This is a genomic window from Kosakonia sp. S42, assembly GCF_016624785.1.
Taxonomy (GTDB): Bacteria; Pseudomonadota; Gammaproteobacteria; order Enterobacterales; family Enterobacteriaceae; genus Kosakonia; species Kosakonia cowanii.
The window spans coordinates 1-114064 of sequence record NZ_JACVTW010000005.1 but is presented as its reverse complement, the minus strand read 5'-3'; the positions used below and the strand labels follow the sequence as shown (position 1 = coordinate 114064).

The following is a 114064-nucleotide window of genomic DNA, read 5'->3' as shown; positions in this document are numbered from 1 at the left end:
CAACGCCATTCCGGAAGTGGTGACCAGCGGTCTGAATATCGCCGGTGGCATGATCGTGGTGGTCGGTTATGCGATGGTCATCAATATGATGCGCGCAGGCTATCTGATGCCGTTCTTCTACCTCGGCTTCGTGACCGCGGCATTTACTAACTTCAACCTTGTTTCGCTGGGTGTGATCGGTGCCGTTATGGCCATTCTCTACATTCAGCTTAGCCCGAAATATAACCGCACTGCAGGCGGCGCTGCACCAGCGGCTGGTGCCAACGATCTTGATAACGAACTGGATTAACAGGTGAACGACATGGTTGATATGACGAAAACTCCGACTGAGAAAAAGCTCACCCAGAGTGATATTCGCAGCGTGTTCCTGCGTTCTAACCTCTTCCAGGGCTCGTGGAACTTCGAACGTATGCAGGCACTCGGCTTCTGCTTCTCGATGGTACCGGCGATTAAACGCCTCTATCCGGAAAATAACGAAGCCCGCCGCCAGGCGATTAAGCGTCACCTGGAGTTCTTTAACACCCACCCTTACGTTGCCGCGCCGGTGCTTGGCGTAACGCTGGCAATGGAAGAGCAGCGCGCGAACGGCGCAGAGATTGACGATGGTGCCATTAACGGTATCAAAGTGGGTCTGATGGGGCCGCTGGCAGGCGTTGGCGACCCGATTTTCTGGGGTACCGTGCGTCCGGTCTTTGCGGCACTGGGCGCCGGGATTGCCATGAGCGGCAGCCTGCTCGGCCCGCTGCTCTTCTTCTTCCTCTTTAATATCGTGCGTCTTGCTACCCGTTATTACGGCGTTGCGTACGGCTATCGCAAAGGGATCGATATCGTTAAAGATATGGGCGGCGGTTTCCTGCAGAAACTGACTGAGGGGGCGTCAATTCTCGGCCTGTTTGTGATGGGAGCGCTGGTCAACAAATGGACGCACGTGAATATTCCGCTGGTGGTATCGGAAATTACCGACCAGACCGGGAAAACCACGGTGACCACGGTGCAGACTATCCTCGACCAGCTGATGCCGGGTCTGGTTCCGCTGCTGCTGACCTTCGCCTGTATGTGGCTGCTGCGTAAAAAAGTGAACCCACTGTGGATCATTGTCGGCTTCTTCGTAATTGGGATTGTCGGCTACGCTATCGGCCTGCTGGGTCTTTAAACAACGTTGTCATAACCGGGGGCGTGATTGCTCCCGGTTTTTTTATTTAAGGAGATGAGATGTCGATTACGGATAGCGTGCTGCTGCTGTTTGTCGCCGCCCTGCTGGCTTTTGCGCTCTATGACGAGGTGGTGATGCCCCGTCGCAAAGGCGAAACGTTGCTCACCGTTCCGCTGCTGCGCAGAAGCCGTACCGATGGCGCCATTTTTGTCGGCCTGCTGGTTATTCTGATTTATAACAACAGCGTTAACGGTGGTTCATCATTAACCATGTGGTTATTATTTGCTCTGGCGCTGCTGGGTATTTACCTTTTTTGGATCCGCGCCCCGAAAGCCATCTTTAAATCACAGGGTTTCTTCTTTGCTAATGCCTGGATTGAATATGACCGTATTAAAGAGATGAATTTATCGGAGGATGGCGTACTGGTAATGCAATTAGAGCAGCGGCGGTTACTAATCCGTGTACGAAATATAGACGACCTCGAAAAGATCTGCAGAGTAATGGTTAAAACTCAATAAGTTAAACAATACCCATCTCATTTTACCCTGCACAAAAAAGAGGCTTTAATATAGCCTCTGCTATATTTCTCATAAGAAATTACCTATGTTTATTAACGTTATTTTCACGTCGCAAGCTAAATGACAATCGTTATCGACAGGCAGCGCCATGAATATTCTTCTGCTGTTGTTTTATATTCTAAAAATATGGTAAGGTGCGTCCGTCGTTGGGGAGTAGCCGATTTCCGCCCTGCGGAAATGTACGTGTCAACATACTCGTTGCAAAACGTGGCACGTACGGACTGAACATTTTCAGTCAGGCGAGACCATTGACACACTAACTGCTGTTTACTGGGGGCAGTGGTGTGTTATATGGAACTCCCGGTCAGGACGCACAGATGAACTTATCCGCCACCCTGCTTCTCGCCTTCGGTATGTCGATGGATGCCTTCGCCGCCTCTATCGGTAAAGGTGCGACGCTCCGCAATCCTAAATTTTCCGACGCCCTGCGTACCGGCCTTATCTTTGGCGCAATTGAAACCTTAACCCCGTTACTGGGCTGGGGTCTTGGCATGCTCGCCTCACAATTTGTGCTTGAGTGGAATCACTGGATAGCGTTCGTGCTGCTGGCGTTTCTTGGCAGCAGAATGGTGCTGGAGGGTTTTCGCGGCAATACGGATGATGAAGCAGAGATGCCGCATCGTCATGGATTCTGGTTGCTGGTTACCACCGCGATTGCTACCAGCCTGGATGCAATGGCGGTTGGCGTCGGGCTCGCGTTCCTGCAGGTCAATATCCTCACTACCGCGCTGGCCATCGGCTGCGCCACGCTCATCATGTCAACTTTAGGTATGATGGTAGGCCGTTTTATCGGCCCGCTACTCGGCAAACGCGCCGAGATCCTCGGCGGCGTTGTGCTCATTGGTATCGGCGTGCAGATCCTTTATAGCCACTTTGCTGGCTAGCTTTCCCGGCGTAAGCAATGGATAGTGAAATCCGTCTGGCAGCGGAATGTTTTAGTCGCTGCCAGCTGTTGCCACACTTCCGGCTTTGCCCGCCAGGCAAACGGCGTCATTTGCAGGAGCGCAACCGCCTCTTCGCCGGTCAGCTCCATCTCATAAGCGAGTGACTGTTCGGAAAGCATCGTAAACCCGTCAATTTCACCGCTGTTTGGCGCGTGCAACTGCACCTCATCATAAATAAGCCCCTTCAGCTCCATTAAATGGCGCGGCCCGGGTGCTGCGGTGATCACGACACCCTGCGGTTTCATCACGCGGGCCAGCTCCTGCGCTTTACAGGGTGCATAAATGCGCACCAGACCATCAATGCTGTTATCGTCAAAAGGCAAGCGGTGGCTGGAGGCGACACAGAACATCACCTGCGGATAGCGTTTTGCCGCTGCGCGAATCGCCGCTTTCGAGACATCAAGACCAACGGTTTGTGCGCCGCGCGCGCGGCCTACCCCGGCAAATGCCTGCGTGTAGTACCCTTCCCCGCAGCCGATATCGAGCAGCGCCGTCGCTTCTGCCGGCAGAGTCTCTTCAAACAGGCTGCAGATGGTGTCCCGCAGTGGCTGATAGTGTCCGGCGTCGAGAAAAGCACGGCGTGCCTGCATCATTTCAGCGTTATCACCGGGATCGCGCGAGCGTTTATGCTGAACGGGCAATAAATTGACGTAACCCTCTTTGGCGAGATCGAACTGATGCCGCTGCGGACAGATAAATGCGCGCTCGTGGCGGCTTAACGGTGCGTGGCAAAGGGGGCAACTGAATGGCATAAACACTCCGGGACGACTTTTTCAAAGGGCGAAGTGTACCGTCAAATGTTGCGGCAGGGAAAATAAAAAGCCCCGCACAATGGCGAGGCTTGATAACTGACATTGATACGCGGAACGCGTCTCAAGCTCAGAGGTGTCGAAATCAGATAGCAGTTACGTTAACTGCAGCCGGGCCTTTCTGACCGTCCTGAATTTCAAACTCAACGTTCTGGCCTTCAGCCAGAGTTTTGAAGCCGTTACCCTGGATAGCAGAGAAATGTACGAATACATCTTTGCTGCCGTCAGCCGGAGTAATGAAACCAAAACCTTTAGACTCGTTGAACCACTTAACTTGACCTTTAATCTTTGCCATTTGCAAAATTCCTTAATGTATATACTTCGCCCGCAGGCATTGACTGAGAAAACTGAGACATTACTGCTTGAGGCACTAATATAAGGTTCGGCAGAGAAGCTGTATTCAACGAAACGTTTTACTCAGGACTTCTTTACTGAAAATGCCACACATAAACAGAACTGAACCTCGATTGACCCACAACGTGTTATCACATAATACGTAAACTATGGCAAGCCATTTTTAGATATGTCTCGATCCACCGCACAAATTCTAAGGGTATCGAAACAACCACTGTTCATTTATTCACTTCAATGACCGTTATAGCAGCCGCTGCACCAGCAGGTTTACCCGATAAACCTAGACCATTTCTTTCGATTCATCAAGCAGTTCCATGCAGCTTAAGGGTGGCTGAACCCCTCATGCGTTTCGCTTATATACTAAGAACTTTCTGCGAATAGTTATGCTGTTTATTCGATTAGGAAGATTCTTAAATTATTAATGATCTGGGACGAAACTATTGCTCAGGTTAACTATGAATAATTACTGAGCGAATAAGCACAGGCGTGCACCAAAATAATGAAATTATGATGACACTGCATCATTTGAAGGCAATAAAAACGTTTCGCGTAAATCTGAAGCGCACAATTTTAATACGGCTTACTTTTTATGGCGCTCGGCTTAAATTACCGCAGGGATAAATATTGACCAATTTTCAGGATCCTGAAGTTATCATTTTCCTGTTCCGCTTCGCTTAAAGCGCGCTGCAACTCCTGCACCGGCTCATCCAGTGATTCATCAGCCAGTTCAAATACGCCCCAGTGGATGGGAAAAGCCAGCGGCGAGCCTAATTGCTGCCACAGCGACACCGCACTTTGTGGATCCATATGATTTATCGACATGAACCAGCGCGGTGCATAAGCACCAACGGGCAGCGCGAGCGCATCAATTTTTCCAAGACGCTGCGGGATCTGCAGAAGTTCGGCGCTGTAGCCAGTATCACCTGGAAACCAGAAACGCAGTTCGCGCGACTCAATAACCCAGCCGCACCATAATGAGCGGTTCCGATCCCACGGTGTGCGCATGCTCCAGTGCTGAGCGGGAACAGCGGTTAAATGTAAATCGTCCAGCGAGGCTTGCTGCCACCAGTCCAGCTCAGTGACAAAACGCGCGCCAAAGCGGCGCAGCGTGTCACCCAATCCGAGAGGGACAAAAAGCTTTACCTCAGGAAACCGGCGAAGCAGTGCGCGGATTGTCCAGCGGTCCAGATGATCGTAATGGTTGTGAGAGATAAGAATGGCATCCAGGGCGGGAATATCGTCAATGGATAATGCAGGCGGCGTGCGCCGCTGAGGCCCGGCGAAACGCAGCGGGGAGGCGCGTCGGGAAAAAACAGGATCGGTGAGCAGATATTTCCTCTGCATACGCAGAAGCACAGAGGCATGCCCAAGCCACCAAAGGCCATCGTCACCCGGCGCAATCTCGGCTTTTTGCCACCAGGCCTGAATAAAAGCGTCATATCCTGCTGCAGGTGGCCGGGGAAGCCCGGCAGTTTTGCGTTCCTGACGCCAGCGTTTAACATCGGCGGGTTGATGCGCCGTGGAAGTCGGGTTACAAAAACCGTCGGGCGTATGATGGGAGAGCGCGGGATCATACCAGGGGTTTTTCCAGGCCATCTCTCCCCTCCTTTCAGGTTATCGTTCAGCCACCAGCCGGATAAACTCCTCGTCTTCACCCTTAGTCTTATTTTTTTCGACCTCGGGGAGAGCGGCTTTTTCCGGCTCATTCGCTTCACAGAGACGGCGCAGCAGCGCATTTTGCCGTTTTTGCTGATCGAGCAGCGCTTCCAGCAGTTCAATCTGCTCGTTCGTACGTGAACTGGCACGATTGATAAAGAACCACAGCACCAGACCAATAACCAGAACCACCACAGAAACCAGCATAGACGCAAAATTTAGCGCGCCAGAATTTAAGATTTCGTTCATTTCACACCCTCAAAGTAGACGCGGCATTTTACCACTGGCACTCAGGAAGGAAATCTTTCACTGCAGAAATGCGCTTACCAGGGGATGAATTTATTGATGACACAGATGCCGCTGAAAAATTGTACATCCTGATCGCACATCACATTGATCATTTGAGTCCATAGCAGCAGGCAGACCACCACCACGGCAATCAGCAACAGCCATCTAAATTTTCTCACTCCACTCTCCGAAACATTTCAAGGTGTAACCACACTAGCATGGCTTCCTTAAACAGCGGGTAACTGTACCCCCTTTCGGTATTTTTAGGAATGCGTGACTTGTTTCAATCAATAAAAGACGTAGCCTTAATGGCAGACTTAATCGATGTGCAAGGAGCAAACATGCGTACACTTATTCGAGGCGTCATCGTTATCGCGCTGTTGTGGATTGGACTCTTACTGAGCGGTTATGGCGTGCTAATTAACAGTAAAGAGAATGCAGCAGGCCTTGGTTTACAGTGCAAATACGTCACCGCGCGTGGTACCAGCACGGCGCAATATGTTCATTCAGACAACGGATTTTTTGGCCTTGCCAACTGCCCACTGATGCGTAAAAGCGATAACGTTATTGATAACGGCTGATTTTCCCCATGAAAAAGCCGCCCCACGGGGCGGCTTTTTTGACAATTATCAGAACGGATAATCGTTATAACCCATCTGTTCAGAAATTTTACGCGCTGCCTGATGCAGCATTTCCACGTATTCGTGCAGGCGCTCTTCGGAGAATCGCAGAGTCGGGAAAGAGATACTCAGACCGGCGATAACCACGCCAAAACGGTCAAATACCGGTACACCGATGCAGCGTAACCCCTCTTCCTGCTCTTCGTTATCTTCGCCGTAGCCCTGCTGGCGAACGATATCCAGCATCGGCAGCAGATCTTCGGTGCTGGTAATAGTGCGATCGGTGCTGCGCTTATACTCAACGCCTTCCAGAATCTGTTTCACTTCATCGCGATCGCGCCAGGCCAGCAGCACTTTACCAATCGCGGTGCTATAGAGCGGATTGCGGCGACCGATACGCGAATACATGCGCAGGTTATACATCGAATCGATTTTGTGAATATAAACGATGCTGTCTTCATCGAGAGCACCCAGATGGATGGTCTCTTTCGTCAGGCGAGAGAGTTCACGCATCTGGATATCCGCGCTGCGGATTAAATCAACGTTTTGCAGTGCACGCGCGCCAAGTTCGAATAACTTCAGCGTCAGGGAGTATTTCTCTGACTCCCCTTCCTGTGCCACGTAGCCTAACGATTTCATGGTCTGCAAAAAGCGATAAACGGTGCTTTTTGACATCATGACGCGCTGTGAAAGCTCGGTAATGCCGATTTCACGCTCTTCGCCCAAAGCCTGCAGAATGCCAAAGACCTTCAGTACAGAAGAGACAGAATCTGGCTGCTTGTCCAAATCCGCGATTGCCATTAATTACCTCATCGCCTGTGTTTTATAAAAATCAGAATAGGTTTTTATTATAAATTCGTCGACCATCCGCCGCAATGCGCGAATGCCTGGTTCGTTACAAATCTGCGACATTACGCCTGAAAGACGCTGATGCCGCGTTCGGAGAAATAATTACGCGATAATCTGCTGGGTTAACTGCGTACAACCCATACCATTCCTGCCGCTGAGCGCTGATGACGAACAATAAAAAAGCGCGTCAATGGACGCGCTTTTATTATTTGTAATGTCGTTATTTGAGGTAGGCGCCTGAACGCAACGCTTCAATACGTTTATCCAGCGGCGGGTGTGTCATAAAGAGTTCGCTCAGCGACTTTGACTTACCGTTAATGCAGAACGCCATCATGCTGCTCGCTTCCTGCGGCTCATAGCTGGTTTTCAGCCTTTGCAGTGCAGCGATCATCTTCTCGCGTCCTACCAGACGGGCTGAACCCGCATCGGCATGGAATTCACGGTAGCGGGAGAACCACATGGTGATAACGCTCGCCAGGATACCAAACACCAGCTCGAGCACCGTCGCGACGGCAAAGTAGACCAGCGGGTTACCGTTACTCTCTTCACCCTCATCCCGGTCTCCGCCCATGAAGCCAGCGGCAATCTGGGCAATAATGCGCGAGATAAAGATAACGAAGGTGTTCACAATGCCCTGAATCAGCGTCATGGTGACCATGTCACCGTTGGCAATATGGCTAATTTCATGGGCGATGACCGCTTCGGCCTCATCACGGCTCATGTTTTGCAGCAGGCCGGTACTGACGGCGACCAGCGAAGCATCACGGCGCGCACCGGTAGCGAAGGCGTTAATATCCGGCGCGTGATAAATCGCCACCTGCGGCATCGCAATGCCTGCCTGGCGAGACTGCTGTGCAACGGTCTCCATCAGCCAGCGCTCCATATCGTTGCGCGGCTGCTCAATGACTTCACCACCTACAGATTTCAGCGCCATCCATTTCGACATCAACAGCGAAATGAACGAGCCGCCAAAACCGAACAGCAGCGCCATAATCATTAACCCCTGAACGCTGCTCGACTGAATGCCCGTCAGGCTAAGCACAAGGCCGAACACCAACATGACAGCCAGGTTAGTCAACAGGAAGAGCGCGATTCGCATCATAATTTTCTTTTAACCTCGATTTAACAAAACGCACTATGCGGTTATCCACATCGTATGGGCGTGCGGGCTATTTTCAAGCAACAATGCTGCGTAAGTCACGAGAAAAACACAACTTTACACTTTGTAGCAGGATGCTTACGAGGACGGGAGGTTGTTAAAAAAACAGGCACAATTTCTTGTGCCTGTAGGGAGGCGTTACTTAGCAGACGCGGTTGATTCCGCGGGCTGATCTTTTTCAAGATGCGCGAGATCGAGAGCAATATGCACCGTCTCATCAAGATAGGGATCCGGCTCCTGATAATCCTTCGGCAGATCGTCCAGTTTCTTCAGCGGCGGCTTGCCTTCGCGCTTGAAGCGATCATTGAGGCGCGAGAGACGAATAGCATCATCCTCCGCATTCTCTTTTTCACGCTGCGCCAGGTTCAGCGACACCATATCGCGTTTTGCTTTCAGCGCTTCAAAACGCGCGATGTCCTTATTGATGTACTGGAACTCAGGATCTTTCGCGATACGCTCATCGTGCTTTTTCAGCAGCTCAGGACCGAAAGGTTTCAAATCGCCGGCGCGCACAAAGGTGGCAGCATTGATGCTGTCCCACGGCAGTGCGTTATCCTCGAATTTTTCCCCGGTTTCCGTGACCTGCGTGCCTGTCGGCATGATGATATCCGGCGTTACGCCTTTACGCTGCGTACTGCCGCCGTTCACACGATAGAATTTCTGGATGGTGTACTGCACCGAACCCAGCGCTGGCCATTCCGGGCGCAGCATCTGATCGTAGATACGGTTAAGGGAGCGGTACTGCTGCACGGTGCCCTTCCCGAAGGTTGGTTCGCCGACAATCAGCGCACGACCGTAATCCTGCATGGCTGCCGCAAAAATCTCCGATGCCGAGGCGCTAAAGCGGTCAACCAGCACCACCAGCGGCCCTTTGTAGTAGACCACGCCATCAGTATCGCTATCTTCACGCACTTTGCCGTTGTTATCGCGCACCTGCACCACCGGGCCGGACGGGATAAAGAGGCCGGAGAGCGACACCGCTTCCGTCAGCGCCCCGCCGCCGTTAGCACGCAGATCGATAATCACGCTCTTGACGTTCTGTTTTTCCAGCTTCTGCAGCTGCACTTTTACGTCATCGGTCAGCCCGACGTAGAAGCCAGGAATATCCAGCACGCCGACTTTTTCTTTGCCGACGGTCTTAACGGACATTTTCACTGCGCGATCTTCAAGACGGATACGCTCACGCGTCAGCGTAACAATGCGCGTTTTGGTCCCCTTGCCCGCAGGCAGGATCTCAAGGCGCACTTTGCTGCCTTTCGGCCCTTTAATCAGCGCAACAACATCATCAAGACGCCAGCCGATAACATCGACCATATTCTGCCCGGTCTGACCAACGCCAACGATGCGATCGCCAACGCTAATCGCTTTACTCTTCGCCGCCGGACCACCGGCAACCATCGAGTTGATCACCGTATAGTCATCATCACCCTGCAGCACAGCACCGATCCCCTCAAGCGAGAGGCTCATTTCGGTGTTGAACTGCTCGGTATTGCGCGGCGAAAGGTAGTTGGTGTGCGGATCGATTTCACGCGCAAAGGCGGTCATCGCCAGCGAGAAGACATCTTCGCTGTTGGTTTGTGCCAGACGGCGAATGGCGAACTTATAGCGACGAGAGAGCGTCTCGCGGATCTCTTTCTCATCTTTACCGGTGAGCTTGAGGCTCAGTTCGTCATATTTAACCTTGCTGTCCCACAGCGCATTCAGCTCGGCCTCATCTTTTGGCCACGGTGCTTTGCTGCGATCGAGGTTAAAGGAGTCGTTACCGGTGAAGTCCATCGGCCGCTCCAGCACTTTAAGCGCGTACTGATAGCGCTCGAAACGGCGCTGCTGCGCTTTATTGTAGAGGTCGTAAAAGACGTCCAGCTTGCCGCTGCGCAGTTCATCGCCAATCTCGTTTTTCTTCTGCGAAAACTGCTCAACGTCGCTGGCAAGCAGGACGTTGTGGCTGTAATCAAGCAGATTAAGATAGCGGGTGAAAATCTTCGCAGAGAAGGCGTTGTCCAGATCGAACTGGCGATAGTGGGAGCGAGTAAAACGCGAAGTGACGCGCTCGCTCACCGTCGCGTGCTGCGTCTCTTCTTTTAACACCGGGATTTGATCGGCCCGGGTAATATCTTCCACAGCCAGGGCGTGGCCTGTTACGAATAACAGGCCTGCCAACGCTGTGCGCTTAAACAAAGTGTTCATGCCAGGCCAGGCCTCCGTTTCAGAACAAGAGATGTTCTGCGCGTACAATCATCGACATACCCGAGCTAAGCTGTACGCGAACGCCGTCTTTGGTGATTTCAAGCACGGTTGCGCTCATCGCGTTATTGCCCGCTTTCACTTTCAGGTCCTGACCCACGCTCAGCACGGAGATATCAGAAACTGGCGTATGGCGCTCTTCCTGCTGCGGTGCGCGTTCGCGCTGCGGTTTAGCCGCCGGCTTATCGGCGCGAGGCTTGCGTTGTTCTGCGCCCTCTTTACGGCGCGGAGCCGGACGAGGTTTGCGCTCACGACGCGGTGCGTCTTCCTGACCAGCAGCAGCGGCAGCTTCACGTTTTTTGGCTTGTTGCTCAGCGCGTTGCGCCTGAACACGCGCTTTCGCTTCTTCAAGCTGCTTGCGGGCATGCTCAACGTGTTGCTCATCCAGCACGCCACAGGCGTTGCCGTCCAGATCGACACGCGTCGCGCCAGCTTTGATACCGTACAGGTAACGCCAGCTCGAAGTATAAAGACGTAAAGCGGAACGAAGCTGGGTTTTACTGAGATTCATCTCACCCTCAACACGCGCCACTAAATCCTGAAAGATACCGATTTTCAGGGGGCGTGCCTCGCCTTCAGCACTGAAACAGTGAGGGAAACGTTCGGCCAAAAAAGCGATCACTTCTTTACTGCTATTCAACTTAGGTTGATTTTCCATGAAATTTCCTGATTACAACGGACGTTGCCAACAAGCGCAGGCATGAACAGGCGTCATTATAATGACGCTAACAGTAAATGCTACGTTATCCGTTGATTATCCTGCGACAGTCGCAAAGAATTTTTGATAATCGGTTGCCGCAAGGCACTGTTCCAGATGAGAAACCAGCTCGCGCAGGCCCTTTTCATCCTCGTCGCTAAAGCGCGAAAATTCGACGCTATCGATGTCCAGCACGCCAATGATCTGACCACTTACTGTGATCGGCAGCACAATTTCAGAGTTGCTGGCCGCATCGCAGGCGATATGTCCGTCAAATTGATGAACGTCTTCAACCCGCTGCACACGGTTTTGCGCGACCGCGCTACCACAGACACCGCGCCCGACAGGAATGCGGACGCAGGCGATTTTGCCCTGGAACGGCCCTAACACCAGCGTGTCGCCCTCCAGTAAGTAAAAACCGGCCCAGTTGACCCCATCCAGACGTTCAAACAGCAGCGCGCTGGTATTAGACAACGTCGCTAAAAAACTGGTTTCACCTGCCATTAATGCCTGAAAATCGCGGTTTAAGTCCGCGTAAAACTCTGCTTTGTTCATTATCCAACCACTTTGGTGTCTTACTGAGTAAACGGCTAAGCCTAATAAAATAAGCATTAAATGCGTTGATGCTCAAGATGTTCTCATCATGAGTTAATATAGATGCATCTAATCCTTTTCTGATCCGGCCGATGGCACTAAAGATACAACACATTTCGCTTAACAAAAAAATTGCGATCCATCATGTCGGCGAAGCTTTGCCACGGGCACATTATCAGCGCTGCCCGCAATGCGATACGCTTTTTGCGTTACCGGTTATGAAATCGCACCAAAGTGCATTTTGTCCCTGCTGTGATGCCAAGATCCGCGATGGACGCGACTGGTCATTAACCCGTCTCGCCGCCATGGCGGTAACAATGCTGATGCTGATGCCTTTTGCCTGGGGCGAACCGCTGCTCCACTTTTACCTGCTGGGTGTGCGTATTGACGCCAACCTTTTGCAGGGGATCTGGCAAATGACTGCCCAGGGCGATGCGCTTACCGGGGCGATGGTGCTCTTCTGTACCGTTGGCGCGCCGCTGGTGCTGGTCAGTGCAATCGCCTATTTATGGTTCGGCAACCGCCTCGGGATGAATCTGCGCCCGGTGTTGCTGATGCTTGAGCGCCTGAAAGAGTGGGTGATGCTCGATATCTATCTGGTCGGGATTGGCGTCGCCTCGATAAAAGTGCAGGATTACGCTTACCTGCAGCCGGGCGTCGGGCTTGTCGCTTTTGTGGCGTTAACCATTCTCAGCGTGATGACGCTTATCCATCTGAACGTTGAGCAGTTGTGGGAGCGTTTTTATCCGCAGCGTCCGGCTAAGCGCCCCGACCCGCAGCTGCGCGCCTGCCTCGGCTGCCACTTCACCGGCTTACCTGATGCACGCGGCAGATGCCCGCGTTGCCATATTCCGCTGCGTTATCGCCGTCGACACAGCCTGCAGAAGTGCTGGGCGGCGCTGATTGCCTCGATGATTTTTCTGCTGCCCGCTAACCTGCTGCCGATCTCGGTGGTCTACCTCAACGGTTCGCGGCAGGCAGATACCATTATGTCGGGCATTATTTCGCTCGGTAACAGCAATATCGCCGTGGCGGGTATCGTTTTTATCGCCAGTATTCTTGTGCCGTTTACCAAGGTAATCGTACTGTTTACCTTGCTGGTCAGTATCCATTTCAAATTTGAACAGGGGCTACGCACTCGCATCCTTCTTCTGCGCTTTGTGACCTGGATTGGGCGCTGGTCGATGCTCGATCTGTTTGTCATCTCGCTGACAATGTCACTGATCAATCGCGACCAATTGCTCGCCTTTACTATGGGACCCGCTGCGTTTTATTTCGGCGCGGCGGTTATTTTGACTATTCTTGCTGTGGAATGGCTGGACAGCCGCTTACTTTGGGATGCACATGAGTCAGGAAAACCACGCTTCGCCGACTGAAGCGCGCATTAAAACAAAACGACGCATTTCACCGTTCTGGTTGCTGCCGGTGATCGCTTTGCTGATCGCCGGCTGGCTGGTCTGGAGTAGCTATGAAGATCGCGCCAACACCATCACCATCGACTTTATGTCCGCTGACGGCATCGTCGCCGGGCGCACGCCCATCCGCTATCAGGGGGTGGAAGTCGGTACGGTGCAGGATATTAGCCTGAGCGACGATCTGAAGAAGATTCAGGTCCGCGCCAGCATCAAAGCCGATATGAAAGATGCGCTACGCAACGAGACGCAGTTCTGGCTGGTGACGCCGAAAGCATCGCTGGCGGGCGTTTCGGGGCTGGATGCGCTGGTCGGCGGTAACTACATCGGTATGATGCCAGGCAAAGGTGAACCGCAGGATCACTTCACCGCCCTCGACACGCAGCCGAAATACCGCCTCAATAATGGCGACTTGATGATTCATCTGCACGCGCCGGATCTCGGCTCGCTCAACAGCGGCTCGCTGGTCTATTTCCGCAAGATCCCGGTTGGTCGCGTATATGACTACGCCATCAACAAAAATAAACAGGGCGTCACGGTGGATGTGCTGATTGAGCGCCGCTTTACCAATCTGGTGAAAAAAGGCAGCCGCTTCTGGAATATCTCCGGGATGAAAGCAGACGTCGGTCTCAGCGGCGCGAAAGTGGAGCTGGAGAGCCTGGCGGCACTGGTTAATGGCGCTATTGCCTTCGACTCGCCGGATAACTCGGCACCCGCAGCAGCCGATGATGAATTTGGGCTATACAAAGATCTGGCCCACAGCCAGCGCGGCGTGCTCATCAAGCTCGATCTGCCGAGCGGCCAGGGGCTGAAAGCCGGTTCAACGCCGCTGATGTATCAGGGGCTGGAAGTGGGTGAACTGACGGATATTACCCTTAATCCTGGCGGCAAAGTAACCGGTGAGCTGACCGTCGATCCGGGCGTGGTCAATCTGCTGCGTGATAATACGCGCATTGAGATGCGCAACCCGAAAGTCTCCCTGAGCAATACCAATCTCAGCTCGCTGCTGACCGGCAGCACGCTGGAGCTGATTCCCGGCGAAGGCCAGCCGCGCGATCAGTTCGTTGTGCTGCCCGCGGATAAAAACCTGCTGCAGGAGCCGGGCGTCATCACCCTGACGCTCACCGCGCCGGAGAGTTATGGCATCGATGCCGGGCAGCCGCTGGTGTTGCACGGTGTGCAGGTCGGCCAGGTGCTGGAGCGTAAGCTGACCAACAAAGGCGTCTCGTTTGCCGTGGCCATCGATCCGCAATATCGCGATCTGGTGCATGGTGACAGCAAATTCGTGGTCAATAGCCGTGTGGATGTGAAACTGGGGCTGGATGGCGTTGAGTTCCTTGCTGCCAGCGCCAGTGAGTGGATCAGTGGCGGCATCCGTATTCTCCCGGGTGATAAAGGGGAGATGAAACCCACCTACCCGCTCTTCGCCAACCTTGATAAAGCGCTGGAGAACAGCCTTAGCGATCTGCCTACCACCACCCTGACGCTGACGGCGGATACGCTGCCGGATGTGCAGGCGGGTTCGGTGGTGCTCTATCGTAAATTTGAAGTGGGTGAAGTGATTACCGTGCGCCCGCGCGCTAATGCCTTTGATATCGATCTGCATATCAAACCGGAGTATCGCAACCTGCTTACCGCCGACAGCGTCTTCTGGGCGGAAGGCGGCGCGAAGGTGCAGCTTAACGGCAGCGGATTAACCGTGCAGGCTTCACCGCTTTCGCGCGCGATTAAAGGCGCCATCAGCTTCGACAACCGTAGCGGTGCGGGTGCCCGCTTGCGTAAAGGCGATAAGCGTATTCTTTACGCCTCGGAAACCGAAGCGCGCGCCGTCGGCGGCCAGATCACCCTGCATGCTTTCGACGCCGGCAAGCTGGCAGAGGGGATGCCAATTCGCTACCTCGGCATTGATATCGGCCAGGTGCAGGAGCTTCGCCTGCTGACGGATAAAAACGAAGTGCAGGCCAGCGCCGTGCTCTACCCGGAATATGTACGCAACTTCGCCCGCGCCGGATCGCGCTTCTCGGTGATCACGCCGCAGATCTCCGCCGGTGGTGTTGAACATCTCGACACCATTTTGCAGCCCTATATCAACGTTGAGCCTGGGCATGGCGATGCGCGCCGCGATTTCGAACTCGCCGAAGCGACAATTACTGATTCCCGTTACCTTGATGGGTTGAACATTGTGGTTGAAGCGCCGGAAGTGGGTTCAATGAATATCGGCACACCGGTGCTGTTCCGCGGTATTGAAGTGGGAACGGTGACCGGCCTTGCGCTGGGTACCCTCTCCGACCGCGTGATGATCGCCATGCGCGTCAGTAAGCGTTACCAGCATCTGGTGCGCAATAACTCGGTCTTCTGGTTAGCCTCCGGTTATACGCTGGACTTTGGCCTGACGGGCGGGGTGGTGAAAACCGGTACCTTTAACCAGTTTATTCGCGGCGGGATCGCCTTCGCGACACCACCGGAGACGCCGCTGGCACCGAAAGCGCAGCCGGGCAAACACTTCCTGCTGCTGGAGAGCGAACCAAAAGAGTGGCGGCAGTGGGGAACCGCGCTACCACGTTAAGCTGAGTGCTCCGGCGTGCCCGCGCCGGAGCCTTTATGCTACACTGCGCGCCTCTTTTTTTTCCTTCTGGGGCGCCCCGTGGCTCAAAACGCTGTTTACCTTCCTGAAGAATTTCTCGCCCAGATGCGCCTGGCGATACCTGAGCATCTCGATTTTGATGAGTTTATTGCCGCCTGCCAGCGCCCGCTGCGCCGCAGTATTCGCGTCAATACGCTGAAAATTTCCGTCGATGACTTCCTTTCGCTGGTCGCGCCCTATGGCTGGCAGTTAACGCCGGTGCCATGGTGCGCGGAGGGTTTCTGGATCGAGCGCGACGAGGAGGAGAGCCTGCCTTTAGGCAGTACGGCGGAGCATCTGAGCGGCCTGTTCTACATCCAGGAAGCAAGCTCAATGCTCCCCGTTGCCGCACTGTTTGCCGGGGAAACGATGCCGCTGCGCGTGATGGATGTCGCGGCCGCACCGGGGTCGAAAACCACGCAGATTGCCGCACGCATGGGGAATCAGGGCGCCATCCTTGCAAATGAGTTCTCTGCCAGCCGGGTAAAAGTGCTGCATGCCAATATCAGCCGTTGTGGCATCCAGAATGTGGCGTTAACCCATTTCGACGGCCGCGTGTTTGGCGCTGCGTTACCCGAGATGTTTGACGCCATTCTGCTGGATGCTCCCTGCTCCGGCGAAGGGGTGGTACGTAAAGATGCCGATGCGCTGAAAAACTGGTCCCACGCCAGCAATCTGGAGATTGCCGCTACCCAGCGCGAGCTTATCGACAGCGCCTTTCATGCCCTGCGCCCTGGCGGCGTGCTGGTCTACTCTACCTGCACGCTGAACCGCGACGAAAACGAAGCCGTCTGCCACTGGCTAGCGCAGCAATATCCTGATGCCGTTGAGTTTGAACCGCTCGGCAAGCTGTTCGAGGGCGCAGAACAGGCGCTGACGGATGAGGGTTTTCTGCACGTCTTTCCGCAAATTTTTGACTGCGAAGGTTTCTTCGTCGCACGGTTGCGTAAAACCGTAGCGGTAGAGCGCTTGCCGACCCCGACCTACAAAGTGGGTCAATTTCCGTTTGCGCCACTTAAGCCGCGCGAAAGCGCTGCCGTCACCGCCGCAGCGGCTGAGGTCGGCTTACGCTGGGGCGATTCTCTGCGTCTGTGGCAGCGTGATAAAGAGATCTGGTTATTCCCCACAGCCATCGAAGCGCTGATCGGAAAAGTCCGTTTTTCCCGCCTCGGCATGCGTCTCGCGGAGACCCATAACAAGGGCTATCGCTGGCAGCATGAAGCGGTGATCGCGCTGGCAGGTGATAACAATCCGCTGGCTTTTGAGCTGACTGAAGAGGAAGCCGAAGCGTGGTATCGCGGCCGTGATATCTACCCGCAGGCCTTGCCAGCCGGGGATGAAGCGATTGTGACCTTCCAGGATCAGGCGCTGGGGCTTGCGAAAAAAGTGGGTTCACGCCTTAAAAACAGCTACCCGCGCGAGCTGGTGCGCGACGGTCAGCTTTTCGCCGGCAAGGCGTGACGCAGCGCATAAAAAACGCATTTTTTGACTGGCGACTTTCCGGCTGTTGTACCAGGCTGAAATGTGGGCGGCTTTACTGGTCGTACCACATTTTAACGATCGACGGAGAGCATTATGACGAAAACCAGCGTGCGCATTGGCGCATTCGAAATCGATGATGCCGAGTTGCAGGGAGAGAGTCAGGGTGAGCGCAAACTGCATATTCCATGCAGTTCAGACCCTGATTTATGTATGCAGCTTGATGCCTGGGACGCGGAAACCAGCATTCCTGCGATCCTTAACGGCGAGCATTCAGTCCTTTATCGCGAACATTACGACGAGCAATCTGATACCTGGATCATGCGTCTTGCCTGATCTGATGTGAACCCGTCCGTGAGACGGGTTATTTACCTGCCTGATTTCCCCTGCCCCCATTCATCCCCTACACTTATCGTTACGTTGTACAGAACCGAGGATGGAATGTTCGCGCTGGTCTTATTTGTTTGCTACCTGGACGGTGGATGTGACGACATCGTGGTTGATGTCTTTAATAGTGAGCAACAGTGCCTGGCTGCGATGGACGATCAGCGTATGCGTCACGGCGGTTGTTTTCCCGTAGAAGATTTTATCGATGGCTTTTGGCACCCGGCGCGCGACTATAGCGACTTTTAACTACTGCAGTTGAACCAGCGTTAACTCTCCGCCGAACACCGCGCCGGTGTCGATATAGTGTTGATTATGGGCATCGAAGCGCGCTTTCAGCGGCGTATGCCCAAACCAGAAGTCGTCCGCACCTGCAATGCGCTCCCCTTTCCCGCACAGAAGCTGGTTAAGCCGCTCCCGCCGCCACAGCACCGACTCGCTATCCACCTCTTTTTGCCAGCCATACTCACTCGTCGGGTAATCAGCGTGGGCAATAACGTTCAGCCCGTCGGATGTCTGAAGCTCAAGGATATAGGGCAACTGCGCACATTTATGCAGGGCATCAAGCGCCCGAAGTTGCTCCTTTTCATTAAGCTTTGCAAACCAGCCGCCGCCGTTCATCTGCCACAGCGCGCGGTTGTTTTCCCGCAGAGCGTCGATAGCCATCTGCTCATGGTTCCCACGCACGGTGATAAACCAGCGCTGATTAATTAGCGCCAGGCACTGCAAACTCTGCGGGCCGCGATCAATCAGGTCGCCGACGCAGATCAGCAGATCCTCGTAAGGGTCGAAGTGACGCTCCCGCAGCGCCTGCATTAAGCGTTGATAGCAGCCGTGCAGATCGCCTACCAGCCAGATATGTCGCCACTGTGCGCCGTCGATACGTTGATACATAATCCCCCCCTCTTTTCAGTATAGAAAACAGGCGATCAACATCCTCTGAGCGGTTACGTTTTTGAGATGAACGTTGCGAAAAAGGCATGAACTTGTCACTCATTTGCCGGAGAAACAGGAGCCGCACTTTGCGATTCATTGATGGCAAAAATAGCTAGACGCCCACATAGCGGGTTATGCTATGGTTTGAAGCAAATATGATGTTTTCGGGAGTTGTTGAGACACCCACGGATTAAACGCCATATTTCAGAGAGATAAAAAAAGACCGAATACGATTCCTGTATTCGGTCCAGGGAAATGGCTCTTGGGAGAGAGCCGTGCGCTAAAAGTTGGCATTAATGCAGGCTTAGTCGCCTTGCACCTTAAGAATAGATGACGACACCAGCTTTTCCAGTCCGCGACAAATGTGGTCAGAAAAATCCGGTAATTGTCACGTTTATCATAAAAAAACGCAGGCGGTGTTAACCGGACCTGCGTTTTTTTATGCTGAATCAGGTGATTTTCATCAGTCCGTGCAGAGGGATTTCGCGCGCTCGATAAAGGGGGCGAGGCTCATTTTCTGCCCGGGATGTGCTGGATCGTCAACCTGAATGATACTGACAGGCTGACCGGTGCTTTTCCCGCTGTCGACCTGTTTCTGCGCGATATCATTGAGCGGATACTGCACCAGCGTACTCGGGTTAATGGCGAACAATGCATTGCCCGGCCTGCAGGTCAACATTATCTCTTCGCGATTGAAGGCCCATTTCTCTTTGCCAACCTCGAAACGGCTGACGGTAATAACCTGCGGCGCAGCCAGCGCAGCGGCTGAGCTGGTCAGCATTAATACTGCAATCACACTCTTTTTCATTCTTTTCACCAGATTTATTCAAAAAGGCTCCCAGGTGGCAAACAGGCTTACCGCCGCCAGCACCAGCGCACCGATTATCAATTCTGCCCGGGTTAACGTTATGAAGCGCTGCCGCGCTCCGTTATCGACCAGGCTCAAGCGTGGCACCAGAACATACCGGTTCACAAGCGCGATTGCCACCATCAGCGCGACAAGCGCACATTTGAGCAACAGCATGCGCCCCCAGGCGCTCTGCCACGGCCACGCCAGCCCCTGAATCAACACCGCATTAACCATGCCGGTAAGGATAACGCCTGCCACCGCTACGTGACCATAACGGGAGAAGCGCATCATCGCGCCAATAGCCGCAGGGTGGCTCCCCTCACGCGTAAGTTGCATACAAAACAGCACCGGCAGCAGGCCACCCAGCCACATCGCCCCGCACAGCAGGTGCAGCGCATGGTTGATGTGTTGTAACACGCCGGGCAGCCCTTCGCGCATCGCTGCGTGACCAAGCCCCGCCGCCAACAGAAACTGCAGCGCCGTCAGCAGCAGCAACTTCCTTTGCTGCGCTGGCTGCAACAGCCCGGCAAAGAGGGTCAGCAGCGCTAGGATGATTTGCCAGGCCAGCAGTGAACCTGCTTGCGTACCGGCAACCGCACGCCAGATCGCGGGCTGCCACACTTCCGGCCAGCCACCGGCCATCATCCCGCCCTGCACCGCATAGAGCAACAGCGCGCTCAATGCCGTAAGGATCAGGCACAGGCGCTGCAGCGGCAGGAAGTGTTGAGTAAGTGACCGGCGCAGATCGCGCGGTGCCAGCCAGGCGCTGAACAGCGCGCTGCCAAATAACAGCATCAGGGCGGCGAAATGAATAAATCGCAGCCCGACAAAGAGCGAGGACAGCATATTACTTCACAGAAAAGCTGTACTGCCCGTGAGTTTTATGACCGTCGACTGAGACCACATGCCAGCTAACGGTGTACTTGCCCGCTGTCAGAGGCTGTTCGAGCGGCACAATCATCTGGGTCTTATCCTTTTCATTACGCTTAACCGCCCCGGTTTTGATCGCCTTCTGCTGCGCGTCTGTCACCTTAATGCCGCTGAACGCCGGCTCAATCCCTTCTGAAAAGTTGAGCGTCAGCGCCTGCGGCGCTGCCGTCACATCGGCATCCGCAGCCGGATACTGGCCTTTGAGGTGGGCATGCGCCAGCACTGCCGGGGTGACAAAAAGGGTGGTAATGAGGGCTAAAGCGCGTAAGCGTTGCGTCGGGGAGATAAGCATAGAAGCATTCCTTTTTGTTATGCATACGATATAGAGGATAAACCTGTACAATAGTTGAGTCGAGTCTCATCGCCGCCACGCTTGTCTTTCTGCGACAGCCTTAGTAACTTTTGCCGCCTGAACTGAGGAGAACTTCATAATGACCAATCTTGCGCAGCTCGAACAAGAAGAGATGGATAAGGTGAATGTCGATCTGGCCGCCGCAGGCGTTGCCTTCAAAGAGCGCTACAATATGCCGGTTATTGCCGAAGCGGTTGAGCGCGAACAGCCCGAACATCTGCGCGGCTGGTTTCGCGAACGTCTGATTGCCCACCGGCTGGCCTCCGTCTCGCTCTCTCGCCTCCCCTATGAGCCGAAAATGAAATAATGGAGCCGACTATGTTACGTGTTATCGATACAGAAACCTGCGATTTGCAGGGCGGTATCGTCGAGATAGCCTCGGTGGACGTAGTGGACGGGCAAATCGTTAATCCCCAGAGCCACCTGGTGCGCCCCGACCGTCCCATCAGCCCGCAGGCGATGGCCATCCACCGCATTACCGAAGCGATGGTGGCGGATCAGCCGTGGATCGAAGAGGTTGTCCCCTATTATCACGGCAGCGAGTGGTATGTGGCGCACAACGCCAGCTTTGACCGCCGCGTGCTGCCAGAGATGTCCGGCGAGTGGATCTGCACCATGAAGCTGGCGCGGCGTTTATGGCCGGGGATCAAATACAGCAATATGGCGCTCTATAACTCCCGCAAGCTCAGCGTAGAGACGCCAGCCGGCCTGCATCACCACCGCGCGCTCTATGATTGCTATATCACCGCCGCCCTGCTGATTGACATTATGCAGGTCTCTGGCTGGAGCGCTGAGCAGATGGCCACCATCACCGGACGCCCGGCGCTGATGACCACCTTTACCTTTGGTAAATACCGCGGCAAACCGGTTGCCGAGATCGCTGACCGCGATCCAGGCTACCTGCGCTGGCTGTTTAACAACCTCAACAGCATGAGCCCGGAACTGCGTTTAACGCTTAAACACTACCTTGGCGAGGGGTAATTACCCTTTGCCGGGCAGTGTCCCCTGCGCCAGCGCGATCAGAAACGCATACTCCAGCGCCACCCCTTCGTAGGATTTAAAACGCCCTGATTTACCGCCGTGCCCGGAATCCATATCGGTGCAGAGCAGCAGCAGATTATCGTCGGTTTTATACTCCCGCAGTTTCGCCACCCATTTCGCCGGCTCCCAGTACTGCACCTGCGAATCGTGCAACCCGGTGGTCACCAGCATATGTGGATAGGGGTGCGCGCCAATATTGTCGTACGGGCTGTAGCCTTTCATATAGTGGTAATAGGTCTCATCCTGCGGATTGCCCCACTCCTCGAACTCGCCGGTTGTTAAAGGGATCGACTCATCAAGCATGGTGGTGACCACATCGACAAACGGCACCTGGGCGATCACGCCATGGTAGAGAGAGGGACGCATATTGATTACCGCGCCCATCAGCATGCCGCCCGCGCTGCCGCCCATCGCATAACAGTATTGCGGCGAGCCGTAGCCCTGCTCCAGCAAACTGTCGGTGACATCAATAAAGTCATTGAAGGTGTTTTGCTTGTTGAGGAATTTCCCCTCTTCGTACCAGGCATGACCCAGTTCGCCGCCGCCGCGAATATGCGCTATCGCGCAGACAAAACCGCGATCCAGCAGGCTCAGTCGGCTGCTGCTGAAGTCCGCATCGATACTTGCCCCGTAGGAGCCGTAGCCGTAGACCAGCAGCGGATTCTCGCCTTTGCGAAAATGGTTGTGGTTGTAAACCAGCGAGACAGGCACTTCAACGCCGTCACGTGCGACCACCCAAAGATGCTCACTGCGATAGTCGCTGGCGTCAAAGCCCGCCACTTCCGTCTGCTTCAGCACGCGCCGCTCGCCGGTATCCATATCCAGCTCAAACAGCGTATCCGGCGTGGTCATTGAGGAGTAACCGTAGCGCAGCCGCGAGGTTTCCGGCTCGGGATTGTAGGCAAGCCAGGTGACGTAAGCCGGATCGTCAAAAGCGATGCCGACCACTTCCCGCGTCTTACGGTTGATCTGCCGCAGGCTTGTCAGGCCGCGCTGCCGCTCTTCGACCACCAGCCAGTCGGTAAACAGCGTGAAGCCTTCCAGCATAATGTGATCGCGGGCGGGAATTAACGCCTCCCAGCGCCGCTCATCGCGCACTTTGGTGCGATAGAGGCCGAAGTTTTTGCCATCGCGGTTGGAGCGCAGATAGAAGGTGTGCTGGTAGTGATCGAGGCTGTACTCATGCTCTTTACGCCGCGGCAAAAAGCAGAGCGGCTGCGCATCCGGCAGTTCAGCATCGAGCAGCAACACTTCGCTGGTGGTGGCGCTGGCAAGGTGAATGGTGATGTAGTGCTGCGAGGTAGTTTTGCTCAGCCCGACGTAAAAGGTGTCATCTTTCTCTTCGTAGACCAGCTCATCCTGCTGCGTCGGCGAGCCGACCGTATGCCGCCAGACCTGATAAGGCAGCAGCGTGGTGGCATGTTTACGCACGTAGTAGACGGTCTCGGAGTCATTCACCCAGACAAAATCTGGCGAAACGTTATCGAGCACCTCCGGGTACCAGTTGCCGGTCTCCAGATTGCGAAAGCGCAGACCATACTGCCGCCTGGAGAGGAAATCCTCCGCCAGCGCCATAATGGTGTTGTCGGGCGAGATGTCGAGGCCGCCCATGGTGTAGAACTCGCTGTGCGAGGCGCGCTGGTTGGCATCGAGAAGAGTTATCCAGTCGTCCCATTCAGAGCTGAGCACCGACTGGCGCTGATAGATGGCGTACTCATTGCCCGGCTCATAAATGTGTCGGTAACGATAGCCGTTACGAATATAGGGCGCGGAGACTTCGCGCTGCGGAATGCGGGAGATGATCTCCTGCAGCAGGTCATCCTGCAGCGCTTGCTGGGAGGCCATCACTTCCCGCCCGTAATCATTCTCCTGATGCAGATAATCAAGCACCTCTGGCTGAGAGCGCGTGTCGTCCCGCAGCCAGTAGTAATTATCGACGCGGGTATCGCCATGAACGGTCATGGCGTGGGGGATCTGTTTTGCTTTCGGCAACATAGCACTTATCTTTTTTCTGTTTTCCATACCTATAAGGGTGGCAAAACAAACGCGCGTTGCAAGCGAAACGTTATCGCGCTCAGGATGTAAGGGCGCGTTTTTGCTGCTGAAGATCCTGTTCAATGCCCTCGCGGACGTCCTGCGGCACCTTCAGCGCATCGCCCAGCGCGTTAAGATAGCTGCGCTCCATAAAGTGATCGATGTCGATAACCGCACAGCTGAGGAAGTAGAGCTCCAGCGCCTCCTCCTCATTTTTGACACCCTGTGCCAGCCGCGCCGGATCGAGGGGTTGCTCCAGCGCTTTCGCCACCAGCTCACGCCCCTGGGTTTCGATGCCCGCCTCGCGCAGCTGCGACTCAATTGCCGCCTGTTCCTGCTCATCAATATGGCCGTCGCTTTTCGCTGCAAAGACCAGCGCCAGAATCAGACGCTCGGTGCGCACGTCCAGCGGCGACTGCTGCTGGCCAAACTGCGGCTCATCCTGATGGGTTTCGCGAATACGGTCTTTGTATTTGTTCCACAGCACCGTACCGGCAACCGCCCCGCCGCCGACCAGCAGCGCGCCAGTGCCATATTTGGCGAGCAGTTTGCGTGATGATTTGTTGGCAACCAGCAGCCCGGCGAGACCGCCCAGTGCTCCCGGCACCAGCAGCTTATTTAAGCCCTGGCCCTCTGAGGAGGAAGAGGAGGATGTCGATGCACCGCTTTTCTGACCCAGCAGCGACTGTAATTGATTTAACCAGTTCATGATTTTCCCTCGCTTAACCGCTTTCGTCAGGCAAGAGTAAGCGAGGGAGATGTCAGGAAGTGTCTGTATCTGGAAAGATCAGGAAAATTTCGGCGCTATGGCTGCGATTTGTACGCCGCGCTGCCCGCCGGGCAGTCGACCATTACGCGGTAGTGAATATCGGCGCTTTTACCGCGCACGGTGAGCGGCACCGTCCACTTATCACCTTTGCCAGTCACCTCTTGCGGATTAACCCATACCACCGGATCCGCCTGACCAATTTTTTTCTGATCGTCTGCCCAACGCACAATGCGGTTTTGCAGATAGTCGCGCTTAACGCTGGCGGCGATGCCCTCAGCGTTAAGCCCTTCACAGGAAGGAAACTTCACGACCTTCTGTGCGGCGGCATGAGCCGCCATACTGCCCGCCAGCAAAAACAGACCGGTTACTACCCCTGCTATTTTCATGCTTATCTCCTGGTTAATACCCATTCAAAGCATGGTACAAATTGCCGGCGGTGCAAGATCAGGCAACTTTCGCCCGCTTGCTGGCGCTTTTAATGTCGACCGCGTCAGAAGATTCATCTTCAGCACTTTTTGCCGAGGGTGCGCCCTCTTCGCTCTCTGTACCGGGCAGTTTGCCGGATTTCAGAATACCGTTGAGCGCATCTTTTTGCTCGGCGAGCCACATCGCCATGCGTTCACGGGTCTCTTCTTCCAGAGCTACCGGACCGGTGCCTAACCAGTCGCCCAGCACTTCCGCCAGGTCGAGCATTTTGTCGTAAGCATCGGCTTCCTTTTTGCTGGCAAAAGACATCTTTTCCTCACCTTCGCGAATGACTACGTATTTAACTTCTACCGCCATGATGCAGCCTCGTTTTACTGTGTATTTGTACAGTATAATAGCGCGATGAAAAAACCACCGCAAGTGAAAAAGACAGACGCAAACGTTTTCGTTATACTGCGCCCACTTTTTTCTAATGGTACTTCGCTATGACTCTTTTAGGAACTGCGCTGCGTCCGGCAGCCACGCGTGTGATGTTATTAGGCTCAGGCGAGCTGGGCAAAGAAGTGGCTATCGAATGTCAGCGGCTCGGTATCGAAGTGATTGCGGTTGACCGCTATGCGGACGCGCCAGCGATGCAGGTCGCGCACCGTTCCCATGTGATTAACATGCTTGATGGCGAGGCGTTAAAAGCGCTGGTCGCCGAGGAGAAGCCGCACTTTATTGTGCCGGAGATTGAAGCTATCGCCACCGACGCGCTGATTGAGCTGGAAGCAGCCGGCCAGCGTGTGGTTCCCTGCGCGCGCGCCACAAAACTGACGATGAACCGGGAGGGGATCCGTCGCCTCGCTGCAGAGGAGTTGCAGCTTCCCACGTCGAGCTACCGTTTTGCCGATAGCGAAGAGAGCTTCCGCCAGGCGGTGAGCGAAATCGGCCTGCCCTGCATTGTGAAGCCGGTAATGAGCTCCTCAGGTAAAGGACAGAGCTTTATCAAATCTGCCGACCAGCTGGCCAGCGCGTGGGCCTATGCGCAACAGGGTGGTCGCGCCGGTGCCGGTCGCGTAATTGTCGAAGGCGTCGTGAAGTTTGATTTTGAGATAACCCTTTTAACCATCAGCGCGGTGGATGGCGTTCACTTCTGCGCACCGGTTGGCCACCGTCAGGAAGATGGTGATTATCGCGAATCCTGGCAGCCGCAGCAGATGTCGGCCGCAGCGCTTGAGCGCGCTCAACAAATTGCCCGTGAGGTGGTGCTGGCGCTTGGCGGATATGGCCTGTTCGGCGTCGAACTCTTTGTCTGCGGCGATGAGGTGATCTTCAGCGAAGTCTCCCCGCGCCCGCACGATACGGGAATGGTAACGCTGATTTCGCAGGATCTCTCCGAGTTTGCCCTGCATGTGCGCGCCTTTTTAGGCCTGCCAATTGGCGCGATCCGCCAGTACGGCCCGGCCGCCTCGGCGGTGATTTTGCCGCGCCTGCACAGCCAGAACGTCACCTTTGATAACCTCCACCTCGCCGTTGATGCAGGTGTGCAGCTGCGCTTGTTCGGCAAGCCGGAGATTGAAGGATCGCGTCGTCTGGGCGTAGCGCTGGCGATAGCCGAGGATGTTGAGAGTGCGGTCGCCCGCGCGGTGGCCTCAGCTAACGCGGTGCAGGTCAACGGATAAAAAAAGCCCGGTGCGCAGTACGCCCGGGCTTGTTATCAGGCGGGTTTCATACCGGCCTGCTGATTACTGCTTCGCACCTTCAACGGCTTCGCGTGCCAGTGTGGTGATGCGATCGTAATCGCCTGCTTCCAGCGCGTCGGCCGGAACCAGCCACGACCCGCCGATGCAGAGCACGCTTTTCAGCGCCAGGTAATCGCGGTAGTTAGCCGGAGAGATGCCGCCGGTCGGGCAGAAACGCACCTGGGAGAAGGGACCGGCAATCGCCTGCAGCGCTTTGGTGCCGCCATTCGCTTCCGCCGGGAAGAATTTGAACTCTTTCAGGCCGTAATCCATGCCCAGCATCAGTTCAGAAACGGTGCTGATGCCAGGGATCAGCGGGATGGTGCCTTCGGTAGCGGCTTTCAGCAGCGGCTCGGTCAGACCCGGGCTGATAGCGAACTGCGCGCCCGCTTCGGTAACGTCCGCCAGCTGCTGCGGATTCAACACGGTGCCAGCGCCGATAATGGCGTCAGGGACTTCTTTTGCAATGGCGCGGATAGCGTCAATCGCGCATGGGGTGCGCAGCGTCACTTCCAGTACGCGAACGCCACCTGCAACCAGCGCTTTTGCCATCGGAACAGCGTGCTCCAGTTTGTTTACCACGATCACCGGTACAACCGGGCCGGTTTTCAGGATGGCTTCTGCACTTGTTTTCCAGTTTTTCATCAATCTTTTCTCTCGCCAGAATAAAATCTTGTCGTCTTAAAAAGTGATACAGGTTGCGCCCTGCTCTGCGCCGGAGAGCTTCTCTCGCAGCGCGCCGAACATTTCACGGCCTGTGCCCACGCGCATCGCGCTAAGGTCAGGAATATGCGGCTGACGTGCGGCAAGTTCGTTGTCAGCAACCAGCAGGGTCAACTCACCTGTCTGCCCGTTAACCCGGATAATGTCGCCATCACGCACTTTTGCCAGCAACCCACCGTCGTAAGCTTCAGGTGTCACATGGATTGCCGACGGCACTTTACCTGATGCCCCTGACAGCCGTCCATCGGTAACTAAGGCAATTTTGAAACGGCGGTCCAATAATACACCAAGTGGCGGCATCAGTTTATGTAATTCTGGCATACCATTGGCTTTCGGCCCCTGATGGCGCACCACGACTACGCAATCACGATCCAGCAGACCCGCCTCAAAGGCGGGTAATACGTCATGCTGGCTCTCAAACACCACCGCTGGCGCTTCAATGATCTGGTTCTCTACCGGCACGGCGGAGGTCTTCATCACCGCGCGCCCAAGGTTGCCGCTCAGCACTTTGGTGCCGCCATGCTGTGAGAACGGCTTATCAATGGTGGCGATAATCGACTCATCCAGCGACGCCGCCGCGCCTTCACGCCAGTCGAGTTCGCCATTATTCAGCCACGGCTCCTGGGTATAGCGCGTCAGGCCGAAACCGGCCACGGTATTCACCTCTTCGTGGAGTAAACCGCCCTTCAGCAGTTCGCGCATCAATACCGGCACACCACCCGCCGCCTGGAAGTGGTTGATGTCTGCCGGGCCGTTCGGATAGAGGCGCGCGAGCAGCGGCACCACTTCAGAGAGTTCGGAGAAGTCATCCCAGTTGATGATAATGCCCGCCGCGCGCGCCATCGCCACCAGGTGCATGGTGTGGTTAGTGGAGCCGCCGGTTGCCAGCAGAGAGACGATGCCGTTAACCACCACTTTTTCATCGATCATTTTGCCGAGCGGCATCCACTCGTTGCCGTTGCCGGTCAAACGCGTTACCTGGCGGGCAGCGGCTTCGGTCAGGGCTTTACGCAGCGGCGCATCCGGGTGAATAAAGGAGGAGCCGGGCAGTTGCATGCCCATAAACTCAATTACCATCTGGTTGGTGTTGGCGGTGCCGTAAAAAGTACAGGTGCCTGGGGCGTGATAGGAAGCAGCTTCCGACTCCAGCAGCGCCATGCGATCGACTTTGCCTTCCGCGTAAAGCTGGCGAATACGCACCTTCTCTTTGTTAGCCAGGCCGCTTGCCATTGGGCCTGACGGCACGAACAGCGCGGGCAATTGGCCAAACGACAGCGCCGCCATCGCCAGCCCCGGAACAATTTTGTCGCAAACGCCAAGATAGAGCGCACCGTCGAACATATTGTGAGAGAGCCCCACCGCCGCGGACATGGCGATCACTTCGCGGCTCAGCAGCGATAGCTCCATCCCATCCTGCCCCTGCGTCACGCCATCGCACATTGCCGGTACGCCACCCGCTACCTGGCCGACCGCATTCACCGAGTGCAGCGCTTTACGAATAATGTCGGGATAGACTTCATAAGGCTGATGCGCGGAGAGCATGTCGTTGTAGGAGGTGATAATGGCGATGTTGTTGCGCAACATACTTTTGAGCGAGGCTTTATCGTCGGGCTGGCAGGCGGCAAAACCGTGCGCCAGATTCCCGCAGGCCAGCGTCGAACGACGCACGGTATTGCTTTTGGCTTGCTCAATGCGCGCCAGGTAGGCTGAGCGGGTTTCGCGTGAACGTTCAATAATGCGATTTGTTACGCGTAACATTACTGGATTCATAGAGGCTCCTGAAATTTATCTGTTCGGGGAGAGCGTGCTAACCATGCGTTTCATTATGCGTAACAAGCTGAAAACACCTGAGCGCCGCGCCCCAAAGGCAAAATCACTGCAGCCAGTGTAATAAAAAAAGCCCCGCTGGTGAATCCAGCAGGGCTTTGAAAAAGAAAAATTGTTCGCAGAGCTGTGTTAGATCATGTTACCGGTAAAATTGCGCAACATGCGTCTCAATGGTTACTCGAATTCGTTCCACGAGCGGCCATCGCGGGTGATCATCGCAACCGAGGCTACCGGGCCCCACGTACCGGCCTGATACGGTTTCGGTGAGTCGTTGTCCGCAGCCCAGGCTTCGGTAATGGAGTCGACCCATTTCCACGCCTCTTCCACTTCATCGCGGCGCACAAACAGTGCCTGAATGCCGCGCATTGACTCCAGCAGCAGACGCTCGTAAGCATCCGCCAGGTGGGTCTCGTTGAAGGTTTCGGAGTAGCTCAGATCCAGCTTAGTGGTCTGCAGATTGTGTTTATGATCCAGCCCCGGCACTTTATTGAGGATCTGGATATCCACCCCTTCGTCCGGCTGCAGGCGAATGGTCAGCTTGTTCTGCGGCAGCTCCTGCCAGGACTCTTTAAACAGATTGAGTTCCGGGTTTTTGAAGTAGACCACCACTTCAGAACATTTGGTTGGCAGACGTTTACCGGTACGCAAGTAGAACGGCACACCGGCCCAGCGCCAGTCGTCGATATCAACGCGGATCGCAACAAATGTTTCGGTATGGCTCGACTTGTTCGCGCCCTCTTCTTCCAGGTAGCCCGGCACTTTCTTGCCCTGGGCGAAACCGGCGGTATACTGACCGCGTACGGTTTTTTCCCGCACGTTGGTGCGATCGATACGACGCAGGGATTTGAGCACCTTCACTTTCGCGTCGCGAATGCTGTCGGCAGTGAGATCGGACGGCGGTGACATGGCGATCATGCAGAGCACCTGCAGCAGGTGGTTCTGGATCATATCGCGCATCTGCCCGGCCTGGTCGAAATAGCCCCAGCGCCCTTCGATACCCACCTCTTCCGCAACCGTGATCTCGACATGATCAATGGTGCGGTTATCCCAGTTATTGACGAACAGGGAGTTGGCAAAACGCAGCGCCAGCAGGTTGAGCACCGTCTCTTTACCGAGGTAGTGGTCGATACGGTAAACCTGGCACTCTTCAAAATACTCGCCCACCTGATCGTTGATCTGGCGGGAGGTCTCAAGGGAGTTACCGAGCGGCTTCTCCATCACGACGCGAGCCGGTTTGGCGTTAAGTTTCGCGGCACCGAGTCCTTTACAGATGGCACCAAAAGTATCCGGCGGCATCGCGAAGTAGTTGATGGTGGTGCGGTTTTTCTGATCCAGCATCGCGCCGAGGCGTTTGAAGGCAGGCGTGTCGTTTACATCGAGATTGCAGAAATCGAGACGACCACTCAGCTTGTCCCACAAGCTTTCGTCGATCTTCTCTTTCATAAAGGTTTCGAGCGCTTCACGGACCACTTTGGTATAGGCTGCTTTGTCCCAGTCGGCGCGGCCGACCCCGAGAATCCGCGTCTCCTCATGAATTTGACCGGCCTTTTCCAGCTGGTACAGGGAAGGCAGCAATTTCCGGCGTGCGAGATCGCCTTTCGCGCCGAAAATGACCAGGTCACACGCCTGGGCTGTTTGGACTACCGCCATGTCACTCTCCTCAGTTAGCTATCCTGAAGCTGTAATCCGCTTCAGTTGTAATTTTATTACACTGCACTGTACTGCTTTTACGTAATTCCCGAAACTATCAGGCCTTGTCAGGAAGTGCGTTATTGGGTTGTCATGAAAAATGCGCATATTTGCGCCGTTTGCGCGGCTTATTTGCCCACCAGCCGCTGGCGAAAATCCGACTCTGATCATGTTATGAAAAAAAACAACAACATTTCAGCGTATCACTTACCTTTCTACCCTGCGCAGGCGTAATATCGACGCAAACTGCGTAACGATTCGCGCAATCAGTGTAATCGTTTCACCAGGAGCGCATTAACGCCTATGAATATGCTGGAAAAAATCCAGTCCCGACTGGAACACCTTAGCAAATCAGAACGAAAAGTCGCGGAAGTGATCCTCACCGCGCCGCAGCTGGCTATCCACTCTAGTATTGCCGCGCTTGCGCAACAAGCGGAGGTCAGCGAACCGACGGTAAACCGCTTTTGCCGCAGTCTGGACACGCGCGGCTTTCCCGACTTTAAACTGCATCTGGCCCAGAGCCTCGCCAACGGCACGCCCTATGTTAATCGAAATGTCGATGAAGATGACAGTGTAGAAGCCTACACTGGCAAAATCTTCGAGTCGGCGATGGCGAGCCTCGACCATGTGCGTCAGTCTCTTGATATGGCAGCGGTTAATCGCGCTGTCGATCTGCTGACGCAGGCGAAAAAAATCGCCTTCTTTGGTCTGGGCTCCTCTGCGGCCGTCGCTCACGATGCGATGAACAAGTTTTTCCGCTTCAACGTGCCGGTGGTCTACTCCGATGACATTGTGCTGCAACGCATGAGCTGTATGAATTGTAGCGATGATGACGTCGTTATGCTGATTTCCCACACCGGGCGCACGAAAAGCCTGGTGGAGCTGGCGCATCTGGCGCGTGAAAACGATGCCATGGTGATTGCACTGACCTCAGCGGGTACGCCGCTGGCGCGTGAAGCAACCCTTGCTATCACGCTGGATGTCCCTGAAGATACAGATATCTATATGCCGATGGTGTCCCGTCTTGCGCAACTGACGGTTATTGATGTGCTGGCGACCGGGTTCACATTACGCCGCGGCGCAAAATTCCGGGATAACTTGAAGCGAGTCAAAGAAGCGCTCAAAGAATCGCGCTTTGATAAGGAACTGCTTATCAAAGACGATAATCATTAAGAGACCATAACAAAAACGGTAGTTACTTACGCTATTCGGTTAGCGGCCTTGCCTGTCAGGGCGCGCGTAACCCGAATTCATGTTCACGCAACACCTCGTTATTTCAGTCAACGGAGTATTACATGTCCAGAAGGCTTCGCAGAACCAAAATCGTCACCACTTTAGGCCCGGCCACCGACCGCGATAACAACCTCGAAAAGGTTATCGCTGCTGGCGCTAACGTGGTGCGGATGAACTTCTCACACGGAACACCGGAAGATCATAAATTACGCGCGGACAAAGTGCGTGAGATTGCGGCAAAACTGGGACGTCATGTTGCTATCCTTGGCGATCTACAAGGACCGAAGATTCGCGTCTCGACTTTTAAGGAAGGTAAGGTTTTCCTTAACATCGGCGACAAATTCCTGCTCGACGCTAACCTTGGCAAAGGTGAAGGCGATAAAGAGAAAGTCGGTATCGACTATAAAGGCCTGCCTGCTGATGTGGTGCCGGGCGACATCCTGCTGCTGGATGATGGCCGCGTGCAGCTCAAAGTGCTGGACGTTCAGGGCATGAAGGTGTTCACCGAAGTGACCGTCGGCGGCCCGCTCTCCAACAACAAAGGCATTAACAAACTGGGCGGCGGCCTCTCTGCAGAAGCGCTGACCGATAAAGATAAAGCGGATATCGTGACCGCCGCGCTGATTGGCGTCGATTACCTCGCCGTCTCCTTCCCGCGCTGCGGTGAAGATCTCAACTATGCACGTCGTCTGGCGCGTGATGCAGGTTGCGATGCGAAGATTGTCGCCAAAGTCGAGCGTGCAGAAGCGGTATGTAGCCAGGATGCGATGGATGATGTGATCCTCGCCTCGGACGTGGTGATGGTTGCCCGTGGCGACCTCGGCGTTGAAATTGGCGACCCGGAACTGGTCGGCATCCAGAAAGCGTTGATTCGTCGCGCACGTCAGCTGAACCGTGCGGTGATCACCGCAACGCAGATGATGGAGTCGATGATCACCAACCCAATGCCGACCCGCGCGGAAGTGATGGACGTGGCGAACGCCGTGCTCGACGGCACTGATGCCGTGATGCTCTCCGCGGAAACCGCAGCCGGGCAATACCCTTCCGAAACCGTTGCCGCGATGGCGCGCGTCTGCCTGGGCGCAGAGAAGATCCCAAGCATTAACGTCTCCAAGCACCGCCTCGATATTCAGTTCGACAATGTCGAAGAGGCGATTGCCATGTCAGCGATGTATGCCGCCAACCACCTGAAAGGCGTTACGGCGATCATCTCGATGACCGAATCGGGTCGTACCGCGCTGATGACCTCGCGTATCAGCTCCGGTCTGCCGATTTTTGCCCTCTCCCGCCACGAGCGCACTCTTAACCTGACCGCGCTCTATCGCGGCGTGACGCCGGTCTATTTCGACAGCCACAACGACGGCGTTGCCGCGGCCAACGACGCGGTGAACCTGCTGCGTGATAAAGGCTACCTGCTCTCCGGCGATCTGGTGATTGTGACGCAGGGTGACGTGATGAGCACCATCGGTACCACTAACACCACGCGCATTCTGACCGTCGAATAACGGATTCTCAGAAAGTAAAAGGCCTCTCACAATGAGAGGCCTTTTTTTTGGCTATTTCTTTTTGTAGAGCTCTTTGCGCTTATAGGGCTCGATCTCACCCGGCTTACGCGTTTTCAGCAGCTTCAGGATCCAGGTGTACTGCTCCGGATGCGGGCCGACAAAGTTCTCCACCTCTTCATTCATCCGCCGCGCGATGGTGGTGTCATCCGCCGTCAGCAGATCGTCCATCGGCGGGCGCACCAGAATCGTCAGGCGGTGCGTTTCGGCATCGTAAACCGGGAAAAGCGGCACCACACGGGCACGGCACACTTTCATCAGGCGACCAATCGCCGGCAGCGTCGCTTTGTAGGTGGCGAAGAAGTCGACAAATTCGCTCTGCTCAGGGCCGTGATCCTGATCCGGCAGGTAATATCCCCAGAAGCCGTTGCGTATCGAGTGGATAAAGGGCTTGATGCCGTCATTGCGGGCATGTAAGCGGCCGCCAAAACGCAGGCGCACCTTGTTCCACATGTAGTCGAAGACTTTGTTGCCCTGGTTATGGAACATCGCCGCGATGCGCTTGCCCTGAGAGGACATCAGCATCGCCGGAATATCGACACCCCAGGCATGCGGCACGAGGAAAATGACGCGCTCATCGTTGCGGTGCATCTCATCGATAATCTCTTTGCCCTGCCACTCAATCCGTGAGGCTACCTTTTCCGTGCCACGCAGCGCCATTTCGGCCATCAGCACCATCGCCTGCGGTGCGGTGGCAAACATATGATCGATAATCGCTTCGCGCTCAGCTTCACTCTTTTCAGGGAAGCAGTAGTAGAGGTTGATCTGCGCACGACGACGGGCGCTTTTTCCGCGTCGTCCGGCAAAACGGCCCAGTTTCGCCAGAAGCGGATCGCGAACTGAGGGCGGGATCAGGGCGACGCCGGCAAAAGCCAGCACCCCAAGCCAGGCGCCCCAGTGACGCGGATGGCGAAACTCGCCCTCAAACTGAGGAATGTATTCACTGTTATTTTTTTTGGTTTCCATGCATCGTCCGCTGGTCAAAAATCTCAACAAGATAGGGGGATAGTGTAGCGATGCGTTATCTTTCGCACAAAAGTAAAAGCCGATGCTAAGCAAGCACCGGCTTTGAACGCCTGATTATTACGCGAATTACTCCAGCCGCAGCTGAGGTAATACCTCTCTCACCTGCGCCAGGTAATCCTTACGATCCGAACCGCTCAGCCCTTCTGTTCTTGGCAGTTTAGCGGTCAGCGGGTTCACGGCCTGCTGGTTGATCCATACTTCATAGTGCAGATGTGGCCCGGTGGAGCGCCCGGTGTTGCCCGAGAGCGCGATGCGATCGCCACGCTTCACTTTCTGCCCCGGTTTCACCAGCAGCTTACGCAGGTGCATGTAACGCGTGGTGTAGGTACGCCCGTGACGGATAGCAACATAGTTACCCGCCGCGCCGCTGCGCTTCGCAATCACCACTTCACCGTCACCGACGGCGAGCACCGGCGTCCCCTGCGGCAGGGCAAAGTCGACGCCTTTGTGCGGCGCAACGCGCCCGGTGACCGGGTTAAGGCGACGCGGGTTGAAGTTAGAGGAGACGCGGAACTGCTTCGCGGTCGGGAAACGCATAAACCCTTTCGCAAGGCCGGTGCCGTTACGATCGTAGAATTTGCCATCTTCGGCGCGGAACGCGTAGTAATCTTTACCGTCAGAGCGCAAACGCACGCCGAGCAACTGGCTCTGCTCCTGCTTGCCGTCAAGCATCTCACGGGACATCAATACTGAGAACTTATCGCCTTTTTTCAGTTTGCGGAAATCCATTTGCCACTGCATCGCTTTGATGACAGCGCTGACTTCGCCGCTGCTCATGCCGGCCTCTTTCGCACTGGCAACAAAACTGCCGCCGACGGTGCCATTCATCACCTTATTGACCCAGTCGCCCTGCTGCATCTCGCTGGACATCTTGAAGCCGTTTTCGGTGCGGTCATAGGTGCGGGTTTCGCGACGTGACATCTCCCACGTCAGACGCTGTAAATCACCATCAGCGGTCAGTGTCCAGGAGAGCTGTTGGCCGATTTTCAGATTACGCAGCTCTTTATCCGCGGCGGCAAGCTGGCTGATGTTGCCCATATCTATGCCGTACTGGTTCAGGATGCTGCTGAGCGTATCGCCGGTCGAGACAACATATTCGTGTACACCAGCTTCGTTGGCGGTTTTCTCGTCCAGTTCATCTTGCGGGATATCATCAACATCATCCGCCGTGGACTGGTCGATAGGTTCACTGGCTTCAGGCAGCAACGAGCGGATTTCGCTTTTAGGCAGCTCGATGGCTTTGACAATCGGCGCGTTATTTTCGGGGTGATAAACGTAGGGCCGCCAGACGGCGACCGTGAGGGTCAGTACGGTGAGCGACCCCAGCATCACGCGATGGGGTCGCGGCAAATTGTTAAATGCCAGGGCGACAGAGCGGGCTATCTGTTGCACGTGTTCACTTCCTCGTTATTCTCCTTTCAGGCAGCTCGCATACTGGGAAGAGAGTTGTGTAAGGAACTGGGGATAGCTCTCTTTACCCAACTTGATACCGATGCCGAGTGGATCCAGCGTTCCCATACGAACGGAGGTTCCTCGTGCAACAGCTTCAACGACCGCTGGCCTGAACTGTGGCTCAGCAAAAACGCAGACCGCTTTTTGCTCAACCAACTGTGTTCTGATTTCATGTAAACGCTGCGCACCAGGCTGAATTTCAGGGTTGACGGTAAAGTGACCCAGCGGAGTCAGACCGTACTGTTTTTCAAAGTAGCCGTAGGCGTCATGAAAAACGAAATACCCCTTCCCTTTCAGCGGTGCCAGCTCGTTACCGACCTGCTTATCGGCCTGGGCTAATGATGCCTCAAATGCCTTCAGGTTGGCGTCCAGCTTGGCTCGACTTTGCGGCATAACTTCCACTAATTTATCGTGGATTGCAACCGCCGAAAGCCGTGCAATCTCTGGGCTTAACCACAAATGCATGTTGTATTCGCCATGATGGTGATGATGCTCACTATTTTCGTCGTGATCGTGACCTTCATGACCCTCATGCTCATCTTCATCCGCGCCTTTCATCAGCTGCGATTTCACGCCGTCGAGTTGCGCCATCACCACCTGTTTTTGCGCAGGTACCTGCTGAGCAGATCGCACCATGAAGGCTTCCATTTCCGGCCCAACCCAAAAAAGTAAGTCCGCGTTTTGCAAGCGTTTTACATCAGAAGGACGCAGAGAATAATCATGCTCGGAGGCACCGTCTGGCAGGATAACTTCGGTGGTGGTCACGCCATCTGTAATGGCGGATGCAATAAAGCCCAGCGGCTTAAGCGAAGTGACGACGGCGGCGTTAGCGGATTGTGCTGTTAGGGTGAGAAACGCAGCGGAAAGCGCTGCGCAAAGAAGCGTATTTTTATGTAACATAATGCGTCTATTCATCGTAATGAGTGTGTGGAATGTGATATTATAACATTCGACAACTTCTGCAACCCCTTAAATGCTATGACGAATCTTATAACGCTTGAAAATGTCAGCGTCGCTTTCGGTCAACGCCGCGTGCTCTCTGACATCTCTTTAAATTTGCGTCCAGGTAAAATTCTGACGCTGCTCGGACCTAACGGCGCGGGTAAATCGACGCTGGTGCGCGTCGTACTTGGCCTGGTAGCACCCGACGCGGGGGTTATCAAGCGCGATAAAGCTTTGCGCATCGGCTATGTGCCGCAAAAACTGCAACTCGACGCTACGCTGCCTCTTACTGTAGGCCGCTTTATGCGTCTGCGCCCAGGCACGCGCAAAGCGGATCTCATCCCTGCACTGAAACGCGTACAGGCAGCCCACCTGATCGATGCCCCGATGCAGAAACTCTCCGGCGGTGAAACGCAGCGCGTGCTGCTTGCCCGCGCCCTGCTCAATCAGCCCCAGCTGCTGGTGCTGGACGAGCCAACCCAGGGCGTTGACGTTAATGGCCAGGTCTCGCTCTACAATTTAATCGATGAGTTGCGCAAAGAGCTGGATTGCGCGGTGCTGATGGTCTCGCACGATCTACATCTTGTGATGGCAAAGACCGATGAGGTGCTCTGCCTCAACCACCATATCTGCTGCTCCGGTACGCCGGAAGTGGTCTCCATGCATCCCGAATTTATCTCTATGTTCGGCCATCGCGGCGCAGAACAGCTTGGCATTTACCGCCACAACCACAATCACCGCCACGATCTTCAGGGCCGCATTATTTTACGCCAGGGTAACGGACACTCATGATTGAACTTTTACTGCCCGGCTGGCTGGCCGGGGTTATGCTCGCCTGCGCCGCCGGGCCGCTTGGCTCCTTTGTCGTCTGGCGACGCATGTCTTACTTCGGCGATACGCTGGCACACGCGTCTCTGCTCGGTGTCGCCTTTGGTTTGCTGTTGGATGTTAACCCGTTTTACGCAGTTATTGCCGTCACGTTACTGCTGGCCGCAGGCCTGGTGTGGCTGGAGAAGCGTCCCCATCTGGCGATCGACACGCTGCTGGGGATTATGGCGCACAGCGCGCTCTCGCTTGGCCTGGTGGTGGTCAGCCTGATGTCCAACATCCGCGTGGATTTGATGGCGTATCTATTCGGTGACCTGCTGGCCGTTACGCCCGAGGATCTGATTGTTATCGCCCTTGGTGTGGTGCTGGTGGTTGGGATCTTGCTCTGGCAGTGGCGCAACCTGCTGTCGATGACCATCAGCCCGGAACTGGCCTTTGTCGATGGTGTGAAGTTACAGCGCGTGAAGCTGCTGCTGATGCTGGTCACCGCCCTGACCATTGGCGTGGCGATGAAGTTTGTCGGCGCGCTGATTATCACCTCCCTGCTGATCATCCCGGCTGCCACGGCGCGGCGCTTTGCCCGCACCCCGGAGCAGATGGCAGCAGTGGCTGTCGGCGTCGGGATAATTGCCGTCACCGGCGGGCTGACCTTCTCCGCCTTCTACGACATGCCAGCTGGCCCCTCTGTGGTGCTCTGCGCCGCGGTGCTGTTTATCTTTAGCATGTTGAAAAAGAGCGCCAGCTAAATTATCTCCCTCTGCCAGCGCCGCCCGGCGCTGGCAGAGCCTGTCAGGGCATTTCCGGCGGCGTAATGCCGAAGTGATCCCAGGCGCGCGGCGTTGCCATGCGGCCGCGCGGCGTACGCTGTAAAAAGCCCTGCTGAATCAGATAAGGTTCCAGCACATCTTCAATGGTCTCGCGCTCTTCACCAATCGCCGCAGCAAGGTTATCCAGCCCCACCGGACCGCCAAAGAATTTATCAATCACCGCCAGCAGCAGTTTACGGTCCATATAGTCGAAGCCCTGGGCATCGACATTGAGCATATCGAGCGCCTGGGCGGCAATCTCCGCGTCGATATCGCCATCGTGCTTCACTTCCGCGAAATCGCGCACGCGGCGCAGCAGACGGTTTGCAATACGCGGTGTGCCGCGGGAGCGGCGTGCCACTTCCAGCGCCCCCTCTTCGCTCAGCTCAAGCCCCATAAACCGCGCGCTGCGCCCAACGATATGCTGCAGGTCAGCCACCTGATAAAACTCCAGGCGCTGGACAATGCCAAAGCGATCGCGCAGCGGTGAGGTCAGCGAACCGGCGCGGGTCGTTGCGCCAATCAGCGTAAAGGGCGGCAGATCGATTTTGATTGAGCGCGCAGCCGGGCCTTCACCAATCATGATATCGAGCTGGTAATCCTCCATCGCCGGGTAGAGCACCTCTTCCACCACCGGCGACAGACGATGAATTTCATCGATAAACAGCACGTCATGGGGTTCAAGGTTGGTGAGCATGGCGGCCAGATCGCCCGCCTTTTCCAGCACCGGGCCGGAGGTGGTGCGCAGATTCACGCCCATCTCGTTCGCCACGATATTTGCCAGCGTTGTTTTACCCAGCCCCGGCGGGCCGAAAATCAGCAGATGATCCAGCGCGTCACCGCGCAGTTTCGCCGCCTGGATAAAGATCTCCATTTGCGAGCGCACCTGCGGCTGACCGATATACTCAGCCAGCAGCTTTGGTCGAATCGCCCGATCCGCAACTTCTTCTACAATTGTACTGGCGGCGGCAACCAGGCGGTCTGCTTCAATCATCCTCTACCTCACAACGCCGCACGCAGCGCTTCACGGATCAGGGTTTCACTGTTGGCGTCCGGACGCGCGATTTTGCTGATCATCCGGCTCGCTTCCTGCGGTTTATAGCCCAGCGACACCAGCGCGGCAACGGCTTCTTGCTCGGCATCATCCGTAGAGGGGCTTGCTGGCGACGCCAGCACCAAATCTGCCGCCGGAGTAAAGAGATCGCCATGCAGCCCTTTAAAGCGGTCTTTCATCTCGACAATCAGGCGCTCAGCGGTCTTCTTACCAATGCCCGGCAGTTTCACCAGCGCGGCGGGATCTTCACGCTCAACGGCATTCACAAACTGCTGCGCCGACATGCCGGAGAGGATCGCCAGCGCCAGCTTCGGCCCAACGCCGTTGGTTTTGATCAGCTCACGGAACAGGGTGCGCTCCTGCTTGTTGTTAAAGCCGTACAGCAGTTGCGCATCTTCGCGCACCACAAACTGCGTAAAGACGGTCGCCTCTTTGCCGGCATCCGGCAATTCGTAGAAGCAGGTCATCGGCATATGAACTTCATACCCTACCCCACCGACCTCAAGCAGGACCAGCGGGGGTTGTTTTTCGACAATAATGCCTCTGAGTCTGCCTATCACGTGACGCTCCTGCGCTAAGTGCTAAAAAAGTAATGCTGTATCATAAAAAAAGGCTGGATAGATATCCAGCCGATAATGAAGGAAAAAGCGCGAACCCGCTTCAGGAATTCACGTAATAGTTCGGATCGTGCAGATCGGTTAATAAATCACGCCCCGCAGGTTGCCATCCCAGCGTCCTGCGCGTCTGTTCACTTGCGGCCGACATCTCCATGCCGGCGAAGCCAGCAAACCAGCCAAAATGCGACGCCTCGCGCGGCTCTGCGGGCACCCCGAGCATCTTGCCGATTGCGATGGCAATCTCACGCATCGCGATACCCTCTTCCGCCACCGCATGATACACCAGTTGCGTCACACCGCTCTCCAGCGCCAGCCGGTAGACCGTTGCCGCGTCATTGCGGTGTACCGCCGCCCAACGGTTGCTCCCGTCCTCCTGCCAGGCAGAGACCCCACTCTGTTTCGCGAGCGCAATCAGGAAAGGAACAAAGCCACGATCCCCCACACCATGTACCGTTGGCGCCAGCCGTACGCAGGCTGCCTTTACACCCTGTTGTGCCAGCGCCAGTGCGGCCTGTTCTGAGCGGCGCAGGTAATCCGGCCCGCTGGCGGGCGCGTCCTCTTCTGTCGCCGGGCGTCCCGCTACCAGCCGCGCAAGGCCGGACGTTACCAACAAGGGACGCGAACTTCCGCGCAGCGCATCACCCATCACGGTAATGGCGCGCTCATCCTGAGCGCAATTTTCTGCAAAGCGGGAGAAATCATGATTAAACGCGGTATGGATCACCGCATCGGCCTTTGCCGCTGCATCAAATAGCAGCTGGCTGTCATCAAGCGTGCCATAAACCGCCTTTCCCCCTGCGGCGATAAACGCCCGGGCTTTCTCCTCATTACGTGCCAGGCCGCTCACCTGATGGCCTGCGGCTAATAACACCTCTGCTACTTTTGCGCCGACCCACCCGGTCGCGCCCGTCAGAAAAACATGCATCTGTGTCTCCTTATGTTGACTCGCGCCGCTATCCTGCTGAATATCCGCGATGGGGAAAAGTAGTGAGATTATCGTGGTATAAGGACTAACAGGATGCAGAGCGCAAAAGATCTGGGCAGTTATCTGAAGTCCCGCCGGGCGCAGCTCGACCCGCAGACACTGGGTTTTCACACCGCACGCCGCCGTACGCCAGGGCTGAGGCGTGAAGAGGTTGCACATTTAGCCTGTATCAGCGCGACCTGGTACACCTGGCTTGAACAGGGTCGCGGCGGGATGCCCTCAGAAGAGGTACTGGAGCGGATTTGCCAGGCGCTTTGCCTGAGCGAGCGTGAGCGCGAGTATGTGTTCCATCTGGCACTGGGGCGAGCACCGGGCGTGGCGTATGCGCCAGCCGCAGCGGTCTCCGGCCGGTTACAGAAAGTGCTGGAGAGTATGCCCTACAGCCCGGCGATGATCCGCAATGCTAGTTGGGATGTGCTTGCCTGGAACGCTGCTGCCACGGCGGTGCTGGCCGATTACGCCACCCTTCCCGCGCAGGAGCGCAACATCCTGCGCCGCATCTTTCTTAACCCACAGACGCGTGCTTCGCAGGCCGACTGGCAGGGTCTGACGCGCTTTCTGGTCGCGGCGTTCCGCGCAGAAACGACCCGGGCGGGTGCGTCACTTGAAGTCCAGCCGCTGGTCGATGAATTGAGCGCGGCGTCGCCGGAGTTTGCCCGGCTGTGGCAAACCAATGATGTCGAGGTGATGGGCGAAGGCACAAAAGTGATTTTCCACGCCAGTGCAGGTCGGCTCTCGCTGGAGTACTCCAGTTTTTCCGTTGAAGGACAGCCCGATTTGACGCTGGTGGTCTATAGCCCCTCGGGCGAGGAAGATGCGGATAAAATACGCTTGCTGTTACAGCAGAAGAGATAAAAAAGCGCCGAAACCGGCGCTTTTTAACGTAACCGTCCGCGTGCCAGGTTGAGCCTTGTGCTGCTCACCTGTAACGCATTCTGGCTGACATGACAGTGGGTAATGGCGATCGCCAGCGCATCGGCGGCATCTGCCTGCGGGTTAGCGGGGAGTTTCAGCAGCGTGCGCACCATGTGCTGCACCTGGCTCTTCTCCGCGCTACCAATGCCGACCACCGTCTGCTTAACCTGACGGGCGGCATACTCAAAGACCGGTAAGTCCTGATTGACGGCGGCGACAATCGCCACGCCGCGCGCCTGCCCCAGTTTCAGCGCCGAGTCGGCGTTTTTCGCCATAAACACCTGTTCGATAGCAAAAAAGTCCGGCTGAAACTGAGTGATGATCTCCGACACGCCCGCGTAAATCAGCTTCAGGCGCGACGGCAGATCGTCAACTTTCGTGCGGATACAGCCGCTGCCAAGGTAGGTCAGCTGGCGGCCTGTCTGGCGAATCACACCATAACCGGTGATACGTGAACCCGGGTCGATCCCGAGAATAATCGCCATTATTTCTCTCCGCTTAACGCAATAATCCTGATGATGCCAAACACTCAAAACAGTTCGCAGGAAGCCGGCTACTCAGTGCTTTCCCGGCCACACAGGTTAACCTTGTGACCGGGGCGCGAGGCGAGCCAACGCCCTGCGGGCTGTAAGCTGCCAGCGATTACAGGGTTGCTGCCACTTCGTCGGAGATCTCACCGTTGTGGTAAACCTCCTGCACATCGTCGCAATCTTCCAGCATATCGATCAGGCGCAGCAGTTTCGGCGCGGTTTCCGCATCCATATCGGCTTTGGTGGAGGGGATCATCGACACTTCAGCGTTGTCCGCTTTCAGACCGGCGGCTTCCAGCGCATCGCGCACGGCACCCATCTCTTCCCAGGCAGTGTAAACGTCAATCGCACCGTCGTCGTAGGTCACAACGTCTTCAGCACCCGCTTCCAGCGCTGCTTCCATAATGGTGTCTTCGTCGCCCGCTTCGAAAGAGATCACCCCTTTCTTGCTGAACAGGTAGGCCACCGAGCCGTCGGTACCCAGGTTGCCGCCGCACTTGCTGAAGGCGTGACGCACTTCAGCAACGGTACGGTTACGGTTGTCACTCAGACACTCGACCATCACCGCGGTGCCGCCAGGGCCGTAACCTTCATAAATAATGGTTTCCATGTTCGCGTCGTCATCGCCGCCGACGCCGCGTGCGATGGCGCGGTTCAGGGTGTCACGGGTCATGTTGTTGGAGAGCGCTTTATCGACCGCTGCGCGCAGACGCGGGTTAGAAGCGATGTCGCCGCCGCCCAGACGTGCTGCTGTTACCAGCTCACGAATAATTTTGGTGAAGATCTTACCGCGTTTGGCATCCTGTGCCGCTTTGCGGTGTTTGGTGTTGGCCCATTTACTGTGACCTGCCATAAAAAATTCTCCAGAAAAAACCGCCGTTCAGGCGGCGTTAATAACAAATTCTTCAATCGCCTGCCGGTTGCTCCACGACTTGGTCAATGCCGCCGCAGCGGGCGCATCGAGCCAGCGGTACGCCAGATGTTCGGTAAACACAATCGGGCATTCGTGGGGCAGCGCTAAACAAAACCAGGATTCGGTGTTGTGTGTCACACCCGGCGCGTAGCGATGACGTAAATGACTAAAAATTTCAAATTCCACCGTGCGCTGGCAGTCAATCAGACGATGCGGCGCTGCGCCGACATCGATATTGACCTCTTCCATGACTTCGCGCGCGGCGGCCTGCAACGCGCTTTCACCCGGCTCCAGGCTGCCGGTAACCGACTGCCAGAACTCGGGATCGTCGCGTCGCTGCAACATCAGCACCCGTTTTGTCTCTTCGGCATAAATCACCACCAGCACAGAAACGGGATGCTTAAAGGACATCTTATTTATTCTCCGGCGTCTCTTTTTTGATAACAGAGATACCGAGTTCCGCCAGCGCGGTCGGATTGCCAAAGCTCGGCGCTTCGGTCATCAGGCAGGCCGCAGCCGTGGTTTTCGGGAATGCGATAACATCACGGATGTTGTCGGTGCCGGTCAGCAGCATGGTCAGGCGGTCAAGACCAAACGCCAGGCCCGCGTGCGGCGGCGTGCCATATTTCAGGGCGTCAAGCAGGAAGCCGAACTTCTCGCGCTGCTCCTGCTCATTGATACCAAGAATGCCAAACACCGTCTGCTGCATTTCGCCGTTATGAATACGTACGGAACCGCCGCCCACTTCGTAGCCGTTGATAACCATATCGTAGGCGTTAGCGATCGCCGTTTCCGGTGCCGCTTTCAGCTCAGCCGGGCTCATGTCGCGCGGCGCGGTGAACGGGTGGTGCATCGCCGTCAGGCCGCCTTCGCCGTCATCTTCAAACATCGGGAAGTCGATAACCCACAGCGGCGCCCATTTGTTTTCGTCGGTCAGGCTCAGGTCTTTACCCAGCTTCAGACGCAGCGCGCCCAGCGCATCGGCAACCACTTTCTTGTTGTCAGCGCCGAAGAAGATCATGTCGCCATCCTGCGCGCCGGTGCGCGACAGAATTTCGCTCACGATCTCAGCGTTGAGGAATTTCGCGACCGGGCTGGTGATGCCCTCAAGGCCTTTCGCCGCTTCGTTAACTTTGATGTAGGCCAGCCCTTTCGCGCCGTAAATTTCGACGAACTTGCCGTAGTCATCAATCTGCTTACGGCTAAGCTGCGCGCCGCCCGGCACACGCAGTGCGGCAACGCGGCCTTTGGCATCGTTGGCCGGGCCTGAGAAGACTTTGAACTCAACCGCTTTCAGCAGGTCGGCAACGTCCACCAGCTCCATCGGGTTACGCAGATCCGGTTTATCGGAGCCGTAACGACGCTCGGCCTCGGCAAAGGTCATGATCGGGAACTCACCGAGATCGACGCCTTTCACTTCCTGCCACAGCTGGCGAACCAGCGCTTCCATCACTTCACGCACCTGCGGTGCGGTCATAAAGGAGGTTTCCACATCGATCTGGGTAAATTCCGGCTGGCGGTCAGCGCGCAGATCTTCATCGCGGAAGCATTTGACGATCTGGTAGTAACGGTCGAAGCCGGACATCATCAGCAGCTGTTTGAAAAGCTGTGGGGACTGCGGCAGCGCGTAGAATTTGCCTTTATGCACGCGGCTCGGCACCAGGTAATCGCGCGCGCCTTCCGGCGTCGCTTTGGTCAGCATCGGCGTTTCGATGTCGAGGAAACCGTGGTCATCCATAAAGCGGCGCACGAAGCTGGTGATTTTCGCACGGGTCTTCAGGCGCTGCGCCATCTCAGGGCGGCGCAGGTCGAGGTAGCGGTACTTCAGGCGCGCTTCTTCGGTGTTGACGTGGTTAGAATCGAGCGGCAGCGCGTCGGCGCGGTTGATGATGGTCAGTTCGGTGGCGAAAACTTCCACTTCACCGGTGGCCATCTCTTTGTTGGCATTTTTGCCTTCGCGGGCGCGGACAGTACCGGTAATTTGAATGCAGAACTCATTACGCAGTTCAGAGGCGAGCTGGAACGCATCCTGACGGTCCGGGTCGAAAAACACCTGCACGATGCCTTCGCGATCGCGCATATCGATAAAGATAAGGCTACCGAGGTCACGACGGCGGTTGACCCACCCACAAAGCGTTACTTGCTGTCCGACATGGGTCTGATTGAGCTGCCCGCAATATACTGTACGCATGAGATATCCCTTAATTAGCTGCGCATCACCCACCACCTGCGGCGCAGGCGCGCTGGGGGCAGCTATTTTCGTATGTCACATCTGGATGAAAAAAGGGGGTTATTATACTGGAAATAATGACCCACGATAAGCCCGCTACCGACTGTACGCACGTTTGCTGCGCGCTTATTGCGCATTCTCACAAAATTTAACAAAAATTGTAAACCCGGCGCGCGGAAAGAGCGCGTAAGGTAACGCCCCAACGCGATTATTTTTTTCAGGAGTGAACATGCTGGAACTCAACACAGCGAAAACGGCACTGGTGGTTATCGATCTTCAGGAAGGCATTCTGCCCTTTGCCGGCGGCCCACACACTGCGCAGGACGTCGTAGCGCGCTCGGCGCGGCTGGCCGGGAAGTTTCGTGCTAACGGCGCGCCGGTGGTGCTGGTGCGTGTCGGCTGGTCGGCGGATTTTGCCGAAGCGCTGAAACAGCCGGTGGATGCCGAGATGGGCGGTCACGGCCTGCCGGAAAACTGGTGGGATTACCCGGCAGCGCTTGGCAAACAGGCGAGCGATATTGAGGTAACAAAACGCCAGTGGGGCGCTTTCTATGGCACCGATCTGGAAATGCAACTGCGCCGTCGCGGTATCGACACCATCGTGCTGTGCGGCATTTCGACCAATATCGGCGTCGAATCCACCGCCCGCAACGCCTGGGAGATGGGCTTTTCACTGGTCATCGCCGAAGACGCTTGCAGCGCCGCCGATGCCGAACAGCATCAGGGCAGCATGAAAAACATCTTCCCGCGTATCGGTCGCGTGCGCAGCAGCGAGGAGATTATCGCCGCATTATGATCTATATCGGCCTGCCGCAGTGGTCGCATCCGAAATGGATGCGCCTTGGGATCACCTCCCTTGAGGAGTATGCCCGTCACTTCAATTGTGTCGAGGGCAACACCACGCTCTATGCGCTACCGAAAGCGGAGATTGTCGCGCGCTGGCACGATCAGACCAGCGATGATTTCCGCTTCTGCTTTAAGTTTCCCGCTACCATCTCCCATCAGGCGGCGCTGCGTAACTGTGATGATCTCACCCACGAATTTTTTAGCCGCATGTCGCCGCTCGCAGGCAGGATTGGGCAGTACTGGCTCCAGTTGCCAGCGACCTTTGGCCCGCGCGATCTCCCTGCGCTGTGGGCTTTTCTTGATGCGCTGCCCGCAGGCTTTACTTACGGTGTCGAGGTGCGACACCCCGCCTTCTTTGAAAAAGGCGAAGAGGAGAAAGCCCTAAACCAGGGGCTGCACGCCCGTAAAGTTAACCGCGTGATGCTCGACAGCCGCCCGGTGCACAGCGCGAAACCACACAGCGAAGCGGTGCGCGAAGCCCAGCGCAAGAAGCCGAAAGTGCCGGTGCACGCGCTGGTCACCGCCGCGCATCCGATGGTGCGCTTTATCGGCAGTGACGATATGGCGCAGAACCGCGAACTCTTCGCCGTCTGGTTAAACAAACTACCCATCTGGGAGCAGACCACCACGCCCTATCTGTTTCTGCACACGCCTGATATTGCCCATGCTCCCGAGCTGGTCGAGACGCTGTGGCAGGATCTTCGCACTGCGATGCCGATCGTCGGTGAAGCCCCCTCCCTGCCGTTACAATCTTCTCTTTTTTAAGCGCAGCACCTATCATTGACGAGCCATCGCCGTAACCTTAAAGGGAGTTTGTATGGTAAGCGCGTTGTATGCCGTGCTGGGTGCGTTATTACTGGTTAAATTTGCTTCTGATGTGATTCGTCTGCGTATGCAGTACCGTGTGAGCTTTGGCGACGGCGGGTTTAGTGAGTTGCAGAACGCGATACGTATTCACGGCAACGCCGTTGAGTACATTCCCATTGCCATGATCCTGCTGCTGTTTATGGAGATGAACGGTGCGCAAAACTGGATGGTACATCTCTGCGGCATCATGCTTATTATTGGCCGCCTGATGCACTATTACGGTTTGCATCACCGGCTGGCCTACTGGCGGCGTTACGGGATGGGCGCAACGCTCTGCTCCCTGTTGCTGATGGTGCTGGCGAATGTGTGGTATATGCCCTGGGAGTTGGTTTTCTCCCTGCGTTAGCGCACAATACGCCCCTTTGTTTTCCCGGATATTTACACTATGTCTCACCGCGACACGCTTTTTTCCGCGCCTATCGCCCGCCTCGGCGACTGGACCTTCGATGAACGGGTAGCTGAAGTCTTCCCGGATATGATCCAGCGTTCCGTTCCGGGTTACTCCAATATTATTTCGATGATCGGCATGCTGGCGGAGCGCTTCGTGCAGCCCGGCACGCAAGTTTACGATCTCGGCTGCTCGCTGGGCGCCGCCACGCTCTCGGTGCGCCGCAATATTCATCATGAAAACTGCAAAATTATTGCCGTCGACAACTCGCCTGCGATGGTTGAACGCTGCCGCCGTCATATTGATGCCTATAAAGCGCCAACGCCGGTTGAGGTGATTGAGGGCGATATTCGCGATATCGAGATTAACAACGCCTCGCTGGTGGTACTTAACTTCACCCTGCAATTTCTCGAACCCGACGACCGTCTGAAGCTGTTGCAAAAAGTTTACCAGGGGCTGAACCCGGGCGGCGCACTGGTGCTGTCGGAGAAATTCAGTTTTGAAGATCACACCGTCGGCGAACTGCTGTTCAACATGCACCACGACTTTAAACGCGCCAACGGTTACAGCGAGCTGGAGATTAGCCAGAAGCGCAGCATGCTGGAAAATGTGATGCTGACGGACTCCGTTGAGGCCCACAAAGCGCGCCTGCGCACCGCGGGTTTTGAGCACAGCGAATTGTGGTTCCAGTGCTTTAACTTCGGTTCACTGGTGGCACTGAAGGCGGTGCAGTCATGATCGAGTTTGGCCGTTTCTATCAGCAGATCGCCACCGGGCCCCTCGCCCACTGGCTGGAGACCTTACCAGCGCAAATCGCCGCCTGGCAACGCGAGACTCTGCACGGGCAGTTCAAGCAGTGGAACAACGCCGTGGAATTCCTGCCCAGCCTGACGCCGGACTCGATCGATTTCGTCAATGGCGTCACCGCACGTAGCGCCGAACCGTTAAGCGCCGGGCAGTTAAAGGGGATGGAGACGCTGCTGCGTAACCTGATGCCGTGGCGTAAAGGGCCGTTTTCACTCTACGGTCTTGATATCGACACCGAATGGCGCTCGGACTGGAAGTGGGATCGCGTTCTGCCGCATCTTTCTGACCTGCGTGGACGCACTATTCTGGATGTCGGCTGCGGCAGCGGGTATCACCTGTGGCGCATGATTGGCGCGGGAGCGCAGCTGGCGGTCGGTATCGACCCCACTCAGCTTTTCCTCTGCCAGTTTGAAGCGGTGCGCAAGTTGTTAGGCGACGATCGACGCGCGCATCTGCTGCCGCTCGGTATTGAGCAACTGCCTGCGCTGAATGCCTTCGACACGGTCTTTTCCATGGGCGTGCTCTACCATCGCCGCTCGCCGCTGGAGCATCTCTGGCAGTTGAAAGATCAGCTGGTTAAAGAGGGTGAGCTGGTGCTGGAAACGCTGGTGGTGGAAGGCGATGAAAACACCGTGCTGGTGCCGGGCGACCGCTACGCGCAGATGCGCAACGTCTACTTTATCCCCTCCGCGCTGGCGCTGAAAAACTGGCTGGAGAAGTGTGGTTTTGTCGATGTGCGCATCGTCGATGCCAACGTGACAAGCTGCGATGAGCAGCGCCGCACGTCATGGATGGTGACCGAATCGCTGGCCGACTTCCTTGACCCCAAAGACCGCACAAAAACGGTGGAAGGCTACCCCGCGCCGCTGCGCGCGGTGCTCATTGCCCGTAAACCGTAGACAAAAAAAGGCCCCTGTTAATGGCAGGGGCCTGGTACAAGCAAGCATCACATTGGGCGACATGATGCGGCGGTAAAAACGGTTACTGGCGGTAGTGAACAATCAGCGCTTTCATCTCTGCGACGGCCTCTTTGTCGACACCGTAGCGGGCATATTCATCAGCGCTCGCATCGGATGACATCGATAATCCGCTATTGCGATAGCGCATCGGCGACGCCGTCCAGCGTCCTGCCGAGCTATGCACCTCTTTCACTCCGGCGCGAAGAAACAGTTCAAGGTTGTCAGGACGCACACCTGCGCCAGCCATAATGATTGGAACACCGGGAAGTGCATTTAGTTCCGTAATAAGTGAAACTCCTTTTTCCGCCGTCGCCTGCTGCCCGGACGTCAGGATGCGCGCCACGCCTGATTGTGCCAATATTTCAACGGCCTGGTGCGGATTGGCGCACATATCGAAGGCGCGATGAAATGTCACCGCCATCCCCTCTGCGGCGCGCATTATCTGCGCCATTCTCGCCACATCGACTTCACCGTCCTCATTGAGTACGCCAGTCACCACGCCCGGAAAGCCAAGCTCGCGCACCCGCGCGATATCTGCCAGCAGCACGCGAAACTCATCGTCGCGATAGCAAAAATCGCCGCCGCGTGGTCTCACAATCGGGTGAACGGGAATGGTCACCGCCTCACGCACCGCCTGCAACGCGCCGAAGGATGGGGTCAGGCCGCCCTCTTTCGGTGCGGCGCAAAACTCAATACGATCGGCGCCGTGCTGCCCGGCGATAAGCGCATCCTCAACGCTGTAACAGCAGATCTCCAGTAATGTCATCACGTCTCCTTTTCCTCTTATCACCCGCGCAGAGTGGCCTCACCTCGTGCCTTTACTGCTCGCTGGCAACAATCGCTTCAATGCTCCACGGGTGAAACTTCACCGTCACTTTGCCATCCGTCACCGCCAGCGTCGGGTTGGGCAGCCGCTCGCGCTCGCCTTTTGGCGCGCTGGTTTTAACCGCGATCCCCGGCTGGCTCAGCCCTTCATCACCCAACAGCGCCAGCGCCCGGGCATTCAGCGTTTCCACCTCGCCCTGCAGGACGATTTCAATGTGCTCCCACCCCTCATGGGGATAGCGCTTCTCACCCGGCCAGGGCAGCTCCACCACGCTGAACTGCCAGTGCTCAACGCAGACCGGCTCGTGCAGCTTGAACAGGCAGATGGGGCGGCCATTGATGATATTTTCCGACAGCAGTTCACCGCACTGCTCAAACCCGCGCCGCCAGCGCTCCGCCGTGGCGTTCTGATGGCAACGCAGGGAGATATGGTCGGCATCTAAGGGTGCGATAGAGAGCCCAAGACGGGAAGTGAAATTTTGCAGATCCGTGGTAAAACGCGGCAGATCTTCCACGATATCCTGCAACTCTTCGATAGTTTGCCAATGGCGCATAACAGTGCTCGCAACTCATAACAAAGCGCATAATCTACCGTGTTATGCGGTGCTGACGCCACCGGGCATTTGCAGTATACTCCCGCCTTTCATAAACACCCGGACGCCGCCCTCTTTCGCGGCGTCGCAAATGTAAGGTATCCCGGTGAATATTCAGGCACTTCTCTCAGAAAAAGTCAGTCAGGCCATGATTGCGGCAGGCGCCCCCGCAGAGTGCGAAGCGCAGGTCCGGCAGTCAGCTAAAGTTCAGTTCGGCGACTATCAGGCTAACGGCGTGATGGCAGTTGCCAAAAAACTGGGTATGGCCCCGCGACAACTCGCTGAGCAAGTTCTGACTCACCTCTCCCTTGATGGCATCGCCCACAAAGTGGAGATCGCGGGTCCTGGTTTTATCAATATCTTCCTCGCGCCGGAGTTTCTCGCTGAAAACGTTGACCAGGCGCTGAAATCCGATCGCCTTGGGGTCTCTGTTCCGCAGCCGCAGACCATTGTGGTGGACTACTCCGCGCCGAACGTGGCGAAAGAGATGCACGTTGGCCACCTGCGCTCCACCATCATCGGCGATGCCGCCGTGCGCACCCTTGAGTTCCTCGGTCACAATGTGATCCGCGCGAACCATGTCGGCGACTGGGGTACCCAGTTCGGCATGCTGATCGCCTTCCTTGAGCTTAAGCAGCAGGAGAACGCGGGTGAAATGGCGTTGGCGGACCTGGAAGGATTCTACCGCGAAGCGAAAAAACACTACGACGAAGATGCCGCCTTTGCCGAGCGCGCGCGCAGCTACGTGGTTAAGCTGCAGGGTGGCGATGAGTATTGCCGTGAAATGTGGCGCAAGCTGGTCGATATCACCATGAGCCAGAACCAGCAGGCCTATGAGCGCCTGAACGTTACCCTGACACGTAAAGATGTGATGGGTGAAAGCCTCTACAACCCGATGCTGCCGGGCATCGTCGCCGATCTGAAAGCCAAAGGGCTGGCAGTTGAGAGCGAAGGCGCCACCGTGGTCTTCCTCGACGAATACAAAAATAAAGAGGGCGAACCGATGGGCGTCATCATCCAGAAGAAGGATGGCGGCTACCTCTACACCACCACGGATATCGCCTGCGCCAGGTACCGTTATGAAACCCTGCATGCCGATCGCGTGCTCTACTACATCGACTCCCGCCAGCACCAGCATCTGATGCAGGCATGGACCATCGTGCGTAAAGCGGGCTATGTGCCGGAGTCGGTACCGCTGGAGCACCACATGTTCGGCATGATGCTGGGCAAAGATGGCAAGCCGTTTAAAACCCGCGCGGGCGGGACGGTGAAACTCTCCGATCTGCTGGACGAAGCGCTGGAGCGCGCCCGTCGCCTGGTGGCGGAGAAGAACCCGGAGATGCCTGCGGACGAGCTGGAGAAGCTGGCGAATGCTGTTGGTATTGGCGCGGTGAAATATGCCGACCTGTCGAAAAACCGCACCACCGATTACGTCTTCGACTGGGACAATATGCTGGCGTTTGAGGGTAACACCGCGCCGTATATGCAGTACGCCTACACCCGCGTGCTGTCGGTGTTCCGCAAAGCGGGCATTGAGGAGCAGGTGCTGGAAAACGCGCAGGTGGCGATCCGCGAAGAGCGTGAAGCGCAGCTGGCCGCGCGTCTGCTGCAGTTTGAAGAGACCCTGAGCGTGGTTGCCCGTGAAGGCACGCCGCACGTGATGTGCGCTTATCTCTATGATGTCGCTGGTCTCTTCTCTGGCTTTTACGAGCACTGCCCGATCCTCACCGCCGAAAGCGATGAGATTCGCCTCAGCCGCCTGAAGCTGGCGCTGCTGACGTCGAAAACCCTGAAGCTGGGTCTGGAGACGCTGGGCATCGAAACCGTCGAGCGTATGTAATTGCCATGCCGTTGCCTGATGGCGCTTCGCTTATCAGGCCTACGATTTATCCGGCCAATATGAACGCGTAGGCCGGATAAGGCGTTAGCCGCCATCCGGCATCAGGTTGCGCAGAGTGGCTGGCGAAAGATAACATCTCCAACGCTATCCCAATAAAAAACCCCGGCTTGCCGGGGTTTTCTTTTTCATCACACTCAAAAATATTTGCGTAGATACTCGGTCAAACAGAGCATCGCCATCGCCTGGCCATAGGGCATGGAGGTTAATGGGATCTGACGATAAAACTCGAGATCGCTGCCCATCCCTGTGCCGAATGAGACCTGCAACAACTCACCTTCCGGTGAGATATTTTCGACAATCGCCTTCACCGCCCGCTCCGCAACCGGCGCATAATCGGCGCTGATATAACGCTTGCGCAGCGCCTTCAGCATGCCATAGGCAAACCCGGCGGTGGCGGAGGCTTCCAGATAGGAGTCGGGATCGTCCAGCAGCGTATGCCACAGGCCGCTCTGATGCTGGCATTTCGCCAGCGCCGCTATCTGCGCATTCAGCACCTGTACCAGATAACGGCGCACCGCGTTGTTTTCCGGCAGATCCACCAGCTCGAGAAAATCAGGGATGACAATTGTCAGCCAGCTGTTGCCCCGCGCCCAGCGCGCTTTCGCGAAGTTGTGCATCCCCTCATAGTTCCAGCCGTGGAACCACAGCCCCGTTTCGCGATCCATCAGATTCTGCACATGCAGCAGGAACTGGTAGACCGCCTCTTCCACATACTCCGGTTTGTTGAGCAATTTGCCGATCTTCGCCAGTGGCAGCACCGTCATCATCAGCGTGTCGTCCCACATCTGCTGGTGGTTCTCTTCCGCCAGCGTGATGTGCTGCATGCCGCCGTGATCGGTGCGCGGCATCTCACTCATCGCCCACTCTGCCCAACTCTCCAGCCAGGGTAGAAACGCCGGGTTGCGCGTCTCTTCATAGCGGTACGCCAGCGTCAGGAACGGTGCCATGGTATTGACGTTTTTAGTGGTTGCCCCCTCGGCAAAGCGATCGGCAAACCAGCTATCAATCACGCCAAGAATGTACTCATCGCCGGTCTGGCGATAATACTGATACATCCCGTACAGCCCGACGCCGTGGGTCCACTCCCATCCGGCCCAGCCTTTAGTGTCAATCACACGACCATCGTCGAGACGGAGTAAAAATTCGCCGCTATCATCGTGAATGTTGACGAGATTGTGCGTCACCTTGCGGATCAACGCTTTCAGTTCATCACGGGCGATAAAACGCTCTGGCTGACGCAGTAAGGGGCTCTGTTTGACAGGCCAAACCTTCATAGTATTAACCTCAGTTATAAGTCGATTTAAGATGCGCCTCTTCCAGCGTGGGCGCAGCCGGTTTATTGCGATTCAGGAAACCAATGTTGTTATTACCCCACAGGGATTCATACGGCATCCCCGCCAGCATCTCGACCGTTTCACGCGCCTCTGGCGTGATGTTCTCCGGCATTGCGCGGCCGTTCTGGCGCATTTTTGCCGTCTCTGCACGCAGCACGCTGTGGGTTTTCAGGTTGAGCTTAAAGCGCAGGGAGACGAGGAAACCGCAGCAGAGCACGGCGACGGTGCCGAAACACATGACCATCAAAATGGTGTGGCTCACTTCCGGCAACTGGGTTTTCTGCCCGGAGACAAAACCGGAGGCCTGCATCACAATGCCCACCAGCATCACTGCCCCCGCCTGCGAGGCTTTACGGGTCAGCGTCATGATCCCGGCGAAGATCCCTTCGCGGCGCTGGCCGGTGACCACTTCATCGATATCGGCAATATAGGTGTAAGTATTCCATGGCACATAGTTGATGCCGCCGCGTCCCAGGCCCGCCACGGCAGAGATCAGCAGTAGCAGCGAGTAGACATCGCTTAAGCCCGCGTAGTAGAGCACCGCGTAGGAGACGGCACTCAGGCCAAACAGCACCACCACCATGCGGTAGGAGGGCGCCGGTCCGAAGCGGATGCAGAGCGGGATCATGGCGATCACCGCGATGAACTGGAAAATCGCCATCGTGCCGAGCAGGTTCGAGGCTAACGACGCCTCCTGCATCAGCACAAACACCACGTAGTAGGTGAAGACGGCGTTAAACACATCCTGGGCGATATAGCCGCCGAGATACATGCCAAGATGCTGGCGGAAAATTTTAATGCGCAGCGTCGAGCTTAGTTCCACCACCAGCCGGCGCAGGCTCTGCCCGAGCGTCAAACTCTTCTTCTCCTCTTCAGCACGCAGTGCCGCTTCTGTCCACTCTTCACGCGGGCGCTCCCAGGTAAAGATCCAGACAAAGGTCAGCATAATGGCGCACAGCACCGAGAAGACCAGGCTGGCATAGAAGAAGGAGACGGCGTTGTCTTTACCAAAATGCGTCAGCAGCACTCCAGGCAGGAACGAGGCGAGGATCGCCGACATCTGCGCCATAGAGATGCGCGCGCCGGAGAATTTGGTTTTCTGTTTGAAATCATCGGTCATCTCCGGCACCAGCGTCTCATAGGGCACCAGGATCATGGTGTAGACCACGTCAAACAGCAGATAAGTAAGCAGGTAATACCAGAAGCTCATATCCCCTACCCACATGATTGAGTAGCTAAATACGCAGGGAATACCGAGCAGAATAAAGAATTTACGCCGACCAAAGCGCTTGCCTAAGCGGGTCGAGCCGAAGTTATCGGTGAGGAAGCCCATCAGCGGGCTGACCACCGCATCCAGCACCCTTGCGGCGGCAAAGATAAAGGTCGCTTCAATCGGCGTCAGGCCGCAAAAGGTGGTGTAGAAGTAGAGTAACCATGCGGCGGTAAGCGCCGTCGTGCCTGCACCCAGAAAATCGCCCGACCCGTAGGCCAGGTAATTAGCCAGTCCAATTTTTTGTGTTTTCATTGCCGTCAACCCTGTTCATTTTGGGGGACCTTTGACGATCCGGCTGAGTCAAAGGAATTTCTTACACGGCTAAAGTAAGGGGATGCGCAAGGGGAAACCTTTCTGTTTCTGCCATCAACATGCGCCATCTGGCAAAAATGCAAAGAGTGCCAATACTCGCTTCACTGATTTATAAAACAGCGTTTCTTTTGCATCAAAAGGAGAGGTCAAAATTGCGGAGCAGATAGCAAAATCCCGCGCGAACGGCGGGATTCTCGATGAAATGTCATGCTAACTGGTTGAGTTTACAGGTCAGGGCTGCGCCGGAGGGCGGCGATAGTTAACGATAACCTGGTTGCTGCGCACCGTCAGCGTGGGCCATAAGCGCCCGCCGCCCGGCACTTCCCAGACATAGCGCAGCGGCTCAAGCGCCGGTACACCGTTAAACGCACGGGTAGTGCCGCTCTGGCCATCCAGCGCCACGCAGCGCGCCTGTGAACAGAGGCGCACAATCAGACCAGCAGGCGTCGGGCCATTCAGCTCGTAACGCCAGGAGACATCGGTCATCAGCCCGCTAACCGGCCCGGTGGGGCCGAGCTGCGATGAGGAGGCAACCACGCCACGGTTGGCGAGCGTGATGCCGATACTGCTCGCCTGCCAGGTGCCCTCACCCATGGCGTGCGCCAGCATCGGCAGCGTGAAAAGCAGTAAAGCGAGTTTGCGCATTATTTGCCTCCGATGGTCGCGGTCATGCGAATGCTGCGGTTGTCGGACATCTCCATATTCGACAGCACCACCAGCTGCGGCAGGCTGCGGCGCAGGAAGCGGGCCAGCAGCGGACGCAGCGCATGGTTGACCAGCAGCACTGGCGGCGCGCCGAGCATCTCCTGGCGGGAGAGCGCTTCCTGAGTCTGTTCCAGCAGACGATCCGCCAGACCCGGCTCGAGGCCGCCACCGCCCTGCAGGGCTTGTAACAACAGGCGCTCAAGCGGGGTATCAAGACCAATCACCTGCACTTCACCAGTGCCTGGGAACCACTGCTGGGTAATAGCGCGGCCCAGTGCCACGCGCACCACGGCGGTGAGTTCGTGCGGATCGTTTTGCAGCGGTGCATGCTCGGCAAGCGTTTCCAGAATGGTGCGCATATCGCGGATTGGCACGCGCTCTGCCAGCAGGTTTTGCAGCACTTTATGCAGCGTCGTCAGTGTCACCACGCCCGGGACCAGATCTTCAGTCAGCTTCGGCATCTCCTGGCTGACGCGGTCAAGCAGCTGCTGCGCTTCCTGACGGCCAAACAGCTCAGGCGCGTACTGCCCAATCAGATGGTTAAGATGGGTCGCGACCACAGTACTCGCTTCCACTACGGTAAAGCCCTGGATCTGCGCCTGCTCTTTCAGAGCGCTCTCAATCCAGATTGCCGCCAGGCCAAAGGCCGGATCGACGGTCGCTTCGCCCGGCAGCGAGCCTGCCGCCGTGCCAGGGTTAATCGCCAGCCAGCGGCCCGGATAGGCTTCGCCGCTGCCAATTTCTACACCTTTCATCAAAATACGGTAGCGCGCAGGCGGCAGATCCATATTGTCACGGATATGCACCACCGGCGGCAGGAAGCCCATATCCTGCGCAAATTTCTTACGAATACTGCGAATACGCCCAAGCAGTTCGCCATCCTGCTGGAAATCGACCATCGGGATCAGGCGGTAGCCCACTTCCATCCCGAGGTTATCTTCCAGCTGCACATCGCTCCAGGTGGCTTCCACCGCCTGGGTATTCTCCGGCAATTTCACCGGTGCGGCGTCCAGCGGCGCTTTCTGCTCTTTGCCACGCAGCCACCAGGCAAGCCCCAGCAGCGCGGCGGTGAAGAGAAGGAAGACGAAGTTTGGCATGCCCGGCACCATGCCGAGCAGACCGAGTACGCCGGCGCTCAGCATCATGACGCGCGGGTTGCTGAAGAGCTGGCCGACCATCTGCTGGCCAACGTCCTGATCGGTACTGACGCGGGTTACGATAACGCCCGCAGCGGTAGAGATCACCAGCGCCGGGATCTGCGCAACCAGGCCATCACCGATGGTCAGCAGAGTGTAGGTTGAGCCCGCATCGCCCATCGACATACCATGCTGGATCACACCCACCAGCAGACCGCCGATGACGTTGATCACCATGATCAAAATCCCGGCGACGGCATCACCACGCACGAACTTACTTGCACCGTCCATGGAGCCGTAGAAATCCGCCTCCTGGGTCACTTCGCTACGACGACGCTTAGCCTCTTCTTCACCGATAATCCCGGCGTTAAGGTCGGCGTCAATCGCCATCTGTTTACCCGGCATCCCGTCCAGTACGAAACGCGCGCCCACTTCAGCGATACGCCCCGCACCCTTGGTGATAACCATAAAGTTGATGATCACGAGGATGATAAAGACCACGATACCGATGGCGAAGTTACCGCCAACGAGGAAGTGGCCGAACGCTTCCACCACGCGACCTGCCGCCGCGCCGCCGGTATGCCCTTCCATCAGGATGATACGGGTAGAGGCGACGTTCAGCGCCAGACGCAACAGCGTGGTGAAGAGCAGAATGGTCGGGAACGCGGCGAATTCAAGGGTGCGCTGGGTGAACATTGCCACCAGCAGCACCATGATTGACAGCGCAATGTTAAAGGTAAACAGCAGGTCGAGGACAAACGCCGGCAGCGGCAGCACCATCATCGACAAAATAAGCAATATGAGCACCGGCCCGGCGAGCACTTGCCACTGGGTCGATTTCCAATTGTTCGGCAGACGCAGCATTGCCACCAGATTAGCCATCAGTGTCCTTCTCTTTCAAAAAGTCCAGCGCCTCTGGCACCGGGAGATTCTCAGGTTTAACAGGTCGTTGTCCGCCGGACAGACGCCAGCGTTTCAACTGCCATACCCACGCCAGCACTTCGGCAACTGCCGCATAGAGCTGGCCCGGGATTTGCTGACCAATTTCAGCGTGACGATAGAGCGCACGCGCCAGCGGCGGTGCCTCGAGGATCGGCACGCGGTTTTCAGTGCCCAACTCACGAATACGCAGCGCCACGGCACCCGCACCTTTGGCGACCACTTTCGGCGCGCTCATTTTGTTCTCGTCATACTGCAGGGCCACGGAGTAGTGCGTCGGGTTAGTGACAATCACATCCGCTTTCGGCACGTCTGCCATCATGCGACGGCGGGCGGCGGAGCGCTGCATCTGGCGAATACGCCCCTTCACATGCGGGTCGCCTTCGCTCTGTTTAAATTCGTCGCGAATATCCTGGCGTGACATGCGCAATTTTTTCAGGTGGCTGTAGATCTGCCAGAAAACGTCGAAGCCGACCATCGGGATGATGCTCAGCGAAACCAGCAGCGCGCAGAGCCCGGCAATGTTCATGGCGCTGGCCATCGCCGTCAGCGGCGATTCGCTCATCAGGCGCATCATGTCTGGCCAGTGCTGCCAGAGAAACAGGCCAGCAACCCCGCCCATCAGCAGGGCTTTCATCAACGCTTTAACCAGCTCTGCCGCAACCTGGGCAGAAAAGAGACGTCCAATGCCGCTAATCGGGTTGAGCTTGGAGAACTTAAACGCCAGCGTTTTGGTGCTGAACACCAGGCCGCCCAGCAGCACCGGGGCCACCAGCGCGATAATCACCACGCCGACCAGCAGCGGCAGCATGCCGATCAGTGCCGTCTTCAGCATCATGATGATTTGGCCGAGGATCAGGTTCTGGTCGCTAATAATTTTGTGATCGAAACGTAACCCGGAGGAGAGCACCATCGAGAGACGATGACCAAACGACGCGCCGCCAAACCAGAGGATACAGACGCCGGCCAGCATAATCAGCACCGAGGTCAGCTCTTTGGATCGCGGGATCTGCCCCTCATCGCGCGCTTTTTGCAATCGTTGCGCGGTGGGCGATTCTGTTTTGTCGTCGTTATCTTCAGAGGCCACGTTCAACGTCCGGGGTTACAGGTGTGACGTCATATTGCCAGAGTCAAGCGGGTCTAATGGGCAGAGTAAGGCATAAAAAGAGGGGGTTTTCGCCTTTTGGGCAGGAATGATTCACGCGCAGGCCACGTAAAGGGGGTATGTGTGCGTCTGTTTTTGAAAAGCGGGAAGGCTCTCCCCTTCCCGCTTTTAGCGCCACGTCTGATGCGAAATCAGAAGCCGAGGCTGTCCAGCAGATCGTCCACCTGATCCTGGCTTGCCACAACGCCCGCTTTGGTCACGTCGAGTTGTGGGCCATTGAGCAGGCTTTCGTTTTCACGTTTCGGACGCGCGGACTGCTCCGGCATGTTCTCCAGCAACACCATCAACAGCTGGCGCTCAATCTCCTGGATAACATCCATCATGCGCTTGATCACCTGACCGGTAAGATCCTGGAAATCCTGCGCCATCATGATGTCGAGCAGTTGGGCGTTGGTAAAGCTGGTGTGACCCGGTACTTCCGCGAGGAACTGACGCGTGTCGGTAACCAGTTCACGGGCATCGGTCAGCTCGATCGGGTTTTCAAACCACTCATCCCAGCGCTTGGTCAGCGCTTTCGAGCCTTTTTCCATCTCATCCTGGTGCGGCTGTGAGGCTTCAACGCTGTTCAGCGCGCGCTCTGCCGCCTGGGCGGTCATCTGCACCACATAGTCGAGACGGTCACGGGCATCCGGAATCGCTTCCGCTGCTTCAGCAATCGCCTGGTCAAGACCCAGTTCGCGCAGGCTGTCGCGCAGCATGCGCGTCAGGCTACCAATGCGGGCAATGATCTCGCTGGGTGAATGCTCTTCCGTGGGTTTAATTGAAGGTTGCATCATTTGTCCAGTCCTCACATGCCAAGTTTCTCGAAGATCTTGCCAAGCTTCTCTTCGAGGGTTGCCGCCGTGAATGGTTTCACCACATAGCCGCTTGCACCCGCCTGCGCTGCAGCAATGATGTTCTCTTTTTTCGCTTCGGCCGTGACCATCAGCACCGGCATAGAGGCCATGTTGCTGTCTGCACGAATGGTTTTAAGCAGTTCCAGACCGTCCATGTTTGGCATGTTCCAGTCAGAGATGACGAAACCAAAACCACCGGCCTGGAGTTTATTGAGCGCATCAACGCCGTCTTCAGCTTCTTCGACGTTGTTGAATCCCAGCTCTTTTAACAGGTTGCGCACAATTCGACGCATAGTGGAAAAGTCGTCCACAACCAGAAATCTGAGCTCTTTGTCCGCCATATAACTTCACTCCTCGTTAAATACGTATTGCCTGTCCGGCACTGATTTTCGCCAGCATCTGCTGGCTTACCTGGCTAAGATCGACCACTTCGCTGACGCCACCCATATTGATGGCCTCACGCGGCATGCCGAACACCACACAACTTGCTTCGTTCTGTGCGATGGTCCAGGCGCCCGCCTGGTGCATCGCTAACATCCCGGCGGCGCCATCGTTGCCCATGCCCGTGAGAATAACCCCCACGGCGTTGCGCCCCGCATGTTTCGCCACCGAATGAAACAACACATCAACCGATGGCCGGTGCCGGTTTACCGGCGGACCATCGTGAATTTTAATCTGGTAGTTGGCACCGCTACGGGCCAGCTCCATATGCTTATCACCAGGCGCAATGTACGCGTGCCCTGGTAATACACGCTCGCCGTCTTCTGCCTCTTTCACGCTGATCTGACAGAGTTTATTCAGGCGTTCAGCAAACGAGCGGGTAAAGCCCGGCGGCATGTGCTGCGTAATCAGAATACCCGGACTTGAGAGCGGCAATGGCTGGAGTACATGGCGAATTGCCTCTGTTCCGCCCGTTGACGCGCCAATCACCAACAATTTTTCCGAGCTAAGCAGCGGACCGGCTTTTAAGGTTGCCGGTGCCGGCATCGGTTTATGCGCCGCGATACGGGCGCGCGATGCGGTGCGGACTTTCTCCGCGATCATTTCGCTGTAGGCCAGCATGCCTTCGCGAATGCCGATTTGCGGTTTGGTGACGAAATCAATCGCCCCCAGCTCCAGCGCGCGCAGCGTCACTTCTGAACCTTTACCGGTCAGTGAGGAGACCATCACCACCGGCATCGGACGCAGACGCATCAGTTTTTCAAGAAAATCCAGCCCATCCATGCGCGGCATTTCCACGTCCAGGGTTAAGACATCCGGATTGAATTTCTTAATCAAATCCCTCGCCACTAACGGATCCGGCGCGGTTGCCACCATCTCCATATCGCTGTGGCTATTGATAATTTCGGTCATGATTTGCCGCATCAATGCGGAATCATCGACGGACAACACCCTGATTTTACTCATGCTTTATCCTTACTCAGCGCATAAACTGTTTGCCCACGCAGGCTAAACTCGCGCACGAGGTTGCTGAAATTCTCCGAATGCCCGGCAAACAGTAATCCGTCCGGTTTAAGCAGCGGAGCGAAACGATGCAGAATGTCCTGTTGCGTCGTTTTATCAAAATAAATCATCACGTTACGGCAGAAGATCGCGTCAAACGGTCCCGGAACGTTGTACTGCTTATCCAGCAGGTTAAGGGTGGTGAACTCAACATAGTTCGCCAGCTCCTGGCGCACACGCACCAGACCCGCGTGCGGCCCGGTGCCGCGCATAAAGTAGCGCTGCATCTGCTGCGGCGAGAGGGTCTTCAGCTCATCAAGCCGGTAGATGCCGCTGCGTGCCTTCTCCAGCACTTCGGTGTCGATATCGCTGGCAAAGACTTTAAAGCGGCCAGGTGCCATGCCCAGCGCATCGGCGAGGGTGATCGCCAGCGAGTAGGGCTCTTCCCCGGTCGAGGCGGCCGCGCTCCAGATGCGATACTCGCCGGTGCGCTTACGCGCATGCTCAGCCAGCACCGGAAAGTGGTGCGCTTCGCGGAAAAACGCGGTGAGGTTGGTGGTCAGTGAGTTGATAAACGCCTGCCACTCGGCGCTGTTCTGGTTCGCTTCCAGCATGCTCAGATAGCGGCCAAAATCATCTAACCCCAGCGTACGCAAGCGGCGAACGAGGCGGTTGTAAACCATGTCGCGTTTATGATCGGCAAGAACGATCCCGGCGCGCTGGTAAATTAATTGGCATATCCGACGGAAATGCGCATCGGAGAGCGCCAGGCGCTGGGTCATCTGCTGCAATATTGATGACGTTTGCCCGTTAGGGATAGATGTTGTCATAGCGCCTTCTCAACTCAGTTCAGGATGCAACGAGCACGGCTTTTGGCGGTGCCACTTTTGTGGTGTGACATATTTTTCATCTTTATTCTGATACCGGGCGTCACCGCCCGGCGTTGCAACCTTGCTTAAAACGTTTCCCAGTTCTCTTCTTTCCCGGCGGCAACCGCCCGGCTGCGTGCCGGAGCAAGCGTCGCGCTCATCGCCGGTTGCCGTGCGGCCTGCGCTTTACCCGCCGTCGCGGTCAGGCGGAAGGCGGAAACGGCTTGCGTCAGTCGGCTTGCCTGCTCCTCCAGCGCCGCCGCAGCAGCAGCGGACTGCTGCACCAGCGAGGCGTTCTGCTGGGTGACGCGGTCCATCTCGGAGACGGCCAGCGCCACCTGATCGATACCGCGGCTCTGCTCATCAGAGGCGGAAGCAATCTCGCCCATGATGTCATTGACGCGCGTTACCGCGTTGACGATATCGAGCATCGTCTCCCCTGCACTTCCAACCAGTACAGAACCTGTATCGACACGGGAGACAGAATCTTCAATTAAAGATTTGATCTCTTTGGCGGCGTTCGCACTTCGGCTGGCCAGATTGCGCACTTCGCCGGCAACTACCGCAAAGCCGCGACCCTGCTCACCGGCGCGCGCCGCCTCCACCGCCGCGTTAAGGGCGAGGATGTTGGTCTGGAACGCAATGCCGTCGATAACGCTAATAATATCGGCGATTTTCTGCGAACTGTTGGCGATCTCATGCATGGTTTTAACCACGCCATCGACCACTTTGCCGCCGCGCTCGGCGGTTTCGGAGGCGCTCTGCGCCAGCAGCGAAGCCTGACGGGCATTTTCAGCGTTCTGTTTCACCGTTGCGGTCAGCTCTTCCATGCTGGCAGCGGTTTGCTCCAGCGCAGAGGCCTGCTCTTCGGTACGCGAGGAGAGATCGTTATTCCCGGCGGCGATTTCGCTGGTGCCGGAGTAGATCGCATCCGACCCCTGACGCACGTTAGTCACGGTGTCGATCAGCGCGGTCTGCATATGGTCAACGCTCTGCGCCAGCTCGGTCATCTCGCTGCGGCCATCAATGCGCAGCGTATGGGCAAGATTACCGCCTGCGATTTCACGGATATGGGCAATCACCGAGGAGAGCGGCGAGAGCAGAATACGACGGATGCCATACCAGACGCCGGCCAGCACAATCACCAGCGCCAGGGCGAGGATCGCCATCTGCCATTTGGCGAAGGTGTAGTCGCTGACGCTCTGCTCCCAGGCATTGCGATAGAGGCTGTCGCTCAGGGTGGCATAGTTGCTCATCGCCGCGCCGAGGGCGTTTTGCATCCCCTGGGTCGGCTGGGCGAGGAAGCTGTTCATATTGCCGCTTTCGAGGAACTGCACCAGCTCGCTCAGGGCGTTATGGTAGGTCTGGTATTTCTCATCAAGGGCCTGACGCGCGCTATCCATCTCCGGCATGGCTGGCAGCTGGCGGAAAGCATCGTAATGTTTGGCAGCATCGGCCAACGATGCTTTCGCGCTGTTAAGCAGATCGGTTTTGGCACTGCTCTGCTGGTTGTTCGGGTCGAGCAACATCCGCGCGGAGGAGCGGCTCAGGTTGATACGCGTTTGCAGCATCAGCTCCCAGGCTTTGCCCAGTTCTGTTTGTTGCATACGCAGATCGTTAGAGACCGCAAAACTTTGCTGGTTCTGCTTTAGCGACGAAAAAAAGAGTCCGCCAGAGACGAGCTGAAGCAGGGCAAAGACCACCAGCACACTCATAAGCAGAGTAACGACGCGGATACGGTTCAACATGCAACAAACACCTTATTGATGAGTTATTAACGGTGTTATCGGCATCCGGCCTGGGAACTTTACATTTGCGAAAAGGAAATAAATTTGCGCTTAAAACACAATATCCACCGTTAAGGTATCGCTGTAGGTTCCGCCAGGCGGCGTCGTCTGCGTTGTCAGCACCTGCGCGGTGTAGTTGTAGGTGCGCAGCAGCCCATCCGCGCTCATCTGCGATGAGGCACTGCTGGCCCAGCGCTCCGCCCCGATACTGCCCCAGCGGCTGGTGGTGCCAGCTTTGTAAATCTCATAACTGAGACGATTAGTGCCGCTCGCCATATTACGCACGCTGCCGTTGGCATAGAGACCGTTATTAATGCCGACAGTGTAACTGCTCCCTTTAGTGCAAGTAATGGAGACAGATTGCGAAACAGTGGGGAAATTTCGCACCAGCGGCGCGCTGCCAAAGTTAACATTCGGCGCGCTGATGGTGGTGCAATCATTGGTGATGGTGCCGGTTAACAGCAGGCTGGTGATCGCCGTGCCTTTCTGCGAAGAGAAACAGATGCCAAGCACGCCGTTGGCACAGACATCGTAGGCGACACTAAAGTTAAGCGTCACCTGGTAAGGCCCGGCGCTGACATTTTGCCCCGGCACCGTCATAAAGTAGAGCGGTAAGCTATAGGTGCGCGAGCCGAGCAGCTCAAGCAGCGCCGCACCGCTCCAGGTGTAGCTGTTACCACCGATGTTTATTTCACTGTTGTTGGCGCAGTTGGCCTGGCCGCAGAGCCGCACCGGAATCGTATCGGTGATAGCGGCGTTATCGCTGCGCTTCATTGCCGCCCGGTTGGTTGCCGTCACCGTTGCCCCCGTCAGCGTTAAGGTGATGGAGTCGTTGGTCAGCAGGTTGAGTATCGCATCACAACGCACCACTAACCTTCCGGTGGTAGTTTGCGCCCCGGCGTTAAGGACAAAGGAGGTGACGGTACCGAACGCGCCATTAACGGTGCTGACGGTACAGGCCGACCAGGCCGGGGCTGCACAGAGCAGTAGAAACAGAAAAAGTAGCCGACGCATTATGGATTCCTCTGGCAGGTAAGCGGCCCGTAGGTCTGCAATTTATGTTCAGGGTTGGCGCTAAGAGTGAACTCGGTTTTACACTCTCCCCCTTCCGGCAGGCGGACAATAAGCGGGTTGATGTTCTCAAGATTCTCCAGCCAGGCGATACCGTCATACCCCACCACCGCAGGCGCTTTACCGCGGCGCTCCACCAGGCTGCCAACCGGAATTGCCAGCCCCTGCTCATCATGAAGGATGACGCTGGCAACGCGCTCCTGCACCATCGGGAACTCAATCAGGTAACCGCTCTGGCGGCGTAGCGCGACTTTGCGCTCTGTATTCTTAAGCTGGGTATCGGCAGGCAGGTTCAGGGTGTTGATGCTGTAACTCGCCGGATAGTAGGCCGACACGCCGCTCACCAGCAGGTAGCCATTCTTATCCGTTACGCCCACCGGCTGGTTTTCATAATTGACCGGTACGCCGGCATTGCCGCCGGTGCTGATCACCGCGAAGGCGTCGTTGATGCGGTTCGCGGCAAACAGCTGACCATCCATCAGCACCACGGCACCAATCGTTTCCCCCCACCAGGTCATCTTGCCGCGTTCGCCATAGCCACCGCCCTGCAATTCGATATTGTTATTGCGCCAGCCCAGCGTGCCCTGCTGGTAACTTCGCGCCTGCGACTGGTGCGCCAGCGACATATTCCAGCTCAGGCCGCCGTCGGTGGGCATTGCATGGCTGTAGTTCACGCGCTGCGTCGAACCGGCATCCGGGGTTCTCTCCATACTAAAGGCGGCGCTGTCACGCTCGCCAATCGGGATCTGCACCGAGAGGCCAAAGGTCCAGTCGCCCCGCTGATTATCGCGGCTGGCGGCGAGGTTCATACTGCTGGAGCCCCACAGATTGCGGCTCCAGGAGAGGTTCAGCAGCTCGGTTTTTTGATTGTCGAAACTGCGCACGCCGATCCACGCCGCGCCAATATTGCCGAAGTCGCCCATGTTGAAAGAGAGTGAGTACTGGTCGGTATTGCGGCTGTAGCTGGCGACCGGCCAGCGCCCGTTCTGGCGCATATCATCGTAGCTGGCGCGCTGATCGTAGAGCGCCAGGTTGCCAAACTCGCGGTTGCGGCGGCTGTGCTGAGTGTTGATGCTAAACAGGCTGGTGTTGTATTGATAACCCCAGTTGAGTTGGTTGCCCGCATCGCCGAACATGCGGCTCTCGGTCCAGGCGCCGTTCACCACGCCGAGGCGGCCCAGCCGGACAACCGCGCCTGCGCCGCCGAGCGTCAGCGATTGTGCTCCTTCGGCGTGACCCTCCAGCGTTATCCAGTCGGTGACGCCATAACGGTATGAACCGCTACCCACCAGCGGGCCGTAATCAAAATTTTCAATGCCGTAGTTGCGGCGTAACGAACCGATAGTGATCGCCCCATCGCTCAGCCCCGGCTTTAACAGTTCGCTGGCGACATAAAACGGCAGCGTGGTGCTGACGCGCCGCCCGAGGGCATCGGTAGTGACCAGCACCGCATCTCCCGCGCCGTTGATATAGGGCATGTTGGTCAGGGTAAACGGCCCCGGCTGTAGCTGCCGGTTACCGGCGCGATAGCCGTTAATAAACAGGTCAACCGAAGTTGGCACCGCCGCTTCGCCGGAGAAGGAGGGCAGCGGCCAGGTGACGAGATCGGGACGTAATGTGAAGTCGCGCCCGTAACGAATACCGCCGACGCGCACGCTGCTGCTCCAGCTGAGGGCTTCCGAGATGACATCCCCCACTTCCCACTGCGTGGCATCCTCTTCGTTATTAAACATCAGCGAAGTGTCATAGCGCATGTAGCCCTCCCGCTGACGCAGCGAACCGCTGAGCGTCTGGCGCAGCGCGCCGGTAGAGGAAAAGACCGCATTGCCGGTAAAGAAGCGAAACTCATTCCATAACGCCGCCTGGCTGCCAATGTGTTCGGTGGTGCTGGTATAGAGGTCGTAGTTGAGCACCGCGCCGCGGCCATACTTTGGCTCGCTGCGTCGGCCGCCCTCATTAAACGAGGTATAGCGTGCCGGTACCCAGTCAGAGGGGACAAACAGCAGCAGGCGCTGCCCGGCGCTGTCATACTCCACACGCACGTTGGGCAGCGTAGACACATTGACCTCGCCCTCGGGCAGATGATCCGGCGGCAGCCCGGCGTGGAGCAGATCGGCACGCTTAAGAAAAAAATCGTTGAGCCGCCGCGTTACCGGCACCACTTGCTGGGTATCGTAGTAGTTGATCACCAGCGCGAGGTGAAACTCCGCCTGCTGGTTGATGCTCTGCGCATCCGGCGGCGGCGGTAAACCATCATCTCCCGGCTGCCCCCAGGCGGCGGTGCCGGGTAACATTATTGCGGCTGCAATAATCAGTTTCCTGCTGACGACTGCCATTGCTCATCCCGTGCGTTAATCGATGCCTCCAGCGCCGATGGATTGCTCACCCCGGCAGGCAGAGGCCAGCGCCGGGCACTGTGCGGCAACACATACCCTAACAGCCCGTCGGCGACCTGCCGCATCTGCCCACCCTGGCGCACGCGCACTTTGCTCAGCCGCACGTGGATATCATCCTCATTGCGCACTTCCAGTTGTGCCTGGCCGCCTTCACGCACCACGCGCCAGTGTAATTTTGCCGGTTGTACAAAGGCGTGGTGCGCCCCTTCGGCCTCCGTCTTAACGCCCTGCCCATAGACAAACAGCGGGATCGAGTAGCGCATCTGGAGCTTGAGGCCAATCTTCGGTTTGTTCGGATCGTCCGGCTGCGGGATCTCATCGACAATGATGCGGTAAGCCTGCTCTTTACCGGCCGGGATCGCAGCCTGCTTAATCAGGCGGATCAGTTGCTTACTCTCGGGTGCTATCTGCACAATCGGTGGGCTGGCGACCACATCGCCCTGCTGCTGGTAACGCTCAAGCCCGCCATCTTGCGTCCAGCGAACAATACGCACCTGCATGGTGGTAGGGGTTTCGCCCTGATTCTGGATCCACAACTCGGTGGCCTTGGTGGTTGCATCCAGCCAGGGATCGATCGGCCAGATCAGAATGGTGGCCGCGGCCTGCGCGTTTCCCGCTGCAAGAGTCAGCGCCCCCGCCAGCATACATCCTGCCGCGCGGCGGCCCAGGTTGACATTCATTCCTTCTCCCTTATCACCATGACAACGTCACGGTGAGTTGATCGCTGTAGGTTCCCGCCGGGCTGAAGCCGGTGAGCTGCGCTGCGCCAAAGATGGCGAGCGAAATATTATTGCTATCGGTGATGGTGACCGGAACCGGCTGGTTGACGCCGATTTCCGTATTGGGTGCCAGCGTGCTGCTGGTGTAGAGGCGGTACGGAACCCGCTCTACGCCGCCGCTGCGCTGCATATTGCGCACCGTCGAATAGTAGTTGCCGCCGCTGATACTCATGCTGAGCGCCACGCCGGGCGTACAACCGAGTGAGAGGGAGGCGTTGGGGACAAAGGCGCTGGTCACCTGCCCCTTTTCCACGCCCGAACGGGTGCCAAAATTGAGCGTGCCGAGCGCCGCGCCGCTGCCGGTGACCACGGCGCAACCAGGCGTAATCGTTGCGCCCACAGTAAAGGTTTGCGTCGTGACCGCCAGCGCAGCCGGTTGCGCCAGCATACCCAGCACCACTCCTCCTGATAATGCGCGCAGCACTGCCCGGCCACCCTGCCGGGCGGCGCGCACGCTCTCCCTTTTCATCGGCGGAGGTTTAGTACGTGACGCTCACGTTAATCACGTCGGTGTAGGTGCCCGGCACCACGGTGACGCTGTTGCCGCCGCCGGTGATACGGCCATAAAGGGTGTAGTTATCAACGCCGCCGGAAGTTGAGGCGCGAGGAATATTGGTGTTGTTGGCGATAACGTTACTGAAGCCGCTATCGCTATAGAGGCTGTATGCCACGCCGCGGGTAGTATCGGCGGTATTGACCAGATAACGAGCCGGTGTGCCCGGTGTACCAACGACGTTACCCGGCGCGGTGGAGTTGGTGTTGCCGGTGACCTGCACGGTGTAGTCGGTGGTGGTGCACTGCACCGTGAAGCTGTTACCGCCGTTAGCGCCGGTCAACTGCGTGGTGAGCTGGGAGAAGGTTGCCGGATGGGTACCAAAATCGAGGGTACCGAAGTTGATACCGTTCTGGCTCGGCGAGCCGTTAATCAGACACCCATTCGTGAGGGTCAGTGTTGCGCCAATCGTCCCGCTACTGGTGACCGCCCAGGCACTTTGTCCGGCCACCATTAACGCGCCGCCAGCCAGTACATAAAGAAGTTTTCTGTTCATATGTCATCTCCAGCGTTCCCGCGCGCGCCGCATTGCCCAATCAATGGGACGGCCGGAAAAGAGTCAATAAAATCAGTCGAAAAAAGAGGTTTAACTGAAATTTAGATGAGGCGCTGAAAACCAACCACTTTATCCGGGCGATAAAATGTAACGGACTGGTAAGCATTTTTAATGAATCGCATCAGAGGGTTAATGACGAAACCGGGGTGAAATCGCTAAAAATGTAACAAATATATGTCTGAATTTGTGATAAATATCACCATATATGATATCACCGCAAAATCATGCAGTTAGGAAGGTTGAATAGTCACTTAAGGGTAACTGAAGTGGGAAAAGCAGAGGGAAAAACGGGCGGGTGAAGGGCTTCACCCGCCTGATGCGTTACGCGACGTGGGTTGCCGCGATGTCCAGCAGCGCCATTTCGTCGCTGTTGAGCAGTTTTTCGATGTTTACCAGGATCAGCATACGGTCGCCCAGCGCGCCGAGGCCGGTCAGGTATTCGGTCGACAGGGTCACGGCGAATTCCGGTGCCGGGCGGATCTGGTCGGAGGCGAGTGACAGTACGTCGGAAACGCCGTCAACCACGATACCGACCACACGCTGACCAAGGTTCAGCACGATCACCACGGTGTTTTCGTTATATTCCACTTCGCCCTGGCTGAACTTCACGCGCAGGTCGACGATGGGCACGATCACGCCGCGAAGGTTGGTGACGCCCTTGATGAAATCAGGGGTGTTGGCGATGCGGGTAACCTGATCATAGCCACGAATTTCCTGCACTTTGAGAATATCGATGCCGTACTCTTCATCGCCCAAAGTGAAGACCAGGAACTCCTGACCTGATGGCTCGCCCGCCAGTTTTGCTACATTACTCATACCGGTCATGTTTTATACCTTCTTAACTAAATCAGGCGGCTGTGTGCGCCATACGATGTTCACGATTCAATCCCTGCAGCGCTGAGACGTCCACAATCAGCGCGACGCTACCATCACCAAGGATGGTGGCGGCAGAAATCCCCGGCACTTTGCGATAGTTGCTCTCCAGGTTTTTCACCACCACCTGGTGCTGACCAATCAGCTGATCGACCAGCAGCGCATAGCGACGACCTGCGCTCTGCAGAATGACAACAATTCCCTGCGTGGCTTCGGTTTTTGCCCCAGCCACGTCAAACACTTTCCACAACTCAACCAGCGGCAGGTATTCGCCACGTACTTCCAGTACGCGCTCGCCGCCCGCCAGCGGATGCAGATCTTCTTCGCGCGGCTGCAACGACTCCATAACGGCGTTGAGCGGCAGGATAAAGACTTCGTTATTCACTTTCACTGACATGCCGTCGAGGATCGCCAGCGTCAGCGGCAGCAGGATACGGATAGTGGTACCGGTGCCCTGCTTCGATTTGATCTCAACGTGGCCGCCCATCTCCTGGATGTTACGTTTCACCACGTCCATACCCACGCCGCGGCCGGAGACGTCCGTCACCTGCTCTGCAGTAGAGAAGCCCGGAGCAAAGATCAGCATGCCAACTTCTTCATCGGTCATGCTTTCGCTCACGGCCATGCCCTGAGAAAGCGCTTTGGCAAGGATACGGTCGCGGTTAAGGCCGGCACCATCATCGGTCACTTCGATGCAGATGTTGCCACCCTGATGTTCTGCGGAGAGGATCAGGTTACCAATCGGCGATTTGCCCGCTTCAACGCGTTTTTCCGGCGTTTCGATACCGTGGTCGAGGCTGTTACGCACCAGGTGCGTTAACGGATCGATAATACGTTCGATCAGGCTCTTATCGAGTTCGGTCGAGCTACCCTGCAGGGTCAGTTCTACCTGTTTATCCAGCTTGGTCGCCAGGTCACGTACCAGACGCGGGAAGCGGCTGAAGACATACTCCATCGGCATCATACGAATCGACATTACCGATTCCTGCAGATCGCGGGCGTTGCGCTGCAGCTGGCTCATGCTGGTGATCAGATCGCCATGGGTCACCGGATCCAGCTCGTTGGAGCGCTGGGCCAGCATTGACTGGGTGATCACCAGTTCGCCGACCAGGTTAATCAGCTGGTCAACCTTCTCAACCGCTACGCGGATGCTGGTGGACTCACTGGCGGCGCGCGCCGGTTTTTCACGTCCGGCAGGCTGCGCCTCTTTAGCGACCGCTTTCAGTACCGGTGCAGCAGCTGCCTGAACGGCAGGAACCGCGGCTTCGGCCTCTTCTTCTGGCGCAGCAGCGTCGGCAACCGTGTCAACGGCGGCTGGCGTAGCGGCTTTTTCAAAGGCAATTTGATCTGCTTCGATAACAAAGCAGAGCACCGCAATAATGTCATCTTCACCGAGACCGCCATCGATGGTAGCGCTCAGGCTATTACTGCCTTTGACCACATCGCTCAGCGTACCGAGGTTACCCAGCTCCTCTTCCAGCAGAGCAACTTCGCTCTCTTTCAGGCGTGACAGCACGACGCGCAATTTGCCGTCGTTCGCCGCAGCAGGGGCAGCGTCGACAGCCTGCGCGGTGCTTTCAACCACAGAGAGCTTCGCGCTGCCGGCAGCCGGAGCGGCTTCGCCTTTCGCTTCCAGCGCCAGCTGGCGCAGAGCGTTGCAGATATATTCGAAGCTGGCAGCATCCGGCTCTTGCGAGCTTTTATAGGCGTCGAGCTGTTCTTGCATAATATCTTTGGTTTCCAAAAACAGGTTGATAATGTCGGTGTTAAGCTGCATTTCGCCACGCCGTGCCTCATCCAGCAGGTTCTCCATCAGGTGCGTGGTTTCCTGCAGAATGGTAAAGCCAAACGTTCCCGCACCACCTTTAATAGAGTGAGCGGCGCGGAAGATGGCGTTGAGCTGTTCTGAATCAGGTGCTTCCGGCACCAGATCTAATAAATGTTGTTCCATATCGGCCAACAGTTCGTCGGCCTCATCAAAGAATGTCTGGTAAAAATCACTAATATCCATGCTCACGCTATCACCTCGGATTGGCTTGTGGCGATGTGGGAACTGCTACCGGAGACGCAGGGGCTGGCGCGGGGGCTGCCGGCTCTGCGGGCTCAGGCTGTGTAATGGCGCTTATTGGCGCACTTTGACTCTCGGCGTTCTCATGCAGAATGGCCGCTTCTGCCTGTTTGTTGAGCACCAAAAGACTTATTCGGCGGTTGATGGCTTCATCAGGTCCGCGGTTGACCAGGCGCATGGTGGCGGCCATGCCGACAACACGCATTACCTTGCCATCATCCAGCCCACCGGCAACCAGCTCGCGGCGCGATGAGTTTGCACGATCGGCTGAGAGCTCCCAGTTGCTGTACCCTTTGTCGCCGTTGGCGTACGGGGCATCATCGGTATGACCGGAAAGACTCACTTTATTCGGGATGCCGTTAAGCACCGGGGCAATCGCCCGTAAAATATCGCGCATGTAAGGCTCGACTTCCGCGCTGCCGGTTTTAAACATCGGCCGGTTCTGGCTGTCGATAATCTGGATGCGCAGCCCTTCCTGTACGAGATCGATCTTCAGATGCGGGCGCAGGGCGCGCAGCTTCGGATCCGCTTCGATCAACTGGTCCAGATCGCCGCGCAGTTTGCTCAGGCGCGACTGCTCCATGCGTCGTTTCAAATCATCAATATTCGGCTGTTTTTGCACTTCGCCTTGTTGCTGGGTGTAGTCATCGCCACCGCCCGGAATGGGGCTGTCGCTATTCGAAATACGCGGCCCACCGGTGACCGCTGTTGCCAGCGGCGTGCGGAAATACTCCGCAATCTGAATCAACTCTTTCGGGCTGGAGATGGAGATCAGCCACATAACAAGGAAGAACGCCATCATCGCCGTCATAAAGTCGGCATAGGCGATTTTCCACGAGCCATGACCGCCGCCACCATGGCCTTTATGTTTTTTACGTTTAACTACGACGATAGGATGGGCCTGATTTTTCATGCGTCCTCGGTTGTCGTCTGTTGGTTAGGGTTGCGGACAGCACGTACGTGCTCATCCAGCTCGACAAACGATGGACGCTCGCTTGAGTAAAGCGTTTTACGACCAAACTCGACCGCGATCGGCGGTGCATAACCGTTCAGGTTCGACAGCAGCGTGATCTTGACGCACTGCATCATCTTGGCGGTTTCCGCACTTTTCTGGCGCAGCACGCTTGCCAGCGGCGAGATAAAACCGTACGCCAGCAGGATGCCGAGGAATGTCCCCACCATCGCGTGGGCAATCAGTGCGCCCAGCTCTGCCGCCGGACGATCCGCCGAAGCGAGTGCGTGAACCACGCCCATTACCGCCGCAACGATACCGAACGCCGGAAGCGAATCGCCGACCGCCGCGAGGGCGTTAGCAGGCACTTCTGCTTCACTCTCGTGGGTCTCGATCTCTTCATCCATCAGCGCTTCGATTTCGAAGGTGTTCATGTTGCCGCTGATGATGAGACGCAGGTAATCGACAATAAACTCGAGCATGGTGGCGTCGGCCAGAATGCGCGGGTAGCTGGCGAAAATCTCGCTCTCTTTCGGGTTCTCGATATCTCTTTCGAGGGAGAACATCCCCTGCTGACGTGATTTCGCCATCAGGCGATAGAGCAGCGCCAGCAGATCCATATACATACTTTTGGTGTACTTAGAGCGGCGAAACAGCAGCGGCAACGCTTTCATTGTGCCTTTGATGGCTTTGCCGTTGTTGCCCACAATGAATGCACCCACACCCGCCCCGCCGATAATAATCAGTTCAGAGGGTTGATACAGTGCCCCAAGGTGACCGCCGGTCATCATATAACCGCCTAAGACTGCACCAACTACTATCAGGTAACCTAATACGATAAGCACGACATCATCCTTCTGCTAATGACTAAGGCTTAAGAGAAACATTTCGGAGGGTTTTCACGAACGGCGGGCAAAAAAAAGCAGCGGCATTAAAGCACCGCTGCTGGAGTTTTGATTCCACCTGATTCGGTTAAACAGCCTGATCGATCTGTTCTTCCAGCAGTTGTGGAATAATATCGGCAGCTTCCGGCGAAAGTTTACGTCTTTTTACCGCGCGGGACGGCGGCTGGCATAAACTGCAGGCAAAGCTACCAACGGGCTGATGAGCATGGGTAACAAAGTTACCGCTGCAGCAGTTACAGCGCGACAACTCCAGCATTCCGCTTTCCACGAAACGGACCAGCGTCCAGGCGCGAGTCAGCGCCAGAAGCGGGCCTTCATCCGAATGAGGGCACTGTTCGAGGTAGAGTCGGTAAGCTTTAATGACTGCGTCAACGCCGCTGCACAGACCGGTTTTTAACAGAAACTGCCAGGCGTTGCAGAACATCGACGCGTGGATGTTTTGTTCCCAGGTCATAAACCAGTCGGTGGAGAATGGCAGCATGCCTTTCGGCGGCGGGCTACCACGCAACTCTTTATAGAGTTTGATAAGACGACCGCGGCTAAGCTGCGTCTCACTCTCCAGCATCTGTAAACGCGCACCCAGCGTAATCAGTTCCATTGCTAACTGAATGTCGCGTGCTTCCTGAACAATGCTTTTCTCACTCATAGTTAAGCCCTTTTCTTCCTGGCCGCGTCGCCGTTTTTAGATGATTCGTTGAGCAGGCGGGTTGAAAGCAAAATTCCGGTATGGACTTGCTGCAAGTCATCCACACGCGATTCCTGGGTCAGACGAGTGATGGTCTGATGATTGTCGAAACGGAACTGACAAATAAGCTGATTGGTTTCAGCCAGTTTCACCATTTGTGGCAGGGTTAACTCACCCAGCGTGTTTGCCATCTCTTCATTGATCCCTAAACGGAACATGGCGGAGGCTTTGTCCTGGCTAATAAGACGCTGAGCAAGGAGTAAATATGACAGATTGATATCGTAAACGTGTTTCAGCAACTCGGATGTATGCATTTTTCCCATCCAGAATAACCAACTTGAATCTTATGCGGCTAAGCCGCACCCCGTGATGTCGCCGGGAAAAAACCCGGTATAAAAAAGAAAGGCTAAATGCATAACTGACTCAGGATCTCGCAAGCAAGGCGCTTCGTTGAGATGTTAATGCCTTGCTGCTCTCTTAATCATTTCTTACAAAGAACTAAGATTTTTCCTAATTCGACGCAACTGTACTCGTAGGTGCTGAGACATACAATCTGAACAGAGCGGGAATTTGAAATTTTTGTGATCCACGTCACATAATTTACGTGATTATTGATCAGAAATCTATCAGTCTCGCTTGTGATTTGATGTTTTATTACTCGATTGCACCCTTTTTTATTCCACTAGTACGAATACTCATGCAGTACCAGGGGCTAAAAACCGCGACTGGTCAGAGGTATGACGTGCTGGAATGGCTCGATTCAGCAAAACGTATCTATTGCAGACACATAAATAAATATACTTACAAAACAATGAGTTAAGATTTTAGTGTGGCTAATTAGTTGACTTAAGTAACCATTTCAATTTCGTTAATGAGCCTGATGATCGGCGGAGGAATTTAGCGATATATTCTTTAAATTTCAGTTAGGTATTCAATTTTCGTTAACTTGCTTATTATATGTACGCTCTGTTACGTAAGAAAAATTAATGAATATTTATGATTACCTTCACAGAGCAGCAATGTTTGTGGCTTGCACTGGAACGTGAAACAGAGTAATGGTGAGAAAAACTGGAATACCCGTGGAGAACGCAATGGCCTACGCGCATCTTCTGGTTGCGGTGGCGATGACACCCGAAAGTCGTCAGCTGCTCGCCAAAGCGATTGATATTGCTCGCCCTTCTCACGCCCGCATCACATTAATTACCTTTGCCGCCGACCCTGAACTCTATAATCAGCTTGCTGCGCCGATGATGGAGAGTGTCCGAACTCTGCTGCAGGAAGAATTGCAACAGTTTCTTAACGAACTTGTAACCAGTGCACATTATCCGATTGAACAGACGCTTATCGCCACGGGCGAATTATCTGAACATATATCCCATGTCTGTCGTACCAGGGGTGTCGATCTGGTGATATGCGGCAATCACAACCAGACATTTTTCGCGCGCGCGGCCTGTTCGGCGAAGAGTATTGTGAAGACGAGTGAAGTGGATGTGCTGCTGGTGTCACTGGAAGGATAAAAAAACGCTCCCGATTCTGCGAGAGCGTTCTGTTTTACGGCTTAAGCCAGTTTCGGGAAGGTCGCCACTTTGTTTTGTAGCTCGCTCTGCGCGCTACGTGGCGAGATTTGCTTTAGGTCGCTGATAAACCTCTCCTGCCAGTGGTCGATATCATTCTCCTGAATGATCTTCAGCATCTCCGCATGGCGCGAAATACGCTCTGCCAGCGGCATGCGCAGCGCACGGTCAAGCGCCGCAGCCACATCGTCACGATCGTAAGGGTTGACCAGCAACGCGGAGGTCAGCTCGTTCGCCGCACCGGCAAACTGCGACAGCACCAGCACACCCGGGTTTTCCGGATCCTGCGCCGCCACATACTCTTTCGCTACCAGGTTCATCCCGTCACGCAATGGCGTGACCAGACCCACTTCGGCGTAACGGAAGACCTTCATCAGCACTTTGCGATCGAAATGCTGGTTGAGGTAGTAGAGCGGCGTCCAGCCAAGCTGGCCATATTTACCGTTAATGCGCCCCGCTTCTGTCTCCAGCTGGTGACGGATATCCTGATAAGCCTGCACTTCGCCGCGCGAGGTCGGCGCAATCTGCGTATAGCGGATTTTGCCGTGGTGCTCGGGGAATTTCTCCAGCAGTGTCTCATAGGCGAGGAAACGCTCCGGCAACCCTTTGGAGTAGTCCAGACGCTCAACAGAGAAGATGTTCTTCACATTCTTCAGCTCGGCTTTCAGCTGCGCAAGCTTAGGCGGCAGCGGGCCGGATGCCTGCTGAGCGATCTCATTCGGCTCAATACCGATTGGGTAGACTTCGGTACGGAAATTTCTGCCCCACGCCATGTGCTCTTTACTGTTACGCGTGCTGAGACGCGTCTGCATCGACACGCTGTCGAGAAACGCGGTGCGGTCGCTCTCAGTCTGGAAGCCGAGCAGATCGTAATCGCACAGCTGCTCCAGCAGCTCCGCATGCGGCGGCAGCGCGTTGAAGATCTCCGGCGTCGGGAAAGGAATGTGCAGGAAGAAGCCAATCTGATTTTTTACGCCGCGTTTACGCAGCTCGCTGGCAAACGGCAGCAGGTGATAGTCGTGGATCCAGAGGATGTCATCCTCTTTCAGCAGCGGCACCAGCTTATCAGCCAGTAAGGCATTCACTTCCTGATAGCCATCCCACGCTTCGCGCTGGAATTTCACCAGGTCAAGACGGTAGTGGAAAGCGGGCCACAGCACGGCGTTAGAGAATTGGTTGTAATACTGCTCGTGATGCTCTTCGCTGAGATTGAAGGAGACCCAGGTAATGTTCCCTTTGCTCACCTCTTTCAACGGTTGATCTTCATCGCCGATTTCGCCGCTCCAGCCAAACCAGACGCCGCCTGCGGCTTTCAGTGCGCCCAAAATACCGACTGCCAGTCCGCCAGCACTGGCTTTTTTATCATCAGGCGGTGCAATTCGATTAGATACTACGACTAAGCGACTCATAGCCATCTCTCCTGTTTGTTAGCGCCTTTTCTTCTTGTTTTTGATACTCGGACATACGTTCCAACCAGTCATGAACATCGCGAACGTCGTTCAGCCGCCACTGGGCGTGGGTTTCGCCTGAACCGACTTTAATCGAGATACCGCCCAGTTTATTGACGGTTTCAAAACCATGCTCATCAGTAAGATCGTCACCAAGAAACACCGGTTTCCTGCCGGTGAAGGGCGGCGTGCGCAGAAAGGCTTCAATGGCCGCGCCCTTATGAATGTCGGACGGTTTCAGCTCAACCACGCATTTGCCTGGCTGCATGGCCAGCTGCGGGAAGGTCTCAACCATCTGTTGTGCCAGGGCAAAGACCGCGTCTTCATGCTGCGGTGCCTGGCGATAGTGCAGTGCGAATGCCATCCCTTTGGTTTCCAGCACGACGCCGTCAAGCGACGCCAGCCCGTGCCGAAGCGCCTGCTCCAGCGGAATAAGTACCTCTTTCGGTAATGTCACCCGTTCAGTTTGACCTGTGATATCGCGCCGCTCTGCGCCGTGAACACCGGCAAGCGGGAAACGATACGGTTTAACGAGCTCATCAAGCTCGCTAATGGAGCGCCCTGAAATCAACGCCAGCGCGCCGTTATTCATCTCTGCAAGCAATGAAAGTCTGGTCAGCACCTGTTCCGGAATAAAAACATCATCCGGGCGCGGTTTAATATCAGCGAGGGTGCCATCCAAATCGAAAAAAAAGGCAAAATCACCGGAAAAGAGAGGCGGTTTTGATAACGCGTCGTCCACCCTTGTTTCCTCCTTACAGTCATCGTGTGAGCCGTTATTAATCTACGGCCCCATTATCATTAGCCATGTAAGTATAGACAGTGTGACGCTGCTCGCCATTTTAACAATGAAAGACCAGCCGCATTAGCGGCTGGTTAAAGGGGGAATTACACTAAAAGGTTGTGTCGATAATTTAAGCAGTTAGCATCACACCGTGCGCTTCGCTTTCTGCTTGTAACGGTCGAAGATCACCGCTGCCAGCAGGATCAGACCGCGGACGACATACTGCGAGAAGGGGGAGATATTCAGCAGGTTCATGGCGTTCTCAACGGTGCCAAGAATCAGAATACCTGCCACTACATACGAGATTTTTCCTATGCCGCCCTTGAGCGAAACCCCACCCAATACGCAGGCCGAGATGACAATCAGCTCATAACCGATGGAGGTCATCGGCTGTCCGCTGGTCATACGCGAAGCGAGAATAATCCCTGCAGCAGCCGAGACCAGCCCGGAAAGCACAAAGATGATGATTTTGGTGCGTACCACCGGCACACCCGCCAGCCGCGCTGCCTCTTCATTACCGCCAATCGCCAGCGTGTTGCGGCCAAAGGTGGTGCGGTTAAGCAGGAAGCCGAAGATAATCAGACAGCCGACCGTCAGCCAGATTGGCGCCGGCAAGCCCAGCCAGTTTGCGTAACCCAGCTCGAAGAAGCGCTCATCTTCGATGCCGACCGCTTTACCATCAGAGATGATATAGGCCAGCCCGCGCACAATCTGCATGGTCGCAAGGGTGGTGATCAGGGCGTTGATCTTTAAGCGGGCAATGACGAAGCCGTTAATAAAGCCGCTGACCACACCGAGCAGCAGACCCGCGGCGACGCCAATCCACAAGCTTTCGCTAAGGTTAATCACCACCGCCGTGGTCACACCGGCGCAGGCAATCACCGAGGCGACCGAGAGATCGAAATCGCCGGAGGCGAGGCAGAAGAGCATGCCGCAGGCGACCATCCCGGACATTGAGATCGCCAGCCCCAGCCCCTTCATATTGACGAAGGAGGCGAAGTTCGGCACAAACACCGCGCAGCCGATAAACAGCACCGCGAAGACCACCAGCATGCCAAACTGATCCCAGATGCGCCCGACGCTAAAGGGCGACTTTTTCGGCGCGCGGGCCGTTGTTAAAGATGACATCGTATTCTCCTCACTCAGGCGACCGCCTGGCTCACTTTTGGCATAGCCAGGCTCAACACCTGCTGTTCATCACCCTGACCGTGTAACACCTCACCGGCAATCTCCCCTTCGCGCATTACCACGATGCGGTCGGCAACGCCGAGCACTTCGGGTAAGTCACTTGAAGCAAAGAGCACCGCGACGCCACGCGCGGCCAGCGCGTATATCACGTTGTAGATCTCATGCTTGGCACCCACATCAATACCGCGCGTCGGCTCATCAAGCAGGATCACTTTCATCTCCTCCGACAGCCAGCGACCGAGGATTGCCTTCTGCTGGTTGCCGCCGGAGAGATTCATAATCAGCTGTTCGGCGCCGGGGGTTTTGATATTGAGCGCGCGAATATGGTGCGCGGCGTTCTCGCTCTCCCAGCCATCGTTAATCAGGCAGCCTGCGCGAATGTATTTGCGCCGGGCGCTGATATTGATGTTCTCCTGCACCGAGTGCACCGGGATAATCCCTTCGGCTTTACGATCTTCCGGGCAGAGCATCATCCCTGCGCGAATGGCGTGGGCCGGTTTCTGGATGTTGATCGCTTCGCCATCGATAAAGACCTGCCCTTCGGTGATCTTCGTCCCGCCGAACAGCCCTTTCATCAGTTCGCTGCGCCCGGCACCGACCAGACCGAAGAGGCCGACAATTTCGCCGCTGCGCACGCTTAAGCTGATGGGCGTGCGTACGCCCGGCGCTTTAACCTGCTCCAGGCGCAGACGCTCTTCGCCACAGGGGCGCGGCTGCCAGCCGTAGATATCGCCCAGTTCGCGCCCGACCATTGCCTGCACCAGTTGATCGTGGTTGACCTGCTGCATATCGCTGAAGGTGCGCACGTAGCGACCATCTTTAAACACGGTAATAGCGTCGCTGAGGGCAAAAATCTCCTCCATGCGGTGGGAAACATAGAGGATCACCCTGCCCTCTTTGCGCAGTTCGCGGATCACGCGGAACAGATTGTCGATTTCACGTGCTGAAAGGGAGCTGGTCGGTTCGTCAAAGGCGATCACTTTGGCGTTGCGCGCCAGCGCTTTGGCAATCTCCACCATCTGCCATTGACCGATAGAGAGATACTTGAGCGGCGTCTGGGGATCGATATCCAGCCCAAGATGCTGCAATTGCAGGCCCGCTTCGTAGTTGAGCAGCGAGCGGTTCACAATGCCGCCTTTTTGCGGCAGTTGACCAAGGTAGATATTTTCCGCGACGGTCATCTCCGGCACCAGGTGCAGCTCCTGATAGATGATCGCCACACCGGCATTCAGCGCCGCAGTGGTGTCGCTAAACACCACCTCTTCGCCTTTAATCGCCAGCGTGCCGCCGGTTGGGGCGTAGTTACCGCTGAGGATTTTTAGCAGGGTGGATTTCCCCGCACCATTTTCGCCCATCAGCGCGTGCACCTGCCCGGCATAACAGTCAAAGGTGATATCGCTCAGCGCTTTGACGCCGGGAAAGGTTTTGCTGATGCCGCGAAACGAGAGATAGGGAGTGGAGTGTTGCATAACGTCTCCGTGAAGCAGTTGAGGGTACGACAGGCTCCCCGTTTACACGGGGAGCGCAACCGACAGAGCCTTACAGTCCTTTCTTCGCCAGCTCTTCTTTGAAGTTATCGCGGGTGATCAGCACCACATCGGTCACCGCAGTGAACTTCGGCGGCTCAACGCCTTTGGTCACCCAGTTGTAGAGCAGCTCGCTGGTTTTATAGCCATGTACGTCCGGGCTTGGCAGCAGAGAGCCATAGAAGCCGGTGGCCTGCCCTTTCGACAGCTCGCTCACCGCATCAACACCATTAATACCGATGCCAATCACATCTGCCGCTTTAAAGCCCTGGCCTTCGGTGGCGCGCACGCCGCCCAGCACGGTGTTATCGTTCATACCGAGCACCAGCCAGTGTTTCACTTCCGGATGCTGTACAAGCAGGGAGTTACCGGCATCGAATGCGCCGGGGATATCGTTAGATTTGGTCGGCACCTGGTAGATCTGTTTTTCAGGGAAGCCGGCTTTTTTCAGCGCGTCCATCGAGCCGGAGGTACGGCGACGGGCGGTGTCGAGTTCGTTCGCAGTAATGGCCATCACGCCGGTCTCTTTCACATCCCAGCCGCGTTTTTGCATCTCTTTATAGAGCTCTTCGCCCTGGCGCGCGCCGATTTCGCTGGCTGCCATCATCACCAGCGGAACGGTGTCCATCGGCTTGCCTTTGGCATTGACGAACTGGTCATCGACGGCGATCACTTTCATGTCGTAACCGCGTGCTTTTGCCATGATAGCGGAGCCGAGTTTCGGATCCGGCGTACAGATGACAAACCCTTTCGCGCCGCTGGCCGCCAGGCTATCAATGGCGTTCAGCGTTTTTTCGCCATCCGGGACGGCGATTTTAATCACCTCGAAACCTAACTCTTTGCCCGCTTTGTCAGCGAATTTCCACTCAGTCTGGAACCAGGGCTCTTCCGGCTGTTTAACCAGAAACCCGAGCTTCATGGTTTCAGCGATAGCGGATTGTGACATAACGGCAGCCAGGCCGATGGCCGCCAACGCTTTAGTGAATTTGTGCATGGTAAACTCCGGCTTAAACACGCTTTTATGTAGGGAACAGAAATAATTGGTATTGTTAAAAGTTCAAAAAACAAGGCATTAGCGCCCATGCATCAGATGGACATCTGTGCTGGAAATAGTTTTAGCGGGAAATTGATTCTCCATAGGAGAGCGGCATCACACGGCTGAATTACAGTAATTCCGTACATAAATTCAGCGGATTTAGCCATAAAGTCAGCGGCTTTTGTCAGACAAATCGCAAGGGTGAAAGCAGGATAATCCATAACGTCAGCCAGCTTATCCTTGTACCCGACCGCAGGGCGCGGCCGGGCGAAACGATCACCAGCGGTAGTAGATATGATCGGCGTGATCGCGAACGGGTTTTTCGTCACCCAGCAGGCGTGCAGCAAGGGTGAAGGCGAAGTCGAAAGCGTGTCCCAGCCCTTTGCCGCTGATCAAGTTGCCATCTTCAACGACCGGTGCATCGACATACTCGCCGTCTTGCACTTGTTGATAGAGATCGCCGGAGCAGACATACCGACGCCCGTTCAGCAGATTGTTGCCGCCCAACACGCGCGCAGCGGCGGAGCAGATGGGGCAGATCAGTTTCCCTGCCGCATCGTGGGCTTTAATAAATTGCACGACGTCGCTGCTGGCGGCGAGGTTGACGCTGCCCTGCGGCCCACCGGGGAGGACGATGGCATCAAACAGCATCTCTTGCCGCTCTGGCAAGGTGCTGTCTGCCACCATGGGAATGGCGTGATAACTGACCACCGCGCGGGAATCCGCGCAGGCCAGCGTCTCTACTTCAATCTCTAAGCGGCGCAAAATATCAATGGTGATAATCGCTTCCGCTTCTTCAAAACCCGGCGCTAACAATACCGCCACTTTTTTCATGACCGACTCCTTGCCGTTGAGGTCAGGTGAAACAGGTGGCGTTATTGTTGATCAAAACAGCGTTTCAAAATCCTCGCTGCGTCACAGACCCGCTGCCGGGATTCGATAAAGTGCGCGTTAGTGCGCTTCGCCCTGCGGGGTGAACCTCAGTTCAATCAGCGCAATGGCTTTTTGAATCGCGCGGCGCGTCACCGGATCGGCGGCAGCAGGATGGGTCGAGAAGTCGATGGTTTTAAGCTGGTTAGCCATTTTTTCACGCACTTCAACCGGCGCGATAACGTCAATCACATCCAGGATCTGTTTGATGACCAGCTGGCAGGCGACAACGTCAGAGACCAGCTCCTGGTCGGCGGGGGTGTTTTGCGACATGGGAAGCTCCTTATTGAAAGGGCGCCATAGTAGCGGGAAACAGCGGGCAAGAGTAGTTTTGCGCGCGACCGCGTTGCGCAGAGACAAAAAAACCTGCCGCAGCAGGTTTTTTTATTCTCAGAACATCGCGCCAGGCGGGACGTCTTTGAAGGTCTTGCAATAGGTTTCAAACATATGCTTCAGGATCTTACGCAGTTTCATTATTCACTCCGGCAAATAGTCAGGCAGGTGTTGAGCCTTAATGGGCGACATAATATGACGCCCGTCACAAAAATCAATCTATCTGCGATCGAAATCACGTTTCAAAAATCGAAAATGGCGTAGTTTTATTAGCAATCTAATGACAAATCCGGCAGTTAGCGCGCTAAAAATATTTTTAGCTTCTTCAATTATTTTTTGTGGATGGCAGAGCCTTAATGACCGACAGTTCCCCTGCGCAAACGCGAGGCGCGGTTTCTCCCGCTGCATTACTGGTAGCGGGCGCCTTCTTTATGGAGTTTATTGACGGCACGGTGATCGCCACCGCGCTGCCGGATATGGCAAAAACCTTTGGCGTCGAAGCGGTGGCGCTCAATATCGGCATCAGCGCCTATCTGATCACTCTCGCCGTCTTGATCCCCGCCAGCGGCTGGATCGCCGATCGCTTCGGCGCGCGCACCATCTTTACCCTGGCGCTGGCCATCTTCACCTTCGCCTCGGTGCTGTGCGGCCTCTCCACCAGCGTCGAGATGTTTGTGGCGATGCGGATTTTGCAGGGGATGGGCGGCGCGCTGATGGTGCCGGTCGGGCGGCTGGCGGTGCTGCGCACCACGCCGAAACATCAACTGATTACCGCCATCGCCACGCTTACCTGGCCAGCGCTGGTGGCACCGATTATCGGCCCGCCGCTCGGCGGGTTTATTACCCACTACGCCGACTGGCGCTGGATCTTCTTTATTAATGTGCCGCTCGGCCTGCTGGGGATGGCGCTGGCGCTGCGCATTATTCCCAACATCCGCGAAGAGGAGCGCCGCCCCTTCGACTTAACCGGCTTTCTGACCACCAGCATCGCGATGGTGAGCCTCGTTTACGCAATGGAAGCGCTCGGTTCGCAACACCCGCAGGGTGGATTGACGCTGGCACTGCTGATGCTCGGCGCGGTGATGTTTGCCTTTACGCTGCGCCATTTTCGCCGCCATGCGTGGCCGATGATCCGCCTCGACGCGATGCAGGTGCCGACTTTTCGCGTCACCATGTATGGCGGCTCGCTGTTTCGCGCCTCGATCAGCGCGGTGCCGTTTCTGCTGCCGCTGCTGTTTCAGGTCGGATTTGGGATGGATCCCTTCCATGCCGGGCTGCTGGTGCTGGCGGTGTTTGCCGGGAATTTGTCCATTAAACCGGCGACCACGCCGCTTATCCGCTGGCTCGGCTTTCGTAAGCTGCTGTTGATTAACGGCGCGCTAAATGTGATTGCGCTGCTGGCCTGCGCCTTTCTTACTGCCGATACGCCGGTGTGGCTGATCTTTGTCATCCTCTACCTTGGCGGCGTTTTTCGCTCGGTGCAGTTTACCGGCGTCAGTACGCTGGCGTTTGCCGATGTGCCTGCCGCGCAGATGAGCTATGCCAATACGCTGTTTAGCACGGCGACACAGCTGGCGGTGGGTCTTGGCATTACGCTTGGCGCGATTGGCATTCGCCTTGGCGAGCATATCAGCGGCTGGTTAGGAATCGCCGGGATGGAGGGGATTAGTTTCCGGCTGGCGTTTGTCTTTATTGCGTTGCTCTGTCTGGTGGGAATGATTGATACGCTGCGCTTGACGAAGGATGCCGGCAGCGCGGTGTCGCAGAAAAGCCGTTAAACAGCAATGCCGGATGGCGGCTTACGCCTTATCCGGCCTACGAGGGCGAACAGTGAAATTTGCTCCGCGTAGGCATGATAAGCGTAGCGCCATCAGGCAAAGCAGACACCGGTGGCAAGCTGCCTGCCCGTAGGCCTGATAAGCGCAGCGCCATCAGGCAAGGGGGTTATCAGGCCAGCACTTCGCGTACGAAGGCTTCGATCTCTTTATTCTGGCAGTTCTCGAAGAAGCACTGCTGGAAACGCTCGCCGGAGACGGCGGTTTTCACCAGCTCGCGATCGATGGTGCGCAGCGTATCGAGATAGTTCTCTTTCACCACCGCTGCTTTTACCTGGTTCAGAATGCCAGCGTTACGCACCTGCGGCTCTTTACGCTCCGGCGGGTAACCTTCCCCGTTGCGGCCGGTAAAGGCTTTTTCAAAGATAAAGCGCACGTTCAGCTCGGCACCCCAGCCAAAGCCTTTGGCGAACGGCAGCGCCAGCGCGTTACCGTTGTTGATCTGCGCGAACAGGAACGCATCGGCCGGATCGATACAGTAACCGCAGACCACGCCCGGATGGATGTTCAGCGACATCAGCGCGCCCTGCCCGGTGCCGCAGCCGGTCACCACGAAATCTACCGCTTTAGAGTTGAGCAGAATGCTGGCCATAATGCCGAGGTGGATATAGGTCAGATGATGGTCATTTTCGTCGCTCATGCCGACGTTATACACCGGGAAATCTTTCTCATCGGCTACGGTTTTCAGCTCTTTGAGAATGATGGCGTTTTTCGCCGCCTGGCTGTTTTCCATCATCAGTGCAATTTTCATTTTCATCTCCTGTAGACGTGCTTCGGATAGCAAAGGTTACCTAAACCTTACTACCTCACAAACATACTTTCAAATTTAGTGAAAAATGGTTTTAAAAATCAAAAGCCGCCTCACAGTTTTGAGCGGCCCGCTTGAGCCGTCCTGATTAGTAGAGGGTGTTCGGGGGGTTATTCCGTCGATTGCCGCACAAAGGGGGCGATTAAGATGAGAAGATGCAAAAAATGAAGCAGAGCAACGTCATGAAGAGAGTCGTTATTGCCGCCACGCTGTTACTCCTTGCCGGGTGCACCATCACCAAAGAAGCAGAAGTGAGCAGTGTGGACACCACCAGCGGTGTGGTGCGTCTGAGCTTTAACCAGCCGATGATGCAGACCGCACGGTATGATGAGTATGTCGCCCAGGGCACCGCCAACAAACAGTGCCAGCAGCTGGGTTATGCTACCGCTGTGCCGTTCGGCCAACCGGTACAGACCTGTAGTTTGATCAGCGGTTCAGGCTGTATGAACACCAAAATCACCATTCAATATCAGTGTCGCGGTATCGCTATCGATCCCAACCGCGCGGCCTGGTAAATTCTTAAGCCAGCCATTAGCGCTGGCTTTTTCTTTTATTAATAATCAAAACAATTCTCATTCATTTAAATATCCCTCCGGCAATGCGTGTTATTCGCATTCTCTTTATTAAGCAAACGCTTTATTATTTTACCTTTTGCAAATAATTAAATAACAAATTATAGTGGCGGCACTTTCCCCTGTTATATTTTTAATTCCGGAGCCGTGCGATGTTAAAAGCAGAGATGATTGAAAAACTCAACGAACAGATGAATCTGGAACTCTTCTCCTCCCTGCTCTATCAACAGATGAGCGCATGGTGCAGCTATCACAGCTTTGAAGGTGCCGCCGCGTTTCTGCGCCGCCATGCGCAGGAAGAGATGACCCATATGCAGCGCCTGTTCGACTACCTGACGGACACCGGCAGCCTGCCGCGCATCGCCAATATTGCTTCACCGGTCGCAGAGTATGCCTCCCTTGATGAACTGTTCCGCGCGACTTACGAACATGAGCAGCATATTACGCAAAAAATTAATGAGCTGGCGCATGTTGCGATGATGTCACAGGATTATCCGACCTTTAATTTCCTGCAGTGGTATGTTGCCGAGCAGCATGAAGAAGAGAAACTCTTTAAATCGGTAATTGATAAATTAACGCTGGCGGGTAAAAGTGGCGAAGGCCTCTACTTTATTGATAAAGAGCTGGCGACCCTCGACGCACAAAATTAATAACAAAGGCGGTTCAGTTAATTCTGTACCGCCTTTTTCTTCTGCTCCAGACCATTTCTCTCTGCTTATCCCCCCTCTGCAAAATACTGCCTGCTTCCGTACTCCACACCCCCGGTGTTAGCTCTTTCTCATCCGTGCGATAAGCTGTAAACAAAAGATTACAACAGATGTAACGGTCATTTGACGAAACGGTGGAATTATCTTACTCTGCGCCGCGTATTGCGTGTGCAGCGTGCTAAGAAATAGAGGAAAGTGTGAAAAATCGGGCACTTGGAAGTGTATTTATTGTCGCCGGCACCACCATTGGTGCGGGCATGCTGGCGATGCCGCTGGCGGCGGCGGGCGTAGGGTTTGCAACGACGTTGGGGCTGCTGTTCATCTTATGGGCCGTGATGTGTTATACCGCCCTGCTGCTGCTTGAGGTTTATCAGCATGTTCCGGCTGAGACCGGGCTCGGTACACTGGCGCAGCGCTACCTGGGTCGTTACGGTCAGTGGATCACCGGCTTCAGCATGATGTTTCTGATGTATGCGCTAACGGCTGCCTATATCAGCGGTGCTGGTGAATTGCTCGCTTCAAGTATCAGTGAATGGTTCAACGTATCGCTCTCCTCAAGCGCGGGCGTGCTGATCTTTACGCTGGTCGCTGGCGGCGTGGTCTGCATCGGCACCTCACTGGTCGATCTCTTTAACCGTTTTCTCTTCAGCGCCAAAATCCTCTTTTTAGTGATCATGCTGGCGCTGTTAATGCCGCACGTACACCAGGCGAACCTGCTGACTATGCCGCTGGAAAAAGGGCTGGCGCTCTCGGCGTTGCCGGTGATTTTTACCTCGTTTGGTTTTCACGGCAGCGTGCCGAGCATCGTCAGCTATATGGGCGGTAACATTCGCCAGCTGCGCAAAGTGTTTATCACCGGTAGCGCCATTCCGCTGGTGGCTTATATCTTCTGGCAGCTGGCGACGCTTGGCAGCATCGACTCCCATACTTTTATCGGCCTGCTGGCCAGCCAGTCGGGGCTGAATGGCTTGTTGCTGGCGCTGCGCGATGTCGTCGCCTCTGCGCATGTTGAGCTGGCGATCCACCTCTTCGCCGATCTGGCGCTGGCCACTTCATTCCTCGGCGTTTCGCTGGGTCTGTTCGATTATCTGGCCGATCTCTTTCGCCGCCGCAATAACGTCAGCGGCCGTTTGCAAACCGGCATCATCACCTTCCTGCCGCCGCTGGCGTTTGCCCTCTTCTATCCGCGCGGTTTTGTGATGGCACTCGGTTATGCAGGCGTTGCGCTTGCGGTATTAGCCCTGCTGCTGCCATCAATGCTGGCGTGGCAGAGCCGCAAGCACCATCCGCAAAGCGGTTATCGCGTGCTGGGCGGGAAACCGGCGCTCTGCCTGATCTTTGCCTGCGGCATCGCCATTATTACTATTCAGTTTTTGATTGTGGCTGGATGGTTGCCGGAAGTGGGTTAACTGTGAAAGCGTGCGGGGTTCAATCCCTTTATTGAGAAAGGTCGCCAGCTGGCGGCCTTTTTTATGGCGGTGCTGAATGGCGAAATCCTGACGAAGCCAGATTTCAGGCACAAAAAAACCACCTTTCGGTGGTTTCACGACACTGCTTATTGCTTTGATTATTCTGCTTTTTCCCCATGGTACCCGGAGCGGGACTTGAACCCGCACAGTGCGAACGCCGAGGGATTTTAAATCAGTTGTGTAGTTATGCAAAAACAGAGGGTTAGTGTTGTTTTTCATAACATTCACTGAGATTATAAGTGTTTTCATTCAAAGTGTTACCGTTACTATCGAAGCCATTGATGAAAAAGCATTCAATTTCCAGCGTTTGGCGAAACAATCAAACGGAGGCGTAATGTTCACCCCGGAATTTATAAATGAAGAACGCGGCGAGTTTGTACTTGTGGCCAACCACAGTCTGGCATCACCGGAATCGATAAAACTCAGTATTGCATACAATATTGCCAGAATAAGCTGGGGACTATCGCAGCTTCCACCGCACATTCAAACTTGCCGGGTCGTCTATGACATCAGAGGACAATCTATCCCTGATAAGACTCAGGCCTTGGTCAGGCAAGCGCTTGAGCAGGTAGCAATTGTGGAGTTTAGAAGCTGATGGGACTCCAGTTAGTTATCAAAGCAGAACGTAACAAGATAGAAAAAGCATTGGGAGCGCTGGCATCAGAATGTGAAATATTTCCGGTCGATGAAGGCCTTTTCGGTATTTCTGTTTCGGAGCGAAGTCTCTTATCTGCGGGTGAAGTTGCCGTGCTAAAAAAACTCGAACCACTCACACGTTTTGACCTGTGGCACGGAGCCTGGCAAGAACCCAAGCGACGTTGGCTTTGGTGAGTTTCAGCGCTGAGCGAGGTAAGGAAGTCGCATTGCATGTTGGGCGCAGATCCCCTGTTCTCATTAGCAAAGCGGCTAAGGTTCTCAATATTGCTCCTGGCACAAAGCGGCTCTTAATATAGGAACCGCTGTCATGGGGTGTCAGGGGCTGGAGGTTCAAATCCTCTCGTGCCGACGAAATTCCCCAATTAAACCTGAGATTTACGGCTTGTTTTTTATGCCTGAAATTTGTCTAAGGTAAAACCAAGGTAAAATGAAGGTAAAACCCCTGACAAATTACATTACCGGACAGTCGTCAAACTCCCCTGTCCTGGCGTCGTTGATGATGTAGTAGGCCACCCCTTTGAATACCGGGCGGCCGTCGTAGTACTCATTAGAGATCTGGCATGTCACTTACGGGTGATCCAGTTCTTCCAGCCTCGGTCGTGGGTGAAACCGCAGCTGCAGCATTTGCATTTACTCATCCAGATGACACATCACGATCGATCCTTCTACCGGCGTGGCAGACATATCCAGAAACAGCAAAGCACCTCTCTTTATCGTTTCACGGCACGAATTTGACGCGGCACGCCAGAAGTAAGTTACAGAAGGTACGCGAATGAGTTCATGGTCGAGTGATATCTTCTCATCCATATAATTAGCAGCAGCAAAAGGAAATCCCATCTTAGACCTCCGTTCGGGTTGTACATCATGAACATGCGGAATTCTCGCTCTTGCTGAGAGATATCTTTGAATATGCTGACGTAGCTCTCAATCCACTCATTATCCTGGCGCAGCGTCCAGTCCCCAGTTAAATCGTGAGCACACCTTCACAAAATCTGCCGTAGTAACCGTGCGTCGCCCGCTAAGCTCCATAACTATAACCTGCCTGAATGCTGTATCAATATCGTCTCTTCCTGGCGTGATATGTACCCCTTATCGCTTTTTTATATACATATTTTGAGAGCTTCATTCTTTCCAGTTCAAATCGAAAAAAATCATCAAGCTTCTGATAGGTAAGCAGTTTTAAGCAAGTTTCCAGGCTCAGGCAACAGGAATAAACTCTTACAGTTTGTTAAAGATTAATTTCGGCGTGTAATCACTGATTCCCTGCTATTTTTATGCATATTTAAACAATTATATAAATTATCAAAACTTAAATATTCTTAAGGATTTCTTGATGAAATCCTTGCTGATGTTAGAATCAGGAAAATCTTATAGACCCCCGCCAAGCTTATTGGACCAAGAGGTTAAAATTGAATGAATTTTTCGATTTATCACTGCTGCCATCGGTGATAATTTGTGCGATCCTTGCTGTGAAATTCTTTGATTTGATTTCACCTATCAAAGTTTACGAGAATGGAAGAAACTCACAGATTGATGGTCTGCGAGGTCTGCTGGCTTTGTTTGTATTTGTCCATCACTCAGTAATATGGAAAGGATATATAAAATATGGTGTATGGAAAATACCGGACTCTAATTTTTTTACTAATATTGGGCAGATAGGCGTTTCTCTCTTTCTCATGATAACTGGCTACCTATTTTTTACAAAAATAAGGAAGAGCAATCAGAACTGGATTCGTTTATATACATCCAGATTTTTTAGATTAACGCCAATGTTCGCTCTGTCCTTGCTAATTATTTTTTTTATAGTTGGCGTACAAAGCGGGTGGCAGGTTAAAACATCAATAAAAGACATTGTTATCTCGATATCACACTGGCTCCCTTTTACTTTCCTTGGTGTGCCTAATATAAACGGCCTTAACAACACTTTTATAATAAATGCCGGAGTGACATGGACACTTGTATATGAATGGTTCTTTTATTTTTCACTTCCATTAATTGCTTTTTTGTTGAGGCGAAAAGTTAGAGTTGTATTTATTTGCATAAGCTTATTATTTGTTATGTATTATTTTAATTACGGCTCCGATAAGACGCACCTACTCTCTTTTGCTTGCGGCTTTGCAGCTTCTTACCTTAGAGAAATTGAGTGGTTTAAGCAACTATCGGTAAAGTTTTACTCAAGTATCATTGTCATGGGCATGATCACCTTCGAACTTTTCTTTTTTAAATTAACTTACAGCCCTATACCAATATTAATTTGTGGATTATGCTTCTCCCTTATTTGTTCAGGATGCTCTGTTTTTGGCATCCTTAATACCAAGATGTTACGTAAGTTAGGTGAGGCAACATATAGCATCTACTTACTCCATGGAATAGTGCTTTATATCCTGATAAACAGACCATTGATTGGCCCAGTTGGGGCTGTATCATTCCAGATAGTATGTACAGCAGCTTTTATTGTTACTTTTCTATCCTGCTTTACTTATAAATGCGTTGAACTTCCTTTTATACGACTATCAGATAAAGAAAAAAAGCCACCCGTTCCGTAACCCCAGATTATATTAAATAAATGCGGCAGTTAATTCTGCCGCATTCAATTAATAGCGTTTAAAAAAATATTTGCTAACTTTTTAAGCCAATAGTAAAAGCCCCCTTCTTAGAAGTTGGCTTTAAAGAATTCCCCGGTATCGAATTTACTAAAGTGAAATTTTAAAATCGTCTAAAATCAGTACATACCCATAGCCTGCAACAGAAAGGCGCGGAATGTAACTGCCACGTCGCCGGGGCTTTTTTATTCTTACTTTGCGCTCTCAGCACGCTCATTCCAGATGCTGTTTTCCGGCATATCCAGGCGGACAGCGATCCATCTCGTCGGAGGCACATCAATCGCCGCACCTTTTTGCAATTCGATGTCCCCATCTTCGGAAAGAACATAACGGCGCTTGTAGAGTCGGATGATGAGCGAGCCATTTTCTTCCTGCTCTGCTTCCACGATACCCATGTCACCGGAACCCTGCGGGTCACGAGGAGGCAACATTTGCCACCCGGACTAGCCAGACCAGCAGATCCCTTAAGAAGGTGCACACCCGTCGCTTCACGGGTCAGAGTAACGCCCACAGCTTCTGCATTCGCCACGCCTGCGCCGCACTGTCTCTTCGATATCAGGACGCGTACAGTCCTCTTTGCTTTTCACAATGCGAACGATCGGCGATGCAGCCTTGATTGAACCGTCTGCAGCCCTCGTGATATTAACCGGGGATATGGGCCCTGGACGTTTTCACGTCTCGCGGACATGTTCGAATTCTTCGCATCGTGGGGAGGCGGGATCAACACCTCCTACTGGTCAGAAAGAAGGTTGGGTAGTGTCGGTCTTCTCAAACACCTTGCGAAAGAAGCTATTGAAACCGCTGACGAACAGGATGATTTAAGCGAGTGGGCTGATATGCAATTCCTGTTGTGGGATGCGCAGCGTCACGCCGGGATCAGCGATGCTGCAATCAACGCGGCAATGGAAGAGAAGCTGAAAATTAACATGGCGCGCCAGTGGCCGGAGCCTAAAGACGTTTAGCCACTAATGCATATCAAGGCAGCGCGTACCGATTGAAATAGCCGGTTGTAGCCGACAGTGGAGATATGACAATGAGCGATAATAGCCGACGCTTTCTTACTCCCGATGACCTTTATCAGTTGACTGGTTATCGCCGACCTTCTTTGCAGTGCAAAGCGCTAAAGGAAAGCGGCGTATTTTTTATCCCGCGCAAAGACGGAAGGCCTGGCACAACCTGGTCTCATGTCGACAACCCCGCGGGAATGAAAAAGTATCAGGCCCCCCGGAGGAATAAGAACCAAATTTTGATGATATGAGATGCCCAGAGCGCGTAAGAACCCGGAGGATAACTGGTTGCCTCTGCGCGTAAGGCGAGGTAAATCGGCTTATGAGTTTAGGTCGCCAGATGGAAGAACAATTCGCTTGTGTAACAACGACCTGACGAAAGCTCAGGTGTGGGCAGAATATGAACGGTCCATCAGCGATATCAAGCTTGGTAAAAATTTTCTTGGACTATGCGAAGACTTCTTTAACTCCGGTGATTTTCACGAATTAGCACCGGAAACGAGAAAGGACTACACGAAGTATTCAGCTAAGGTGAATATCGTCTTTGGAAAGATGAAACCGGGCAACATTAAACCTGAACATATCAGAAAATATATGGATCGACGTGGTGTCTAAGTCGCGTTCAGGCGAACCGGGAAAAGGCCTTTATGTCACGTGTTTTTAGATGGGCATATGAGAGAGGTAAGGTGAAAATGAATCCTTGCCAGGGAGTTAAACAATTCAAGGAGCAAGCCCGCACACGATACATGAGTGACCGGGAATATAAAGCCTTACTGGACGTTGCTTCAACACCAGTAAAAATAGGGATGGAGATCGCTTATCCGTGTTGTGCGCGCCAGGGTGACGTGCTGGATTTAAAGAAAAGTCAGCTGCTTGAAGAGGGGATCCTCATACACCAGAGTAAGACCGCTGTAACGCAGATAAAAGCCTGGACCGAGCGTCTACGTGCAGCAATAGGCATGTCGGATAATTTGCCACTCCACCCCGGAATGGTAAACATCTCTGTTATCCATCAACCTTCTGGATCAAGGTATACGTGGGTGCATTTAACACCTAATAGATGAAGGCCAAAAAGGCTGCGGCTGAGAAATACCCTGAGCTGGACTTTCAATTTACCTTCCACGATCTGAAAGCAAAAGGAATATCAAATCTGCAAAGAACATTAAATGAAAAACAGGAAATATCCGGGCACAAAAACGCTTCTCAGACGGCGAGATACAACCGCAAGGTATCGATAGTTCAGGTCGTTAGGAGCAGTGATGCCCTCTTTTTTATGGCGAAAGCCAATGGCGAAACCAAATTTCAGGCACAAAAAAACCACCTTTCGGTGGTTTCACGACACTGCTTATTGCTTTGATTATTCTGCTTTTTCCCCATGGTACCCGGAGCGGGACTTGAACCCGCACAGCGCGAACGCCGAGGGATTTTAAATCCCTTGTGTCTACCGATTCCACCATCCGGGCTCGGGAAGAAATTGGAGGCGCGTTCCGGAGTCGAACCGGACTAGACGGATTTGCAATCCGCTACATAACCGCTTTGCTAACGCGCCAAAATCCTTCAGGCTTTTCAGCCAGCACCCGCTGTAACAGCCGATGCGTAAAACTGGAGCGGGAAACGAGACTCGAACTCGCGACCCCGACCTTGGCAAGGTCGTGCTCTACCAACTGAGCTATTCCCGCATCATCAAGCGTGTTGTAATCGCTTGATTTTATTATCTTCTGGCAAGCTGTGCCGCCTTCCGATGCGTTGCATTCTACTTACCTGACGCAATGAGTCAACGATATTTTTCAAAAGCACGATCGTTTGCTGAAATTTGCGACGAAACGATCACGGTTCGAGCAGATCGCCGCGTGCAGCGTTGAGATACTGCAGCATCGACCACAGCGTCAGCACCGCGGCGACAAAGAAGAGCGCAATACCGGCGTACTCCACCCACTGGTTCGGTCGCCACAGCAACCACACCAGCGCCACCATCTGCGCAGTGGTTTTGACTTTACCAATCCATGAGACCGCCACACGGCTGCGCTTGCCCATCTCTGCCATCCACTCGCGCAGGGCGGAGATGATAATTTCACGGGCGATCATCGTTGCCGCAGGCAGCGTCACCCACCAGCTGTGATAGTGCTCCGCCACCAGCACCATCGCGATGCCGACCAGCACCTTATCGGCTACCGGATCGAGAAAGGCGCCAAAGCGCGTGCTCTGGTTCCAGCGACGCGCCAGATAACCGTCAAACCAGTCGGTTACCGCCGCGCAGCAAAAAATAAGGGCGCAGACAAACGGCGCCCAGTTGAACGGCAGATAGAACGCCAGAACGAAAAACGGGATCAGGATGACGCGAAAAAGGGTGAGCAACGTAGGAATATTGAATCGCATGTTGGCGTTAACTGTCTGTTGTCCGTAAAATTTCGCTCTATGTTGCTACAGAGCCCCTAATGTTTCAACGAGTAGAAGATCTTTTCTGCCAGACCTTGCGAGATGCCCGGCACTTTCGCAATTTCCTCAATGCTGGCGTTCTGTAACCCTTGCAGACCGCCCATATACTTCAGCAGCATCTGACGGCGTTTCGGCCCCACCCCTTCGATGGTTTCAAGCGAGCTGGTGTTCTTCACCTTCGCCCGTTTTTTACGGTGTCCGCTAATGGCGTGATCGTGCGATTCATCGCGAATGTGCTGAATCACGTGCAGTGCGGGTGAATCCGGCGGCAGGCTGAACCCCTCCCCCTCCGGCTCGAAAAAGAGCGTTTCCAGACCGGCTTTACGATCAGCACCCTTCGCCACACCCAGCAGCAGCGGCTTATGTTTATCCCACGGCACATCGAGTTCGGCAAACACCGTTTTCGCCTGGCCCAGCTGCCCTTTGCCACCATCGATGAGGATCACATCAGGGATCTTGTTCTCTTCAATGGCTTTGCCATAGCGGCGGCGCAGCACCTGGTTCATCGCCGCGTAGTCATCCCCCGGCGTGATGCCGGTGATGTTGTAGCGGCGATATTCGGCACGCACCGGCCCATTAGGATCAAACACGACGCAGGAAGCGACCGTCTGCTCGCCCATAGTATGGCTGATATCAAAGCACTCCATGCGTTTTACCGCAGGCAGATTAAGCACGCTCGCCAGCGCGGCAAGGCGCTGATGGACGGTCGACTGCTGAGAAAGCTTAGTGCTCAGCGCCGTCGCGGCATTGGTGCGCGCCAGCTTCAGATAACGGGCGCGATCGCCACGCGGTTTGGTCTGCACATTGACTTTACGCCCGGCCAGCTCTGAAAGGGAATCACCCAGCAGGGTTTTATCGGTAAGGTCAAAGTCGAGCAGGATTTCGCCCGGCAGCGTGCGCATCTGGCTACCCTGCAGATAAAACTGGCCGACAAAGGTTTCGACTACTTCGCCAAGCTCGGTGCCGCCCGGCACTTTTGGATAGTAGCTGCGGCTGCCGAGCACCTTGCCCTGGCGAATAAACAGCACATGGACACAGGCCATGCCAGCGTCAAACGCCACGCCGATAACATCAAGATCGTCGCCGTTATTGGATACGAACTGTTTCTCCGTTACGCGCCGTACCGCCTGGATTTGATCGCGCACGCGCGCGGCTTCTTCAAAATCGAGCGCCTGGCTGGCTTGCTCCATTCTCGCGATAAGCTGGGTCAGCACCTGATCGTCTTTGCCGGCGAGGAACAGCCGCACATAGTCGACCTGCTGCGCATACTCCTCTTCGCTCACCAGTCCCTCAACGCACGGACCAAGGCAGCGACCAATCTGGTACTGCAGGCACGGACGGGAGCGGTTGCGATAGACGCTATTTTCGCACTGGCGAACAGGGAAGATTTTTTGCAACAACGCCAGCGTTTCCCGCACCGCGTAGCCGTTCGGGAAGGGGCCAAAATACTCCCCCTTCGCATGCTTCGCGCCGCGATGGGTTGCCAGACGAGGGTGCGTATCGTTGCTGAGGAAAATAAACGGATAAGATTTATCGTCCCTGAGCAGCACGTTGTAGCGAGGCTGGTAAAGCTTGATGTAGTTGTGCTCCAGCAGCAGCGCTTCGGTCTCCGTGTGCGTGACGGTCACGTCGATCTGTTGGATCTGCGCGACCAGCGCTTCGGTTTTGCGCGAGGCAAGATTGCTGCGGAAGTAGCTGGAAAGACGTTTTTTCAGGTCTTTTGCTTTACCGACATAGATAACGGTACCGCCGGTGTCATACATACGATAGACACCGGGCTTACTGGTTACCGTTTTCAGAAAGGCTTTGGAATCAAAAACTTCAGTCACTGACTTATTAACGTCTCCGCATTACACAAACCATGGCGAATGGCGAGGTGCGTCAGTTCGACGTCACCGTGAATGTTCAGTTTACTGAACATCCGATAGCGATAGCTGTTCACCGTTTTGGGGCTCAGATGCAGTTGCTCTGAGATCTCATTGACCTTCTGGCCCTTTGTGATCATCAGCATAATCTGCAATTCACGTTCCGACAAACTGTCGAACGGTGAATCTGTCTTTTCTGGCTCGATTTGGCTAAGCGCCATCTGCTGTGCAATGTCAGAAGCGATATAGCGTTGGCCTGAGTGAACGCAGCGAATGGCGTTAACCACGTCCTGCGGCGCAGCGCCTTTCGTGAGATAACCCGCAGCGCCAGCCTGCATCACTTTGGCGGGCAAGGGGTTTTCGGTGTGAACGGTAAGCATGATGACTTTTGTGTCGGCACTGCCGCGCGCGATTTTACGCGTCGCTTCAAGGCCGCCGATACCGGGCATATTCATATCCATGAGAACAACATCAACCGCATTGGCACGACACCATTTAATGGCGTCTTCACCGCAGTTGACCTCACCCGTCACTTTTATGCCCTTAATATCTTCGAGAATGCGTCGTATCCCTGCGCGCACCAGTTCATGGTCATCAACAAGTAGTACGTTGATCAAAGGAGTATCTCCGGAAAAGGGATAACGCTGCGAAAACTAATTCGGCATATATTAGCTTTTTTCTAGCCCATAATGAAAGGCAAAAAAACAATCAACGCCAACTTTGTTCTCGTTTTTGGAAATGAAGTTGTACATAAGCTGGAAACTTTTTTCAATATAAAAAACGAAGCGGTAAAATCATAATTTCTTTCTTTTCAGAAAGTTAGCAAAAGAGAGTCGATTGAGCAGAAGAAATTACGCGAATATACTTGTTACAGCAATTAACCACGCTTAACGCACGCTAAACATATATTTCATCTACAACAATAACGTAACCTTAATTTTCAACGCCGCCTCAACCAATTACTTTCTATAGCGGTGAAAAAACAACCACTGCATTTTTTTATAAGCCTTGTGGTATACTTCGCGGCCTTAACAGCAATCGTCGCGGAACTCCGTGACAATGTAATGAGGAAAATAAATTGAGCACACCTGATTTCACTACCGCCGAAAATGCAAAAGAACTGGCGCAGGAAGTCGCTTGCCTGAAGTCGATGATTACCCTGATGCTGCAAGCGATGGGCCAGGCTGATGCAGGCCGCGTCATTATTAAAATGGAAAGATTAATTGCACAGATGGAAGATGAAGCTCAGGCCGACGTATTTTCCAGCACCGTTAAGCAAATTAAACAAGCTTACCGCCAGTAATTACTCGCCGGCTGTCAGGCGCTCTGACAGCCGGAATCACTTTGCGACTTCCGTCGCATTCTCTATTAAATTATTCCCGTTGCCGCCGCATAGCAGGCAATTTGCGTTTTATTCGGCGCGTTAAATTTCTTCTGCATATTCTTCTGGTGGAAATTGACCGTGTTTTCGGAGATAGAGAGAATCATCGCTATTTCCGCCGAGGTTTTCCCCTCTGCCGTCCACTTCAGAATTTCGCGCTCGCGTTTACTGAATTTCATCTCCGGTGTCATCACCGTATGGTCCGCGAGGCGCGTCAGTGCCAACAGGCTCAACTGCACCAGCGTCTGCAAACGCATCTCTATTTCATCGTCGGCCATCGTCTTGCCAAACAGGCTGGAGCGCGAAACGGACAGAAAACCGAGCGCATGGTTAGGCAGCATTAAACACTGCGAAACCCCTTTGCGCAGGCCGTGGTCGCGTGCGGCGTCCCACAATGTCATCGCATCATGAAAGAGTTTATCGTTCCACGGCAAGTGTCCCTGGATGAAGTTTTCAGGCTTCAGCACCGGATCGACAGCGAAGTAATTCTCTGCCTGATAGTGCTCCATCCATCCAGGCGGATATGAGGTTTCCACGCTCAGCTTCGGCCGGGTGAAAGGCACCGGATGCCGCACGCAAAGCGAGTAATAATCAAACTCCAGTAGCTGTGTCTGCTGCTGGATCTCCGTATAAACGTCCTGTGCCACAGTCATTTCCTGAAAACGCGAAATCATTTCACGACGCCAGGTTAAAAAATCTTTTTGCTGCATACCGACCGGTAATACCCCTGCATTTATTAATCATATTTTTGTATACAATAAGCTAACACATAAAACTTAATTATAAATATAAAATATCGGGATAATTGGTAAGGAGTTCACTTTATTGCCGAATTAAAGCACGGCGAGCAGCGGGAAATAAGGCGTAAAAGACAACATTATTTCCCTGGCATAGGTGGGCTAATTGGTTACTTTAATAAAGGCTTTAAGTAAAATCGTCGCGATTCAGCGCCCGGCACTGCTGAATCGCGCGATCTGCTTTACTGGGTGAGGAATTTTTCAAGGAACTGCTGCGTGCGCGCCTGCTGTGGTTCGGCAAACAGCGTTTTCGCCGCACCCTGCTCTACAATGCGACCCTGATCCATAAAAATCGCCCGGTCTGCGACATCGCGGGCAAAGCTCATCTCATGGGTAACGATCACCATGGTGCGTCGCTCCTGCGCCAGTTGACGAATAGTGTTTAACACTTCGCCCACCAGTTCAGGATCGAGCGCCGAGGTAGGTTCGTCAAAGAGGATCACATCCGGGCGCATTGCCAGCGCGCGGGCTATCGCCACACGCTGCTGCTGACCGCCGGACAGACGGCGCGGATAGCTGTTCTCTTTGCCGCTCAGCCCCACTTTCGCTAACAGTTCACGTGCTCGTGCCAGTGCCTCCTCCTTCGGTTCGCCTTTAACAATCACCGGGCCTTCAATAATGTTTTCCAGCACCGTGCGGTGGGGAAAGAGGTTGAAGTTCTGGAACACAAAACCGACATGCTGACGCAGTTCGCGGATGGCGCTTTTCTGCTGACCGACAGAGCGGGTGGCGTCGATGGTGATACTCCCGACACGAACAGAGCCGCTCTCCGGCTGCTCAAGCAGGTTAATACAGCGCAGCAGCGTGGTTTTCCCCGAGCCGCTCGGGCCGATGATCGCCACCACTTCGCCCTCTTCCACCTGCAGATCGATACCGTGCAGCACCGTCTGCCCCTGGAACTTCTTCACCAGGTTTTTTACATCGATTGCGCTCATTTCGGATCCTGCTCCTGCCGGTTAAGCTGGTTTTCAAAGTAGTTCTGTAACGTCGAGAGCACCGTCGCCATCACCCAGTAAATGAGCGATGCTGCCAGATACATGGTGAAGACCTCCAGCGTACGCGAGGTGATAAGCTGCGCCTGGCGAAATAGCTCCGGCACCTGAATGGTCGCCGCCAGCGAGGTGTCTTTCACCAGGCTAATAAAGCTGTTACTGAGCGGTGGCAGCGCCACGCGCGCCGCCTGCGGGAGAATGGCGCGGCGCAGCGTTTGCCACGGCGTCATACCAATACTGGCTGCCGCTTCCCACTGCCCTTTATCGATCGAGGAGATCGCCGCACGCAGGGTTTCTGCCGCGTAGGCCGCCGTATTGAGCGACAGGCCAATCATCGCCGACGGGATCGGGTCGAGTTCGATACCGAACTGCGGCAGACCGTAGTAGATCATAAACAGCTGGGCAATAAGCGGCGTACCGCGAAATACAGAGATATAGAAACGCGCCAGCCAGCGCAGCGGCAGCAGCTTCGACATGCGCATCAGCGCCAGTAAAAAGCCGAGCAGCAGACCAAAAAACATGCCGCCGATACTGAGCTGTAGCGTGAAGACCGCGCCCTTTAGTAAATAGGGGGCGGAGTCGATAACGAGTTGTAGGCTCTCTTGCATTCTGGTTTTTCTGCCTGCGTTAAAGGTGAGGATGGTAGGCAAAGAGCGCCGGTGCGCCGCCCGTATGCACAAACAAAACAGGGCCGTTATCTTTAAAGCGCTTCTGCTCGATGCCATCAAGCAGGCCGGCCATCGCTTTGCCGGTATAAACCGGATCGAGCAGGATCCCTTCAAGGCGCGCCAGCAGTTTTACCGCTTCCATCCCTTCATCACTCGGCAGCCCGTAGCCTGGCGCGTAGTACTCATCCCACAGCTGGATATCCGCCTGCGCTTGCAGCTCAAGCTGACGGGCAATCTCCTGTTGCAGCGTCACCACCTTCGGCTTTTGCTCCGCAACGCTGCGCGATACGGTAACGCCAATCAGCTCTGCATCCGGCATCAGCTGTTCCAGCCCCACCGCCAGCCCGGCATGGGTACCGGCGCTGCCGGAGGCGACCACCACCGAGGAGAGACCGAGCACGCCTTCACACTGCTGCGCGATCTCCAGCGCGCTCTCGACGTAACCCATCGCACCCAGCGCGTTAGAACCGCCCACCGGCACAACATAGGGGCGAAAGCCCTGCGCTTCAATGCGCGTTGCCAGTTCGCTCAGCTGAGCTGCGGGGTCGGTAAGTGCGTCGCACATCTCAATCTGCGCGTTAAAGAGATCGAGCAACAGGCGGTTGCCGTTGGTGAGGTAGTTTTCCGCGCGGGTTCCGGTCGGGTTTTCCAGCAGCGCGACGCAGTGCAGGCCGAGCTTCGCCGCGACCGCCGCCGTCTGGCGCACGTGGTTAGACTGGATTGCGCCCGCGGTAACCAGCGTATCGGCGCCTTCGCGCAGCGCATCAGCGGCGAGAAATTCCAGCTTGCGCAGCTTGTTGCCGCCCATTGCCAGCGGCGTCACATCATCGCGTTTGATATAAATGTCGCGACCAACGTAATCCGATAAGCGCGGCAAATAGTCGAGCGGCGTCGGTGCGCCGATAAACTCAAGGCGAGGAAAACGGGTCAAATTTTGTAAGGACATACAACCTCCTGAAGCCGCAAAGATACGTAATGGTTTTATTATGCACGGAAATATCCGCCGCAATAAAAAAGGCGCTTGATTAAGCGCCTTTTTTTAGCAGAGCACGATTACTTCGTTACATCTGCGCCGAACCATTTTTCCGACAGCGCCTTCATGGTGCCATCTTTCTGCATCTCGGCAATGGCCGTATCGATCGCTTTCAGCAGGTCATCATTACCTTTGCGCACCGCTACGCCAGACTCCTGACGGGAGAAGGCATCACCGGCGACCGCCAGCGTATCTTTGGTTTTCTTCACCAGATCCAGCGCCGCCAGGCGGTCGACCAGAATGGCGTCAATACGGCCTACGCGCAGATCCTGGTATTTGGTCGGGTCATCATCATAGGTACGAATGTCGACGCCCTGCACATTTTTGCGCAGCCACTCTTCGTAGTTGGTGCCAAGACCAACGCCGACTTTCTTACCTTTCAGGTCGGCCGGAGATTTGATGCTGCCTTCATTGCCTTTTTTCACCAGTGCCTGAATACCGGAAACGGTGTATGGCGTTGAGAAGTCATACTTTTTCTTGCGCTCGTCGGAGATGGTGACCTGGTTTATCACCACGTCGATACGTTTTGAGTCCAGCGAGGCCAGCATGCCATCCCATTTCGTCGGCTTCAGCGACGCTTTTACGCCCAGATGCTGCGCCAGGGCTTCGGCGAACTCCACTTCAAACCCGGTCAGCTTGCCATCATCACCCTGAAAGCTGAACGGCGGATAGGTGCCTTCCAGCCCAACTAATAATGTGCCGCGCTCTTTAACTTTGTTCAGCAGATTTTCTGCGGCAAAGGTTTTGACGCTCATACCGGCCACCAGCGCGACAGCCATAACACCCATCAATGCCTGACGACCCAAAAGTGCTAGTTTCATTCTTCCCCCACTAAGAGATTCGCTATAGCGCGCCGCGTCTGAGCGCTAAGCCCAGCCGCGGCCTGATAACACATTCTTTTTTAATATATATCAGATGTCGCGCCGACAGCGATCTTTTGCGCGCCAGTAAAGCGTTGTTGGGCTTTAAACTGAGCATATTTGCGCAAAGCGATGCGGTAATTGTTGGTGCTGGTCGCAGGAAGCCAGGGTTCGAGGTTCTCATCAAGGAACCCCTCTTCCAGCAGTTGGCGGGAGATATTCAGTTCAGTGAGATGGTTACCGAGGCGGCGAAGTCGCACGACATATTCGCGCACCGTACCGTGGCTCATCTCAGTCTGTTCGAAGAGGTATTGTTTAAAGCCGATGATATCGAAGAAGTCGCTCTGCTCTTTGCAGTGCAGATCGCCACAAAAGCGGCAGAGTGCCACCCACTCTTTTTGCTCTTGTAGCCACGCGGCTTCATCCAGCAGCATGTCCAGTCGCGAAATCGCAATTTTGTTGACGATCTCGCCACGGCGTACCAGTGTAATGCGGTCGAGCAGTTTGTGGCAGTGAGCACAATGCGTTTGGCTGTGTTTAAAGTCTTTCAGGTAGCGGCTTAATGGCCGTCTTTTCGATTGCTGCACCGTCATGATAACTCCTGGTTGTCAATGCGTTGTTCGGCATTTACCAGGGGCGATGCAGTATCACCGACCTATAACTTACCCAGCTTGGTACGTAAGCGCTTAATGGCCTGGCTATGGAGCTGGCTGACACGCGATTCCCCGACTTCCAGTACGGCACCGATCTCTTTGAGATTCAGCTCCTCCTGGTAGTACAGCGTCAGGACAAGTTGTTCACGCTCGGGCAGCGACTCAATCGCTTCCATCACCCGGTGGCGTAAATTACTCTCCATTAACTGGAATAACGGGTTTTCCTGTTGATGATCTTCCGTCACCAGCTCGATACTGTCGCCGTGCTCTTCCCGCCATTCGTCATAGGAGAAAAGCTGACTATTGTTCGTATCGAGCAGCATCTGACGGTACTCCTCAACGGGAATACCAAGACGCTGCGCCACTTCTGTTTCCGACGCGTTACGTCCCAGCTCTTGCTCTAGTTGCCCCATTGCCTGCGCCACTTCGCGGGCATTACGTCGGACACTGCGTGGCACCCAATCGCGGCTGCGCAACTCGTCCAACATCGCCCCACGAATACGCTGTACTGCGTAAGTGGTAAATGCCGTTCCTTGCAGAGCGTCATAACGATCTACTGCATTCAATAGACCGATGCCGCCCGCCTGTAGCAGGTCGTCCAGTTCCACACTTGCTGGCAAACGCACCTGCAGGCGCAATGCTTCATGACGCACTAGAGGAACATAACGTTGCCACAGCGAGTGTTTATCCATTACACCATCAGCGGTATAGAGTGAATTCACGATAAACGGCCCTGCGTTAATTGAGTTATCGGCGTGATTATCCGATTCTGTAGTGATTTTGATTGGATGAATAGGGACATAAAAATCAGTTTATTTTGCCAACATGCCACTTTTTTCTGCAAAAGCGACCATATTTCAAACAATTGTCGTACGTTTTCTGAGAAAAATAATTTGCACCAGGGAAAAATCCGTCGTTCGCGCCGTGCACAATCATTATACAAGTCATTGATTGATAAGTGGTTAAATAAATGCAATGGGAGCAACCTCAATATTTATGTCTTTATTAACTTAGCTAAACCTCGCTTATTTGCAACTTTGGCTCCACAACCCGCGTGATACTCTCTTTTTTCATACCTCTCAAAATATCTCTACGGGTTCTCAGGCAATGGATATTAAATTTTTGCAGTTACAAGCGCACGGCGACGTACGCGGCTCGTTGGTTGCTCTGGAGCAGGAAAACAATATTCCCTTCGAGATTAAGCGTGTCTATTACATGTTTAAAACGCTTGAGGATGTTCGCCGCGGTTGCCATGCGCATCGTCAATTGAAGCAGGTCGCCATCGCGGTACGCGGTTCATGCCGTTTTTTATTAGATAACGGTAAAGAACGCATCGAATTACTGCTCGACAACCCGGCGCAGGGTCTGTTGATTGACTCTGTCATTTGGCGAGAGATGTATGACTTCTCAGAAGATTGCGTTCTGCTTGTGCTTGCTGACCAGCTCTATGATGAAACCGACTATATCCGTAGCTATAGTGATTTTTTAGAAATAGCAAAATAAGAAGGCGCGAATGCACAGTAGTCAATGGATCCTCACTGAGGATCAGTTTATGAAACCTGCGTATCGGATCAGCCCTTTCTCAACGGCATCTATTGGCTTAAATAGTTCACATCCGCGCAGTGACCTTGCAGATGAATATTTCGCCGCGCTTTATCCGGGATACTCAGCCAGCTGGACGATGAAAGGCCGCGGGGCGATCGCGCTGGCGTTAGCCGATCTGGCACTTAAGCCAGACAGTGTGGTGACCATTCTCACCACCTCCGGCAATACCTATGCCAGCGGATGCGTCACGCGGGAAATCGAACGTTTTTGCCAGTGGAACCGCGCGCTCACAGACAATACGGACGCCGTATTGGTGATTCATGAGTTTGGTAGCCTCTATCCGGATATGGCGAGTCTTTACGCCAGCGGCTTACCGATCATTGAGGATTATGCGCACGCCTTTCACTCCCTCGCGCCGCATAAGCCACGTGGTGATTATGCTATCTACAGTTTTCCGAAATATTTCCCAATCCAGTATGGCGGCGTATTACTGAGTAAAAAGCCGCTTCGTCTCCTTTCTGACACACCTGCTGAAAATGAGCGCTATCTCAAGAATGTCATTTCTGCTGGGATCCCATTAATAGATAAGTGGCGACAACAGCGTATTGAGCATCACGCGTGGCTCGAAGCCGCATTTCAGCCATTGGGTTGTACACCGCGTTTTGCATGGCAACCTTATGAAACGCCATCCGTATTTATGTTTACGACACCTGACGAGATTAACTTGCCCGAGCTGAAATGCTTCATGCAGGAGCACGGTGTTGAATCCAGTATCTTTTATGGTGAGAAAGCTTTTTTCATCCCGCTACATCACAACTTATGTACGGTTGATCTCAATTATTTTGTCTCGCTGTATCGCTGTTTTGTAGACCACAAGAACAGGTGACCTGATGGAATATCAAAATATCCGTTTATTAGGAACGGCGAGCATCGCTGAAGGCACCACAGTCAATAATGTGGAACTTGGCAACGGGGTAAAAATCGCGAAACGCTGCTCCATTTTCGGTTCTGCCAGAGCGATCCTGCGCATCGGAGAAAACAGCTATATCGGCATGAACACGTTGATCAACGGTTTTAACGCCAGCGTGACGATTGGTAAAAATGTGAGTATTGCGCAGAACGTCAATATCATGTCTGACTCCGGGCCGAATGCCAGCCCTGCCCTGCAGCAGGTATATCCTATCCAGGCGGAACCCGTGACCATCGGTGATGAGTGCTGGATTGGCGCATCCGCCATCATTATGCCTGGCGTTACGCTCGGGAAATTTTGCGTCGTCGCCGCACAGAGTTTTGTTACCGACTCCTTCGATGATTATTCCGTTATTGGCGGATGCCCTGCCAGATTACTGAAAAAACTGGATCCAAAGGCACTACACAGGGAATCGATTGATGATTGAGATCTATCGTGATCAACACTATAGCGTGGCGATAGCAGACGAAGGTTATAGCACTACGCTGTTTAATCGGGATGATTTTATCCATTTTCAGCAGCAGGCATTTAATTGTGAACTGCGTATCTTCTGCCTGGTAAAGTTACAGACCAACAAAGTTATCGCTGCCCTGGATTTTGCTGCCAGAGCGCAGAGCCGCGACCGCTGGTTTACCCCAGTCACCGGCGCATTCAGTGATATCTACAGTATTAGTAACCTGAGCAGCGCCGAGCTTGAACTCTTTATTCAGCAGATAACCCAACACCTGATCTCCCAGGAAAAAGCCACGGCCCTGCAGTGGAAAACACCCCCGCTCTACTTCAACAGCACGATCAACAGCAAACTGCACAATACGCTTTATCGTTTGCAGTGGCAGATTGATGCATGGGAGCTCAACTTCCACCTGGCTATTGCCGATCACGCTACATTCCGCAGCCGCTTAAGCGATACCAAACGTAAAGAGCTTAACAAGCTAAATCGCAGTGGAACCGAGTTTTCTCTGGTGGAGAACGAAGCGCAGATGCGGGACGTTTACGAGGTCATTCGTCTAAACCGGCAAGCGCAAGGCTACCCGATGACCATGAGTTGGGAGGCCCTCTTCGCGCTTAAAACACGGTTTGCAGACGACGTGTTTTTTGCGCAGTTACTGCGTGATGACACGCTGCTTGCCGGGGCGATCCTGTTAAAACTTAACGCCTCCACGCTGTATGTCTTCTACTGGGGTGAACACCCCGACTGCCGGAATGAATCACCGGTGGTGAAGTTGTGCGAGCATCTCTATCTGCTGGCGGCTGAAACCGGTGTGCGCTATCTCGATATTGGAATTTCTACGGCTGATTCACAGCCTAATGAAGGATTAATGAACTTCAAAACCAGCCTCGGCTGTGAAACCAGCCAAAAGCTTATTTTCAGTTATTCAGCACTCGCGGGGCACACCAAATGAAAGTGACGTTTTTGGACTTGCAAAAAATCAACGCCAATATTGAGGCCGAGCTGGTCGCCGCCTGTCAGAAAGTGATCCAGTCTGGTTATTATATTGGCGGCGAAGAGGTGACCGCCTTTGAACAGGAGTTTGCAGATTACTGTGGCACTTCGTTTTGCATCAGCGTCGGTAATGGTCTGGATGCGTTAACCCTGGTTCTGCGCGCCTGGAAAGAGATGGGAAAGGTGCAGGATGGTGACGAGGTCATTGTCCCGGCCAATACCTTTATCGCCTCAATTCTGGCCATCACCCAGGCCGGTCTTACTCCCGTACTGGTTGAACCCTGCCCGCGTACATTTACTCTTACCGCCGAGTCGCTTGAGCGCCATATTACCGCCAAAACCAAAGTTGTTTTACCGGTGCATTTATATGGTCAGCTGGCACCGATGGAAGAGATCATGGCCGTCGCTCGCCAGCACGGTTTACTGGTATTAGAAGATAGCGCACAGGCACATGGCGCCAGCATCAAGGGCACAAAAGCGGGAAATTGGGGCGATGCGGCAGCGTTCAGTTTCTATCCGGGTAAAAACCTCGGGGCGTTGGGCGATGCAGGCGCTATCACCACCAGCGACCAGCAGTTGAAGCAGATCGTTAGCGCTTTGCGCAATTATGGTTCCCATAAGAAATACGAAAACATTTACCAGGGTGTGAATAGTCGTCTTGATGAAATTCAGGCCGCCATGCTACGCATTAAGCTTCGTTATCTGGAAAAAGAGATCGCCGCTCGCCGCGCAGTTGCCCGCTTCTACCTCGACCATATCACTAACCCACTGATTCACCTGCCGGAAGAGAACGCCCCTGAAGCGCATGTCTGGCATCTTTTTGTGGTGCGCTGCACAGAGCGGGACGCTTTACAGAAGTGGCTTGCCGACTGTGGCATTCAGACACTGGTGCACTATCCTCACCCGCCGCATAAACAAGCGGCATACCCGCAGTTCCACAACCTGAGCCTGCCGGAAACGGAAAGGATGCATCAGGAGGTGCTGTCGTTGCCGCTCTCTTCAGTGCTGACGGTTGACGAGCAGCAGTATGTGGTAGAGAAGATCAACAGCTTTCGCCCCTGAGATACTCTGGGGCAATAGCGAGGCATAAAAAAAGCCGGTTAACATTAACCGGCTTTTTGTTAGCTGGGATTTACGGCAGCCATGCCGCAGCCCACTCTCTCGCTTTAACTTCATTAAGCGTGAAATCGCGCATTACCGCCTCATACAGCGCTTTGCCCTGTTTCTCGCTGGTATCGGGATCGTTCAGATGCATCAGGATCGCTTCATGCCAGTCCTTAAAGCGGTTCTTCACACGCGTTACGGGCAAGTCATCACGATAGCACTCAACATCACTGCAAATGACCGGTACTGCGCACGCACCGTACTCCAGCAAACGTAAGTTACTCTTACAGACGTTGAAAGCATTATCCTCAACAGGCGCTAACGCCAGATCAAGATTTAACGATGCCAGCTTCGCCGGATAACGACCAATCTCTACGCCAAGATGGAACTCCTTGACGTAAGGACGCAGTTTTGGCGGACACATACCGAAGAAGATCCAATCAACCCGATCGGCAAAGGCTTTAACCACGTCAAAAATCATTTCTAAATCGCCGGTATGGCTGGAACCGCCCGCCCAACCGACACGCGGTTTTTTACTTTGATGACGCAAGCTTTGCAAATTCCCCCACCAGTCCAGCGATAAGCAGTTCTTACGTACCACAATATCCGGATGCATACCGGCAAAGGCCTCGGCCAACGGTGCGGTCGAAACGACGAAGCGGTCGGCGAAACTGAGGCTTTTGCGCACCATTTTCAACACATCGTTACCGAAATCCTTACGGTGATGATTTTTCAGCGGAATATTCGGCAGGTAGTCGTCCAGTTCGAAGACTTTAAATGCCGAGTTATGCTGGGCGATTTTTGTTGCCCATTGATGATATTCCGGGGTTATCTGGCGCTGGAAAACGATGCTATCTGGCTTATAACGCTCAAGGTACGGGACGCTCAACAGGTTGGTCTGTAACTTACCATCGACCAGGCCGTGATCGCGCATCGCTTCAAACGGCTTGATAATGCGATAGTTGCCGCAACCGAAGAAATCACCCATATGCGCCAGCACCACTGGCAGAGGATTCCAGCCCAGCGGGCGCCAACTCAAATGGCTGTCGGGACAGACATTGAAATGGTTACTGCTTAAAGAGAGGTGCGGGCTGTAGGCCGGATCGTTTGTGATCAGCGGCATCCAGCGGCTATAAAACCGATCTTCTTCGTGATCTACCTGCGGTGAAACGGGCGCAATCTCTTCGCTCTCTTCACTCTGGCGCTTTTCAACCGAGCGCAGGAGTTTGGCATATGGCGTCCAGACGGTCAGGAAACCTGCCTCGCGCGAACGTAAACAGAAATCAACGTCGCTATAGAGCGTCATCGATTCGTCAAAACCTTGTAGCGCGGCGAACAGTTCCTGTCGCACCAGCATAAAATCACCGGAAACAGCGCTGTAGTTCTGTACCGCATGAAGCCGTGACATCAACCCGTTATGCGTATCGTTGGTGCCCAGGAAAGCGTCGCCGACGACGCCGTTCATTCCCAACACATAGCCGGCGTTGCTTACCGTACCGTCTGCGTAGACCTGCTTACCACCGACGATGCCCACTTCAGGGCGCAGCGCGTGGTTCATCAACTCGTGGAGCCAGTTCTTATCAATAAACGCCGTCAGGGCGTTTACCAGCACAAGGTATTCGCCACGCGCGATGCTCGCGCCAAGGTTGACACGCTGTGCATAGTGCAAATTACCGTGGTAGCGCTGCACGTTGACACGCTGCTCATCAACCGCAACAACCGAGGCCAGCCAGTTATCACCTTCCGGCCCTATCGTGTCGCTAACGACCATGACCAGCTCATAGTTAAGCCAGCGGGTATTTTCAATCAGCGACATGACACAGGCCACAAGCGACGCGAGATCGTTATCTGCCACAATCACTATCGACACGACCGGTGTCATTGCGTGACCGTAATGAAGTCGGTAGTTACCCTGCGATGTCAGTTCAATCTGCGCGTCATTGTAGCCACGGTTTGCCAGATGTTGCTGGATAGCCCTGACTTCATCGGCATTCGCTTGCAGATCAAAGGGGACATTCAGCAGCGGTTCCGCCAGATGACCGATTGAATTGAACCCCTGCGTTTCGACGATTTTTAACGCCAGATTTAATTCAAAGGCTCGCGGATAGTTCTCATCAAAACCGTTAACCGCCTGCAGGAGTTCACGACGCCACAGCCAGTGGTGCGCCATATTGTATGGTGCGCTGAGGAGTAAATCGAAATTGAAATCGGGGCGGAACCTGGCACTGATCAGATGTTGGTCAATGAAGCCCGTTTCATCGCAGTAGACGGCAAGCAGCTCACCCGCCTGGCCGAGCGTGGTTTCCAGTGCGTTTAAACCGCCCGGATGAAAGGTTACCCCGGCAGTTACGCAGATCACCCATTCACCCTGCGTTTCTGCCAGCACGCTATTTATCGCTGCGATGGGGTTGGATTGCGCAGGGTAATGACGTACGCCCTGCACGTCACTCTCACCAACAACCACGACTTCAAATTTGACACCCTGCAGATGCTGCGCCAGCAGCGAATCATAGGTCGCGACGATGTCAGCTTCGGTCGCTTGCGTACCATCAATGATTACCGTTAGCGTGCGCTGCAACTGGCCAGCCTCGATAAAATCATTGATCAGCTTGCGCTGGATCGGCAGTACTCTTCGCTCCGCCAACCAGCGCTGGAAATAATTTTCCTTCAGCGATAACCCCATCGTTTCGCGAATATGGGCATAGCGAAACGCGTCGTCAGAATAAAGCGGCGCGATACGCACGCCCTTCGCCGGATCGAGTGCATGTTGCTCAGTGTATGCGCTGGCGAATTTCAAATAGGTGTCGTGGCTATTTTGCGCACGCGGATCCTGCGCCCTGCCGCTTTCGCTTTTTTGCTGGCGTGAAATACGGAAGAAACTCAGCGGTTCTGCGAGGTAGGCCAGGTGGCTATGGGTCAGAATTTTGGTGTAAAAAGTTAAATCTTCCAGGAATTCCATTACCTGGCCATCAATTTTGTACCAGCTATCCGGCGAGTCAATTAACGCCACGATATCTTCACGATACATAAGAACCGTACAGGGTTCACCGATAAAGTTCACGATGCCACGGCTCTGAAACGCTAAAATATCCTCGCCATGAATGACGCTATCGACGTTGACCGGCGAGGCAGTCGCGAAAATATCTTCCTGGATGAACCCTTCAGCATTAATACGCTGGCGGCGGGAGGTCGCGATGCGGATATCTTCACGCGCTTCAATAGCGTCCACCAGTTTCGACACGCAGGATGGCGCGAGCAGATCATCATCGGCAAATAATTTGACGTACTCCCCTTTGCTTTCAAGAAAGCAATGGTTGTAGTTACCAATATCGCCCAACGCCGGCTGGTTACGAAAATAGCGAATCGGATGGCGACTCTTCGCTTTAAAGCGTTGAACGATCTGTTCTGGCTCACCAAACGGTGAATCATCGCTGACAATAATTTCGCAATTGGGATAATCCTGATTCACTGCACTGGCAAGCGTCTCTTCAAACCATGTCGTTTTATAGGTTGGAATAATGATGCTAACTAGCGCAGGATTTTTCTTAGACATCAAATATGTACCTTATACCGTGATGCTGAGCGGTGGGAAATTGACATATCGTATAACGAAGTCAGCCTGGCTCAATATCCGATGAAGCATGCAAAATGCCCCCATTCCCGGCGTTTGCCCGGATAAAAAATGGCAAAAAAAAACCCGGCCAGGCCGGGTTTTATCAGACATTGCGTAATTAACGCAGCAGGGACAGCATGGTCTGCGGAACCTGGTTGGCCTGCGCC

115 protein-coding genes, 3 tRNA genes, 3 pseudogenes and 1 riboswitch (1 of these 122 cut by a window edge) are annotated in these 114064 nt (G+C 54.8%); of the genes and pseudogenes, 41 read left to right on the top strand and 80 right to left on the bottom strand.

Features of this window, described 5'->3' with window-relative positions:
- The 4 genes from IAE50_RS09255 to mntP form a co-directional block, all read left to right on the top strand.
- A protein-coding gene (locus IAE50_RS09255; protein WP_054803641.1) for a PTS mannose/fructose/sorbose transporter subunit IIC crosses the window boundary here: on the top strand, nt 1-289 show its 3' portion. 512 nt of this gene lie to the left of the window's left edge; the window shows 289 of its 801 coding nt (coding positions 513-801); its start codon lies beyond the left edge, outside the window; its stop codon occupies nt 287-289.
- A 12-nt stretch (nt 290-301) separates the two neighbouring features.
- Nucleotides 302-1153, top strand: a complete 852-nt coding sequence (locus IAE50_RS09250) for a PTS mannose transporter subunit IID (RefSeq protein WP_023480044.1) — start codon at nt 302-304, stop codon at nt 1151-1153.
- A gap of 59 nt (nt 1154-1212) precedes the next feature.
- Complete coding sequence (locus IAE50_RS09245; protein ID WP_200580101.1) at nt 1213-1671, top strand: DUF986 family protein; 459 nt, start codon at nt 1213-1215, stop codon at nt 1669-1671.
- Nucleotides 1672-1867: 196 nt separating this feature from the next.
- A riboswitch (yybP-ykoY riboswitch) is annotated at nt 1868-2042 on the top strand.
- Between the two features lie 6 nt (nt 2043-2048).
- The gene (gene mntP, locus IAE50_RS09240) at nt 2049-2615 is read left to right on the top strand and encodes a manganese efflux pump MntP (protein ID WP_157737629.1); all 567 of its coding nucleotides are present in this window, start codon (nt 2049-2051) and stop codon (nt 2613-2615) included.
- On the opposite strand, the gene rlmA is transcribed toward mntP, so the two are convergent.
- From rlmA to mgrB, 6 genes and pseudogenes are all read right to left on the bottom strand, one after another.
- Nucleotides 2612-3427 (bottom strand): 23S rRNA (guanine(745)-N(1))-methyltransferase, encoded by an 816-nt coding sequence (rlmA, locus tag IAE50_RS09235; protein WP_200580100.1) that lies wholly within the window; start codon nt 3425-3427, stop codon nt 2612-2614. The genes mntP and rlmA overlap by 4 nt on opposite strands.
- 142 nt (nt 3428-3569) lie before the next feature.
- Nucleotides 3570-3779: a transcription antiterminator/RNA stability regulator CspE gene (gene cspE, locus IAE50_RS09230; RefSeq protein ID WP_001062678.1), complete on the bottom strand. Its 210-nt coding sequence runs from the start codon at nt 3777-3779 to the stop codon at nt 3570-3572.
- 12 nt (nt 3780-3791) lie between these two features.
- Nucleotides 3792-3932 (bottom strand): annotated as a pseudogene (locus tag IAE50_RS09225) (DUF2627 domain-containing protein).
- Between the two features lie 512 nt (nt 3933-4444).
- The gene (locus IAE50_RS09220) at nt 4445-5434 is read right to left on the bottom strand and encodes an MBL fold metallo-hydrolase (RefSeq protein ID WP_200580099.1); all 990 of its coding nucleotides are present in this window, start codon (nt 5432-5434) and stop codon (nt 4445-4447) included.
- Nucleotides 5435-5452: 18 nt separating this feature from the next.
- On the bottom strand, nt 5453-5743 hold the full coding sequence (locus IAE50_RS09215) for a YebO family protein (protein ID WP_094419642.1): 291 nt from the start codon (nt 5741-5743) through the stop codon (nt 5453-5455).
- Between the two features lie 74 nt (nt 5744-5817).
- Nucleotides 5818-5961, bottom strand: a complete 144-nt coding sequence (mgrB, locus tag IAE50_RS09210; protein WP_023480134.1) for a PhoP/PhoQ regulator MgrB — start codon at nt 5959-5961, stop codon at nt 5818-5820.
- Nucleotides 5962-6123: 162 nt separating this feature from the next.
- Here mgrB and IAE50_RS09205 point away from each other — a divergent pair, with 162 nt between their 5' ends.
- Entirely contained in the window at nt 6124-6363 is a 240-nt protein-coding gene (locus tag IAE50_RS09205) for a YobH family protein (protein WP_200580098.1), read from the top strand.
- A 48-nt stretch (nt 6364-6411) separates the two neighbouring features.
- On the opposite strand, the gene kdgR is transcribed toward IAE50_RS09205, so the two are convergent.
- The 5 genes from kdgR to IAE50_RS09180 all read right to left on the bottom strand — a co-directional run bounded on the left by kdgR (nt 6412) and on the right by IAE50_RS09180 (nt 11906).
- On the bottom strand, nt 6412-7203 hold the full coding sequence (gene kdgR, locus IAE50_RS09200; protein WP_042715774.1) for a DNA-binding transcriptional regulator KdgR: 792 nt from the start codon (nt 7201-7203) through the stop codon (nt 6412-6414).
- A gap of 268 nt (nt 7204-7471) precedes the next feature.
- A complete protein-coding gene (gene htpX / locus IAE50_RS09195; protein ID WP_094419640.1) occupies nt 7472-8353 on the bottom strand; it encodes a protease HtpX in 882 nt (293 codons plus the stop codon).
- A 195-nt stretch (nt 8354-8548) separates the two neighbouring features.
- Entirely contained in the window at nt 8549-10597 is a 2049-nt protein-coding gene (gene prc, locus IAE50_RS09190; protein ID WP_094419639.1) for a carboxy terminal-processing peptidase, read from the bottom strand.
- Nucleotides 10598-10616: 19 nt separating this feature from the next.
- On the bottom strand, nt 10617-11312 hold the full coding sequence (gene proQ / locus IAE50_RS09185) for an RNA chaperone ProQ (RefSeq protein ID WP_023480122.1): 696 nt from the start codon (nt 11310-11312) through the stop codon (nt 10617-10619).
- A gap of 96 nt (nt 11313-11408) precedes the next feature.
- Entirely contained in the window at nt 11409-11906 is a 498-nt protein-coding gene (locus IAE50_RS09180) for a GAF domain-containing protein (RefSeq protein ID WP_200580097.1), read from the bottom strand.
- A gap of 131 nt (nt 11907-12037) precedes the next feature.
- Here IAE50_RS09180 and yebS point away from each other — a divergent pair, with 131 nt between their 5' ends.
- From yebS to IAE50_RS09155, 5 genes are all read left to right on the top strand, one after another.
- Complete coding sequence (yebS, locus tag IAE50_RS09175) at nt 12038-13321, top strand: membrane integrity lipid transport subunit YebS (protein ID WP_076770021.1); 1284 nt, start codon at nt 12038-12040, stop codon at nt 13319-13321.
- Nucleotides 13290-15923 carry a PqiB family protein gene (locus IAE50_RS09170; protein ID WP_200580096.1) on the top strand — a complete coding sequence of 878 codons (2634 nt, stop codon included), beginning with the start codon at nt 13290-13292 and terminating at the stop codon, nt 15921-15923. Before yebS ends, IAE50_RS09170 begins: the two co-directional genes overlap by 32 nt.
- Nucleotides 15924-16001: 78 nt before the next feature.
- Entirely contained in the window at nt 16002-17441 is a 1440-nt protein-coding gene (gene rsmF / locus IAE50_RS09165; protein WP_200580095.1) for a 16S rRNA (cytosine(1407)-C(5))-methyltransferase RsmF, read from the top strand.
- Nucleotides 17442-17555: 114 nt separating this feature from the next.
- On the top strand, nt 17556-17795 hold the full coding sequence (locus IAE50_RS09160) for a YebV family protein (RefSeq protein ID WP_023480127.1): 240 nt from the start codon (nt 17556-17558) through the stop codon (nt 17793-17795).
- 105 nt (nt 17796-17900) lie between these two features.
- The gene (locus tag IAE50_RS09155; RefSeq protein ID WP_023480173.1) at nt 17901-18092 is read left to right on the top strand and encodes a YebW family protein; all 192 of its coding nucleotides are present in this window, start codon (nt 17901-17903) and stop codon (nt 18090-18092) included.
- Here the strand turns inward: IAE50_RS09155 and pphA are convergent, their stop codons facing one another.
- The 4 genes from pphA to yobA all read right to left on the bottom strand — a co-directional run bounded on the left by pphA (nt 18093) and on the right by yobA (nt 20851).
- Entirely contained in the window at nt 18093-18737 is a 645-nt protein-coding gene (gene pphA / locus IAE50_RS09150) for a protein-serine/threonine phosphatase (RefSeq protein WP_200580094.1), read from the bottom strand.
- Nucleotides 18738-19242: 505 nt separating this feature from the next.
- The gene (locus tag IAE50_RS09145; protein WP_200580093.1) at nt 19243-19587 is read right to left on the bottom strand and encodes a YebY family protein; all 345 of its coding nucleotides are present in this window, start codon (nt 19585-19587) and stop codon (nt 19243-19245) included.
- Between the two features lie 18 nt (nt 19588-19605).
- Nucleotides 19606-20475: a copper homeostasis membrane protein CopD gene (gene copD, locus IAE50_RS09140; protein WP_200580092.1), complete on the bottom strand. Its 870-nt coding sequence runs from the start codon at nt 20473-20475 to the stop codon at nt 19606-19608.
- A 1-nt stretch (nt 20476) separates the two neighbouring features.
- Nucleotides 20477-20851, bottom strand: a complete 375-nt coding sequence (gene yobA, locus IAE50_RS09135; RefSeq protein WP_200580091.1) for a CopC domain-containing protein YobA — start codon at nt 20849-20851, stop codon at nt 20477-20479.
- Nucleotides 20852-20987: 136 nt separating this feature from the next.
- Here yobA and IAE50_RS09130 point away from each other — a divergent pair, with 136 nt between their 5' ends.
- Both IAE50_RS09130 and exoX read left to right on the top strand, forming a co-directional pair.
- Nucleotides 20988-21218 (top strand): DNA polymerase III subunit theta, encoded by a 231-nt coding sequence (locus IAE50_RS09130; RefSeq protein WP_042714382.1) that lies wholly within the window; start codon nt 20988-20990, stop codon nt 21216-21218.
- 11 nt (nt 21219-21229) lie between these two features.
- Nucleotides 21230-21892, top strand: a complete 663-nt coding sequence (gene exoX, locus IAE50_RS09125; protein WP_094419595.1) for an exodeoxyribonuclease X — start codon at nt 21230-21232, stop codon at nt 21890-21892.
- Here exoX and ptrB read toward each other — a convergent pair whose 3' ends face one another.
- The 4 genes from ptrB to IAE50_RS09105 form a co-directional block, all read right to left on the bottom strand.
- Nucleotides 21893-23947 (bottom strand): oligopeptidase B, encoded by a 2055-nt coding sequence (gene ptrB, locus IAE50_RS09120; RefSeq protein WP_200133678.1) that lies wholly within the window; start codon nt 23945-23947, stop codon nt 21893-21895. It abuts the gene before it with no gap.
- Nucleotides 23948-24026: 79 nt separating this feature from the next.
- Nucleotides 24027-24698 (bottom strand): tellurite resistance TerB family protein, encoded by a 672-nt coding sequence (locus tag IAE50_RS09115; protein ID WP_200133796.1) that lies wholly within the window; start codon nt 24696-24698, stop codon nt 24027-24029.
- A 92-nt stretch (nt 24699-24790) separates the two neighbouring features.
- On the bottom strand, nt 24791-25141 hold the full coding sequence (yebF, locus tag IAE50_RS09110; protein ID WP_200580090.1) for a protein YebF: 351 nt from the start codon (nt 25139-25141) through the stop codon (nt 24791-24793).
- A 58-nt stretch (nt 25142-25199) separates the two neighbouring features.
- Nucleotides 25200-25538 carry a YebG family protein gene (locus IAE50_RS09105; protein WP_023480125.1) on the bottom strand — a complete coding sequence of 113 codons (339 nt, stop codon included), beginning with the start codon at nt 25536-25538 and terminating at the stop codon, nt 25200-25202.
- A 128-nt stretch (nt 25539-25666) separates the two neighbouring features.
- Between IAE50_RS09105 and purT the strand changes: the two genes are divergently transcribed.
- Nucleotides 25667-26845, top strand: a complete 1179-nt coding sequence (purT, locus tag IAE50_RS09100; RefSeq protein ID WP_200580089.1) for a formate-dependent phosphoribosylglycinamide formyltransferase — start codon at nt 25667-25669, stop codon at nt 26843-26845.
- Nucleotides 26846-26908: 63 nt separating this feature from the next.
- On the opposite strand, the gene kdgA is transcribed toward purT, so the two are convergent.
- The 3 genes from kdgA to zwf all read right to left on the bottom strand — a co-directional run bounded on the left by kdgA (nt 26909) and on the right by zwf (nt 31105).
- Entirely contained in the window at nt 26909-27550 is a 642-nt protein-coding gene (kdgA, locus tag IAE50_RS09095) for a bifunctional 4-hydroxy-2-oxoglutarate aldolase/2-dehydro-3-deoxy-phosphogluconate aldolase (protein WP_200133675.1), read from the bottom strand.
- Between the two features lie 36 nt (nt 27551-27586).
- Nucleotides 27587-29398 (bottom strand): phosphogluconate dehydratase, encoded by a 1812-nt coding sequence (gene edd / locus IAE50_RS09090; RefSeq protein WP_200580088.1) that lies wholly within the window; start codon nt 29396-29398, stop codon nt 27587-27589.
- Between the two features lie 231 nt (nt 29399-29629).
- Nucleotides 29630-31105 carry a glucose-6-phosphate dehydrogenase gene (gene zwf / locus IAE50_RS09085; protein ID WP_042713375.1) on the bottom strand — a complete coding sequence of 492 codons (1476 nt, stop codon included), beginning with the start codon at nt 31103-31105 and terminating at the stop codon, nt 29630-29632.
- A gap of 342 nt (nt 31106-31447) precedes the next feature.
- Here zwf and IAE50_RS09080 point away from each other — a divergent pair, with 342 nt between their 5' ends.
- A complete protein-coding gene (locus tag IAE50_RS09080) occupies nt 31448-32317 on the top strand; it encodes a MurR/RpiR family transcriptional regulator (protein ID WP_023480183.1) in 870 nt (289 codons plus the stop codon).
- A gap of 122 nt (nt 32318-32439) precedes the next feature.
- Nucleotides 32440-33882, top strand: a complete 1443-nt coding sequence (gene pyk / locus IAE50_RS09075; RefSeq protein ID WP_023480062.1) for a pyruvate kinase — start codon at nt 32440-32442, stop codon at nt 33880-33882.
- A 51-nt stretch (nt 33883-33933) separates the two neighbouring features.
- On the opposite strand, the gene lpxM is transcribed toward pyk, so the two are convergent.
- The 3 genes from lpxM to znuA all read right to left on the bottom strand — a co-directional run bounded on the left by lpxM (nt 33934) and on the right by znuA (nt 37317).
- Nucleotides 33934-34905 (bottom strand): lauroyl-Kdo(2)-lipid IV(A) myristoyltransferase, encoded by a 972-nt coding sequence (gene lpxM, locus IAE50_RS09070; protein WP_023480137.1) that lies wholly within the window; start codon nt 34903-34905, stop codon nt 33934-33936.
- 126 nt (nt 34906-35031) lie between these two features.
- Nucleotides 35032-36357 (bottom strand): murein DD-endopeptidase MepM, encoded by a 1326-nt coding sequence (mepM, locus tag IAE50_RS09065; protein WP_200580087.1) that lies wholly within the window; start codon nt 36355-36357, stop codon nt 35032-35034.
- A 15-nt stretch (nt 36358-36372) separates the two neighbouring features.
- The gene (znuA, locus tag IAE50_RS09060; RefSeq protein ID WP_023480042.1) at nt 36373-37317 is read right to left on the bottom strand and encodes a zinc ABC transporter substrate-binding protein ZnuA; all 945 of its coding nucleotides are present in this window, start codon (nt 37315-37317) and stop codon (nt 36373-36375) included.
- A 78-nt stretch (nt 37318-37395) separates the two neighbouring features.
- On the opposite strand from znuA, the gene znuC reads away from it, so the two are divergent.
- Both znuC and znuB read left to right on the top strand, forming a co-directional pair.
- The gene (gene znuC / locus IAE50_RS09055) at nt 37396-38151 is read left to right on the top strand and encodes a zinc ABC transporter ATP-binding protein ZnuC (protein ID WP_054803270.1); all 756 of its coding nucleotides are present in this window, start codon (nt 37396-37398) and stop codon (nt 38149-38151) included.
- Entirely contained in the window at nt 38148-38933 is a 786-nt protein-coding gene (znuB, locus tag IAE50_RS09050; RefSeq protein WP_200580086.1) for a zinc ABC transporter permease subunit ZnuB, read from the top strand. Before znuC ends, znuB begins: the two co-directional genes overlap by 4 nt.
- Before the next feature lie 43 nt (nt 38934-38976).
- On the opposite strand, the gene ruvB is transcribed toward znuB, so the two are convergent.
- The 3 genes from ruvB to IAE50_RS09035 all read right to left on the bottom strand — a co-directional run bounded on the left by ruvB (nt 38977) and on the right by IAE50_RS09035 (nt 41589).
- Nucleotides 38977-39987: a Holliday junction branch migration DNA helicase RuvB gene (gene ruvB, locus IAE50_RS09045; RefSeq protein ID WP_094420727.1), complete on the bottom strand. Its 1011-nt coding sequence runs from the start codon at nt 39985-39987 to the stop codon at nt 38977-38979.
- Between the two features lie 8 nt (nt 39988-39995).
- Nucleotides 39996-40607 (bottom strand): Holliday junction branch migration protein RuvA, encoded by a 612-nt coding sequence (gene ruvA, locus IAE50_RS09040; protein ID WP_023480105.1) that lies wholly within the window; start codon nt 40605-40607, stop codon nt 39996-39998.
- 100 nt (nt 40608-40707) lie between these two features.
- A complete protein-coding gene (locus IAE50_RS09035; RefSeq protein ID WP_200580085.1) occupies nt 40708-41589 on the bottom strand; it encodes an SDR family oxidoreductase in 882 nt (293 codons plus the stop codon).
- 93 nt (nt 41590-41682) lie between these two features.
- On the opposite strand from IAE50_RS09035, the gene IAE50_RS09030 reads away from it, so the two are divergent.
- Nucleotides 41683-42504, top strand: a complete 822-nt coding sequence (locus IAE50_RS09030; RefSeq protein ID WP_200580084.1) for a helix-turn-helix transcriptional regulator — start codon at nt 41683-41685, stop codon at nt 42502-42504.
- A gap of 23 nt (nt 42505-42527) precedes the next feature.
- On the opposite strand, the gene ruvC is transcribed toward IAE50_RS09030, so the two are convergent.
- The 4 genes from ruvC to aspS all read right to left on the bottom strand — a co-directional run bounded on the left by ruvC (nt 42528) and on the right by aspS (nt 46198).
- A complete protein-coding gene (ruvC, locus tag IAE50_RS09025) occupies nt 42528-43049 on the bottom strand; it encodes a crossover junction endodeoxyribonuclease RuvC (RefSeq protein ID WP_023480016.1) in 522 nt (173 codons plus the stop codon).
- A gap of 157 nt (nt 43050-43206) precedes the next feature.
- Nucleotides 43207-43947 (bottom strand): YebC/PmpR family DNA-binding transcriptional regulator, encoded by a 741-nt coding sequence (locus IAE50_RS09020; protein WP_023480072.1) that lies wholly within the window; start codon nt 43945-43947, stop codon nt 43207-43209.
- A 27-nt stretch (nt 43948-43974) separates the two neighbouring features.
- Nucleotides 43975-44418 (bottom strand): dihydroneopterin triphosphate diphosphatase, encoded by a 444-nt coding sequence (nudB, locus tag IAE50_RS09015; protein ID WP_042714264.1) that lies wholly within the window; start codon nt 44416-44418, stop codon nt 43975-43977.
- A gap of 1 nt (nt 44419) precedes the next feature.
- The gene (aspS, locus tag IAE50_RS09010) at nt 44420-46198 is read right to left on the bottom strand and encodes an aspartate--tRNA ligase (RefSeq protein WP_200580083.1); all 1779 of its coding nucleotides are present in this window, start codon (nt 46196-46198) and stop codon (nt 44420-44422) included.
- Between the two features lie 268 nt (nt 46199-46466).
- Here aspS and IAE50_RS09005 point away from each other — a divergent pair, with 268 nt between their 5' ends.
- From IAE50_RS09005 to cmoB, 5 genes are read left to right on the top strand one after another with little or no spacing between them, the layout of a single operon-like run.
- Nucleotides 46467-47033, top strand: a complete 567-nt coding sequence (locus IAE50_RS09005) for a hydrolase (protein WP_200580082.1) — start codon at nt 46467-46469, stop codon at nt 47031-47033.
- On the top strand, nt 47030-47848 hold the full coding sequence (locus tag IAE50_RS09000; RefSeq protein ID WP_200580081.1) for a DUF72 domain-containing protein: 819 nt from the start codon (nt 47030-47032) through the stop codon (nt 47846-47848). Before IAE50_RS09005 ends, IAE50_RS09000 begins: the two co-directional genes overlap by 4 nt.
- 52 nt (nt 47849-47900) lie before the next feature.
- Nucleotides 47901-48296: an MAPEG family protein gene (locus tag IAE50_RS08995; RefSeq protein ID WP_200580080.1), complete on the top strand. Its 396-nt coding sequence runs from the start codon at nt 47901-47903 to the stop codon at nt 48294-48296.
- Nucleotides 48297-48335: 39 nt separating this feature from the next.
- A complete protein-coding gene (cmoA, locus tag IAE50_RS08990) occupies nt 48336-49076 on the top strand; it encodes a carboxy-S-adenosyl-L-methionine synthase CmoA (RefSeq protein WP_094420738.1) in 741 nt (246 codons plus the stop codon).
- On the top strand, nt 49073-50044 hold the full coding sequence (gene cmoB, locus IAE50_RS08985) for a tRNA 5-methoxyuridine(34)/uridine 5-oxyacetic acid(34) synthase CmoB (protein WP_200580079.1): 972 nt from the start codon (nt 49073-49075) through the stop codon (nt 50042-50044). Before cmoA ends, cmoB begins: the two co-directional genes overlap by 4 nt.
- Nucleotides 50045-50126: 82 nt before the next feature.
- Here cmoB and cutC read toward each other — a convergent pair whose 3' ends face one another.
- Both cutC and IAE50_RS08975 read right to left on the bottom strand, forming a co-directional pair.
- Nucleotides 50127-50870 carry a copper homeostasis protein CutC gene (cutC, locus tag IAE50_RS08980; protein ID WP_200580078.1) on the bottom strand — a complete coding sequence of 248 codons (744 nt, stop codon included), beginning with the start codon at nt 50868-50870 and terminating at the stop codon, nt 50127-50129.
- 52 nt (nt 50871-50922) lie between these two features.
- The gene (locus IAE50_RS08975; protein WP_200133665.1) at nt 50923-51483 is read right to left on the bottom strand and encodes a VOC family protein; all 561 of its coding nucleotides are present in this window, start codon (nt 51481-51483) and stop codon (nt 50923-50925) included.
- Nucleotides 51484-51628: 145 nt separating this feature from the next.
- Between IAE50_RS08975 and argS the strand changes: the two genes are divergently transcribed.
- Complete coding sequence (gene argS, locus IAE50_RS08970; RefSeq protein ID WP_200580077.1) at nt 51629-53362, top strand: arginine--tRNA ligase; 1734 nt, start codon at nt 51629-51631, stop codon at nt 53360-53362.
- 194 nt (nt 53363-53556) lie between these two features.
- On the opposite strand, the gene IAE50_RS08965 is transcribed toward argS, so the two are convergent.
- The 21 genes from IAE50_RS08965 to flhD all read right to left on the bottom strand — a co-directional run bounded on the left by IAE50_RS08965 (nt 53557) and on the right by flhD (nt 76373).
- Nucleotides 53557-54696, bottom strand: coding sequence for a glycoside hydrolase family 105 protein (locus IAE50_RS08965; RefSeq protein ID WP_042711805.1), 1140 nt, complete (start codon nt 54694-54696; stop codon nt 53557-53559).
- A gap of 10 nt (nt 54697-54706) precedes the next feature.
- Nucleotides 54707-56281, bottom strand: a complete 1575-nt coding sequence (locus tag IAE50_RS08960) for an MFS transporter (RefSeq protein WP_200133662.1) — start codon at nt 56279-56281, stop codon at nt 54707-54709.
- Between the two features lie 291 nt (nt 56282-56572).
- Nucleotides 56573-56986: a flagellar protein FlhE gene (locus IAE50_RS08955; RefSeq protein ID WP_200580076.1), complete on the bottom strand. Its 414-nt coding sequence runs from the start codon at nt 56984-56986 to the stop codon at nt 56573-56575.
- Nucleotides 56986-59064, bottom strand: coding sequence for a flagellar biosynthesis protein FlhA (gene flhA, locus IAE50_RS08950; RefSeq protein WP_200580075.1), 2079 nt, complete (start codon nt 59062-59064; stop codon nt 56986-56988). Before flhA ends, IAE50_RS08955 begins: the two co-directional genes overlap by 1 nt.
- Nucleotides 59057-60208: a flagellar biosynthesis protein FlhB gene (gene flhB, locus IAE50_RS08945; protein WP_200580074.1), complete on the bottom strand. Its 1152-nt coding sequence runs from the start codon at nt 60206-60208 to the stop codon at nt 59057-59059. The genes flhA and flhB overlap by 8 nt, the downstream gene beginning before the upstream one ends.
- A gap of 209 nt (nt 60209-60417) precedes the next feature.
- Nucleotides 60418-61062 (bottom strand): protein phosphatase CheZ, encoded by a 645-nt coding sequence (gene cheZ / locus IAE50_RS08940; RefSeq protein WP_042712784.1) that lies wholly within the window; start codon nt 61060-61062, stop codon nt 60418-60420.
- An 11-nt stretch (nt 61063-61073) separates the two neighbouring features.
- Nucleotides 61074-61463: a chemotaxis response regulator CheY gene (cheY, locus tag IAE50_RS08935; RefSeq protein ID WP_023480048.1), complete on the bottom strand. Its 390-nt coding sequence runs from the start codon at nt 61461-61463 to the stop codon at nt 61074-61076.
- A 16-nt stretch (nt 61464-61479) separates the two neighbouring features.
- A complete protein-coding gene (locus IAE50_RS08930) occupies nt 61480-62529 on the bottom strand; it encodes a chemotaxis response regulator protein-glutamate methylesterase (RefSeq protein ID WP_023480154.1) in 1050 nt (349 codons plus the stop codon).
- Entirely contained in the window at nt 62526-63395 is an 870-nt protein-coding gene (gene cheR, locus IAE50_RS08925; RefSeq protein WP_023480021.1) for a protein-glutamate O-methyltransferase CheR, read from the bottom strand. The genes IAE50_RS08930 and cheR overlap by 4 nt, the downstream gene beginning before the upstream one ends.
- Before the next feature lie 125 nt (nt 63396-63520).
- On the bottom strand, nt 63521-65182 hold the full coding sequence (gene tar / locus IAE50_RS08920) for a methyl-accepting chemotaxis protein II (protein WP_200580073.1): 1662 nt from the start codon (nt 65180-65182) through the stop codon (nt 63521-63523).
- 90 nt (nt 65183-65272) lie between these two features.
- A complete protein-coding gene (locus IAE50_RS08915; RefSeq protein WP_200580072.1) occupies nt 65273-66235 on the bottom strand; it encodes a spore coat U domain-containing protein in 963 nt (320 codons plus the stop codon).
- The gene (locus tag IAE50_RS08910) at nt 66235-68628 is read right to left on the bottom strand and encodes a fimbria/pilus outer membrane usher protein (RefSeq protein ID WP_200580071.1); all 2394 of its coding nucleotides are present in this window, start codon (nt 68626-68628) and stop codon (nt 66235-66237) included. Before IAE50_RS08910 ends, IAE50_RS08915 begins: the two co-directional genes overlap by 1 nt.
- Nucleotides 68604-69332, bottom strand: coding sequence for a molecular chaperone (locus IAE50_RS08905; RefSeq protein ID WP_370568961.1), 729 nt, complete (start codon nt 69330-69332; stop codon nt 68604-68606). The genes IAE50_RS08910 and IAE50_RS08905 overlap by 25 nt, the downstream gene beginning before the upstream one ends.
- 49 nt (nt 69333-69381) lie before the next feature.
- The gene (locus IAE50_RS08900) at nt 69382-69855 is read right to left on the bottom strand and encodes a spore coat U domain-containing protein (protein ID WP_050019360.1); all 474 of its coding nucleotides are present in this window, start codon (nt 69853-69855) and stop codon (nt 69382-69384) included.
- Nucleotides 69856-69946: 91 nt separating this feature from the next.
- Nucleotides 69947-70516: a spore coat protein U domain-containing protein gene (locus IAE50_RS08895; protein WP_094420761.1), complete on the bottom strand. Its 570-nt coding sequence runs from the start codon at nt 70514-70516 to the stop codon at nt 69947-69949.
- 381 nt (nt 70517-70897) lie between these two features.
- Nucleotides 70898-71401 (bottom strand): chemotaxis protein CheW, encoded by a 504-nt coding sequence (gene cheW / locus IAE50_RS08890; protein WP_023480148.1) that lies wholly within the window; start codon nt 71399-71401, stop codon nt 70898-70900.
- A 22-nt stretch (nt 71402-71423) separates the two neighbouring features.
- Nucleotides 71424-73460: a chemotaxis protein CheA gene (gene cheA, locus IAE50_RS08885; protein ID WP_234467157.1), complete on the bottom strand. Its 2037-nt coding sequence runs from the start codon at nt 73458-73460 to the stop codon at nt 71424-71426.
- A 10-nt stretch (nt 73461-73470) separates the two neighbouring features.
- A complete protein-coding gene (motB, locus tag IAE50_RS08880) occupies nt 73471-74430 on the bottom strand; it encodes a flagellar motor protein MotB (RefSeq protein WP_023480067.1) in 960 nt (319 codons plus the stop codon).
- Nucleotides 74427-75314, bottom strand: a complete 888-nt coding sequence (motA, locus tag IAE50_RS08875; protein WP_094420765.1) for a flagellar motor stator protein MotA — start codon at nt 75312-75314, stop codon at nt 74427-74429. Before motA ends, motB begins: the two co-directional genes overlap by 4 nt.
- Nucleotides 75315-75441: 127 nt before the next feature.
- Entirely contained in the window at nt 75442-76020 is a 579-nt protein-coding gene (flhC, locus tag IAE50_RS08870) for a flagellar transcriptional regulator FlhC (RefSeq protein WP_042714166.1), read from the bottom strand.
- 2 nt (nt 76021-76022) lie between these two features.
- Nucleotides 76023-76373: a flagellar transcriptional regulator FlhD gene (flhD, locus tag IAE50_RS08865; protein ID WP_023480187.1), complete on the bottom strand. Its 351-nt coding sequence runs from the start codon at nt 76371-76373 to the stop codon at nt 76023-76025.
- A 777-nt stretch (nt 76374-77150) separates the two neighbouring features.
- Between flhD and uspC the strand changes: the two genes are divergently transcribed.
- On the top strand, nt 77151-77576 hold the full coding sequence (gene uspC, locus IAE50_RS08860) for a universal stress protein UspC (protein WP_094420767.1): 426 nt from the start codon (nt 77151-77153) through the stop codon (nt 77574-77576).
- Between the two features lie 41 nt (nt 77577-77617).
- On the opposite strand, the gene otsA is transcribed toward uspC, so the two are convergent.
- The 8 genes from otsA to azuC form a co-directional block, all read right to left on the bottom strand.
- On the bottom strand, nt 77618-79042 hold the full coding sequence (otsA, locus tag IAE50_RS08855) for an alpha,alpha-trehalose-phosphate synthase (RefSeq protein WP_076770072.1): 1425 nt from the start codon (nt 79040-79042) through the stop codon (nt 77618-77620).
- Entirely contained in the window at nt 79017-79823 is an 807-nt protein-coding gene (gene otsB / locus IAE50_RS08850; protein ID WP_200580069.1) for a trehalose-phosphatase, read from the bottom strand. Before otsB ends, otsA begins: the two co-directional genes overlap by 26 nt.
- Before the next feature lie 186 nt (nt 79824-80009).
- Nucleotides 80010-80993: an L-arabinose ABC transporter permease AraH gene (gene araH, locus IAE50_RS08845; protein WP_023480059.1), complete on the bottom strand. Its 984-nt coding sequence runs from the start codon at nt 80991-80993 to the stop codon at nt 80010-80012.
- Nucleotides 80994-81007: 14 nt separating this feature from the next.
- On the bottom strand, nt 81008-82522 hold the full coding sequence (araG, locus tag IAE50_RS08840; protein WP_124968026.1) for an L-arabinose ABC transporter ATP-binding protein AraG: 1515 nt from the start codon (nt 82520-82522) through the stop codon (nt 81008-81010).
- 70 nt (nt 82523-82592) lie between these two features.
- Nucleotides 82593-83573 (bottom strand): arabinose ABC transporter substrate-binding protein, encoded by a 981-nt coding sequence (locus IAE50_RS08835; RefSeq protein WP_023480146.1) that lies wholly within the window; start codon nt 83571-83573, stop codon nt 82593-82595.
- Between the two features lie 318 nt (nt 83574-83891).
- Nucleotides 83892-84449 carry a DJ-1 family glyoxalase III gene (locus tag IAE50_RS08830; protein WP_200580068.1) on the bottom strand — a complete coding sequence of 186 codons (558 nt, stop codon included), beginning with the start codon at nt 84447-84449 and terminating at the stop codon, nt 83892-83894.
- A gap of 117 nt (nt 84450-84566) precedes the next feature.
- A complete protein-coding gene (locus tag IAE50_RS08825; RefSeq protein ID WP_042715805.1) occupies nt 84567-84818 on the bottom strand; it encodes a DUF2766 family protein in 252 nt (83 codons plus the stop codon).
- 117 nt (nt 84819-84935) lie between these two features.
- Nucleotides 84936-85019 carry a stress response protein AzuC gene (gene azuC / locus IAE50_RS08820; RefSeq protein WP_017458329.1) on the bottom strand — a complete coding sequence of 28 codons (84 nt, stop codon included), beginning with the start codon at nt 85017-85019 and terminating at the stop codon, nt 84936-84938.
- Nucleotides 85020-85234: 215 nt separating this feature from the next.
- On the opposite strand from azuC, the gene IAE50_RS08815 reads away from it, so the two are divergent.
- Nucleotides 85235-86656 (top strand): MFS transporter, encoded by a 1422-nt coding sequence (locus tag IAE50_RS08815; RefSeq protein ID WP_200580067.1) that lies wholly within the window; start codon nt 85235-85237, stop codon nt 86654-86656.
- A gap of 169 nt (nt 86657-86825) precedes the next feature.
- Here IAE50_RS08815 and IAE50_RS08810 read toward each other — a convergent pair whose 3' ends face one another.
- Nucleotides 86826-87464, bottom strand: coding sequence for an RpiB/LacA/LacB family sugar-phosphate isomerase (locus IAE50_RS08810; RefSeq protein WP_042714919.1), 639 nt, complete (start codon nt 87462-87464; stop codon nt 86826-86828).
- A gap of 239 nt (nt 87465-87703) precedes the next feature.
- Here IAE50_RS08810 and yecR point away from each other — a divergent pair, with 239 nt between their 5' ends.
- The 5 genes from yecR to IAE50_RS08785 all read left to right on the top strand — a co-directional run bounded on the left by yecR (nt 87704) and on the right by IAE50_RS08785 (nt 91100).
- On the top strand, nt 87704-88036 hold the full coding sequence (yecR, locus tag IAE50_RS08805; RefSeq protein WP_042714920.1) for a YecR family lipoprotein: 333 nt from the start codon (nt 87704-87706) through the stop codon (nt 88034-88036).
- A gap of 209 nt (nt 88037-88245) precedes the next feature.
- Complete coding sequence (ftnA, locus tag IAE50_RS08800; RefSeq protein ID WP_023480186.1) at nt 88246-88743, top strand: non-heme ferritin; 498 nt, start codon at nt 88246-88248, stop codon at nt 88741-88743.
- 254 nt (nt 88744-88997) lie between these two features.
- Nucleotides 88998-90209 (top strand): tyrosine transporter TyrP, encoded by a 1212-nt coding sequence (gene tyrP / locus IAE50_RS08795; RefSeq protein WP_200580066.1) that lies wholly within the window; start codon nt 88998-89000, stop codon nt 90207-90209.
- A 265-nt stretch (nt 90210-90474) separates the two neighbouring features.
- On the top strand, nt 90475-90864 hold the full coding sequence (locus IAE50_RS08790; protein ID WP_232045365.1) for a hypothetical protein: 390 nt from the start codon (nt 90475-90477) through the stop codon (nt 90862-90864).
- The gene (locus IAE50_RS08785) at nt 90864-91100 is read left to right on the top strand and encodes a hypothetical protein (protein WP_200133650.1); all 237 of its coding nucleotides are present in this window, start codon (nt 90864-90866) and stop codon (nt 91098-91100) included. The genes IAE50_RS08790 and IAE50_RS08785 overlap by 1 nt, the downstream gene beginning before the upstream one ends.
- Nucleotides 91101-91556: 456 nt before the next feature.
- On the opposite strand, the gene IAE50_RS25975 is transcribed toward IAE50_RS08785, so the two are convergent.
- Nucleotides 91557-91763, bottom strand: a complete 207-nt coding sequence (locus IAE50_RS25975; RefSeq protein WP_232045364.1) for a S24 family peptidase — start codon at nt 91761-91763, stop codon at nt 91557-91559.
- A gap of 572 nt (nt 91764-92335) precedes the next feature.
- On the opposite strand from IAE50_RS25975, the gene IAE50_RS08775 reads away from it, so the two are divergent.
- Complete coding sequence (locus IAE50_RS08775) at nt 92336-93472, top strand: acyltransferase (protein ID WP_200133649.1); 1137 nt, start codon at nt 92336-92338, stop codon at nt 93470-93472.
- Between the two features lie 248 nt (nt 93473-93720).
- Here the strand turns inward: IAE50_RS08775 and IAE50_RS25965 are convergent, their stop codons facing one another.
- A complete protein-coding gene (locus IAE50_RS25965) occupies nt 93721-93924 on the bottom strand; it encodes a hypothetical protein (RefSeq protein WP_232045363.1) in 204 nt (67 codons plus the stop codon).
- Between the two features lie 291 nt (nt 93925-94215).
- Here IAE50_RS25965 and IAE50_RS08765 point away from each other — a divergent pair.
- The 3 genes and pseudogenes from IAE50_RS08765 to IAE50_RS08755 form a co-directional block, all read left to right on the top strand.
- A pseudogene (locus IAE50_RS08765) lies at nt 94216-94485 on the top strand (dATP/dGTP pyrophosphohydrolase domain-containing protein); the annotation flags it as partial.
- Nucleotides 94486-94556: 71 nt separating this feature from the next.
- The gene (locus IAE50_RS08760; RefSeq protein WP_309228086.1) at nt 94557-94787 is read left to right on the top strand and encodes a DUF4224 domain-containing protein; all 231 of its coding nucleotides are present in this window, start codon (nt 94557-94559) and stop codon (nt 94785-94787) included.
- Nucleotide 94788: 1 nt separating this feature from the next.
- Nucleotides 94789-95893: pseudogene (locus tag IAE50_RS08755) on the top strand (integrase).
- A gap of 19 nt (nt 95894-95912) precedes the next feature.
- Here IAE50_RS08755 and IAE50_RS08745 read toward each other — a convergent pair.
- The 6 genes from IAE50_RS08745 to uvrY form a co-directional block, all read right to left on the bottom strand.
- Nucleotides 95913-95999, bottom strand: a tRNA-Leu gene (locus IAE50_RS08745).
- Nucleotides 96000-96011: 12 nt separating this feature from the next.
- A tRNA-Cys gene (locus IAE50_RS08740) sits at nt 96012-96085 on the bottom strand.
- 54 nt (nt 96086-96139) lie between these two features.
- Nucleotides 96140-96215, bottom strand: a tRNA-Gly gene (locus IAE50_RS08735).
- A gap of 148 nt (nt 96216-96363) precedes the next feature.
- On the bottom strand, nt 96364-96912 hold the full coding sequence (pgsA, locus tag IAE50_RS08730; protein WP_023480080.1) for a CDP-diacylglycerol--glycerol-3-phosphate 3-phosphatidyltransferase: 549 nt from the start codon (nt 96910-96912) through the stop codon (nt 96364-96366).
- A 56-nt stretch (nt 96913-96968) separates the two neighbouring features.
- Nucleotides 96969-98801, bottom strand: a complete 1833-nt coding sequence (gene uvrC, locus IAE50_RS08725; RefSeq protein ID WP_042712092.1) for an excinuclease ABC subunit UvrC — start codon at nt 98799-98801, stop codon at nt 96969-96971.
- Nucleotides 98798-99454, bottom strand: coding sequence for a UvrY/SirA/GacA family response regulator transcription factor (gene uvrY, locus IAE50_RS08720; RefSeq protein ID WP_094420782.1), 657 nt, complete (start codon nt 99452-99454; stop codon nt 98798-98800). Before uvrY ends, uvrC begins: the two co-directional genes overlap by 4 nt.
- A gap of 461 nt (nt 99455-99915) precedes the next feature.
- On the opposite strand from uvrY, the gene IAE50_RS08715 reads away from it, so the two are divergent.
- The gene (locus tag IAE50_RS08715) at nt 99916-100140 is read left to right on the top strand and encodes a DUF2594 family protein (RefSeq protein ID WP_042712094.1); all 225 of its coding nucleotides are present in this window, start codon (nt 99916-99918) and stop codon (nt 100138-100140) included.
- 65 nt (nt 100141-100205) lie between these two features.
- Here the strand turns inward: IAE50_RS08715 and sdiA are convergent, their stop codons facing one another.
- From sdiA to IAE50_RS08680, 7 genes are all read right to left on the bottom strand, one after another.
- Nucleotides 100206-100928, bottom strand: a complete 723-nt coding sequence (gene sdiA, locus IAE50_RS08710) for a transcriptional regulator SdiA (RefSeq protein ID WP_042712095.1) — start codon at nt 100926-100928, stop codon at nt 100206-100208.
- Between the two features lie 269 nt (nt 100929-101197).
- A complete protein-coding gene (gene tcyN / locus IAE50_RS08705) occupies nt 101198-101950 on the bottom strand; it encodes an L-cystine ABC transporter ATP-binding protein TcyN (protein ID WP_200133646.1) in 753 nt (250 codons plus the stop codon).
- Complete coding sequence (gene tcyL, locus IAE50_RS08700; protein ID WP_076770078.1) at nt 101947-102615, bottom strand: cystine ABC transporter permease; 669 nt, start codon at nt 102613-102615, stop codon at nt 101947-101949. Before tcyL ends, tcyN begins: the two co-directional genes overlap by 4 nt.
- 19 nt (nt 102616-102634) lie before the next feature.
- Nucleotides 102635-103621 (bottom strand): D-cysteine desulfhydrase, encoded by a 987-nt coding sequence (dcyD, locus tag IAE50_RS08695; RefSeq protein ID WP_200580065.1) that lies wholly within the window; start codon nt 103619-103621, stop codon nt 102635-102637.
- 107 nt (nt 103622-103728) lie between these two features.
- The gene (gene tcyJ / locus IAE50_RS08690; protein WP_200580064.1) at nt 103729-104529 is read right to left on the bottom strand and encodes a cystine ABC transporter substrate-binding protein; all 801 of its coding nucleotides are present in this window, start codon (nt 104527-104529) and stop codon (nt 103729-103731) included.
- Between the two features lie 80 nt (nt 104530-104609).
- Nucleotides 104610-105161: a flagella biosynthesis regulatory protein FliZ gene (fliZ, locus tag IAE50_RS08685; protein ID WP_042717714.1), complete on the bottom strand. Its 552-nt coding sequence runs from the start codon at nt 105159-105161 to the stop codon at nt 104610-104612.
- A 62-nt stretch (nt 105162-105223) separates the two neighbouring features.
- Complete coding sequence (locus IAE50_RS08680) at nt 105224-105943, bottom strand: RNA polymerase sigma factor FliA (protein WP_023480141.1); 720 nt, start codon at nt 105941-105943, stop codon at nt 105224-105226.
- A gap of 385 nt (nt 105944-106328) precedes the next feature.
- Between IAE50_RS08680 and IAE50_RS08675 the strand changes: the two genes are divergently transcribed.
- Genes IAE50_RS08675 through IAE50_RS08655 form a run of 5 tightly spaced genes read left to right on the top strand, consistent with a single transcriptional unit; the run spans nt 106329 to nt 110242 of the window.
- On the top strand, nt 106329-106724 hold the full coding sequence (locus IAE50_RS08675; RefSeq protein WP_128482706.1) for an FdtA/QdtA family cupin domain-containing protein: 396 nt from the start codon (nt 106329-106331) through the stop codon (nt 106722-106724).
- 49 nt (nt 106725-106773) lie between these two features.
- Nucleotides 106774-107652, top strand: a complete 879-nt coding sequence (locus IAE50_RS08670; RefSeq protein ID WP_200580063.1) for a DegT/DnrJ/EryC1/StrS family aminotransferase — start codon at nt 106774-106776, stop codon at nt 107650-107652.
- A 4-nt stretch (nt 107653-107656) separates the two neighbouring features.
- Entirely contained in the window at nt 107657-108163 is a 507-nt protein-coding gene (locus IAE50_RS08665; RefSeq protein ID WP_200133643.1) for a DapH/DapD/GlmU-related protein, read from the top strand.
- Entirely contained in the window at nt 108156-109139 is a 984-nt protein-coding gene (locus tag IAE50_RS08660) for a GNAT family N-acetyltransferase (RefSeq protein WP_200580062.1), read from the top strand. The genes IAE50_RS08665 and IAE50_RS08660 overlap by 8 nt, the downstream gene beginning before the upstream one ends.
- Nucleotides 109136-110242 (top strand): DegT/DnrJ/EryC1/StrS aminotransferase family protein, encoded by a 1107-nt coding sequence (locus IAE50_RS08655; RefSeq protein ID WP_200133641.1) that lies wholly within the window; start codon nt 109136-109138, stop codon nt 110240-110242. The genes IAE50_RS08660 and IAE50_RS08655 overlap by 4 nt, the downstream gene beginning before the upstream one ends.
- Before the next feature lie 70 nt (nt 110243-110312).
- Here IAE50_RS08655 and IAE50_RS08650 read toward each other — a convergent pair whose 3' ends face one another.
- Entirely contained in the window at nt 110313-113837 is a 3525-nt protein-coding gene (locus IAE50_RS08650; RefSeq protein ID WP_200580061.1) for a glycosyltransferase, read from the bottom strand.
- Between the last annotated feature and the right edge of the window lie 227 nt (nt 113838-114064).

Bases quoted from the DNA above. Each gene is read 5' to 3' on its own strand.
- IAE50_RS08660 (WP_200580062.1), top strand. From the start codon at position 108,156: ATGATTGAGATCTATCGTGATCAACACTATAGCGTGGCGATAGCAGAC.
- cheZ (WP_042712784.1), bottom strand. From the start codon at position 61,062: ATGATGCAACCTTCAATTAAACCCACGGAAGAGCATTCACCCAGCGAG.
- znuA (WP_023480042.1), bottom strand. From the start codon at position 37,317: ATGTTACATAAAAATACGCTTCTTTGCGCAGCGCTTTCCGCTGCGTTT.
- kdgA (WP_200133675.1), bottom strand. From the start codon at position 27,550: ATGAAAAACTGGAAAACAAGTGCAGAAGCCATCCTGAAAACCGGCCCG.
- exoX (WP_094419595.1), top strand. From the start codon at position 21,230: ATGTTACGTGTTATCGATACAGAAACCTGCGATTTGCAGGGCGGTATC.
- IAE50_RS08930 (WP_023480154.1), bottom strand. From the start codon at position 62,529: ATGAGTAAAATCAGGGTGTTGTCCGTCGATGATTCCGCATTGATGCGG.
- cheY (WP_023480048.1), bottom strand. From the start codon at position 61,463: ATGGCGGACAAAGAGCTCAGATTTCTGGTTGTGGACGACTTTTCCACT.
- edd (WP_200580088.1), bottom strand. From the start codon at position 29,398: ATGAATCCAGTAATGTTACGCGTAACAAATCGCATTATTGAACGTTCA.
- araG (WP_124968026.1), bottom strand. From the start codon at position 82,522: ATGCAACACTCCACTCCCTATCTCTCGTTTCGCGGCATCAGCAAAACC.
- flhD (WP_023480187.1), bottom strand. From the start codon at position 76,373: ATGCATACATCCGAGTTGCTGAAACACGTTTACGATATCAATCTGTCA.
- IAE50_RS08835 (WP_023480146.1), bottom strand. From the start codon at position 83,573: ATGCACAAATTCACTAAAGCGTTGGCGGCCATCGGCCTGGCTGCCGTT.
- rlmA (WP_200580100.1), bottom strand. From the start codon at position 3,427: ATGCCATTCAGTTGCCCCCTTTGCCACGCACCGTTAAGCCGCCACGAG.
- IAE50_RS09080 (WP_023480183.1), top strand. From the start codon at position 31,448: ATGAATATGCTGGAAAAAATCCAGTCCCGACTGGAACACCTTAGCAAA.
- motB (WP_023480067.1), bottom strand. From the start codon at position 74,430: ATGAAAAATCAGGCCCATCCTATCGTCGTAGTTAAACGTAAAAAACAT.
- IAE50_RS08965 (WP_042711805.1), bottom strand. From the start codon at position 54,696: ATGAAGGTTTGGCCTGTCAAACAGAGCCCCTTACTGCGTCAGCCAGAG.
- cheA (WP_234467157.1), bottom strand. From the start codon at position 73,460: ATGGATATTAGTGATTTTTACCAGACATTCTTTGATGAGGCCGACGAA.
- yebF (WP_200580090.1), bottom strand. From the start codon at position 25,141: ATGAAAATAGCAGGGGTAGTAACCGGTCTGTTTTTGCTGGCGGGCAGT.
- IAE50_RS09220 (WP_200580099.1), bottom strand. From the start codon at position 5,434: ATGGCCTGGAAAAACCCCTGGTATGATCCCGCGCTCTCCCATCATACG.
- znuC (WP_054803270.1), top strand. From the start codon at position 37,396: ATGACGAATCTTATAACGCTTGAAAATGTCAGCGTCGCTTTCGGTCAA.
- IAE50_RS08895 (WP_094420761.1), bottom strand. From the start codon at position 70,516: ATGAACAGAAAACTTCTTTATGTACTGGCTGGCGGCGCGTTAATGGTG.
- yobA (WP_200580091.1), bottom strand. From the start codon at position 20,851: ATGCTTATCTCCCCGACGCAACGCTTACGCGCTTTAGCCCTCATTACC.
- IAE50_RS08975 (WP_200133665.1), bottom strand. From the start codon at position 51,483: ATGCGCCATTGGCAAACTATCGAAGAGTTGCAGGATATCGTGGAAGAT.
- IAE50_RS08955 (WP_200580076.1), bottom strand. From the start codon at position 56,986: ATGCGCAAACTCGCTTTACTGCTTTTCACGCTGCCGATGCTGGCGCAC.
- IAE50_RS09145 (WP_200580093.1), bottom strand. From the start codon at position 19,587: ATGAAAAAGAGTGTGATTGCAGTATTAATGCTGACCAGCTCAGCCGCT.
- IAE50_RS08995 (WP_200580080.1), top strand. From the start codon at position 47,901: ATGGTAAGCGCGTTGTATGCCGTGCTGGGTGCGTTATTACTGGTTAAA.
- dcyD (WP_200580065.1), bottom strand. From the start codon at position 103,621: ATGTCCTTACAAAATTTGACCCGTTTTCCTCGCCTTGAGTTTATCGGC.
- otsA (WP_076770072.1), bottom strand. From the start codon at position 79,042: ATGAGTCGCTTAGTCGTAGTATCTAATCGAATTGCACCGCCTGATGAT.
- IAE50_RS08655 (WP_200133641.1), top strand. From the start codon at position 109,136: ATGAAAGTGACGTTTTTGGACTTGCAAAAAATCAACGCCAATATTGAG.
- IAE50_RS09160 (WP_023480127.1), top strand. From the start codon at position 17,556: ATGACGAAAACCAGCGTGCGCATTGGCGCATTCGAAATCGATGATGCC.
- IAE50_RS09170 (WP_200580096.1), top strand. From the start codon at position 13,290: ATGAGTCAGGAAAACCACGCTTCGCCGACTGAAGCGCGCATTAAAACA.
- IAE50_RS09155 (WP_023480173.1), top strand. From the start codon at position 17,901: ATGTTCGCGCTGGTCTTATTTGTTTGCTACCTGGACGGTGGATGTGAC.
- IAE50_RS08905 (WP_370568961.1), bottom strand. From the start codon at position 69,332: ATGCTGGCGGGGGCGCTGACTCTTGCAGCGGGAAACGCGCAGGCCGCG.
- IAE50_RS09215 (WP_094419642.1), bottom strand. From the start codon at position 5,743: ATGAACGAAATCTTAAATTCTGGCGCGCTAAATTTTGCGTCTATGCTG.
- nudB (WP_042714264.1), bottom strand. From the start codon at position 44,418: ATGTCCTTTAAGCATCCCGTTTCTGTGCTGGTGGTGATTTATGCCGAA.
- IAE50_RS09020 (WP_023480072.1), bottom strand. From the start codon at position 43,947: ATGGCAGGTCACAGTAAATGGGCCAACACCAAACACCGCAAAGCGGCA.
- flhC (WP_042714166.1), bottom strand. From the start codon at position 76,020: ATGAGTGAGAAAAGCATTGTTCAGGAAGCACGCGACATTCAGTTAGCA.
- IAE50_RS08785 (WP_200133650.1), top strand. From the start codon at position 90,864: ATGGGACTCCAGTTAGTTATCAAAGCAGAACGTAACAAGATAGAAAAA.
- pgsA (WP_023480080.1), bottom strand. From the start codon at position 96,912: ATGCGATTCAATATTCCTACGTTGCTCACCCTTTTTCGCGTCATCCTG.
- cmoA (WP_094420738.1), top strand. From the start codon at position 48,336: ATGTCTCACCGCGACACGCTTTTTTCCGCGCCTATCGCCCGCCTCGGC.
- IAE50_RS08960 (WP_200133662.1), bottom strand. From the start codon at position 56,281: ATGAAAACACAAAAAATTGGACTGGCTAATTACCTGGCCTACGGGTCG.
- kdgR (WP_042715774.1), bottom strand. From the start codon at position 7,203: ATGGCAATCGCGGATTTGGACAAGCAGCCAGATTCTGTCTCTTCTGTA.
- cheW (WP_023480148.1), bottom strand. From the start codon at position 71,401: ATGACCGGTATGAGTAATGTAGCAAAACTGGCGGGCGAGCCATCAGGT.
- IAE50_RS08915 (WP_200580072.1), bottom strand. From the start codon at position 66,235: ATGCGTCGGCTACTTTTTCTGTTTCTACTGCTCTGTGCAGCCCCGGCC.
- IAE50_RS25975 (WP_232045364.1), bottom strand. From the start codon at position 91,763: ATGGGATTTCCTTTTGCTGCTGCTAATTATATGGATGAGAAGATATCA.
- ruvB (WP_094420727.1), bottom strand. From the start codon at position 39,987: ATGATTGAAGCAGACCGCCTGGTTGCCGCCGCCAGTACAATTGTAGAA.
- IAE50_RS08910 (WP_200580071.1), bottom strand. From the start codon at position 68,628: ATGGCAGTCGTCAGCAGGAAACTGATTATTGCAGCCGCAATAATGTTA.
- ftnA (WP_023480186.1), top strand. From the start codon at position 88,246: ATGTTAAAAGCAGAGATGATTGAAAAACTCAACGAACAGATGAATCTG.
- tar (WP_200580073.1), bottom strand. From the start codon at position 65,182: ATGTTGAACCGTATCCGCGTCGTTACTCTGCTTATGAGTGTGCTGGTG.
- IAE50_RS09180 (WP_200580097.1), bottom strand. From the start codon at position 11,906: ATGAACAAAGCAGAGTTTTACGCGGACTTAAACCGCGATTTTCAGGCA.
- ruvC (WP_023480016.1), bottom strand. From the start codon at position 43,049: ATGGCGATTATTCTCGGGATCGACCCGGGTTCACGTATCACCGGTTAT.
- aspS (WP_200580083.1), bottom strand. From the start codon at position 46,198: ATGCGTACAGTATATTGCGGGCAGCTCAATCAGACCCATGTCGGACAG.
- IAE50_RS08810 (WP_042714919.1), bottom strand. From the start codon at position 87,464: ATGAAAATTGCACTGATGATGGAAAACAGCCAGGCGGCGAAAAACGCC.
- araH (WP_023480059.1), bottom strand. From the start codon at position 80,993: ATGTCATCTTTAACAACGGCCCGCGCGCCGAAAAAGTCGCCCTTTAGC.
- IAE50_RS08900 (WP_050019360.1), bottom strand. From the start codon at position 69,855: ATGCTGGCGCAACCGGCTGCGCTGGCGGTCACGACGCAAACCTTTACT.
- copD (WP_200580092.1), bottom strand. From the start codon at position 20,475: ATGCTGTCCTCGCTCTTTGTCGGGCTGCGATTTATTCATTTCGCCGCC.
- cmoB (WP_200580079.1), top strand. From the start codon at position 49,073: ATGATCGAGTTTGGCCGTTTCTATCAGCAGATCGCCACCGGGCCCCTC.
- IAE50_RS25965 (WP_232045363.1), bottom strand. From the start codon at position 93,924: ATGGGTATCGTGGAAGCAGAGCAGGAAGAAAATGGCTCGCTCATCATC.
- tcyN (WP_200133646.1), bottom strand. From the start codon at position 101,950: ATGAGCGCAATCGATGTAAAAAACCTGGTGAAGAAGTTCCAGGGGCAG.
- pphA (WP_200580094.1), bottom strand. From the start codon at position 18,737: ATGTATCAACGTATCGACGGCGCACAGTGGCGACATATCTGGCTGGTA.
- uspC (WP_094420767.1), top strand. From the start codon at position 77,151: ATGGCCTACGCGCATCTTCTGGTTGCGGTGGCGATGACACCCGAAAGT.
- IAE50_RS08815 (WP_200580067.1), top strand. From the start codon at position 85,235: ATGACCGACAGTTCCCCTGCGCAAACGCGAGGCGCGGTTTCTCCCGCT.
- mntP (WP_157737629.1), top strand. From the start codon at position 2,049: ATGAACTTATCCGCCACCCTGCTTCTCGCCTTCGGTATGTCGATGGAT.
- znuB (WP_200580086.1), top strand. From the start codon at position 38,148: ATGATTGAACTTTTACTGCCCGGCTGGCTGGCCGGGGTTATGCTCGCC.
- cheR (WP_023480021.1), bottom strand. From the start codon at position 63,395: ATGACAACATCTATCCCTAACGGGCAAACGTCATCAATATTGCAGCAG.
- proQ (WP_023480122.1), bottom strand. From the start codon at position 11,312: ATGGAAAATCAACCTAAGTTGAATAGCAGTAAAGAAGTGATCGCTTTT.
- IAE50_RS09005 (WP_200580082.1), top strand. From the start codon at position 46,467: ATGCTGGAACTCAACACAGCGAAAACGGCACTGGTGGTTATCGATCTT.
- pyk (WP_023480062.1), top strand. From the start codon at position 32,440: ATGTCCAGAAGGCTTCGCAGAACCAAAATCGTCACCACTTTAGGCCCG.
- IAE50_RS08760 (WP_309228086.1), top strand. From the start codon at position 94,557: ATGACAATGAGCGATAATAGCCGACGCTTTCTTACTCCCGATGACCTT.
- yecR (WP_042714920.1), top strand. From the start codon at position 87,704: ATGAAGAGAGTCGTTATTGCCGCCACGCTGTTACTCCTTGCCGGGTGC.
- IAE50_RS09205 (WP_200580098.1), top strand. From the start codon at position 6,124: ATGCGTACACTTATTCGAGGCGTCATCGTTATCGCGCTGTTGTGGATT.
- IAE50_RS09035 (WP_200580085.1), bottom strand. From the start codon at position 41,589: ATGCATGTTTTTCTGACGGGCGCGACCGGGTGGGTCGGCGCAAAAGTA.
- tcyJ (WP_200580064.1), bottom strand. From the start codon at position 104,529: ATGAAACTAGCACTTTTGGGTCGTCAGGCATTGATGGGTGTTATGGCT.
- IAE50_RS08650 (WP_200580061.1), bottom strand. From the start codon at position 113,837: ATGTCTAAGAAAAATCCTGCGCTAGTTAGCATCATTATTCCAACCTAT.
- IAE50_RS09105 (WP_023480125.1), bottom strand. From the start codon at position 25,538: ATGGCGGTAGAAGTTAAATACGTAGTCATTCGCGAAGGTGAGGAAAAG.
- prc (WP_094419639.1), bottom strand. From the start codon at position 10,597: ATGAACACTTTGTTTAAGCGCACAGCGTTGGCAGGCCTGTTATTCGTA.
- sdiA (WP_042712095.1), bottom strand. From the start codon at position 100,928: ATGCAGCAAAAAGATTTTTTAACCTGGCGTCGTGAAATGATTTCGCGT.
- htpX (WP_094419640.1), bottom strand. From the start codon at position 8,353: ATGATGCGAATCGCGCTCTTCCTGTTGACTAACCTGGCTGTCATGTTG.
- IAE50_RS08670 (WP_200580063.1), top strand. From the start codon at position 106,774: ATGAAACCTGCGTATCGGATCAGCCCTTTCTCAACGGCATCTATTGGC.
- flhA (WP_200580075.1), bottom strand. From the start codon at position 59,064: ATGGCTAATCTGGTGGCAATGCTGCGTCTGCCGAACAATTGGAAATCG.
- IAE50_RS08675 (WP_128482706.1), top strand. From the start codon at position 106,329: ATGGATATTAAATTTTTGCAGTTACAAGCGCACGGCGACGTACGCGGC.
- azuC (WP_017458329.1), bottom strand. From the start codon at position 85,019: ATGAAACTGCGTAAGATCCTGAAGCATATGTTTGAAACCTATTGCAAG.
- IAE50_RS09250 (WP_023480044.1), top strand. From the start codon at position 302: ATGGTTGATATGACGAAAACTCCGACTGAGAAAAAGCTCACCCAGAGT.
- IAE50_RS08665 (WP_200133643.1), top strand. From the start codon at position 107,657: ATGGAATATCAAAATATCCGTTTATTAGGAACGGCGAGCATCGCTGAA.
- zwf (WP_042713375.1), bottom strand. From the start codon at position 31,105: ATGGCGGTAGTCCAAACAGCCCAGGCGTGTGACCTGGTCATTTTCGGC.
- IAE50_RS09245 (WP_200580101.1), top strand. From the start codon at position 1,213: ATGTCGATTACGGATAGCGTGCTGCTGCTGTTTGTCGCCGCCCTGCTG.
- cspE (WP_001062678.1), bottom strand. From the start codon at position 3,779: ATGGCAAAGATTAAAGGTCAAGTTAAGTGGTTCAACGAGTCTAAAGGT.
- ptrB (WP_200133678.1), bottom strand. From the start codon at position 23,947: ATGTTGCCGAAAGCAAAACAGATCCCCCACGCCATGACCGTTCATGGC.
- IAE50_RS09000 (WP_200580081.1), top strand. From the start codon at position 47,030: ATGATCTATATCGGCCTGCCGCAGTGGTCGCATCCGAAATGGATGCGC.
- tcyL (WP_076770078.1), bottom strand. From the start codon at position 102,615: ATGCAAGAGAGCCTACAACTCGTTATCGACTCCGCCCCCTATTTACTA.
- IAE50_RS08830 (WP_200580068.1), bottom strand. From the start codon at position 84,449: ATGAAAAAAGTGGCGGTATTGTTAGCGCCGGGTTTTGAAGAAGCGGAA.
- cutC (WP_200580078.1), bottom strand. From the start codon at position 50,870: ATGACATTACTGGAGATCTGCTGTTACAGCGTTGAGGATGCGCTTATC.
- lpxM (WP_023480137.1), bottom strand. From the start codon at position 34,905: ATGGAAACCAAAAAAAATAACAGTGAATACATTCCTCAGTTTGAGGGC.
- purT (WP_200580089.1), top strand. From the start codon at position 25,667: ATGACTCTTTTAGGAACTGCGCTGCGTCCGGCAGCCACGCGTGTGATG.
- IAE50_RS08825 (WP_042715805.1), bottom strand. From the start codon at position 84,818: ATGTCGCAAAACACCCCCGCCGACCAGGAGCTGGTCTCTGACGTTGTC.
- fliZ (WP_042717714.1), bottom strand. From the start codon at position 105,161: ATGACGGTGCAGCAATCGAAAAGACGGCCATTAAGCCGCTACCTGAAA.
- yebS (WP_076770021.1), top strand. From the start codon at position 12,038: ATGGCACTAAAGATACAACACATTTCGCTTAACAAAAAAATTGCGATC.
- IAE50_RS09030 (WP_200580084.1), top strand. From the start codon at position 41,683: ATGCAGAGCGCAAAAGATCTGGGCAGTTATCTGAAGTCCCGCCGGGCG.